This window comes from Neorhizobium sp. DAR64862/K0K3 (assembly GCF_050500185.1).
Taxonomy (GTDB): domain Bacteria; phylum Pseudomonadota; class Alphaproteobacteria; order Rhizobiales; family Rhizobiaceae; genus Neorhizobium; species Neorhizobium soli.
The window spans coordinates 1633327-1744429 of the sequence record NZ_CP191449.1; the positions used below are offsets into that span (position 1 = coordinate 1633327).

Consider the following 111103-nt stretch of genomic DNA (forward strand, 5'->3'; position numbering starts at 1 on the left):
CCGTGAGTTCTTGAAGCAGCCCCAAAACGAAAAAAGCGCAACCGAAGCTGCGCTTTTCTCCCGTCCCCTTGAAACGCACTACAATTATTCAAGGAAAGTGATGGGGTTGACCGGTGTCGCATCCTTGCGCACCTCGAAGTGGACCTGCGGACGCTGAGCGTCGCCGCTCATGCCGGACGCCGCGACAGTCTGGCCGCGGGTGACCTTCTGGCCGCGCGTGACGTTGATGTTGCCGGCGTGGCCGTAAACGGTGACCTTGCCATCGTCATGGCGAACCAGAACGGTGTTTCCGAGCTGCTTCAGGCCGTTGCCGGCATAGATGACGACGCCGTTTTCAGCGGCCTTGATCGGCGTGCCCTCGGGAACCGAGATGTCGATACCGTCATTGCGGCTGCCGTTGACGTTGGCGCCGTAGCCGGCGATGACCGCGCCACTGACTGGCCAGCGATATTTCGAAATGCCGGTCGACTGCGGTGCAGCGGCAGACACATCGGACTTCTTCTCGACGTCCGACAGCGATGCTGTTTCCTGTGGCGCAGGCTTTGCGGGTGCTGCTTCGGCGACAGGCGACGGTGCAGCAGGCTTCGGCTGGGCAGCCGGCTTTTCCGGGATGGATGCGGTTCTGACCGGATCGGTCGCAACCGAGCTACCACCGACCTTCAGGCTCTGGCCGACCCGCACACCGTCCGTCGTCAGACCGTTTGCGGCCTTCAGCTGATCAATCGGTGTGCCGGTTTCGCGAGCGATCTTTGCAAGGCTGTCGCCAGGCTTGACCGTGTAGGTGCCACCGAGAGGCTTGCCGCCCGGAGGTGTGATCTTGCCAAGCTCCGCCATCGCCTTGTCGCGGGTCGGCGTTGGCAGAACGGCAACCTTCTGCTCGGTCTGCTGGGTGGGCGCTGGCGCCTTGTTCTGCAGGTCGATATCGGACGCCGCAGTCTTCGCGGAATTGCGGGACGGGCCGAAAGTCGGGATGACAATCGTCTGGCCCGGCTTCACAGCGCCGCCATTGGCCTTCAGGATTTCCTTTTCAGGAACGCCGTAGCGGGAAGACAGGGTCGATGCGGTCTCGCCTGCCCTGAGCGTTACCCGCGGAGCGTTGACCGAAGACCAGCCGGACATCGGCTTCGTCGAAGCCGTTGTCAGGTTGTCGCCTCGAGCGGTCGACGGTGTGGGAGCCGTCAGAGACTGCGAACCACCGCTACGACCCGGGTATGACTGGGCCATCGATTCCTGGCGAGTGCCCTGACCGCGGTCAGCCGCCATCGGTGCACGGGACGCCATGGGAGCGGACGCCTGAGCAGACGGCATGCCGGGAGCTGCCAACTCGTTGCGCTGGACGGCCATCGGCGCCGAAGCGGCGCGGGCCGGTGATGAATAGCCACCGGACTGGGCCGGATAAGGCTGGTTCATCGCGGTATTTCGCGAACCGTAATCCTGCTGGACCGGTGCCACCGCCTGGCCCGACCGCACATCGTCGCGCGGCATTGGCGCCTGGCCATAGGCCCCGCCGACCGGACGCTGGGGTATTGAAGCCGTTGTCAGCTCATCTTTGGAGAACAGCCCGGAGAAACGGCTCGAATCCGAGCTGCAGCCAGTGGCCGCACTCGCAAGCAAAGCCGCAACTGCGAGCTTAGCTACTGATTTTCCGACTTTTTGTGCACTGTTGACACGCATGGACTCGACCTACACTCACGCAACCATCGTGGGAGTCATTAAAGCGCGTTAGTCTTACTGTGGGGTTAAAGTGTCGGAAGAGATGCAATTTTTTTGATAATTCGCTAACCATGAGTTGGAAGCGCGTGGCAGGAGCGGAACCAATGCCGAACCAGCTTAAAGCGCTGCCGCCATCTGCGGAATGATCGGCAGGAATGGCACGGTGAACAGGTCTTCCCGTTCGAATCGGCTCCCGGTCTTGGTGAGCCTCACCATCATGCAGGTCTCGTCGTCGCCGATCAGCGGCGCAACCATCGAACCGCCATGGGTCAGCTGCTCCGCATAGAATCGCGGCAGAACCGTAAATGCCGTGGTCACGAATATCCGATCGAACGTGCCCTCGCCCGGCATCCCGTTGCTGCCATCCGCCTGTCGTACGATGACGTTGCGCATTCCAAGTGCGTCAACGCGGGCCTGCGCCGCAACGGTGAGCGTCTTATAGCGATCGACGGTCAGCACCCGTTCTGCGATGCGGCCGATCACGGCGGCTGTAAAACCGCTGCCTGTACCGATTTCGAGAACACGATGACCGGGTTTCACCTGCAGAGCGGCCAGAAGGCGAACCGCAAGATCTGCCCCTTCCATAAAGGCACCGCAATCGATCGGGACCGTGCGGCTGGAATAGGCTTCCTGAGAAAGCGTGGGCGGCACGAACTGCGAACGAGGCGTCTGCTCGACGGCAGTCAGAAGGTCGATGTTTGAAATGCCTGCGGACCGGAGCCGCAAGACAAGTGCAGCAAACCCTTCCTTCTCGACCATGCCCGATTTCAAGCTGTCACTCCGCCTGCCACGTTATCTGGGTTCAACCCAGCGCCTTCATCAAGCGATCCTGCACCGAATAGTCGGTCAGGTCCAGTTTCAGCGGTGTTACTGAAATGCGATTGGCCTTGATGGCGTTGATGTCTGTGCCCTCCGCCTGGCGGCCGACACGCGAGGCAAAGTACAGCCAATAGTATGGGAAGCCTCGACCATCCTGGCGTTCGTCGATCGCCACGTCGAAATCGGTCTTGCCCTGAGACGTGACTTCCGTCCCCTGGACATCGTCAGGCGCGCAGGCCGGGAAATTGACGTTGAGAAACGTGCCGGCCGGAAGGTCCGTATCCAGCAATTTGCGGATCAGGCCCGGGCCATGCGATTCGGCCGTATCCCAAGGCAGGACGCGGCCGTTCTCCTTGCGGTAGGCCTGGCTGAGCGCGATCGACCGGACGCCTTGCAGAGTGCCCTCGATGGCGCCTGCGACCGTGCCAGAATAGGTCACGTCGTCGGCAAGGTTGGCACCGACGTTGACACCCGACAGAACGAGATCCGGCTTGCCCCCCATGACGTGGCGCATCGCCATGATGACGCAGTCCGTCGGCGTGCCGCGCACGGCATAGTGCCGGTCGCTGATCTCGCGCAGGCGCAGCGGCTCCGACAGGGTCAGGGAATGCGCATAACCGCTCTGGTCGGTTTCTGGCGCAACAATCCAGACGTCATCGGAAAGCTGGCGGGCAATCCGTTCGAGAACCGCCAGGCCTTCCGCGTGGATACCGTCGTCGTTGGTGAGCAGGATGCGCATTCAGGGCTGCCTTATGCTTTTTCTATTTTGGTCAGGCCGCCCATATAGGGCAGAAGCGCGTCCGGGATCGTAACGGAGCCGTCTTCATTGAGATAATTTTCGAGGACTGCGATCAGGCAGCGGCCGACGGCAGTGCCCGAGCCGTTCAGCGTGTGAACAAATTTCAAAGCCTTGTCGTCCTTGCCGCGATAGCGCGCGTTCATCCGGCGGCCCTGGAAATCGCCACAGACCGAGCAGGACGAGATTTCGCGGAACGCATCCTGTCCCGGCAACCAGACTTCGATGTCATAGGTCTTGCGGGCGCTGAAGCCCATGTCGCCGGTGCAGAGCGTCATCGTCCGAAAATGCAGGCCGAGACGCTTGAGGACGTTTTCGGCGCATTCGGTCATCCGCTCGTGCTCAGCGATCGATGATTCCTGATCCGTGATCGAGACGAGTTCGCATTTCCAGAACTGGTGCTGGCGCAACATGCCGCGCGTATCGCGACCCGCAGAACCGGCTTCCGAACGGAAGGACGGGGTAAGCGCCGTAAAGCGCAGCGGCAGCTTTTCGGCGTCCAGAACCTCGCCCGACACGAGGTTGGTCAGCGTCACCTCAGCCGTCGGGATGAGGTAGCGGCCATCCGTCGTCTTGAAGAGATCTTCCTCGAACTTCGGCAACTGGCCTGTGCCGTACATTGCCTCGGACTTTACCATCAGCGGCGACGACACTTCCGTGTACCCGTGCTCGCTGGTGTGCATGTCGATCATGAACTGACCGATTGCCCGCTCAAGACGGGCAAGCGGTCCGGTCAGCACCGTAAAGCGCGAGCCCGAGAGTTTTGCGGCTCGCTCGAAATCCATATAGCCGAGCGCTTCGCCGATCTCGAAATGCTCCTTGGCGGGATGATTCCAGCCGGGCTTCGTTCCGATCGTGCGCGTGACGACGTTCCCTGATTCGTCCGAGCCGACGGGGACATCGTCGAGAGGAATGTTTGGAAGGCGCGACAGCGCGTCATCGAGCGCTGCGACAGCTGCCCGTTCTTCCTGCTCGGCGGCCGGCATCGTGTCCTTGATGGTGGCGACTTCCGCCTTCAGCTTCTCGGCGAGTTCGGTATTCTTCTGCGCCATCGCATTGCCGATCTCCTTGGAGGCGGCGTTACGGCGCGACTGCATATCCTGAAGCGTCTGGATGACGCTGCGGCGGGTATCGTCCATCGCAAGCAGGGAGGCAGCCATCGGCTCGGCGCCGCGCTTGTTCAGCGCTGCGTCGAAAGCTTCCGGATTATCGCGGATCCACTTGATATCGAGCATGATTCTTGGCCTTCAAAGCATGAGGCCGCTGCGATATCGATCGAGAGAAAAACCTCAGGCCTTCTCCGTCTCTGCGACGTCAGACGAGGCCTCATCACTCGAAGCGTCCTCATCGCGTCTGCGCTCGACGAGTCGCGCGGCGTAGATGGAAATCTCGTAGAGAAGGATGGTCGGTATAGCAAGACCGATCTGGGACATCGGATCCGGCGGCGTCAGGACGGCGGCAACGACGAAGGCGATGACGATCGCGAACTTGCGCTTCTCGCGCAGCCACTTGCTGGACAGGATGCCCACGCGAGCAAGCAGCGTCGTGACCACGGGAAGCTGGAAAACCAGTCCAAAGGACAGAACCAGCGTCATGATGAGGCTGAGATATTCCGAAACACGCGGAAGAAGCGAGATCCCCACTTCACCCTCGGTCGGCGCCTGCTGCATGGCCAGGAAGAACCACATCACCATCGGCGTGAAGAAGAAGTAGACCAGTGCGCCTCCAAGCAGGAACAGCACAGGCGAGGCAATCAGGAACGGCAGGAAGGCTGCCCGCTCGTTCTTGTAGAGCCCGGGAGCCACGAACTTGTAGATCTGCGAGGCAATCACCGGAAAGGCAATGACCAGCGCGCCAAACATCGCAACCTTCACCTGGGTGAAGAAGAATTCCTGCGGCGCGGTGTAGATCAGTTCGGATTTCGCGATATCGAGCTTTGCCCAGATGACCGCCCATTTGTAGGGAATGACGAGAAGGTTGAAGAGCTGCTTTGCGAAGAAGAAGCACACGACGAAGGCGAGGAAGAAAGCGCCGATCGACCAGATGAGCCTTGTCCGCAACTCCATCAGATGCTCGATAAGCGGCTGCGGCTTATCTTCGTAATCACCGCTCATCAGGCATCGTCCTTCGGGGTATCGACAGGCTTCTTCGGGGTACGCTTGCGGGCGGCTGCAAGCTTGACGGCCGTCTCAGTCGTTTCAGGTGCGGACACCGGGACCTTGGCCACGCGAACACGTTTCGGCTGTTCGGCAGACGTCGCCACTGGGGCAGGCTTCTCCGCCCTCGTGGATCTGCGTGTCGTTGCAGGCTTATCCACAGCTGCCGGCTCACCCGTGGCCGCCAACTTCGGTGCGCGAGGCTTTCTAACGCGACCGGGTTCGGCAGGCGTTGTCGCCTCCGCTGGTGCCGGCGTCACAGCAGAGGACGTCGGCGCAGCAACAGGAGATGCCGTGACGGGCGTAACCGGAACAGCCGCAACAACAGGCGCCGTATCGGCGACCGGAGCACCTTCGACAGCATGCTGCGCTTCGACATCCGTGCTCACCGGCGTCGGCGTCGACGGCATATGCGTCGCCTTTTGCAGATCGTTTCGGATGTCCTGCCCCATCTGGCGAAGCGGATTTATCGCGTCGCGCAGGCTGTTGGCGGGATTGAGGCTCTTGGCGTCCGAAATCGTCTTCCGGACGTCATCCATGTCTGCCTCGCGAAGCGCCTCGTCGAACTGCGTCCGAAAGTCACCCGCCATCTTGCGCAGGTTTGATGTCATCTTCCCGAAAGCGCGCAGCATGGGCGGCAAGTCCTTGGGACCTACGACCACGATAAGCACAATGGCAATGACAAGTAGCTCGGTCCAACCGATATCCAACATTCAGCGAGGCTCCTGAAACCCTCCCGACCAATTAAGACCGAGTGGTTTCCTTGATCTCGTCGGGCTTGTGATCGACCGTCCTGCCGCCGTTCACAGTATCGGTAGGCTTTGCCTCAGGGGCATCCTCGTCCGCCATGCCTTTTTTGAAGCTCTTGATGCCTTTGGCAAAGTCGCCCATCAGCTCAGGAATCTTGCCGCGTCCGAACAGGACAAGCACGATGACTAGAACGATCAGCCAGTGCCACACACTAAAAGAACCCATAGTCTAACTCCATTGGAACGTGACCCCGATGTAAGCTTTTTAAGTTTGTTTTTCAAACACCAAATACGTTGCACGAAAAGCTATGAACGGATGACTTTCGCGATCTAGCGACGCTGCTGTCGGCAACGGACGATCACGCACGGTCCATATTCGGGAACACGGGAATAATAAGGGGAAAGCTGGCTGAAAGCCCTGCTAGCCATCACTGTCGCCGGTTGGCGGCAGCAAGCCAAGCTCCTCTAGGTCAAGCTGGGTGATGGGGTCTTCCTCGTCCGAAAGCTCGTCCTCACCGCCCGGAACCGGCACCGAAAAGCCGGATGGAATGCGACCGGATAGAAGTCCCGCGCCCTTCAATTCTTCGAGACCAGGAAGATCGCGTAGCTCTTCCAACCCGAAATGATCGAGAAAATCTCCTGTCGTTCCGAGTGTCACCGGTCTGCCCGGCGACCGACGCCGACCGCGGAAACGAACCCAGCCGGCTTCCATCAGTACGTCAAGCGTACCTCTTGAGGTCTGGACGCCGCGAATATCCTCGATCTCGGCGCGGGTCACAGGCTGGTGGTAGGCGATGATGGCAAGCACTTCGAGGGCGGCCCTCGACAGCTTCTTCACGTCGCTGTCGTCTTTGCGAATGACGAAGGAAAGGTCTGCTGCCGTGCGGAAAGCCCAGCGATCGGCCACCTTGACCAGGTTCACTCCGCGTGAGGCATAGATGCCCGCCAGTCTCTGCATCACGGCCTGGATATCTTCTCCCCGTGGAAGACGCTCAGCCAGAAACGCTTCAGAGACAGGCTCGGCCGATGCAAACACGAGGGCTTCGGCGATCCGCTCGATCTCCTCCGACGAGTAGGGCACCGGCACAATAGTATCCACTGCCGCGTCGTCGTCCATCGCGTCCTCGATCTGGCTCATTCGGCTGTCCCTGCCTTTAGAGGCAACGTCTCGGCCTTCGGCCGCCCGGGTCCCTTTCTGAGATAGATTGTCTGGAAAGCGCCATCCTGGCGGATCTCGAGCTGTCCTTCGCGCACCAGTTCCAACGAGGCGGCAAAGGCGCTGGCAGTCGCAGTGACGCGATCCTGCGGCGGCAGATACGGCAGAAGGTACTGCTGCAGGGCCGTCCAATCGCCGATCTCGCCCAGCATGCGGTTGAGAAGGTCCCTCGCCTCAACCAGCGACCAGACCTTGCGGCGTTCGATCGTGACATGGGTGATGGCGTTGCGCTGCCGGAGATTGGCGTAGGCCGACAACAGGTCGTAGAGCGATGCGTCATAGGCCGACGGCCTGTGCTGCGGGATATGCTCCGGTGCCCCACGTGCAAAAATATCGCGACCGAGTCGGTTACGGTTGACGAGCTGAGCTGCTGCATCGCGGATTGCTTCCAGCCGTTTCAACCGGAAGGCCAGAGTTGCCGCCAGTTCCTCGCCGGTCGGGCCGTCGTCGATCTTGATCTGCTTGGGGATCAGCAACCGCGACTTGAGATAGGCGAGCCAAGCTGCCATCACGAGATAGTCGGCTGCCAGTTCGATCCGAACGCGCCGCGCGCTGTCGACGAATGTGAGATACTGCTCGGCGAGTGCCAGGACAGAGATCCGCGACAGATCCACTTTCTGGCTGCGCGCAAGATGCAGCAGAAGATCGAGCGGTCCCTCGAAGCCCGCGACGTCGATCACCAGGGAAGGATCATCGATCGCCCGCTCGGTCACGTCCTGCCACATCTTGTCCATCGGAATGGCATTTTCAGCTTTTGTCATCGCCATTCCGATCCGTCTTCACTGTCGGCGGTCAGGCGACCCCAATCAGTCCGTGGAATTCGTCGCGAAGCGTGTCTTCCTGTGCATCGTCAGCAACCGGGAAACCCTGCTCCACCGCTTTGGCACGTCGAAGCGCCTCGCCGCCAAGCGGGATCGCCTCGTTCACAACCGCCTTCATTTCGTCCATCAGGCCGTTGCAATGCAAGACGATATCACAACCGCCCCCAACGATTCTCGCCGCGCGCTCGCCGATCGTGCCCTTTAGGGCGTTCATCGAGCTGTCGTCGGACATCAGCAGGCCATCGAAGCCGATATGACCGCGAATGACATCCTCGATGACTTTCCGAGAAATCGTCGCCGGCTCTTCCGTGTCGATCGCGGTGAAGACGATATGCGCGCTCATCGCCATCAACTCGTTCTTGAGCGCCACGAAGGGCAGGAAGTCATGCGCTTCGAGTTCCGCCCGCGATGCCGATACGACCGGCAGTTCATGATGCGAATCGGCCAAGCCGCGGCCGTGGCCCGGGATGTGCTTCATCACAGGAAGCATGCCGCCAGCCTTGAGGCCATCGGCCGCAGCCTGCCCCATCTCGGACACCGTCTTCGGATCGAAGCCATAGGCCCGGTCGCCGATGACGTTGCTGGCGCCTTCCACCGGTACGTCCAGGACCGGCAGGCAGTCGACGTTGATGCCGAGCTTCATGAGATCGAAGGCGTGCAGCCGCGACATCAGCCATGCGGCGCGCAAGCCCATTTCACGGTCATTCTTGTAGAGAGCCCCCAAGGCGGCGGCTGACGGATAACGCTCGATCATCGGCGGACGGATACGCTGAACACGGCCACCCTCCTGGTCGATCAGGACAGGCGCATCCGGGCGGCCGACGGTGTCGCGCATGGCTGCAACCAGATCAGTGATCTGGGCCGGCTCGACACAGTTGCGGGCAAAGAGAATGAAACCCCAGGGACGCTCATCCCGGTAGAGCAGGATTTCGTCCTGGGTAAGCTGCGGGCCGCTGGAGCCCAGGATCATCGCTTTCGATTCGGTCATGTTCGATCCTAGAAAACTGGGAGCAGAATAGAAAACGGGGCGCTGTGCGCCCCGTTCGATGGTTTCTCGTCAAAGATCTCAGCGAGCGACGAGGCAGGTGCCGCCGACACCGCGATACTTTTCGCAGAGTGCTACGGCTTCCGTCTTGCTGCCGGCCGGGATCCGAACGCGATAGAAGGTACCCTTGCCGGCGATTTCAGCAGCCTTGATATCGACCCCACGCCCGCCGATCACGTTGCCGAACTTCGACGACAGGTTCTGGTAAGACCTCTGAGCGTCAGCCTGGGACGGCAGCGATGCGATCTGAATGACGTAGCCGCCCTCGCCGACCGACGCGACCTGTGCATTGGCAGCGGCAGGAGTTGCCGAAACCGGCTGAACCTGTGCTGCGGGAGCGCGAACGTTGCCCTGATCGCTGACGGATGCGACGACATTGACCGGCTGCTGCGAAGGACGAACCTTCGGGACCGGCGCCTTCGCGACAGCAGCAGGTGCCGAAGTGTCCAGTGGCGCCATAGTGGCTGCCGTCATCGGCGCAGACGCCGGGATGATTTCGGCAACCGTGCTTGCAGCAGGTGCAGATGCGGCGATCGCAGCGGCCGGAGTGACTGGCTGGGCCAGTTCCGGAGACTTCACCGAAGCCGCCGGCATCTTGCCTGTATGCGCCGCAGCGAGCGCCGGAGCCGGCACTTCCTGTTCTACGAGCTTCCCATCCGGACGCACGATCATCGTCTTTACCCGACGCGGCGTAACGGTGAGAGGATCCTGTCCGCCCGTCGAAGCAACCTGCTGGCCCTGATCGGGTAGCAGACGTGCATCCTGGGTCTCGCCGGTATCGGTCGGATCGATATCGTTTTCGCCTTCGAGCGGAAGGCTTTCCGGCATCAGAGTCTTTTGAACGACATCGACCGGCTGCTCTTCGCTGGAGATCAGCGCTTCCTGCTTCGGCGTTTCGGATGCAGCGCCGGCAACGCGGTCGTAAACAGCCTTGTCCTGATTCGGAACGGTCTTGCCACCCGGATTTTCCGGGACAACCTTTACCGGATCGGTATCGGCTGCGATGACGACCGGCTCGCCGCCCATCATCCGCGAAGGTCCGCTACCCAGCATCGTGTAGGCACCTGCGCCAGCAACGACCAGGACGCCCACAACGGCGATGGGAAGAAGCCACGTCCGGGACGCCGACCGGGGCGAACGCTGGTCGAGGTCGTTTTCGTATCCGTTGAGATCGCTGTCATGGTCGTTGGCCGGAAGCGGCGCGACAAGGCTGCGACGGAAGTCTTCTTCCAGGGCCCGCTCGAAATCGTCGAGGTCGGGGTAAGCGCTGCCCGATGTCTGCCGAGGCTGCTCTGGGAAATTGCCGGCAGCGACGGAAGCCGGGGCAGCCGCCTCCTGATGCCGCGGTGCCGGAGCAGTCTGCGACGTCGGGTTTACCAAGAGCGCCGCGAGTTCTGCATCGATATCGATATCGTACTCGGACGCGTAGGCAGGCTCTTCTTCCGGCTGCTCGACCGGCAGGTCCGGCACGTTGAGATCGGCGATCGCCTCGACATGCTCTTCCGATTCGGAAATCATCGCCGCATCGAACGGCATTTCCGCTTCGACGACGGCGACTTCTTCTTCCGGCTCAGGCGCTGCTGCAACGATGGGTGCTGCTGCAGCCGCGGGCGTCGAGACGGCGGCAGGGATTGCCGCGGCAGGTGCCACCGGCTGAACGGAGTTTTCCGCCACCACGATGTCGGCTAGATCGAGTTCGAGATCGTCAAGCGCCAGTTCAAAGTCTTCGTCGGCGAAAGGATCGAAGTCATCTGCCAGGTCGGCGACGGGTGCCGCCTGCTGAACAGTCGGCGTTGGAACCGGCGTCGGGATCACGGGCGCCGCCACAGCGGCAACGATCGGAGCGACGGCGATTGGCTGCGGCTTGGAGACCGGAGCCTGCGGCAGTTCGAGTTTCGGCTCGGCGCGAACAGTCGCAGGCGCTTCCTGGCTGACCGGGAAACGGGCAACGTCATAAACCAGCTCGTCAAGCGGCGAAAATTTCTGCGCCTCCAAAGTGGGCTGAACGACCTCTTTCACAGCGACCGGTTCAGCAGCGCGAGGCTGTTCAACCGGGGACGCAACGGCCTTGGGCTGGACAACCGGCGGCTTTTCGACGGGGCGTTCCAGCGGCGTGACACCGGCATTCAGACCGAAATTCGCAAGCGGCATGCGGAAGCCCGGCGTGTAACCGGTGCTCTTGCGGGGTTCAGCCCGAACAGGCTCCGGCGCCGAAACCATGGAAGCTGCGACGACTGGCTCGGCTGCAACGGCGAACGAGCTCTCCAGCTCAGCGGCCAGATCGAAAGCGTCAACCGACGGTTCCTGCCTGGACTGAGTCGCAGGCTGATAGTCATCGGCGCCCTCTACCTCCGCACGCAGTGTCGGAAGGCCATGGAAATTTGACGGGTCGAAATTCGGCTCGGCCGGTGCACGGTGAGCATCGACGGCAGGGGAAACACCTTCCGCCTCTGCAGGTGCCGCACCGAACGGATCGACGGAAAATTCCGGAGCATCGAAAGGGTTGAGATCTTCCTGCTTCTGCGACACCACGGACTGGACCGGCTGTTCGAAAACCGGCTCGCGTTCGATGGGAGGCTCATAGGCAATAGAAGGCGCAGCCTGATAGCCGTGATCGACCGGCAAAGGCGCCTCCACGCGGGAAGGCTTGGCGTCGAGCGGGATATCGTTGACCGGATCGATCCGCGGAGTATCGTATTGCTCGAATTCCCGCAGCAACTCGTCTTCGAGATTGAAGGCCGGCTCGCGGCGGGCAGATGCCGCCATTGGCGCAGAACCCACGGAAGGGGCAGCCGGATTCGCGACTGTCCGTTCCTCGTAGCCTACGATGCGAGCGAGCTCTGCCAGAGGATCGCCGTCAGCAAAAAATTCCGGGGCGTCATTCCGGCTACGCGCTAGGTTGTTGTCCGCCATTCGCTCGTCCACTCACCACCATTACAACTCATCTGCCAGTGCAATGTGGGGAAATGAGGGCGTTTTTACCGCATTTCCTCAGGTGCCGCTGTACCTGTGATTGCAAGTCCCGACTTCAGGACACAGGCGACTGCGTGCACCAGTCCAAGCCTGGCAATGCTCAATTGTCGGTTTTTATCGTTAACAAACCGTAATTCCGGTTGGTCCTTGCCCTTATTCCAGTGAGCATGGAAGAAACTGGCCAGATCATAGAGGTAAAATGCGAGCCTGTGCGGCTCCTGGGCCAGAGCTGCAGCTTCGACGATTCGCGGATATTCCGCAAGCTTCGCGACCAGCTGAAGCTCGCTCTTGTCGGTGATTTCGCCAATGTTTTCAGCGAAATCCAGCGTCTCGGTATCCAGACCCGGAAACGCCTCCCTTGCCTGGCGGAAGATCGACATGCAGCGGGCGTGGGCATACTGGACATAAAAGACAGGGTTGTCTTTCGACTGCTCGGTCACCTTGGCAAAATCGAAATCGAGCGGCTCCGAGCTCTTCCGGTAGAGCATCATGAAGCGAACTGAGTCGCGACCGACCTCGTCCACGACGTCACGCAGCGTCACGAAGTCGCCGGAGCGCTTCGACATCTTGACCGGCTCGCCGTTGCGGTAAAGCTTGACGAGCTGGCAGAGAAGAACAGTGAGCTTTGCCTTGCCTTCGGAGACGGCGCGCGCCACGGCCTCGAGCCGCTTGACGTAGCCACCGTGGTCGGCACCGAGCACGTAGATCATCTCGTCGTAGCCGCGGTCGAACTTGTCCTTGAAATAGGCAACGTCGGCGGCGAAATAGGTGTAGCTGCCGTCCGACTTGATCAGCGGACGATCGATATCGTCGCCGACTTCGGTCGAGCGGAACAGCGTCTGGTCGCGGTCTTCCCAGTCTTCGGGAAGCTGACCCTTCGGCGGCGGCAGCTTGCCCTTGTAGACATGGCCCTTGAACGTCAGATCGTTGATCGCCGCACGGATGCGCTGCGCGCCGTCCGCATGCAGCGTGCGCTCGGAATAGAACACGTCGTGATGCACGTTGAGGGCTTCGAGATCTTCGCGGATCATGGCCATCATCGCGTCGATGGCCTTCTCCTTGACGATCGGCATCCACTCGTCTTCGGGCATGGCATGCAGCCGGGGACCGTATTCAGCGGCCAGAGCCTGCCCGACCGGGACGAGGTAGTCGCCCGGATAGAGGCCAGCCGGAATCTCGCCGACTGCTTCGCCCAACGCCTCGCGGTACCGGATGAAGACCGAGCGGGCCAAAACGTCGATCTGGCTGCCAGCGTCGTTGATGTAGTATTCCTTGGTGACGTCATAGCCGGCAAAGGCCATCATATTGGCGAGCGCATCGCCCACGACAGCGCCGCGGCAATGACCGACATGCATCGGCCCCGTCGGATTGGCCGAGACATACTCGACGTTTGCCTTGCGACCGGCACCTACATCCGAGCGGCCGTAGTCCGTCCCTTGCGCAATCATCTTGGCGAGCATCTGCTGCCAGTATCCGGTGGAAAGCCTGATATTGATGAAGCCGGGACCGGCAACGGAGACTTCCGAAATATCCGCGTCGCCACGCAACGCTTCGGCGATGATCTCGGCGAGCGCGCGCGGGTTGGTGCCGAGAGGCTTGGCAAGCACCATCGCTGCATTGGTCGCGACGTCGCCATGGCTCTGATCGCGCGGAGGCTCGACCGTGAGGCGTCCGAAATCAACCGCACTTCGATTTTCTCGAATGATTTCGAGAGTTTCTAGCGCGTTCTTAATTCTATTGTCGAATTCGGCAAAAAGATTCATATGTCTACATCCGCTCAAAGTGTTTTTGGGCGGGCCCCTCGAAGCCATTGGTGTCGGGCAGGCCCTAGCGCAAATCAGGAGTCTGGTCAAACAACTCGGCATGGACGCGGGTTGCGTAGGTGTCGGTCATACCGGCAAGATAATCTGCAACGTGGCGCGCGCGGGCCGCCTCCGGGACGCCGTTCATCTGCTTGACCCAGTAGTGGCCTTTCATCAGCGCCGGGTCGTCCATGTAGCGATGGAACAGGTCGACGACGATCTGCGAGGCGCCGGCCCGGATGCGCATGATTTCGGGGTGACGGTAGATCCGGGAGAACAGCACTCGTTTGATCTGCTTGTCGGTCTGCGCCATCTCGTCGGAGAAGGTCGAGATCACCCTTCCCGCCATGCGCACATCTTGTGCGCTCTCGGGTGCAAGCTCTCTAAGGTTCTTCTGGGAGACCGCGATAACGTCCTCGACCATGTGGGTGATCTGGCGGCGCGTCACTTCGTAGGCAAAGCGGGTCGGGTCCAGATTGGGGTATTTCGTCCTCACTTCCTGCATCAGTCCGGCGAGGAACGGCACCTCCTCCAGCATATCGAAAGTGAGCAGGCCAGAGCGAAGCCCGTCGTCGATATCGTGGGTGTTGTAGGCAATGTCGTCGGAAATCGCCGCGACCTGCGCCTCCAGGCTGGCATAGCTCGAAAGCTCGAGATCGTGCAGGAGGCAGTAGTCGCGGATCGGCTGCGGCAAAGGACCGTGGGAACCCTCGCTGCCGTCGGCCATCATCAAAGGGCCATTGTGCTTGACGAGACCCTCAAGCGTTTCCCATGTCAGGTTGAGACCGTCGAACTCCGCGTATCGCCGCTCAAGCTTGGTGACGATACGCAGCGACTGGGCATTGTGGTCGAACCCGCCATATGGCTTCATCAGCTCATCGAGCGCATCCTCACCTGTATGTCCGAAGGGGGTGTGGCCAAAATCGTGAACGAGCGCGACGCCTTCTGCCAGATCTTCATCCAGCTTCAGGGCACGGGCCAGCGCGCGGGCCACCTGCGCCACTTCGATCGTATGGGTCAGCCGCGTTCGGTAATGGTCGCCGTCAGGACTGATGAACACCTGCGTTTTGTGCTTGAGCCTGCGAAACGCCGTCGTATGGACGATACGGTCACGATCGCGCTGAAACTCCGAGCGCGTCAGGCTGCTCGCTTCGGGAAACAGGCGGCCCCGCGAGGCCCAGGGATTGGATGCATATAACGCACGCTCGCCCCCACCGAAACCAAGTACCCCCGTATCGATCGCCATAACCGTCCTTAATGCCTCAAGCGTGCCTGCGTGTTGTCGTGTATGGGTACGCCCCATTGACGCGCCGTTCAGGTCTTCATACCTATAGTGTTGCCGTGTGCAACGGCAGTGACATCCATCTTCGAGTTATCAGGGTGCCTTTACCCAAGACTCACCGGGCCTTTACCCCGGCAGGAGACCATTGAAATGACGATGAACGTAACTCTCTCCGATGCTGCAGCCAAGCGGATCGCCCAAATCGTTGCGGCAGAATCCGAAAAGCAGTCTCTGCGTGTTTCTGTTGAAGGCGGCGGCTGCTCCGGTTTCTCCTACAAGTTCGACCTCGCGGGCGCGCCGGAAGCAGATGACGTGGTGATCGCCAACGGCGATGCCAAGGTGCTGATCGACAGCCTGTCCATCGTCTACATGGAAGGTTCAGAGATCGACTTTGTCGATAATCTGCTTGGCCAGTCATTCCAGATCAAGAATCCGAACGCGGTCGCAAGCTGCGGCTGCGGTACCAGCTTCTCCATCTAAGATCTTCCGGTCGTCCTGATCAGATTGCCACTCGACCCTTCCCATCAGCTTGTCTTTCGCTAAAAGGATAGGCTGAAGACGGAAGGACGATTGCAATGAAGATTGCCACCTGGAACATCAACGGCATCAAGGCGCGGATTGATAATCTGCGTCAGTGGCTTGCCGACTCGTCGCCTGACATCGCCTGCCTCCAGGAGATCAAATCCGTCGACGAAGGCTTTCCGCGGCTCGAGATCGAATCGCTTGGCTATCATGTCGAGACACACGGCCAGAAGGGCTTCAACGGGGTGGCGATCCTGTCGAAGATAAAACCCGACGAAGTGATGCGCGGTCTACCCGGTGCCGTCGGTCCCGACGGACAAATTGACGAGCAATCGCGCTACATCGAATGCGTCTTTTCCGTTCAGGGCGGCGTGATCCGCGTTGCGTCGATCTACCTGCCCAACGGCAACCCGTCCGATGACCCGGTCAAGTACCCGTACAAGCTTGCCTGGATGGAACGGCTGCGGCTGCATGCCCAGCAATGCTTGGCACTCGAGGAGCCGCTGATACTTGCCGGCGACTACAACGTCATTCCCGAGCCGCACGATTGTTTCGATCCGGCCGCATGGGCGAAAGATGCGCTCTTCCTGCCGAAAACGAGGGCGGCATTCCGTGCGCTCGAAAATCTTGGCCTGACGGACGCCGTTCGCGCAACCACGGATGCCGCCAAGCTCTATACGTTCTGGGATTATCAGGCGGGCGCCTGGCAGAAGAACAACGGCATCCGCATCGATCATCTGATGCTGTCGCCGGAAGCTGCCGACCGGTTGAAGGCGACTGTCATCGAGAAGCATGTGCGCGGATGGGAAAAACCGTCCGACCATGTCCCGGTCGCCGGGATTTTTGATTTCGCGCCGGTCTGAGCGGTTTTTGTCCCTGATCGCCCGGATCTAACAGGAAGCAGCGGACGCCGCCTCCTCAGTCCATACCCTTGGCAAACTCATGCGAAAGCGCGATCGCACCGCGACGGTCTTCCTCGCTTGCCATAGAAAAAGCCTGCTCCTGCAAGGGCTCCATCCAGATACAGTCCTTCGTGCTGCACTTGTCGAGTGCAGCCGTCAGGAAGGCGAGACCGCGGACCGTCTGTCCCTCGTCGAACAGGATGTTGCCGAAAACGGCCATGGCGCCCGGATGGCCGCTCTTGCGGGCTTGGTTCAGCCACTTCTTCGCCTGCTGAAGGTTTGGCGATCCGCCCTCGCCTGCAAGAATCATCTTGGCAAGCTGGAACTGCGCCTCCGCGACACCGAAGGTCGAAGCGACCTGAAAATAGATCTGCCGCGCCTGGGCAAGATCGGGCTTCACCGGTGTATCGGGGATGCCGCGGCGATAGTAGGTCGCAAGCGACAGAAGCGCGTTGACAAAAAAACCGGTATCTTCCGAGCCGGGTTCGACGCCCTGCGTGGCGATCTCGTTATAGATCTTGAACGCCTCGAGATCGTTCTTCGTGACGCCATCGCCGAAGGCGTACATGTTCGCCAATGCCCAGCGGGAACCGGTATGTCCCTTCTCGGCGGCATAGCGATACGCTTCGACCGCGTCTTCCTTCTGGCCGTTCTTGTAGGCCTTGAAGCCGAACTTGAAGAGGTCGAAGGGACCCGATTCCTTGGTCACGCCGGATTGGATGTCGAACGCAGCTGCCGAGCCCACCACAGCCGAGGTGAGCGACACGCCAAGAAGCAATACTTTCATGGACACAATGCCAAACTTCGACATGTTTCAGTTTCTTCCCATACACCCGGAAGTCATAGAGCTTGCCATCTCCGACCGATTACACGGCCTGATCAGCCAACCGGCGATCAGCGAGACGCCAGCTATCGCTGCCGTTCTAGAATGGAAACTGTACGTCCCGTTTTCGGCAAGAGTAGGACCTGCCGGCAAAACGCGCCGAAGTTGTGCGCGGCGATCCGATCCGCCTGCGACAACGCGGCCAAAGCCCCGTATTCTATTGAAAAACCCGCCCATGGTACTCCAATTCACACGCGCCGCCCCCGCGGTCCGTGTCCGTTATTCCTTTACCGCTGCTCCCTGTTTGTGGCGGGAAATGGACAAAATCTCCGTTGTTCGCCGACCCGCTCATCGTGGCACAAGACTGTTGCCAAATCGTCACAAATTCGGAGGGGTCGGCGAAAACGCGCCACAAACGAAAAAGCCCGGCTCGAACCGGGCTTTTGCTAATTAGTAACTGTTTTCAGAACTTTACCTTCAACGACGTAGAAAGTGCTGCAACCAGGTCGCTATCGTATTCGTAGCTCGCTTCGTCGCCGACGGGGATGCCGTCAATGGACGATGCGCTGGACTCGCCACCCGTCAGGATGCCGAGCACGCCGCCAAGGCGAATCTCGACGTGCTGGGTCGGGGCATAGGAAACGCCGGCGCTGAATAGCCAGGTATCTGTCTGCGTTCCGAATTCCTGCGATGTGCCGCGATCCCAGGTGAGGCTCAGGGCCCCACTCCACTGTTCGTTGAACTTGTGGCCGATGCCGCCGGTGATCGTCCAGCCGTCGCGATAGCCGAGATCGAGCGATGTGATCTCAACACCGTTGTTGTAGAAGGGAATGCGCTGCAACTGGCTCCAGTCGGTCCACTTGACCGAACCGAAAGCAAGCCAGTCCGGTGCGATACCCGACTGAAGCTTCAGCTCGAGAGCATCCGGCATAGCCGTCGAGCCCTCAACCGGCACGACGGTACCGGCGTAGACGCTGCCGACCGGGACCTGCGTCAGATCGACAGTACCGGTGACCTCGTCGAGCTTCACCTGGCTATAATACATCAGGCTCGCGCGGAATGCGTATTCCGGGATTTCGTAGGCCGCACCGGCGCGCCAGCCCCAACCGTCGCCTTCCAGGTCCAGACGACCAACACCGCTGAACGCGAAGCCAAGCGCTTCAGGGGCGATCAACAGCCGTTCCTTGAAGCCATCCATGCGCAGATAGTTCGCGCCGCCGATCAGGCGAAGCTGGCCAGGGCCGGCATCGAAGCGGTAGGAACAGGTGGCTGCGTAGTTGTCGCTGTCGACCTTCGTCTCGATGTTGTCGTTGGCACCCGCCCAGTTGGCGCCGGGATTGGTATGCGCACCATAGGGCTGAGAATAGTCGAACATGCAGTCGACGGAATCGCCGATACCCGCCTTGATGCCGATCCGCGGCGACCAGTAGCTCTCGCTGTCGTCAGCAGTGCTCGAATAGGAATAGCCGGGTGTCGTGCTGAGGTTGCCGTCCGGTCCGGTGATGGTGTCTTGCGCGTTCTTCAGCTTCCGCTGCGGCATGACGTAGGTTGCCGTCGCTTCGGCGGCATAGGGCGACCTGTCAAACAGAAGGTCGATATTGTATCCCCCACGTTCCAGTCCGCCCGCTAACGCTGGCGAATAAACGCTCCATCCAGCCATCAGAACAAAGGCGCCCTTGGCGATGTAATTGCTTTGCATCTCGTCTCCCACTCCCAGGCAAGTCATTGAGACAATTCTAAATACTCTGCCCAAAATAACAACTTTCGGCTGTCCCCGATCTTGCGCTGCAAAACGGTCGCTAATTTACGTAAGCGGAGGAACAATCGCCACCGAATCGGTGGTTGGGAACAAAATTACCTAATCTGGGGCCGTACCGTAGCTGGAATTAGAACACCATCCCGCATGGGCGCGGCGATGTGACAATGCGGCAACATTGCGGCTTTCTCCCGTTGTGCATGTGCACGCAAACGGAACTTCTGGATCGAAGCGCAGCAAAAAGCCGCGGTCACAGGACCGCGGCTTTCAGAGATTCGTTCGTTGGCGCCGGCCTAGAGCACGGCGGAGACCTTGGTCATCAGCCGGCTTCGATGACCCGCTGCAGAGCGATCTTGAGGCTTTCGAGCTGAACTTCCAGTTCGGCATGGCGCTCCCGGTCAGCCGCAACCACGTCCGGATCGGCATTGGCAATGAACTTCTCGTTGGAGAGCTTCTTGCCGAGACGGTCCTTTTCCTGCTCGTTCTTGACGATCGCCTTCTCGATTCGGGCCTTCTCCGTGCCGAGATCGATCAGGTTGCCGAGCGGCAGGCAGGCCGTCGCCTCGCCGACGATGATCTGTGCCGCACCCTTCGGGGCGACGTCAGCTGTCGAGATGCTCTCGACACGCGCGAGCCGGCAGATTGCCGCCTCGTGACGCGCGAGCCGCGACGAGGTGACCGCATTGGCACCAACCATGATGAGCGGTGCTGTCGCCGATGGCGGGACGTTCATTTCGGACCGTGCAGAGCGGAGACCGGATACCAGATCGACAAGCCAGTTGATCTCGTCGGCAGCGTCAGCGTCCGCAAAACCGGAGACCGGCCACTCGCCATGGGCGAGCAATCCGTCACGGGCTGCCGTGTGAGCCCAGAGCTCCTCGGTCATGAACGGCATGAACGGGTGGAGAAGCGCGTAGCTCTGCTCCAGGACATAGGCCATGCAGGCCTGCGCCTCGGCCTTGGCGGCTTCATCCTCGCCCATGAAGATCGGCTTCAACAGCTCGACATACCAATCGCAAACCTGGTTCCAGACGAAGCGGTAGAGCGAAGCGGCAGCCTCGTTGAAGCGCTGCGTCTCGATCGCGGTGGTAACGTCAGAAACGGTCTTCGACAGTTCCGTGAGGATCCAGCGATTGACGGTCAGCTTCGCATTCTCAGGATCAAAGCCCGCATCACGCTTGACGCCGTTCATCTCCCCGAAGCGCGTTGCGTTCCAGACCTTCGTGCCGAAGTTGCGGTAGCCGGCGATACGGGCCGGATCGAGTTTCACATCGCGACCCTGTGCCGCCATGATGGCCAGCGTGAACCGCAGCGCATCGGCGCCGTATTCGTCGATCAGGTCGAGCGGATCGATGACGTTGCCCTTCGACTTCGACATCTTCTGGCCGTTCTTGTCGCGAACCAGCGCATGAACGTAGATCGTGTGGAACGGCTCGACAGGCTCGCCTTCCGCATCCTTCATGAAATGCATGCCCATCATCATCATCCGGGCAACCCAGAAGAAGATGATGTCGAAGCCGGTGACGAGAACGCTGGTCGGGTAATAGCGCTCCAGTTCCGGCGTCTTGTCCGGCCAGCCCAGCGTCGAGAAGGGCCAGAGTGCCGACGAGAACCAGGTGTCGAGCACGTCCTCGTCGCGGATCAGGATCTCGCCAGGCTTGAAGTTCTCGAGCTTCTCCTGAACCCAGGCCTTCCATGGGCCTTCGTGTGCCAGATAATGCTGGATGGCCGCGTCGAGTGCTTCTTCCTCGGACTTTTCGACGAAGCACTGACCATCAGGACCGTACCAGGCCGGAATCTGATGTCCCCACCAGAGCTGGCGCGAAATGCACCAGGGCTCGATATTTTCCATCCAGTCGAAATAGGTCTTTTCCCAGTTCTTCGGGACGAAGTTGGTGCGGCCTTCGCGAACCGAAGCAATCGCCGGTTCTGCCAGCGTCTTGGCGTCGGCGAACCACTGATCCGTCAGCATCGGCTCGATGACGACGCCGGAGCGGTCGCCGAACGGCTGCATGATCTTCTTTGCCTCGACATACGGAATGTCGTTGCCCTCGCTGTCCTTGACGGTAACGGCAAGGCCTTCGGCATTGATCGTCTCGATGATCTTCTTGCGGGCGACCATGCGGTCGAGGCCGCGATACTCTTCCGGAACCAGATTGATCTCGTCGATATCGGCTTCGCCCGGCAGTTCGCCGGACTTGGCTATCTCCAGCGCCTTGGCCGCATAGACAGAATAAGCGTCGCCATCGTCGCGCATCGAGGCGGTGGTATCCATCAGGCGATAGAGCGGGATCTTGTTGCGCTTGGCGACCTGGTAGTCGTTGAAGTCATGCGCGCCGGTGATCTTGACCGCGCCCGAGCCGAAATCCGGTTCCGGATATTCGTCAGCGATGATCGGGATCAGGCGGCGATGCTCCTTCGGGCCGACAGGGATTTCGCACAGCTTGCCGATGATCGGCGCATAGCGCTCGTCCGACGGATGGACGGCAACCGCACCATCACCCAGCATGGTTTCGGGACGCGTCGTGGCGATCGAGATATAATTGCGCTCTTCGGAAAGCACGATATTCCCGTCCGCATCCTTCTCGACATAGGTATAGGTCTCGCCGCCGGCCAGCGGGTATTTGAAGTGCCACATGTGGCCTTCGACTTCCCTGGACTCGACTTCAAGATCGGAGATCGCCGTTTCGAACTTCGGATCCCAGTTGACCAGCCGCTTGCCGCGGTAGATCAGGCCTTCCTTATAGAGCGTGACGAAGACTTCGAGAACGGCCTTGGACAGACCCTCGTCCATGGTGAAGCGTTCGCGCGACCAGTCGCAGGATGCGCCGAGGCGCTTCAACTGGTTGAAGATCAGGCCGCCCGACTCTTCCTTCCATTCCCAGACGCGCTCGACAAAGGCCTCGCGGCCCATCTCGCGACGGCCGGGAAGCTTTCGCTCGGCCAGCTGGCGCTCGACGACCATCTGCGTGGCAATGCCCGCATGGTCCATGCCCGGCTGCCACAGCACGTCCTTGCCGCGCATGCGCTCGAAGCGGACCATGATATCCTGCAGCGTGTTGTTGAGCGCGTGCCCCATGTGCAGCGACCCGGTCACATTCGGCGGCGGGATGACGATGGTGAAGCTTTCCGCACCAGCCTTTGCGTTGGCACCGGCACGGAAGGCGTCCGCATCGTCCCAGGCTTTGGCGATCTTCGGTTCGACGGCGGCGGAATCGTAGGTCTTTTCGAGCATTTCCTGACCCGTTTTTCTTTTGAATGAGATGGTGCGGTGTTAAAGACGTGGAGGCCGTGAAGTCAATAAAAAAGCCGCCCCGTGTGGAGCGGCCCTTGATGACAGGCATTGGAGGCGATTTAGCGACGCGGGCCGCGGGCAACGCGCTCGATTTCCTCGCGCACGAGACGCTCCACCAGTGTCGGCAGGTTGTCGTCCAGCCATTCCTGCAGCATCGGACGCAGCATTTCCTGCGCCATATCCTCGACAGAGCGACGCTCGAGACCATCGAAGACGGCTGCAAGTTCGTTGAACGATTTTGTCACCTGCGCGCCCGCTTCGACCGAAAGGAGCGTTGCAGCGGCCTCCTCTATCATCGCAGGAAGATTTTCCTGTTGAGCCGGTTGCGCCTTCGGTGCCGGCTGTTCGACCGGCTCGGACATCTCCGGCTGCTGCGCGACTGCCGGTTGCGGCTTCAGCGCTGGAATGGGCGATGGTCCTGCAGGCTCGACGTCTTTCGCCATAGGGGTCTCGATCGGCTTGGATACCATTGCCGCAGGCCTTGTTTCGAGAGGGGCGATGGTGTCACGCAGCGCGACGTCGGCAAAGGCCGAGATTGCAGCGGATGCCTTCTCGGCTGCGGGCATCGACAGGCGCGGCGCCGGTGCCGGGCGGCTCATCGCATTTTCCTGCTGGCGGGCCGAAGCGGCGCGGACGCGGGCCGCAACGTCGGCAAGCGAGAGCGAGCGCTCACCCGATGATGAAATCTCAGGGTCGACTGTCGATGCGGAAACAGGCTTGGGTGCGTCGTTTGCGGATGCGGGGGCGTAGGGTTCCGACTGGAACGGCATCGGGGCCGGTGAATGGGCACGAAGAGGAAGGCCCGGGTCGTTTGCAGCGATGCCAGCGGCAAGATCGGACGCAAAGTCCGTATCGTCGATATCGTCGATCAGATCGTCATCCGCATAGGGCGAACGCGATGCCTGATCTGGTGAACCCTCGCCGACCGGCTCGTTGCTTTCGATGATCCGGCGGATCGAAGCCAGGATCTCTTCCATTGACGGTTCACGCGCTACACTTGGCTGAGCCATTTTCATCCCCGTTCTCGCCGACTGGGTGCCAGGTCGGCAGACGACCTCTTTTCAAAGGTCTGATTCGTTTTCACTTTACGAACCTCGTCTCGCGATACAACGACGGGCGCATCAACGACTCTAGCGATACACAGATTTGTTGCCGACGTGAATCCCCGCTGCAGATTTGTATCGCGCTAGAAAAACAAAAAGGAGGCCAAGGCCCCCTTCCTAAACTTCGCAAATCGTCAGCAAGCCGATTTTAGAATACGAAATCCTTCGCTCGGCGAAATCCCGGCAACGGTTTGATCGACGCGTTGAAGTGAGCGCTTTTTGACAGTGCACCCTGCTCTTTGACGAAGAGCGTCGCCTGCGCGGCATTTCCGTATCCGAGAACAGCGACCAGACGCCCGCCATCCTTCAGCTGCGCACTGAGTTCAACCGGCACGTCTTCGATCGAGCCGGCAATGAAGATGACATCGTAAGGGCCCTGGTTCGCAACGCCTTTTTCCATGTCGCCCGTGACGACAGTCACGTTGTGGGCGCCCGCCAGGTTGGCGATTGCCTGCTCGGCGAGCGCTTCATCGGATTCGATCGACACGACCGATTTAGCAAGAAGCGACAGAAGCGCAGAAATGTATCCGCTGCCTGTGCCGACCTCGAGCACCGTATCCGACTTGGTGATCGCAGCCAGCTGTAAAAGCTTGGCCAGAGGCGAGGCTTCCATCAGGAAGCGACCGGGACAGATTTCAACATCGTTGTCGATATAGGCCAGTGACTTCGACTTGGCCGGAACAAAGTTTTCGCGCTGTACCGTGAGAAACGCCTGAAGCACGGAATGTGCCGTCACGTCTGTCGTGCGGATCTGGTTCTCGACCATCTTCACACGGGCTGCTTCGAAATCAATCATGTCACCTGCCTCACAGCGCCGGCGTACCGGCCAATCCTTCAGCCGTGTTACTTGCCTCTCGCTGCGCTTTCAAGATAGCGCGCGCATCGATTGGAAAAAACACGGTGATGCAGGCGCTCGTGCAACTCTTGCTTAGTGCAGGATAAGGGTCGGAAGCTCTCGCTTCTTGGCGAGGACGACATCGTGTCCGTAGGATTTGCGCAGGCTGTGGCTGCGATCGAATGCCAACTGCTCGGCAGCACTCAGATGAAAGGCTCCATCTGCAAACGTGCCAGTCGCATCATCTTCGGTGACGGGTCTGTAGAGTGCGGTGATCAATCGGTTCAGCATTTTTCACTCCCTGGGCTTCGCTCACTAAAGTCGGAAGAGCTCGGTTCCGTTCCCCTGACCGCGAGGAATATTCGTGAAATATTTACCATAGGATCAACACAGCCAGATGACGCGAACACGCTGCATACAGCCTCCCCGCAAAGGTATCTTCCGAGGACGCCGCGTTTTGCGGGCGCCCTTAGTCACTGGTACAGACAGGCGCCGCTGACGAAGTGGATAAAAACGTCGAGGATTGAACAGAAGGGTATTGCACCTATCGGAGATTCGTTCTAATTCGGCGCCACCACTCGCTTTTTTAGCACCGGATGGCCTCGTGGCGGAGTGGTGACGCAGAGGACTGCAAATCCTCGTACCCCGGTTCAATTCCGGGCGAGGCCTCCATCCCTTTCTCGATATATCGCAATGGGTTAGCATCGGCGTCAGCCGATCGACACGATCTGTCCGATCGCAACCGGTCGCGCACATTCCTCGATGTTATTTAGGTATTGCGACTGGTGCACGAGAACGCCAGCGGATCTTCTTTCACGCCCGCCAGCCTTCCGCCGATTCGCGACTGAAGCTGTCGCCTGCCCGGATCAGCCCACCGGCCGCACCAGTTCTTCGACCAAGCCACGATACGCCTCTGCGGCCAGTTCCAACTCCGCGATGAGGGTCTCGTTCGATGTCGTCTGCGTCCTGAACCCGCTCGTGGTTAGCCACTCGATGTCCGCACGAAGGATTTGGATAGTGTCTTTATAGCGTTGGACGCGATTTTCCGGCTGCATGTTCGGCTCCTGTGAACCGGAACAACTACCGCGCTTTGCGTTCGAGGCAATAAGCGGGATGCCAGAGACCGGACGTTTATCGGCACCGGTCGCTGGTTTGTGTCAAGAATTCAAGGATTGGGCGCGAAGCGTGATGATGTCAGAGAGCAGACGCCGCGGCCGGCTTGCGTCCCCTGGCTGCCGCGGAAAGATCGATCGAGCTTATGGTCGCCACCAGGAACATGACCGGAATGCCGAATTCCAGCACTTCTTCGACGATACCCAACAGAAGATTGGTGTGATCGCTGACAATGACGCCAAAAGGCGCAAGCTTGCGATCCAGCCCATCGATCGACTTGGACACAATGGCAAGACCGATCGCCGCGATGATGTTCCAAGCCCAGGACGCGCGATACCTGACGCCGGAGAGAAGCTCAGGGCCGTTGCGAACGATCAGCCGGAACGCGACGGTTGCCACGAACAGGATCACCAGAACGCCAAAGACGCGCTCGACAGGTTGCGCCATGTTCGTCAGGTAGAGGTTGCTCTTGAGCATGCCGACACTGGTCAACCGCTTGTCGAGGTCGAGTTCTCGCCCCATCATCAACAGCATGATGGCCGCAACCTGCCAGTCCCGCCGCCATATGTCGCCGGTGCGCGTCCACAGCCACACCATTGCGGTATAGGCGTAAAGAAGGGCCGTCGAAATCTCGAGCGCGCCGGTTTCCTTCGTCAGTGCTGTCGTAAAACCGTTACTCGCAAGGTCTATAGCGAACAGAACGGCAGCCCCGACCAATGCCAGTGTCAAAAGATACCAAGGACGGGAAGTAACAGCGTAGGCGTGGTGTGGGAGCATTTCGATTCTCAAAATTCATGTCGACGAGTGTTGATTGAGGGCGTGGACCGCTTAGCGGACCGCTGACCGGTGCCGTGCGCGCCGATTCTGGATGAAAACGGTCTACTACTGGAGAAGCCGGTAGTCCATGTTTTTGACGGCGGCCAGATTCTGCTCGGCCCCTGTTTCCAAGGAAACCGGCAAACCCGAAAAACTGTCGAGCAGTCCTTCACGCCGTTGATTTATTGCTTCTATTAGCAAATTTCCTTTACATTTCTGCAGGCGCGTCTATTTCCGGCCCCTCACGGAATGATCGCAGCGAGGCCGATTTGAAGGATGATCCCGCCACACAACTCGCAGATATTGCGCGGCAACTCGCACTGCTTGCGGAGGCAGCCAAGGCATTGTCGCAGACGCCGCTGGTGGAACTGTCCGGTCAACTTCTGCCGGCCGGCCGCGACAAGCCGGACGAGCCCAAAACCCCTCTCCCAAACAGCATCAATTAGACTTGAACGGCTCGTATCGGACAAGCTTGCCGTGATCACATGGTCGCGCAGCGGTATGGGGTCTGCGCGGGTGCCGAGAGAGCCCCGCCCATAGCATCGACACGATGCCGCAACATTTCACGATCGGGTCGTAACCAGATATTAACGTTCCTCCATAGGGCTGCGTTAAACTATTTGTCCTAGAAATAGGCAGACGGCGATGTTGCCGCCATACCCTTGTCAGAGGATCGCCATGACGGCGATGGTTCGATATGAAGCTCTCATCTTCCGACGCCGTCATGGCGTTCACGACTATTATATCCCTCGTCAGCATCATTTATGTGGGGCATCTTTTCGTTGCCCTGTTTTGACGGTCTCACCGAGACACGCTGACTGACGGCCTCTCCTCGTCCCCCACAAGCCGCACGCTCGCCCTGATCAACATTCTCGCTCACGGATCAAAATCGTGTTAGAGTGTCTGAAGTCAGGTGTGGGAGACATCTGGCGGCTTGGGTAACGGGAAGAGGAGACCGTTATGCAGTATCTCGATTTTGTAGCCGCGTTGAATCCATTCGTTTTGTGCACTCTTGCTGTCGTGGTGGCCTGCGGCCTCTACGACCGCTGGGCGCAACCGAAATAGTGGATTGCATGCGCAGCCGGGAAATCGCGACGCGTTGCTCGTGTCAATAACCGGTACATCTGGAGGCGGCTTGATGGTCGACTGACGCGCCGCGCGTCGCGCGAGTTCGTTTTGTTGCCTTTCAGTTGCTTGTTTCTGCTGTTATTCAGACTGCATTTCTTATGATAGAGGTGCAGCTTTGCAGGATAACGCGGAATTCGAAGATACATCGGCAGGTCTCAGCGAAACGCTGAGGAAATTGATCGGTCGGATTGACGGCGGCACCGTGACGCTGCGTCAGTTGATGGATGGAGTCGGTGAACAGGGTCTTCTGCTGATCTGCGCGGTCACGTCCCTCCCCTTTCTGCTGCCCGTTTCGATCCCAGGTGTTAGCACCGTGTTCGGCGCGGCCATCATAATGATCAGCATTGCTGTGGTGCTGAACCGGATGCCTTGGCTTCCTCGTGCGATTCTCGATCGGGAACTCGACAGCGCAAAGCTGGTGCCGACCCTTGAGAAAGGCGTGAAAATCGTCTCCAGGCTCGACAAATATCTGAAGCACCGCATGGCCGGCATCACGACCGGGCCCATTGCCAACAGGGTCAATGGCCTCGCAATCACGTTCGCCGGTGTGCTGCTGATGTTTCCGCTCGGCCTCATCCCCCTGTCCAACACGCTGCCCGGCATTGCTATTCTGCTTCTGTCGACAGGCATGGTTCAGCGGGATGGTCTCGTCGTTCTCGGCGGTTATTTCTTCAACCTTGCAACGATCGTCTATTTCGGGGCGCTTGCTTATGGCGCGTTCGCCGCCGGCCAGGGCCTGGCGTCACTCGCCGGATAAGACCCATCCCGGGAGAAGCTCTCGCACCAGGCAACAGCTTCTCCCGGTCTGGTTGACGTCATGTCATTTCCGAAGCGAAGCTGCTTGTTTCTCGCGGCGCCTGCGACCCCACCAGACTTCCAGGCGACGACGACGACGTCTGACGAAAGCGAGATCCTGCGACAGGATCAAGATACCCAGCGGCACCATCCAGAAGCCCAGAATCGGCAGGAAGCCCAGAATGCCGCCGACGATAAGAACGGTTCCGATGCAGAGCCGCGCCACGCGCGAGCGCGGCATCGGAATGGACCGTCCTGCGATGAAGAGACGACCCTGCCCCGGATCCATTCCAAACCGCCTGCCTTGAGGTTTTTCCACCACGTATACGGCTCCAACTAAACGCTTTTTTGTAGGGGCGAGATGGGGATGCATGGGGATAAAACAAGCCGGACCTAATTTTTTTGAAAAAACCGCTTGGCAAATGCGTGAAGCATTTGTATTACCCCGCTCACACCGCAAGCGCGGTTGTTCCCTGGTAGCTCAGCGGTAGAGCATTCGACTGTTAATCGACAGGTCGCCGGTTCGAATCCGGCCCGGGGAGCCAAATTCTGCGATAAGCGCCTGTTTTTGTTGATCCGTATCCGAAGACAGGCGCTTCTCCACTTCCCCTATTTTGACAAAGCGAAAAAGCAACTTGATATGGCGATTGGTTTCGCGTTCGGGGATGTGTAACGCTGTTGCGTGCAGTTCCACTGCCAAAGAAGAAAGCCGGTCGCGTCCGCTAAGTCGCAACGTGAGTTCTGTGTTTGCTCCCCGCGCTCATCTCAAAGTCGTCTTCACTTCTGATCCGAGGGTGCAGGCGTACCGGGAAGCGCGTTTTCGCGGGATGGGGCAGCCGGCGTATCGTAATGCGTGCCCTGCGGATCGGGCGGCACACTGTTGGCGGTCGGAGCCTGCGTGACGCCGATGCTAACCGCGACGCCGACGGCGATCGCAACGGCCAAGCCGGCCAACGGAATCAGAGAGCGATGTCGGCTCTCCTTGTAGGAACCGTACGCAAGTGCGAGCCCAAGCATTGCTGCTCCGCCTGCGACGACGATAAACCACATGTAATTAGCCATTATTTTTCCTCCTGAAACCAGAACATGCGTATCTGGCCGAAGTTCCGCGTCCAGCGGAGACGCCTGAACCGGCGCGACTGTTGCCGGCAGATGCCGCCGGACGTCGCGAGTGACGACAGTTGGTCTCGTGCCTTGAAGTGAGCAGAGACTGGCTGATTCGATCGCGTACGTTGGGGCGGTGTCAAGACGACCCGTCCCCGGACACAGTGCCCGGCGATGCCGGCCCCAAATGCCCCCAACACACAACCGAACCCGGAAAATCCGCTTGTCCTAATGGAACATTGCGCTAGGCTGGAGGTAGAGGACAGTTGACTTAGGGAGGAGACAACTATGCCGCAGCCGAACTGGCAAATACCGGTCAAAGTCGCGTTTGGGAATCTTGGGACCGAGGTAATCAATGGGCCATCCGAGGCCCTCATCCTGCTACTGGACCACTGGCCGGATCTTCGGGGTCCTCACTTCGTGCGGGCGCGCAGTGCCTGCCGGGCTGCCCTCGAAGGCCGTCGTTCGCCGGAGGACGCACGACAGTTTTTCGAGCAGGCCGTTAGCGAAGCGCAAATGCACGTAAACTGATTGGTCCGACTGCTGCGTTTTCAGTTCTGGCCGATTGACGAATGGTTGACCGCGAACCAACCATTCGATGACAGTGTTCGGCTTTAAAGTCCGATCATATCGCCCATGAGCTGGATCGGCGATCCGCTGAGAGCGATCGGTGCAAACAGGACGGAAAAGCAGACGCACGGCCCCGAATCACCAACGATCGGCCGGTGATCGAGCGTCTCGTCAGCGACCGATATGTCGCCCTGCGTGAAGTTTCCGCGGTGATCGTGGAATTCGCCTTCGATCACCAGCGTGAGTTCAAGACCGTTGTGGCCATGGTTCGGAAGTGCCCTCCCAGGGCGGGCCCAGAGGAGACTTGCTTCCACGTCGGGCGACCGCTCGATAATATGCTCGCGCAGTCCCGGCAGCTTGCGCCGCCACGGAATAGAAGTCAGGTCTTTCCCCGTATAATCCCGCAACAGGGCCGGCAACTGGGAACCTTGCTCCGGTGGCAACACGCTCCATGTCGGTGGGTCCGATCTGACAATATCGCTGATGGCCCTGTCTCGAAATTCACGGGACAACGTCTCATCGCAGGTCATGTCTTCCAACCCATCGCCGGCCAGTCGCTGAAGGGCATCGACAAGCTGGGCATTGGGTTTCTGCATCTGCAGATGGGAACCTAACAAGACGTGGGCTGCCTTTGGCAGAGAGCCGGCTACGTATTGCGAGATCAGAAAATCGACTCTCTCAATATTCAGATGCATAAACTAAGCCGCAATCGTTGGCGTGAACGAAATTCAGTTCTCAAAATCAATGCCATCAGGTCGAATCGTCTGAAACCAAAACCGAGCGCTCCACTCTGCGTAGTGCAGGGCGAAGGATGTATTATACAGTTGCATCCGAGCCATGTCGATAAACCTGCCGGTATTGTCCGGTAGATGACAGTCCTCGGTATGCGGGGGCGATCCCATCGCGCGCGATGCGCGGAAAGGATTTTCTTGGCGCGGATGCCTTGCCCGCCGAATGCAGCCTGATTACATGATCCTTGAAAAAGAAGGCATTTCCCATGGCAATACAATCTTCTGTTCTCGACCTCATCGGCAATACGCCGCTCATCAGGCTGGCGGCTGCATCCGATGCAACCGGATGCGAAATCCTCGGCAAGGCCGAATTTCTCAATCCCGGTCAGTCGGTCAAGGATCGCGCGGCGCTCTATATCATTAGAGATGCCGAGAAGAAGGGGCTTCTGAAGCCGGGCGGAGTGATCGTCGAAGGGACTGCCGGCAATACCGGTATCGGTCTGACCCTGGTCGCAAAGGCATTGGGGTATCGAACCGTCATCGTCATTCCAGAGACCCAGAGCCAGGAGAAGAAGGACGCGCTGAGACTGATGGGCGCCGAGCTCGTGGAAGTACCAGCCGTTCCCTACAAGAACCCGAACAACTATGTGAAGGTTTCCGGTCGCCTTGCCGAGCAGCTTGCCAAGACGGAGCCTGCGGGCGCGATCTGGGCAAACCAGTTCGACAATGTTGCCAACCGGCAGGCCCATATCGAGATGACTGGCCCGGAGATCTTCGAACAGACGGGCGGCAAGGTGGACGGCTTCGTGTGCGCAGTCGGCTCCGGCGGTACGCTGGTCGGTACAGCCATGGCGTTGCGGGCGCTTAAGCCCGGCGTCAAGATCGGCATCGCGGATCCGGAAGGCGCGGCACTCTACGAATTCTATGCGCACGGCGAGATGAAATCCGAGGGAAGTTCGATCACCGAGGGCATCGGTCAGGGACGTATCACCGCCAATCTCGAAGGGTTTGCGCCTGACTTTTCCTATCGCATCTCGGACGCTGAAGCGCTGCCGATCGTGTTCGATCTGATCGAGAACGAGGGGCTTTGCCTTGGCGGCTCTTCCGGCATCAACATCGCTGGCGCGATGCGCCTCGCGAAGGATCTCGGTCCCGGCCATACGATCGTGACGATCCTTTGCGACTACGGCAACCGCTATCAGTCCAAACTTTTCAACCCGGATTTTCTGCAGTCCAAGGGCCTGCCGGTTCCGGGCTGGCTCACGAAGAAGACCAAGATCGATATTCCGTTCGAAACCGTCTGAAACCGACCGCAGAGAACAGAACCGATGGCAACCGAACTCCTCTATCGCGACGACTTCTATCTCTCGACACTGGAGGCGGTTGTTACCGCGATCCATGAGGATGGCGGCATCGAATTCGACCGCACCTGCTTCTATGCGACATCTGGGGGGCAACCTGGTGATACCGGCAGTCTGGAACGCGCCGACGGAACCAGTATCAAGCTTGGTCAGACACGGCACGGCGAGACGAAGGACATCGTCGTCCACGTTCCGCTGGAAGGCGAACCGCGGCCGACGGTCGGCGAAACTGTTGTCATGCATGTCGACTGGGACAGACGGCACAAGCTGATGCGGATGCATACGGCCTGCCACCTGCTGTCGGTCGTCTGCTCCTACCCGATCACCGGTGCCGCAGTTGGCGAAGACGAATCGCGTGTCGATTTCGACATGACGGCCGTGATCGACAAGGACGAGGTGACCGCCGGCTTGATGGATCTCGTCACGCAGAACCATCCGGTCTACCTGCAATGGATCACCGACGCGGAACTGGCGGCCAACCCTGGCATCGTCAAATCGAAGAACGTCCGGCCGCCGGTCGGGCTCGGACGCGTCAGCCTTGTCTGCATCGGCGAGGATTCGAGCGTTGACAGCCAGCCGTGCGGCGGCACACATGTTGCAAACACCGGGGAAGTGGGCGCTATCCACATTTCCAAAATCGAGAAGAAGGGCAAGGAAAACCGTCGCTTCCGGATCCGGTTCGGCGATATCGCCACGGATGCCTGAAGACACTCGTTTGTCCGGACCGGTTTCTCACCGAATACCGCGTTTTATCAAGGTAGGAGTTTTGACATGAGCGACACCAGCCGTTTCGTCGTTTCGTCCGGGTGGCTCGAAAACGAGCTCGGAAGCCCGGATTTGAGGATCGTCGACGCCTCCTTCTACCTGCCTGCCCACAACCGCGATGCAGATGCCGAATATGCGGCAGGGCATATTCCCGGTGCCGTGCGTTTCGATCACGACAAAGTCGCGGATCATTCCACCGGTCTCCCGCATATGGTGCCCTCGCCCGATGTGTTTGCCGATGCTGTCGGCAAGCTCGGCATCAGCGAGAATGACCGCATCGTCATCTATGACGGTCCGGGCATCTTTTCTTCGCCGCGTGGCTGGTGGCTGTTCCGCATCATGGGTGCGAAACAGGTGTTTATCCTGGACGGTGGCCTCGATGGCTGGAAGGCGGAAGGGCGCGCGCTCGAAACCGAGATCCCCTCGCCGGTTGCGTCCATTTTCGATGCGGAGCTTCGCCTCGACAAGGTCATCGACTACCATCAGATGATGTCGATCGTCAGCGATCGTACAAGCCAGATTGCGGATGCACGGCCGGCCGGACGCTTTACCGGCACAGAGCCGGAACCCCGCGCTGGCATGCGCTCCGGTCATATGCCGGGTGCCGTCAACGCTCCCTCCAGCAGCTTTTCGACAAACGGCAAGCTGAAGACGATACCCGAACTGCGCCAGGCTATCGAAGCCGCGGGAATCGATTTGGGGCGCCCGGTCGTGACGAGCTGCGGTTCGGGCATTACCGCTGCGATCATCACGCTTGCGCTGGAATCGCTCGGGCATGAGGACAACGCGCTTTATGACGGGTCTTGGACGGAATGGGGCGGACGCTCGGACACGCCGATCGAGACAGGACCGGCTAAGCCTACCCCTGCAATCTCGTCGCAGGCGTAACGATGGCGAAAAAGCCCGTACCGCTGAAGGCGCGCGTCACCGTTCTGGAAATGACGGCCGCGCCCAAGACAAGCATGCCGATTCCGGCCAACATTCAAACCGCCATCATACGCACCACCGAAGTGCCGTTGCATTTCTACCGGTACCTATACCGGCAAGTCGGCAAGCGCTGGCACTGGTACGATAGGTTGCGGCTGTCCGACGCCGAGCTTGCGGCCGCGATCCACAACCCGCGCTGTTCGATCACGATCCTTCTGGTCGACGGATCGCCGGCCGGCTTCTACGAGCTGAACTCTGCTGACGACAACGTCGTAGAGCTGTCCTATTTCGGCCTGTTCGAACGGGCCCTCGGGCTCGGCATCGGCAAGTGGTTCCTGACGCAAGCTCTTTATTCTGCGTGGCAGAACAACCCGGAGAAGGTCACCGTCACCACCAATTCGCTCGACCATCCCCGAGCGCTGCAGCTCTACCAGATGATGGGTTTTTCGCCTGTCTCGACATACGAGGCCGAGATCGTGCCGATGACCAGCGCGGAACTGGTAAAGGTGCTGGACAGCTAGCTCGCGCAAGGATCGGGTGGCGCTTCAAAGCCCGACGGGTCATCTCCTATATATAGAAAAGGAGACGACCATGCCAATCTTCAACGCGATCCCGGGTGACCACGCAGAGCATCTATGGAACGGAGGCAGCGATTCCTACGGACACCAGCCGGAGACCATGATCTCGGATGGTCCCGGATATCCCTGCCGCCATTGCCTCAGGAATATCGACGCGGGCGAAAGCCTGTTCGTTCTTGCCTATCGACCGTTTCCGACAACGCAGCCCTATGCCGAAACCGGTCCCATCTTCCTGCATAAGACGCCCTGCCCACGGTTTATCGCGGAAGAGGTTCTACCGCCAATTCTGGTTAGTCCCGATTACATCGTCCGGGGTTATGCAGAAGATAACAGGATCGTCTATGGCACGGGTGCGGTGACCCCGACGTCCGAAATCATGCGGCGCGCCGAAGACCTGCTTCAACGCGCCGATATCGCCTATGTCCACGTTCGCTCGGCCCGCAACAACTGTTTCCAGTGCCGGATTGACGCGGCTTAGCAGGAGCCCCTTATGCCTGCGGGTCTCCGCCGTCCCGCTCCAGCTTTTCGGCAAGATCGAGGAGCTGCCGCACGAGATCGCCCGCAGCCTTGTCGTTTTGTTCGATCCTGCGAGCCGACACTTCTCTCAGGTTGAGAAGCGCCGCTTCCACACTGCGCGGCAGAGCCGGGCCGCGGTCATGATGTGGCCCCCTGTCGTGATCGCGGTGGTGTTCGTGCCGTTCCTGCTTCTGCTTGATCTTTTCAGCCAGCTCGGACAAGCGCTCGAGGATGGTCGTTGCGAAACTGCGGTTCTCATCGAGATGCGCACGGCCCTCGTCAGTGATGGTGTAACGCTTCTTGTTGCCATCCGCTTCAGCCGTCACGTAGCCGGCTTCCTCAAGATAGGTCAGCGTCGGATAGATGACGCCGGGGCTGGGTGCGTAAAAACCATACGTCATATCTTCGATATGTTTTATGATCTCGTAGCCGTGGCGGGCTTCTTTCTCGATCAAGGCCAGGACGACCAGTCTGAGATCGCCCTGCATCAGAAAGCGACCGATACGTCCCTCGCCATCGTCGCCGAAGCCACGACCACCGCCCGGCCCGCCTTTTCCGCCAAAACCCCTACCCGCAAAGCCTTTGCTGAACGGACCGCCCCGCATGGTAAATAGTCCCTCGAAGCCCGAGCGATCGGCGTTGCAGCTTCTGTGGGTTTCAAATCGTTGAAACATCTTACTCTCCTCTAGAGTATCTTTCGATATATCTAAAGCTAGCACATTTCCTCAACGCTGCAAGCTGCCAGATATATCTAAGTCATATCCGTTTGATTTTTTTGGCGGATTTTTTTCGAGCTATCTGCGGCGCGCGGTGCGGCCGATCCGGATTGACCGTCGCGTCATTACCCGGCAGTCACCGAACTTTCGCCGACCGTCATTTTAGGGATGCGTCCGTGGGCGATTGTGCCTAAGCTCGCCTCCATCAGTGATCCGGAGGGAGATATTAGATGTCGCTTTTCACCAAAGACCTTTTCGAAAATCATGCGGTCTCGCGCCGATCCCTTCTCGGTGGCATTGCGGCCACATCGGCGCTGGTCATGCTCCACCCGTTTGCGGCACGCGCGGCCGCCAACCAGGCGCATCTGCGGCTGATGGAGACGACAGACATCCACGTGCATGTCTTCCCTTATGATTATTATGCCGACAAGCCGAACGACACACTTGGACTGGCCCGTACCGCCTCGATCATCGATTTGATTCGAGCCGAAGCCGGAAATTCGATGCTGATCGACAACGGCGACTTCCTGCAGGGCAATCCGCTCGGGGACTACATCGCCTATGAGCGTGGCATGAAGGAGGGCGACAAGCATCCCGTGATCACTGCGATGAACGTGCTGGGATATGACGTCGGCACGCTTGGAAACCACGAATTCAACTACGGCCTCGATTTCCTGTTCAAGGTTCTTGCAGGATCCGGCTTTCCGCATGTCTGCGCCAACCTGACCAAGGGCCAGCTTGCCTCCAACGCCAAAGACGACGATCTCTTCTTCAAACCCTACGTGATCATCGAAAAGCAGATCCGCGACGGTTCCGGCCAGTCGACCCCGATCAAGGTCGGCTTCATCGGCTTCGTGCCGCCACAGATCATGACCTGGGATAGCAAGAATCTTGAGGGCAAGGCGCAGACGCGCGATATCGTCGATGCTGCCAAGGCCTGGGTGCCCGTCATGAAGGAGGAAGGCGCCGACATCGTCATCGCCCTCTCCCATTCCGGCATCGATGGTTCCGGCCAGAGCGATCGGATGGAAAACGCGTCTCTTTATCTCGCAGGGATCGAGGGTATCGATGCGATCTTCACCGGCCACCAGCATCTGGTCTTCCCCGGCCCGAGGGATTTCGAGGGCATTGCCGGCGCCGATGCCAAGAAAGGCACGCTGATGGGCAAGCCCGCCGTCATGGCCGGGTTCTGGGGCTCCCATATGGGTCTGATCGACCTGTTGATCGAAAAGGATGGCAGCGGCTGGAAGATCGTCGATTCCACCTCGGAAGTCAGACCGATCTATCACCGCGACGAAAATCGCAAGGTCGTTGCCGACGTCAAGGACAAGCCTGAGGTCACCGCGGCCATCAAGCCGGAACACGAGGCGACGCTTGCCTATATCCGCCGTCCGGTCGGCAAGACATCCGCGCCGCTCTATTCCTACTTCGCGCTGGTCGCTGACGATCCGTCGGTGCAGATCGTCTCAAATGCGCAGACCTGGTACATCAAGGACATGCTGAAGGAGGGCGAGTACAAGGACCTCCCGGTGCTGTCCGCCGCTGCTCCCTTCAAGGCCGGCGGTCGCGGCGGTGCGGATTACTTCACCGACGTCCCGACCGGCGACATCGCCATCAAGAATGTCGCGGATCTCTATCTCTATCCCAACACGGTTCAGGCCGTGCTGATATCGGGCGCGCAGGTCAAAAACTGGCTGGAAATGTCGGCTGGCATGTTCAACCAGGTCAAGCCGGGATCAAAGGATGTTCCGCTGCTCAACGCCGGTTTCCCGTCCTACAATTTCGACGTGATCGATGGCGTGACCTACCAGATCGACCTGTCCCAGCCGTCGCGCTTCGACAAGGACGGAAAGGTACTGGACGAGAATGCTCACCGTGTCGTCGACCTGAAGTTTGACGGCAAGCCGATCGATCCGGCGCAGAAGTTTGTCGTCGTCACCAATAACTACCGTGCCGGCGGTGGGGGCAAGTTTCCGGAGATCGCCAGCGACAAGGTCATTTTCGTCGCACCCGACACCAACCGCGACGTCGTTGTTCGCTACATCATCGATCAAGGGACGATCAATCCTTCGGCCGACGACAACTGGTCGTTCAAGGCGCAGCCCGGATCCACGGCCCTGTTCGAGACCGGACCCAAGGCGCGCCAGTTTGCCGGCAGCCTGAAGGGGACGAAGATCGAGGATGCCGGCGACGGCGAGAACGGTTTCGCGAAGTTCAGACTGGTTCTCTGAGGCGCCCCATCCAGTCGTCCGGCCGAGGACGCGTGTTATTCGGCAGCCTGCCAATACGTCCTTTCCGGCTCCTGCTTCAGGAGTTCGGGAAGGTCATCATGGTTAGGACATGAGGACAGCTTGGCTGCAAACGATTCGATCAACCACTGTCCCGCGGGTCCGGGCGGATTGGATGCTTTTCGCAAAGCGTAGATCGGATATTGCCCCTGCTCGTAAGCGTCGATATCCAACGCGACCAGATCGCCGTTGCGGATGTCATCGAGCACCAGGGACGCTGGAAGCCCACCCCAACCAAGCCCACCCTTGATCAGCTGATACTTGGTGGCGATGTCACTGATGCGCCAGATCTTGTAGGACAGGACGTTGAAGTTACGCCCTGCGGTAAGGCCTGACGCGTCGGTCACGACCAGTTGCGTCTCGTCGCGCACATCGGCAAGGGTGAGTGTGCGGTTGAGCTTCACCAGTGGATGGTCCGGCGCTGCGACCGGCAAGAGGTAGGAATGACCGATCCTTTCGGCAATCAGCAAATCGTCCTGCTTAAGGAGAGCGCCACCGATGCCGATGCCGGCCCGTCCACTGATGACCTGGCCCATCACCATGCCGAGTTCCCCGACGCTGAGGTTGAGGGCGACACTTGGAAATTTCTCTCGGAATTCGCGTAGCTGGCTTACCACCGCGTCGGCCGGCACCATCACGCTGACGGCCAGCGTGATCTCGGCTTCCAATCCCTGAGTGATGCTCTTTGCCCGAGACCGCATGATCTGCAGGTCGGCAACGATCCGCCGCGCATCCATCAGCATCGCCCGCCCGGCCTCGGTCAGTTTTGGCTGACGCGCCCCGGCCCGGTCGAACAACTGAATCTCGAGCTGCGTCTCGAGGTTGGCAATCGTGTAGCTGACAACCGACTGAGCCCGGTTCAGCAGGCGTGAGGCGGCCGAAAAACTGCCGCTTTCGGCAACTGCGATAAAGACCTGCAGCTGATCGAGGGTGGGATTCGCGTCCATGTGACCTATCCAGATTTTAGATGGAAAGCTTCGACATTATCTCCATTCCATCGATTGCGGTCTACTCCTATTTGTCTTCCCAGACAGGCGACCTCCAGTCTCCCACCGTCGAGAAATTCATAGGAAACAAAGCAATGCCATCCATCCTTCTCGTGACATCCAGCCCTCGCGGCACCGAATCGCTGTCGACAAAGATTGCGACGGAATTTGTCGACAAGCTGAAGGTCCAGCATCCGGGCGCGACCGTTGTGACCCGTGATTTAGGTCAGAACCCGATCGCCCATCTCGACACCGTGACCACATCTGCGATCCGCAAGCCCGCAGATGCTCGCAATTCCGAGGAAGCGGCAGCAGCGAAACTGTCCGACGAACTCGTCGCCGAGTTGCTCGCCGCCGATACGGTCGTGCTTGCCACGGGCCTGATCAATTTCAATATCTATTCGACGCTGAAAAGCTGGATCGACAACGTTGCCCGCGCCGGCATGACGTTCCGCTACACAGCCGAAGGTCCGCAGGGACTTGCGACCGGCAAGAAGGTCTATGTCGTTCTGTCGGCCGCCGGCATCTATTCGGAAGGCCCGGCCATGGCGATGAACCACGCCGTTCCTTACCTCAAGACGGTTCTTGGCTTCATGGGCATGACGGATGTCGAAGTGATCTACATTGAAGGTACCGCATTCGGTCCGGAAGCGTATGAGAAGGCGATTGCCGCTGCACAGGATCGCACGCAGCAGCTTGCACTGGCCGCCTGATCCTAGACGTCCACACCAGTCGGTGAGACGAGACGCCCCTGACGGCCGTGGACATTGTCCCGGCCGTCTTTCTTTGCGTGATAGAGGCGTTGGTCCGCAACGCCGAACAGCGTGGCGAATGTGTCGCCATCGTCAGACGTGGTCGCCACTCCGATCGATACGGTTATGCACTTGCCGTCCGGCCTGATGACAGACGCGCAGATATCCTGGCGAAGCCGTTCGGAGAGCGCCAAGGCTCCTTCGTGGTTCGTGTTCGGCAGGATCAGCACAAACTCCTCGCCGCCGAACCGCGAGAGATGATCGCGCGGCCGCGTTCGGGCCTTGAGCTGCGCTGCCACGTCCTTGAGCACCTCGTCCCCCTTCATGTGACCGAAGAGATCGTTCACGTCCTTGAACCGGTCTGCGTCGATGATCACGAGACTGAGCTGCTGCCGCATGTCGATACTTTGCTTGATCATCGCCGGCGCATCGGCTTCCAGCCGGTTGCGATCGAAAACGCCGGTCAACCGATCGACGCCGCTTGTGGCAAGCAGCGCCTGATACCGCTCGCGAAACGTCAGATCGTGAAAAATGTCGGCAATTTCGCGCCGCGACAAGGCAAGCCTCGGGATCTGTTCGACCTTGAGATAGGCGAGCAGCAGCACGGAATAGATGATCACCGCGAGCATTTTGGCGTACCAACCGCCGAACAGGACCGAAAGCGGCGCGTCGAACAGCAATCGCAGTCCGGAATAGAAGGCAAGCTGGTCAAAGCTTAGAACGATCGCACCGCTGACGGCAAAGCGCAGGATGATATGGCGCCTGAAGATCCGGCCGAAACGCTCATAGAGAAGAATGATGGCGATGGCGTCGATATAGAGCAGCGCCGTGCCCCATACCATGAGTGAGCCCATCTCGTTGAGAAAGACCATGTCGGCAGGCCGTCCCGCAGGAAGGGTGACGACCGGATGCGCCTGCAGGATCTGCGCGATGAGAACCGTCAGGAGATTGCCGAGAAACAGTCCGTAGATGGGCTGGCGCACCGTCGAGGCATCCTCTTTCAAGTACAAGAGGAGGATCATCATCAGCTTGCCCGCAAAGAAGACGGACGATCCGGGCGATACCAGCCCGAACGGCAGCTCGACATAGAAGACCGCCGCGAGGTAGGTCTCCATGAAGTGCATCACACCGAGCGCAGCCAAGAACACGCCAAGGCCAAGCTGGCGCCTGAAATGCAGGAAGGCGGCCATGATCGTGAAATAGACGATCGCTTCTGCAACGAACAGAAAGAGGTTCAAAACCTGCATCATCACGCCTTTTAAGCCTGGCGGACCTCGCGTTCACATCCCAAAGCCATGACTTTGTTAGATAATCGCAACACCAGTTATGCCGGTAAATTGCTGCGGCGCAATAGAGGATCTCGCGGGACCCACGAACAATCAGGCAGAGCGCGAAACGGCGCCATCCGAGAACAGCGAGGCGCCGTTCTGATCGATGATCTGCTGTGCCTTGCGAACGGCATATTCGGATGCGTCCTCCGCGGAGGTGAACATGTCTGCCCGCACGAAAGTGCGGACGAGTGTTTCGCCAGCGACATCTTTTTCGATGCGACCGGCAAGCCGGAACTGGCTGCCTTCCTTGATCGGTGCAGGATAGATGCGGCATTCGCCATGCATCTGCGGCTCGGCTTCCCGTGCGGGCGCGGTTTCGGATTTCGGGCCGGAAAACATCGAAAGAAGAGAGGAAAGAAACGAAGCCATGGATGAGTGCTACCCTTTGCTCGGCACCGGCGGAATCCGAAGACCATTCCGGTGCGATTTCGACAAAATCAGATGATCAGGTTGGCAAGGATTTCGTTTTCGGTGATGTCCTCGTAACCAAGCCCCGCCGCCTCGAAGCGCTCGTGCAGACCGGCAAAGTTTCCGGACTCGGTTGTTTCAATGCCGATGAGGATCGAGCCAAAGTTGCGGGCCGACTTCTTCAGGTATTCGAAACGCGCGATATCGTCTTCCGGACCGAGAAGATTGAGAAAGTCTCGCAGGGCGCCCGGACGCTGCGGAAGGCGCAGGATGAAGTATTTCTTCAACCCCGCATAACGCATCGCCCGTTCCTTGACGTCCGGAAGGCGTTCGAAATCGAAGTTGCCGCCGGAAACGATGCAGACTACCCGCTTTCCGGCCAGCCTCTCGCGGCCGAGCATCTCGAGCGCGGTGATCGACAGAGCACCGGCAGGCTCCAGCACAAAGCCTTCAAGGTTGAGCATCTCCGTGAGCGTCACGCAGATCGCGTTTTCGGGAACGAGCAGAACCTGATCGGGAGAAAATCCCTTCAGCATCTCGAAATTCAGTTCGCCGATCCGCGCAACCGCAGCGCCATCCACGAAGTTGTCGACCTTCGGAAGTGTGACGAGCGACCCGGTCTGGAGGCTGGTCTTCAGGCTTGGAGCACCAGTCGGCTCGGTGAAAATAAAGTTTTCCTTCGCCACCACGTCGGAAAGATATCCGCTCAGTCCTGACGCAAGTCCACCACCGCCGACCGGCATGATGACGAGATCAGGCGTTGCGCCTTCCGGCAGTTGCTCGAGGATTTCGGCAGCGACTGTCGCCTGCCCCTCGATGATATGAGCCGCATCGAACGGTGGCACCATCATGCCACCAGTCTCCTCCACATGGGCGCGGGCCGCGGCATAGCACTGGTCAAAGATGTCGCCGACGAGCTTGATGGTGATGTACTGGCCGCCGAAGATCCGCGTCTTGTCGATCTTCTGCTGCGGCGTCGTTACCGGCATGAAGACGACGCCCGGCACTTCGAAATGCCGGCACACGAAGGCAAAGCCCTGAGCGTGATTGCCTGCCGATGCACAGACGAAGGTGCGATCCTTTGCCCCGTCGGCGATCGCCTTGCGAAGAAAGTTGAAGGCGCCGCGGATTTTGTAGGAGCGGACCGGAGACAGGTCCTCGCGCTTCAGCCAGATCTCTGCGCCGTATTTACGGCTCAGATGTTCGTTGAGCTGAAGCGGCGTCTCCGGAAAGATCGTCCGCATTGCGGCTTTTGCTTCGTCGACACCGAGCTTCGTCACGCTAAACATCCCAATTCTTCACGATTTCACCCGCTATGCCACACGTGCCGTAACAAGACCAAGGCCGTTTTGCAGACTTTCCGTTCTGTGCGCGTTTTTGGGAACAAAAACATCGATGCCCCAGAATCTTCGGGTAATGGCGACGCGCTCTGCGCGGCACTATTGATGCAGGAGTTTGCCGATGAACCGGGTCGCTTCCGGCAGACCCGAGCGCCAATAGGTCCAGTCGTGGCCACCTTCACGCGCCATGAAACGGTGCGGCACGCCGAGCTTCTGCAGCTTGACCGTCAGTTCCGCATTGCCCACGAAGAAGCTGTCGGACGATCCGCAATCGATGAACAGTTCCGTTTTGCGGATTGCGTCTGGAGGCGTCTTGTCGACGAGATCGAGAACGCTGTTGGCGTAGTAAGGCTGGTTCAGCCGATCCGTGCCACTCAACCCCTCACCCCAAGCCTTGCCGTACCGACGGTCATAGCCTGCCTGATCCATCGCTACAATCTGCTGATCGGTTCTGAACGCAGCACTCAGCGCTGCAGCACCGGCAAACAGATCCGGATACTTCAGCGCGTAGGCCATGGCTGCATAACCACCCATGGAAAGGCCCAGAATGCCGCGCGACTTCTTGCCTGCGATCACCGGGAACGAGCCCTCAACGTGCGGAATGAATTCCTTCACGAACATATCCTGCCACAGATATTTTCCGTCGGCATCGTTCATATAATAGGTGTTGAACTTGTTCTCCTCGTCCCGCCGACCCTCAGGCGTCACGGCAATGAAGGGCGGTACTTCGCCGCTTTCGATCAGTTTGTCGAAGATCAGGTTGGCGTTCCCATACCGGTACCAGTCCTGATTCTTTCCATCGCCACCACCGTGCATCAGATAGATGACCGGGTATCGCCGTTCGTCGGATCCGTAGCCTGGAGGAAGATAGAGCGTAAACTCGACATTCTTGCCAAGGATCCGGCTCGCCATCACCTGGCCTTCCTTTACGACGCCAGCCGCGAATGCATTCGCGCTGACGAATAGACCGGCCACAACGATCAAAATTGCCCTGAGCATACGTTTTTCTCCTACCGCTCCTGATGGAAGTAGAGGGCAAGGAGATCAATTCAATTTGGAAAGGTTAAGAATGATGGTGCGGACGACGGGGGTCGAACCCGTAAGACCTGAGGTCGGCAGATTTTAAGTCTGCTGCGTCTACCAATTTCGCCACGTCCGCCTGGTTTCCTGTTTCGTGAAGTTCGCCTTCGACGTCAAGGACGGAAATTGCAGGCGGCAGCAGGTGCGCAACAAAAAAGCGCGGAGCCGAGGCCCCGCGCTTTTCACTTGAAGTGGGCAGATCAGGCGCTGAGCTTGGCTGCAGTCTTTGCAACATGGGCGCCCTGGAAGCGTGCGCCTTCGAGTTCAATCTCGGAAGGCTGGCGCGAGCCGTCGCCGTTGGTGATGGTCGTGGCGCCGTAAGGGGAGCCACCCATGACTTCTTCCGTGCCCATCTGGCCCTGGAAGGAGTAAGGCAGACCAACCACGGCCATGCCCTGGTGAAGGAAGGTCGGGATGAAGCCGAGAATCGTCGATTCCTGGCCGCCATGCTGGGTGGCCGACGAGGTGAACACGGAGCCGACCTTGCCGATCAGCTTGCCGGCGAACCACAGGCCACCGGTCTGATCCCAGAAATTGCGCATCTGCGAGGCAACCGAACCGTAGCGGGTCCCGGCACCGACGATGATCGCATCGTATTCAGCGAGCTCGTCCGGTGTGGCGATCGGAGCCTTCTGATCAAGCTTGAAGTGCGATGCCTTGGCTACCTCTTCAGGAACCAGTTCCGGAACGCGCTTGACGGTCACTTCGGCACCGGCCGAGCGAGCGCCTTCGGCGACAGCATACGCCATCGTCTCGATATGGCCGTACGAGGAATAGTAGAGAACCAGTACTTTTGTCATTGTTTTCAATTCCTTTGCAGGTGCTGGAATGATGATCGCAAGGCGGCAACGGACCACGTCACGATCATGGCAAGCAGGACGCTTTCCGATAACAGGCCTTGAGGCTTAGCTAGCGCAGTGTCACAGCACCGGCCAGAGGGCGATCTCTGCACGGACTGTCCACAATTGCTGAACGCGATCGAATGTTTGTCGTTTCATTCGCACGTCAGTTTTTGGATTGAACGATTGCAATCGTTTCCCGGCGCGCGCTAACGTTCCCGTGCAATGAGAAAGCGAGCGCCTCCATGTCCGATACCATGTCATCCTCACCTACCCTCGTCAGCGCGGCGATGCTCGCCATCGGCGACGAGCTTCTTTCCGGCCGGACCAAGGACAAGAATATCGGCCACCTCGCCGACCTGCTGACGCTTTCAGGCATCGACCTGAAGGAAGTGCGCATCGTTGCCGACGAAGAAGACGCGATCGTTGAGGCTCTGAACGCTTTGCGTGCCCGCTACGATTACGTCTTCACATCCGGCGGCATCGGCCCGACCCATGACGACATCACAGCGGATGCAGTCTCAAAAGCATTCGAAGTGCCCTGCATTCACGACCCGGAAGCGATGCGGTTGCTCGCCGAGATGTACAAGCGCCGCGAAATGGAATTCACCGAGGCCCGCCAACGCATGGCGCGGATGCCGCAGGGTGCCACGCATATTGCCAATCCGGTTTCGACGGCACCCGGCTTCGTCATCGGCAATGTCCACGTGATGGCCGGTGTACCGCAAGTGTTCCAGGCGATGATGGACAATGTTCTGCCGACGCTCAAATCGGGCTCGAAAGTGCTGTCGCGGGCAATTGCCTGCCCTTATGGCGAGGGCGATATCGGGACCCCGCTTGCGGCTGTGCAGAAGGCGCATCCGGAGACCAGCATCGGCTCTTATCCAAAATATGACGGCAAGCGCTTTTCAACCGAGCTGGTGGTCCGCGCTCGCGATCCGCAGGTTCTGGACGCGGCCGCGCAGGCTGTCGCGGACATGATTGCCGATATCGACGGCACCCGGATTGCCGACAACCCGACGGCGGACGCCTGAGAGAGACCTGCGCGAGCTGGCCTTCCCCAAGTCGATCGACCAAGCCCGATCTGGGCATCACGTAACAATTAGAGACCGGCTTTCGGCTCCCCGGCGCCGGTCAACAAGGGAGATGACGCCATGGCTTACAAAACCATTCTTGCTGTCCTCGACATTCCGCAGAACGCCCGGCAAATGGCGGATTTTGGCGCGGCCCTGGCTGAAACGTTCTCCGCCCACCTGATTGGCGTGCATGCCGAGACGCTTGCCGCCGTGCCGTTGATCGCGCCAATGGAGATCCCCGATCCCGCAGCGGTCCAGGTCCTGCAGGAGGTTGCCCAGAAGGAAACGGCCATGGTCGCCGACATCTTCAACACGGTGTCCACGCGTGAGGGACTGTCGCGCGAATGGCGCAGTTTCGTCTCCTCTGCCGGATATGGCGCGAGTTCGGTGATGGAGACTGCCCGGACCGCGGACCTCATCATTGCAAGCCAGAGCGACCCTTCGCATTCGGATCACCGGGCCGATCTCGAAACCTTCCTGTTCGAGAGCGGTCGCCCGATGTTGCTCGTTCCCCACCGGATGACCGCCTTCAAGCCGATCGAGCGTGTTCTGATCGGTTGGAACGGCTCCAAGGAAGCGGCCCGCGCGACCTTCGACGCCCTGCCCTTCCTCAAGACCGCCACAAGTGTGGAAGTGCTCGTCGTCGACCCGCCGGAGCGCGGCGACCAGACGGCCGAGTTTGCGGGAACCGAGATTGCCACAAGTCTTGCGCGACATGGCGTCAACGTCACTGTCACCACGCGGATCGGTAGCCGCGAGACGCCAGCCAAAGCCATCGAAAACCGGCTTTTGGACAACAGTATCGATCTGCTGGTCATGGGTGGCTACGGCCATTCCCGCTGGTGGGAAATGCTGTTCGGAGGGACGACACGCAGCGTTCTGGATTCAATGACCGCGCTGACGCTTCTGTCGCGATGAAGGGTCGGGCGGAAGTCGTCCTACCCACCTTGCCAGAAACATCCGTTTCCCGCTATTAGCGAGAGCCAAAGCAGATCTAAGCCAAGGCTCTCCAATGTCTCTTCCCGAAAAAGCTTTCCCCGTCTCCTGGGACCAGTTCCACCGTGATGCGCGCGCGCTGGCGTGGCGTCTCGCCGGTTTGGGTCAGGATTTCAGAGCCATCGTCTGCATCACGCGCGGCGGCCTTGTGCCGGCGGCGATTATTTCGCGCGAGCTGAACATCCGTCTGATCGAGACCGTCTGCATCGCGTCCTACCACGACTACGTCAACCAGGGTGAGATGAACCTTCTGAAAGGGATTTCGCCCGAGCTCTGCGAAGACGGTGGGCTTGGCATACTCGTGATCGACGACCTGACTGACACCGGCAAGACAGCCTCCGAGGTGCGTGCCATGCTGCCAAAGGCGCATTTTGGCTGCGTCTATGCAAAGCCGTCAGGCGTGCCGATGATCGATACGTTCGTGACCGAGGTCAGCCAGGATACGTGGATCTATTTCCCCTGGGATATGGGCTTCACCTACCAGGAGCCGATCGCCAAGGGCCACAAGGGCTGAATTGCCATACGACGTCCAGACCGGCCCACCCGTGCCGGTCTGTCTTCGCGCAACCGGTTTTAGACGATCAGGAAATCCTGATAGCTCAGCGCCAGGCTCTTATCGAGATGGGCGATCATGATCGAGCCGCCGGACTTGCTGCCGTTGGCATCGTAGAACAGATTTCCGGTATCGGTTTCGTAGACCAGAAAATCGTTGCTGTCCTTGGCCGCCGGCGACGTGCTTTTCAGGAAATTGCCGCTGGAAATCGCTCCGTTCTTGGTGAAGGCGGTGAAGATCGCGTTCTCCAGATGGATCAGATCGTCCACGACCGAGAAGTCGGTGATCGTATCGACATTCGTTGAGCTGTTCAGCGCCGAACTGAAGACGAACGTGTCCTTGCCGCTGCCACCGGTCAGGGTATCGTTTCCGGTACCACCGATCAGCTTGTCGTTGCCGCCGTTGCCGATCAGCTTGTCTTGTCCAGCCCGACCTTCGAGGATGTTGGCGACCGCGTTGCCGACGATGACGTCCACGCCCTTGCCGCCGATCGCGTTCTCGATCACCGTGCCCCGCGACAGCGAGAGATTGCTGATCCCGCCCGAGACGCTCGAGAATTCCTCGGCATTTAGGTCGATCCGCTGGTTTCCCGACGCCCAGCTGAAATTCAGCGTATCGCTGCCGCCGGTATCGACCAGGTTCATCGCGACATCCTTGCCGAGGAAGTCGGACTTGAGGTCGTAGGTCGTGTTGCCCGGACTGATCGTCGTGGTCCCGTAGAGGTTGCGGATGGCAAGGACGTCCACCATCATCGGCGTGATGGAGGTGGTGCCGGAGCCACCGGCCCAGACACTGACCTGATCGTCGAAATAGGACATCACCGTCAGTTGTGAGGAATCGTTTTCGAACCGGTTGTCTATGCCCCAGGTGGCGTTGCCGTCATAGTTGCCCGCATGGCCGAGCCCCAGCGCATGACCGATCTCGTGCACATAGGTGGACATCGTGTAGCTGTCTGCGCCCGCGCCGTAGTCGGTGATCCAGCTTGCCGCCACATTGACGAAAGACGCCGTGGTGAAACCGCCGATGATCGACGTCGATCCGCCGTAAGCGCCGCCCTCCTTGTCGTCGAAGGAGATCTGTGCCGAACCGGTCACGAACTTGAACTTGATGCCGAAGGCTTCCGTCCAGGCAGTGAGAGCCCACTTGGCCAGCTGCTGGCCCTGGGCGGTCAGCGCACCGATGTTGACGGTCAATGTGCCGCCGGCCGCGATATTGAACTTGAAGGGCGTGCCGCCGTCGCTGGTCCAGAAATCCGTGGTCAACTGCTTGGCGATCGTATCGTAGCTTGCGAATTTCGGAGCGGTAACAACCGTCGTCTTCAGCGCATAGTCGCCTGACCATTCGTCGTCGTGACTGCCGACGCGGATATAGTAGGTGCCACTCTTTTCGGCAAAGACGCTGAGCGTCGACTTCTCGAAGTCCGTGTCGAGACTGTTCTCGTCGATATCAATCGCGATGCCGTCCGCGTCCATGACCTGGAGACCGGCCCAGCCGACCGTCCCCGACATGTCGAACTGATAGGCTTTGCCTGCCGTGAGCGAGACCTTGATCCAATCGGCATCTCCGGTCGCCAGCGCGCCGGTGAACGTGTCGCCGGCAGCGATCTTGTAGGCCGTGGAACGGCTAGCCGCTGCGTCAGTATCTTCCGTGTAAGTCGCCATTCAACTCTCCCCCGGCCTTCCTGTGGCCATTCAAAATCCTGATGCCTCGACAAGCTGCCGGGCAAATGCCTTCAGAATATCGCCATTCAAAGCCGCGTCCGAGACGACAGTCGTCACGACCGGTCCGGAACGCCAGCCAGCAGCTCCGTCTGCCTTCCAGCGCAATCTCGCAGACACGCTGTTTGTGCGAGCGCGCGTTACCTCGAAGACGAACTGTCCATAACCAGGTCCTCGACCCGTCATCTGCTCGACTGTGGAGCGGACAGCATTACAGGCGGATCTCGAAACTGCAGTATCCATGGTATGCGCAAATTCGCAACGATACGAAGGTCGTTGCGTCGCATCGGCAAACGCGGGGAGCGAGCCGGAGGTACAGATCAGCGCGAGCCCGAGTGTGCGAAAGATTGCCTGACGACTATGCCGCGCAACGACGTCGCCGAACATCACGGGCTCCCTCTTTTGAACTCGCTTTTTGCGAAACCTACTTCCATCCCGGTTAGATATACGAAAACCGTTTACGGTACATTTGCGGAATACGAGGGATGAGAAATCGGAGCGATGGACTTACCCCTGCAAGACGTGCCGTTTGGGAACATTTCCGGCTGTCAACAGAGCGAACCGCATTTTCCCAACCTCGAAAATAATCCGAAATTGTCGCCAGTGTCACACAGATGCTTCAGAGCATAGGCAAAGTCCCTGCTTTACAGGCGTCGCACTGTCGAAGCAGTCCTGATCGCGAACGCCGTCCAATTGCGTGAACTTCGCGCAGTCCGGTACTTGACGTCGTAAATCACTGAGATTCCTCAACGTTTTTTCTTCCCCGTTATCCACAGCCAAACCTACAATATCTTGTGGTTACGAAACCACTAACAACTACGGCTTGACGAATCTCCCCTGGAGGTCGACATTGCCTTCAGGTTGCGGCGGCGACTGGACCGGGAGTAACGAGGCCGGTTCTTTTTCGAGTCAAAATGGGTTTCCTGCAGGTCGTGGCGGTTCTTGAGGATCGCCTGGTGACGGATTTCCATGGCCGCTCGATGGTCTGCTGAAACGGTGCTGGCGCTGGCGGAAAGAAACTGTTAATACTATATTTAGTGTTTGCAGCCACCATCCATCACAAGATACAGACATGCCATCCATGATGTTTCACTGGGTGATAAAATTTTGACCGGCTGCCCATGATGGCGAGCAGCCGGCATGAACACGTGCGCCCCATCGAGTGGCGCCTCACTGACGAGGGATTAGGCAATGCGCATCGAACGTCGTTTCACCAAGCCGGAAACGGGCGCCTACGGAGAGATTGAATTCCGCAAGGCAACCAGCGAGATCCGTAATCCGGATGGCTCGATCGTCTTCCGGCTTGCGGATATCGACGTGCCCACGCAGTTCTCGCAGGTTGCGACGGACGTTCTGGCGCAGAAGTATTTCCGCAAGGCCGGCGTGCCTGCGCGCCTGAAGAAAGTCGAAGAAAACGACGTTCCGTCGTTCCTCTGGCGTTCGGTTGCCGATGAAAAGGCGCTGCGCGATCTTCCCGAAGGCGAGCGCTACGGTTCGGAAATCGATGCGCGCCAGGTGTTTTCGCGTCTTGCCGGTACCTGGACCTACTGGGGCTGGAAGGGCGGCTATTTCACGTCGGAAGACGACGCCTCCGCGTTCATGGACGAGCTTGCCTATATGCTTGCCACCCAGCGCGTTGCGCCGAACAGCCCGCAGTGGTTCAACACCGGCCTGCATTGGGCCTATGGTATCGACGGTCCCGGCCAGGGCCATTTCTATATCGACCCGTTCACCGGCAAGCTGACCAAGTCGAAGTCGTCTTACGAGCATCCGCAGCCTCATGCCTGCTTCATCCAGTCGGTCGGCGATGATCTCGTCAACGAAGGTGGCATCATGGACCTGTGGGTTCGCGAAGCCCGCCTGTTCAAGTACGGCTCCGGCACCGGCTCCAACTTCAGCCATCTGCGCGGCGAAGGCGAAAAGCTTTCGGGCGGCGGTCGCTCCAGCGGCCTGATGAGCTTCCTTAAGATCGGTGACCGTGCAGCCGGCGCCATCAAGTCGGGCGGCACGACGCGCCGCGCAGCGAAGATGGTCGTGGTCGATATCGACCATCCGGATATCGAGGAATACATCAACTGGAAGGTCAAGGAAGAGCAGAAGGTTGCCGCCCTCGTCACCGGTTCCAAAATCGTCAGCCGTCATCTGAAGGCAATCATGAAGGCTTGCGTCAATTGCGAAGCCGATGGCGACGAGTGCTACGACCCGCTGAAGAACCCTGCCCTGAAGCGCGAGATCAAGGCCGCCAAGAAGGACCAGGTTCCGGAAAACTACGTCAAGCGCGTCATCCAGTTCGCCAAGCAGGGCTACAAGGATCTTGAATTCAAGACCTATGACACGGACTGGGATTCGGAAGCCTACCTCACGGTATCCGGCCAGAACTCTAACAACTCTGTCTCGCTAAAGGACGACTTCCTCAAGGCGGTCGAGAATGATGGCGACTGGAACCTGACCGCCCGCAAGGACGGCAAGGTCATGAAGACGCTGAAGGCCAAGGACCTGTGGGAACAGATTTCCTATGCCGCATGGGCGTCTGCCGATCCGGGCATCCACTTCAACACGACGATGAACGACTGGCACACGTCGCCGGCCGGTGGACCGATCCGCGGCTCGAACCCGTGCTCGGAATACATGTTCCTCGACGACACGGCCTGCAACCTTGCCTCGCTGAACCTTCTGCAGTTCAAGAACCCGGCGACGAAGAACATCAACATTGCCGATTACGAGCATTCGGTCCGCCTGTGGACCGTCGTTCTCGAAGTCTCGGTCATGATGGCGCAGTTCCCGTCCAAGGAAATTGCCGAACTCTCCTACCAGTACCGCACGCTCGGCCTCGGCTATGCCAACATTGGTGGCTTCCTGATGTCGTCGGGCATTCCGTATGACTCGAAGGAAGGCCGCGCCATTGCCGGCTCGCTGACCGCGATCATGACCGGCGTTGCCTATGCGACGTCTGCCGAGATGGCCGGCGAACTCGGACCGTTCGCGAATTTCGCACCGAACCGCGAAAGCATGCTGCGGGTCATCCGCAACCACCGCCGCGCGGCTTACGGCGAAACCTCCGGCTACGAGCAGCTGTCGGTCGATCCGGTTGCGCTGATCCACTCGGAAAACCCGGACCAGGATCTCGTCATCCATGCAAAGGCTGCCTGGGACAAGGCGCTGCAGCTGGGTGAAAAGCACGGCTACCGCAACGCCCAGACAACAGTGATTGCGCCGACAGGCACAATCGGTCTCGTCATGGATTGCGACACGACCGGTATCGAGCCCGACTTTGCGCTGGTCAAGTTCAAGAAGCTCGCCGGCGGCGGCTACTTCAAGATCATCAACGGTGCGGTTCCGGAAGCGCTTCGCAGCCTCGGCTATACCGAAAGCCAGCTTGCCGAGATCGAGGCCTATGCGGTCGGTCACGGCAACATCAACCAGGCTCCCGGCGTCAACCCCGGTTCGCTGAAGGCAAAGGGCTTCTCTGACGAGAAGATCGCTGCCATCAACGGCGCAACCAAGGCTGCCTTCGACATCAAGTTCGTGTTCAACCAGTGGACGCTCGGCACCGACTTCCTCAAGGAGACCCTCAAGGTTTCCGACGAGCAGCTCGCCGACATGAGCTTCAACCTGCTCGAGCATATCGGTTTCTCGAAGAAGGACATTGAAGCTGCCAACATCCACGTCTGCGGTGCGATGACGCTGGAAGGCGCACCGTTCCTTAAGGACGAGCATCTGCCGGTGTTCGATTGCGCCAACCCGTGCGGCAAGATCGGCAAGCGCTACCTGTCGGTTGAAAGCCACATCCGCATGATGGCGGCGGCCCAGCCGTTCATCTCCGGCGCGATCTCCAAGACGATCAACATGCCGAACGAGGCGACCGTCGAAGATTGCGGCGCAGCTTACATGCTGTCCTGGAAGCTGGCTCTGAAGGCCAACGCCCTCTACCGCGATGGTTCGAAGCTGTCGCAGCCGCTCAACGCCTCGCTGATCGACGAAGACGATGCAGAGGACGCGATTGAGGAGCTGATCGCAGCGCCGAGTGCCGCACAGGCCGTGACGATCACCGAAAAGATCGTCGAGCGGATTGTCGAACGCGTCACCCGCGAACGGGAAAAGCTGCCGAACCGCCGCCAGGGTTACACCCAGAAGGCCAATGTCGGCGGACACAAGGTGTATCTGCGCACCGGAGAATTCGGTGACGGCCGCATCGGCGAAATCTTCATCGACATGCACAAGGAAGGCGCCGCCTTCCGTGCGATGATGAACAACTTTGCCATCGCCATCTCGCTCGGTCTCCAGTACGGCGTGCCGCTTGAAGAATATGTGGAGGCCTTCACCTTCACCAAGTTCGAGCCGGCCGGCATCGTAACGGGCAATGACGCGATCAAGAACGCCACGTCGATCCTCGACTACGTGTTCCGCGAACTGGCCGTGTCCTATCTCGGCCGCCACGATCTGGCGCATGTGGATACGTCGGACTTCTCGCAGACCGCACTCGGCAAGGGCATCGAGGAAGGCAAGACCAACCTTCTCTCCACCGGCTGGACGCGCGGCTACAAGCCGACACTCGTCTCGGGTGGTTCCGACCGGTTGGCCGGCAACGAGCCGAAGGGTTCGGCAGGGGGCTCCGCGGCAAAGGCCTCGGTCGGCAGCGGCGGCGGCAACGTCACCTCGTTTGCCGGCTCGGCTGCCCGCAAGCTCGAAACCACGCTTGCGATCTCCACATCGGAAGTCGTGTCCTTCAAGCGCGACTACGAAGAGCGGCCTCGCGAAGTGGCAGATGACATCGCCGACGAGCAGCTTGCCGATGAAGGCCAGCAGGTCGCAACCGCCCTCTTCTCCGACAAGGCTGAGGCAGACGCTGCCGCTGCCAAGGCGGAAGCCAAGAAGAAGGAAGCCGATCGCCGCATGAAGTCGATCATGCAGGGCTACACCGGCAACATGTGCACCGAGTGCCAGAACTTCACCATGGTCCGCAACGGAACATGCGAAAAGTGCGACACCTGCGGCGCAACGAGCGGCTGCAGCTGATTTGAGACGGGATTGGTGAGCGGCTAGCCCTCAACTGAGCCAAATTAGTCTAACCTGATCCCCGCACTGATGATGTTCAGTGCGGGGATTTTTCTTGCGGCCTTTTCCTCAAACACTGAATAAACTCTGTTCGTAGCTGTTCCCTCGAAACAGTCTTTCCCGTGTATGCCAAAAGCGAGGAACCGAGCTTAGAGCGCTGGCGACCCACGGCCAGCAACGGCATGACCTGCAATCCGGTTTGACGCTCGCGTGGCCCACCCCACTTCACAAAGCCGTGTCACCGCACTTCGCCTTGCGGGCATCAACCTCCCGTTAGCTTTTCGTTGACCATAATGGTCCCGTATTCGCCGGGCTGCGGTTTTCGCATCCCGCTGTCACAGTTTGCGTAAAGCGGGTTTGTCGTGTCCCAGTCTCTGTCGATTAAGTCTGTACCCGGTGCTGCACGCGCACTTGTGAACCTCGCCTCGCAAGCGGCCGGCAAGGCTGCACGGTCTGCGGGCGCAGCCGGGCTTGCGGTGGCGGCTTTGTTGGGATCGGCGTCGTTTGCCTTTGCCGAGGATCGGTCTCTCAAGCTCTATTTTACCCATACGGGCGAAAAGGCGACGATTACCTACAAGCGGGACGGCAGGCTGGATCAGAAGGGTCTTGCCCAGATGAACCGGTTCCTTCGCGACTGGCGCCGCAACGAGACGGCGCGAATGGATCCGAACCTGCTCGATCTCGTCTGGGAGATCTACGAGCGTTCCGGCACCAACAATTACATCCACGTCGTTTCGGCTTATCGTTCGCCTGCCACCAACAACATGCTGCGCGGTCGCTCACGCTCCACCGGGGTTGCGCGCAAGAGCCAGCATATGCTTGGCAAGGCGATCGATCTCTACATTCCCGGCGTCAAGCTTTCGACGCTGCGGGCCATCGCTGTTCAGATACAGGGCGGCGGCGTCGGTTATTACCCGACATCCGGCTCGCCCTTCCTCCATGTGGATGTCGGCAATGTCCGAGCCTGGCCACGTCTGTCGCGGCAGGAGCTGGCGCGTATCTTCCCGAACGGCAGAACCATCCATGTTCCCGCCGACGGAAGACCGCTCCAGGGCTATAGCGTCGCGATGGCCGATCTCAAACGCCGTGGCAGCGGCAAGTCGATCGCTATTGCGCGTGCGACCATAGATATCGAGGCCGACGATGATGCAGGTGCCGGAAAACGGGTCGGCAGCGGCCTGATCACCGCGATGCTGCCAACACCACGCAGCCGCGCGCTTGCAGCACTCGACGAGCAGACGACGCCACGACCATCGGCGCGTGCGACGGTTGCCGTGGCGCCGGTACCCGCCTTTGCCGATCTGGCATCTCTCGCAATCCCGGCCCCGGGCCTGCGTCCGGCGGCTGAAACCGCGTCATCGGCTCCTGCCGCCGTCATCGAAACCGCCTCGCTTGGTCCGGCACCGACGGCCGCATCGGCGTCCGCGCTCGGAAACAGCATGCCGATGCTGCCTCGCCCTGCACCGGGCTTCGTACCCGCCCTCGCCCTTGCTGCGCCGGCGAAAGGACTTCCAGAACCAAGACACTCGCTGGCATCGCTGCCGATCACCGGGCCGCAGATCGATCCGGAAGACGAGTTTGATGGCGAAGACGTTTTGATCTCCTGGGCGATCTCGCCCCCCGGCGCATCGACCGGAATGACCGCGCCGCTCGTCGTCGGCCGCACGCTGACGGATCTGACTGCAAAACCCAGCAACGCAGAGCCTCTGCCGCTCGGTATTGCCGAAGAGTTCGATCACAGCCGGTTCTGGTCGGACGGCTGATCGGCCACCGGTTCAGACCCATCGTTTTCATACCGATCATGAAGAGGGCCCGCGATTGCGGGCCTTTTGAGTTTATGGGATGAGCGATGGGGCAGAAGTTGTGGCTCGCAGCGTTTCCCGACGGACATCGATAGGCAAACCGTTGAGGCGGCTCAGCCCAAGTCCCCAACGAAAAAAGGCCCGCGTGAGCGAGCCTTTTCCGTTCCGGGTGTGACCGGATTAATCAGAACCTGTAGTTCACGCCAGCGGTAACCGAGTGGTCATGAACGTCCTTACGGGTTTCGACGCCCTGGTAGGAGCTCTTGACGTTGTCGGTCATGACATAGTTGTACTCGACGCGGGCCGAGATGTTGCCGGTCAGCTTCTGCTCGATGCCGGCACCCAGCAGGAGGCCAGGCTTCCAGCCGTCCGGGCCGGTAACATTGTCGCCATCGCGATACTTCGTCATGGCAAGACCGGTCGTGCCGTAAAGCAGCGTCTGGTCGAGCGGAACACCAGCCTTGACCTTTGCGGCCATGCGATGACGCTCGGACAGCTTGCCGCCGCGGGCCTTCACGTCGGCATCGCCGAGATAGGAGTAATCGAGTTCGCCACCAACGATAGCGCCGCCCAGGTCGTGGTTGTAGCCGCCGTGAACGCCGAGGTTGAGGCCCTTGCCGCTGGCAAACGGGTTGATCCTCGGCGACGTTACACCGCCGTGTCCACCGACATAAGCACCTGACCAACCGGCCGGTTCGCTCGCAGGTTCGCTGTAGGCGGGCGCCTCATAGGCGCTGGTGAGATCCGCAGCCATAACGGGGCTGGCGGCAAAGGCGGCGACGAGCGCCAGGGCAAGTGTCTTCTGGGTCATTGCGTTTACTCCATACAAAGCCTGCAAGTGGCGGATGCGCAGGCGATACAACCGGCTGAAAGCCGCGGGACGATCCAGGCAACCCAGCCCAGATAGCGAGGACAATCCCGCACCGTATTGCGATTTATTTTCACGAATTCATAAACGCATCGTTAACTGCGACCGTTCGCAACGACCTTTGTGCGATATCTTCAGATCACGATATCGGGATGCCAGAAAGCCCGCAAAATCGACGTTTTTTTGGGAACCTTTTCGGGGGTCGTTAAATTGGATAGATTCGACCATCACAGAGGAGAACCGCACATGCTGACGAATACCGCACGGCAGTCCGTCCCGTCGCCGGAGGAGAATGTCCTGACCGTCCAGGAAGCGCTCGAGCCGCTGTTTCTTGCGCTCGAGGAAGAGGCGGAAGTAAGGATGATTGCAGCGGCCCTGAAGGCCGGCTGGACCGCGGAAGAGGCTGTCACAGCAATCGACGAACTGCGAATGAACGAACTGCTGCCGAACAACCCCTCGCACTAGGACAGGCCGAAATTATCGGTCGCCTCGCTTCTACCGCTCCCCTACACTGCTTCCGACTTACGTCGGAATGCAGCGAGGACAGATGACGTTCAGAAGAATTTGCGTCTATGGCGCGGGCGCGCTCGGAAGTGCATTTGCCGCAAAGATTGCGGCTGGATCAGGAGCCGACACGGAGCTGTCGGTTGTGGCGCGAGGCGCACAGCTTAAGGCAATCCGAGAGAACGGGTTAAACGTCGTTTATGAAGACATAGGCATCGATCCGGTCCGCGTACGGGTTGCCGCGACGGATGATCCATTCAGTCTGCCTCCACAGGATCTTATCATTACCGGTTTGAAGGGCCATCAGCTCGCAGCCGCAACAGATGGTCTGGCAGCACTGATTGGCGAAGGCACGCGCGTCGTGATGATCCTGAACGGAATTCCCTGGTGGTATTTCCATGGGGACATGGAAAGCGGCTTTGGAGGCCGGCAGATCCCCGAGCTCGACGCAGACAGTTGCATCTGGAACGCCATTGGTCCGGAACGCGTGATCGGTTGCGTCGCGTATCAGGGTGCGGAAATCATCGAGCCCGGCAAGACCCGCCTGAACGGCAAAGGGCATTTCTTTCTCGGCGAACCCAGCGGCGAGATGTCCGACGACCTGTCGGCGATCGTGGACCTCTTCCAGCGCTGCGATCTCGATGCCAAGGCAACGCCGCGGATCAGAGACGAGATCTGGGCGAAGCTTCGTGGCAACGCCGCCTTCAATCCCATCAGCGCACTCACCCGCGCCTTGATGATCGACATGATGTCAAACCCGGATATCGCCGAAATCGTTCGGAAAATCATCAACGAGGTTCAGGCCGTCGGCACCGCCTTTGGTGCGAGGTTCACCCAGACGGCCGATGAAATGTTTGCGAGAGCGCAAGGTTTCGGGCCAGTAAAAACCTCGATGCTTCAGGATCTACTTGCGGGCAAGGCGCTGGAGATCGTGCCGTTGACGGGCATGGTCGTGTCGCTCGGAAAACTGGCCGGCGTGCCAACGCCTGTGTGCGAAACCATCTTTGCGCTGACCGCTCAACTGGACCGCCAGCACCTCACAAACTGAATCAAATCGCTCTCGACCTGAGTCCGGAAATCGCTTCAAGTCTCTGTAGAGAAAGCTTTTTACGAAACCAGAAAAAGAAAAGTCCCGCTGCGGGGAGCAGCGGGACCAGGTAGATTGGAGGTCAAATAATTTGTCGTTTTTGGGCGACGCGGGGGGAAACATCGCCTTGCTTTATCTGTCTTGCCAGCGGGCTGGTGGCTCAGCGCGTCGGCATCATGCTTAAATAACACCCAGGAACGCAGTAGGTTCCATAGATCTTTAACCGGGTGTCTGTAGGATTGTTGTACCCATATACTGGCATGAATGAGGCAAGCATGGCAGGTCCGAATTTTCGCTACACGCATTATGATCTCAAACCGCAGCGCGCCGGCACGATCATTGAAGTCACGCTCAATGGGGTGAACAACGTCCGCCTGATGACTGCTGCGAACTACCAGCGGTTTACGGAACAACTCGATTTCAAGTTCGTCGGCGGCGTTGCGAAGAAATCGCCGCTGCGGATCGCCGTTCCGGAAAACGGCCACTGGCATCTGGTGGTGGATATGGAAGGGCATCACGCTCTGGCCGAGTCTTCGGTGAGGCTCGTCGCGGCACCGGGTCAGGCGCAGAAACCAGGCATCGCCAGGGCTTCCTGAGGCTTAGCTGCCGCCGCGCTCCTTGCGCAGCTTCGACCACCAGTCGAGACGCTTTCTGATGTCACGCTCGAAGCCACGCTCCGGGGGATCGTAATAGGTCTGGCGGCCCATTTTTTCCGGGAAGTAGTTCTGGCCTGAAAATGCGTCGGGCTCGTCGTGATCGTAGCGATACCCGTCATTATAGCCCTCTGCCTTCATCAGCTTGGTCGGGGCATTGAGGATATGCTTGGGTGGCAGAAGCGAGCCGTTTTCCTTGGCAGCCCGGGTGGCCGCCTTGAAGGCCATGTAGACCGCATTCGATTTCGGGGCTGTCGCCAGATAGACGCAGGCCTGGGCGAGCGCCAGCTCCCCTTCAGGCGAGCCTAGATAGTCGTAGGCATCCTTGGCGGCATTGCACACGACAAGCGCCTGCGGGTCGGCAAGGCCGATATCCTCCACGGCCATCCGGACCAGACGTCGGCCGAGATAGAGCGGGTCCTCGCCGGCATCGAACATCCTCGCGAGGTAATAAAGTGCGGCATCGGGATCCGAGCCCCGCACCGACTTGTGGAGCGCGGAGATGAGATTGTAGTGGCCGTCCTGTGCCTTGTCGTAGACAGGGGCGCGGCGCTGGACGATCTCGGTGAGACCGACGGTGTCGAACACCTCACCCGTCCTTGCCGCACGCCAGATTTCCTCGGCGAGCGTCAGAACCGCACGGCCGTCTCCGTCCGCCATCCGGATCAGGCTTGCACGCGCGCCGTCGTCGAGCGGCAGCGGCTTTGCCTCCACCTGTTCTGCGCGTTCCAAGAGTTCGCTGAGACTGTCCTCGTCGTGACTGCGGAAAGTCAGAACCCGGGCACGCGACAAGAGAGCGGCGTTGAGTTCGAAACTGGGGTTCTCGGTGGTCGCACCGACGAGGATCACTGTACCGTCTTCCATGACGGGCAGGAAACTGTCCTGCTGGGCGCGGTTGAAGCGATGGATCTCATCGACGAAGAGAAGCGTCTGGCGGCCCTGCATGCGTCTCAGCCGGGCCGATTCGAACACCTTCTTCAGATCCGCGACGCCGGAAAAGATCGCCGAAATCTGCTCAAAAGCGAGACCCGCCTCACCCGACAGCAGCCGGGCGACTGTTGTCTTTCCTGTGCCGGGAGGGCCCCAGAAGATCATCGATCCGAGCGAGCCGGAATTGATCATGCGACGAAGCACGCCATCGTCACCCGTCAGATGAGCCTGACCTGTCACCTCCGAAAGCGTCTTCGGCCGCAACCGGTCGGCAAGCGGCCGCCGGCTGGCGACTTCTTCTGGGACTTTCGGTGCAAACAGGTCGTCGCTCATCAGCCCTTACCATTCATCGGAAGAACTGCCGGATACGCTGGCCCTTGCGTTCGATCTCGACCCGCCAGAACCCCGGATCGGTGCGGAGCATCTTTTCCATGACAGTCGTCGAAGCGACCGCCTCGCCGTTCAGCGAGACGACGATGTCCTGTGGCTGGAAGCCAAGACGACCGGCAGGCGAGCCGCGCGAGACGTCGGTGACGACGACGCCGCTCTTGTCTGTGGGCATGCGCAGTTCCGTGGCGAGTTTCGGTGACAGGTTGGCAATCCGAAGACCGGCGAAGGGATTGCGGCCTTCCAGCACCCGCTCGTCGCGCGGCGTGCTTTCCGGCGCGGAATTGAGTGCTAGCTGAAGGTCGCGCATGCCGTCGGGCGTCTGGACGCTCAATTTCGCTCCCTTGCCGAGGCCTGCCGTCGTCAGTCGGTAGCCGAGCGCATCGGGATGTTCGACTGGAATGCCGTTGACAGCCGTCACGACCTCGCCGGGCTTCAATCCTGCCTTGTCGGCCGGACCGCCTTCGACGACACGCGACACCAGAGCGCCGCGGGCGGCCTTCAAGCCAAGCGCTTCGGCGACGTCAGAGGTCACGGCATCGAAGGTCGCGCCGACATAGGGGCGGTCGAAGACCGACTTGCCTTCGGAGGCAGCCGCCAGGAAGACCTTCACCAGATTTGCCGGAATGGCAAAGCCGATACCGTTCGATCCGCCGCCGCGCGAGAAGATCGCGGTGTTGATGCCGATCAGTTCGCCATTCATGTTCATCAGCGCGCCGCCGGAGTTACCGGGGTTGATCGACGCGTCGGTCTGGATGAAGAAGCCGAAATCACCCGACGAGACCTGGTTGCGGGCAAGCGCCGAAACGATGCCGCTGGTGACTGTCTGGCCGACACCAAACGGATTGCCGATCGCGAGCACCAGATCACCGACCTCTGTGCGGTCCGAATCGGCCAGCGGCAGGACCGGGAAATTTTCCTTTGCCTTAATCCGCAACACGGCCAGATCGACGCTCTCGTCCTTCAGGACGAGTTCGCAGGGAAACTCCCGGCCGTCCGCCAAGGCGATCTTGATATCATCAGCGCCTTCGATGACGTGATTGTTGGTAACGACAAGACCGTCGCCGGAGAGAATGACACCGGAACCGAGCGAAGACTGCTTTTCCGAACGGTTCGGCATGCGCTGGCCGAAGAACTGCTCGAAGAAGGGGTCGCCGGAAAACAGGTTCGGGCGCTGAACGACGCGCTCGGCATAGACGTTGACGACGGCACCGGAGGTTTGCTTGACCAGCGGCGAGAACGAAAGCTGCATTTCCTGCCGGCTTTGCGGCACCGTCTTCTGGTCCTGCGCATAGGCGCCAGCGGGGGCCAATGCCGCGAGCAGGACGACGCTGAGCGAGAGCTTCCTGAGATGCCGTTCGAACGGTCGCTTGAGCGTGCTGGACATGTGATTCCTCTTACCAATTGCTGGATGACGTTGTAGCGCCGCAAGCGGCAAAAGAAAGGTGCCCGGAACCCGATGACGCGTCCTTGCGACCGCGTATATGGGTATCCGGCACAGGCAGGGAAAGACGGTACCCGACAACGCCCGCGGGCGGGTGTTGCTGCTTCCAGCTGATCCGCAAAAAGCATCGGCTTTTCAGCACGATCCTAGCCTCTATCATCCTTGCTATCTCGCGCATGTGCATCATGTTTGTCCTTGGGAGTTTACGATGCCGTTTGGGATCGGCTCCAGAGACTGCACACAGGAGCGTTCCAGCATGAAAACCATATTCGCGGCCACCGGCGTGGCTGCACTTGTCCTGAGCGCCGGCCTTTCCCTTGCGCCTCACCCGGCGGCGGCGGCGAGCTTCGATTGCGAGAAGACCGATCTGGTGGCCGACGAGAAGGTGATCTGCGACACGCGCACGCTGAATGATGCCGATGTGAAGATGGTCACCACATTCGACATCCTGACCAGCCTGCTCGCTATGGGCAATCGCGACCAGCTGCGCCAGGAACAAAGCGACTGGTTGAAGAAGCGTCGGGCTTGCGAGGCAGACGTCCAATGCCTGACGACGGCCTATGCCGAGCGGATGAAGCAGTTGCAGGAAGCGTTTAGCGGACTGAGCAAAGAGCCGCTTTAGTCCTTAAGCGACGTTCACTGGAAACGATCAAAGACAAAGGCCTCGGTGTTGTGCACCGAGGCCTTTGTCTTTGAGATCTCTGTCTGCGGGGTTGGTTCGACCAGAGACTTACTCAGGCAGAATCCGGACCGCGCCCTTGTCCGCACTCGACGCAAATGCCGCATAGGCCTTGAGAGCCGTCGTGACGTTGCGCTTGCGGGGTGCTGACGGCTTCCAGCCGAGTGCGTCCTGCTCGTGGCGACGCGCCGAGAGTTCAGCGTCCGACACCGCCAGATGGATTGTCCGGTTCGGAATATCGATCTCGATCATATCGCCCTGGCGGACAAGTCCGATCGCGCCACCCTGGGCTGCTTCCGGGGAAGCGTGACCGATGGAAAGGCCGGATGTACCGCCGGAGAAGCGACCGTCGGTGATCAGCGCGCAGGCCTTGCCGAGGCCCTTCGACTTCAGATAGCTGGTCGGATAGAGCATTTCCTGCATGCCCGGTCCGCCCTTTGGACCTTCGTAGCGGATAACAACGACATCGCCGGCCTTGACCTCGTTGCTGAGGATCGCCTTGACGGACGCATCCTGGCTTTCGAAGACGACAGCGGGACCGCTGAACTTGAGGATCGACTCATCGACGCCCGCGGTCTTCACGATGCAGCCGTCGGCCGCGATGTTCCCGTAGAGAACGGCCAGGCCGCCATCCTTGGAGAAGGGATTTTCAACCGAGCGAATGATGCCCGTGTCGCTATCCGTATCGAGCTCGTCCCAACGCGAAGACTGGCTGAAGGCAACCTGAGTGGGAACGCCTCCGGGTGCTGCCTTGAAGAAATCGCGGACGCTCTCGGAATTGGTGCGAGTGATGTCCCAGCGGTCGATCGCATCGCCGAGCGTTGCTTCGTGAACCGTGTAGCAGTCCCGGTTGATCAGACCGCCGCGTTCGAGTTCGCCCAGGATACGCATGATGCCGCCGGCGCGGTGAACGTCTTCCATGTGGACGTCGCTCTTGGCCGGCGCGACCTTGGACAGGCACGGCACCTTGCGCGACAGCTTGTCGATATCCTCCATGCCGAAATCGACCCCGCCCTCATAGGCAGCCGCCAGGATGTGGAGAACCGTATTGGTCGAGCCGCCCATCGCGATATCGAGCGACATGGCGTTTTCGAACGCCTGCTTGGTGGCGATATTGCGCGGCAGGACCCGTTCGTCATCCTGCTCGTAGTAGCGGCGGGCGATATCGACGATCAGGTGACCGGCTTCGACGAACAGGCGACGGCGGTCCGAATGGGTGGCAAGCGTCGAGCCATTACCGGGCAGCGACAGGCCAAGCGCCTCGGTCAGGCAATTCATCGAGTTTGCGGTGAACATGCCGGAGCACGAGCCGCAGGTCGGACAGGCGGCCTTTTCGATGGCGGTGACGTCTTCGTCCGACATCTTGTCGTCAGCGGCGGCAACCATGGCATCGACGAGGTCGAGCGCAACGGTCTTGCCGTGCAGGACGACCTTGCCGGCCTCCATCGGGCCACCGGAGACGAAGACGGCCGGAATGTTCAGGCGCATCGCGGCATTCAGCATGCCGGGCGTGATCTTGTCGCAGTTGGAGATGCAGACCATGGCGTCGGCACAGTGGGCGTTGACCATGTACTCGACCGAATCGGCGATGATCTCGCGCGATGGCAGCGAGTACAGCATGCCGTCGTGGCCCATGGCGATGCCGTCATCGACGGCGATCGTGTTGAACTCCTTGGCGACGCCGCCGGCGGCTTCGATTTCGCGGGCAACCAGCTGGCCGAGATCCTTGAGGTGGACATGGCCCGGCACGAACTGCGTGAAGGAATTGACCACCGCGATGATCGGCTTGCCGAAATCACCGTCCTTCATGCCGGTGGCGCGCCAAAGGCCGCGCGCGCCAGCCATGTTGCGGCCGTGGGTCGTGGTTCTTGAACGATAGACTGGCATGATGTTTCCTCGATCGCGTTCAGCCATTGCTATTTACCGCGTCGGATCACGCGGCGCAAAGGACCTTGTTTTCTCCGTCCTACTGCAGGCTAAAGCCAGTGTCACTACCAATGGGGCGAAAAACAGTACGGTACGGTACGGTTCTCACCAGCGCACTAGAAATCGGCCCGGCGATGTAGGCGCGGTCGGAGTTTCATAGCGGTTCTGCTCCGGCGCGGCGCTTGGGGAGCGAGGCAACGTCACCGTCCCTCACCCTCTCCTCGTGTCCGCTATCGCTTCGCGCGGAGCTCGTCCGCCGTCACACCGAAATGGTCGAGAACGATGTTGAGGTTGCGGCGGTGCGACTTGAAGAAGACGTCGAACAGATCACCGGCCAGCGGCACGCTGCCGACGACAGAATCGACCGCAAGGTTGCCGATCATCTTTGCAAGCTTGTCGTTCGGCACACCCATGCGGCGGGCCTCGTTGACGATATAGAGGCCAATCAATGCGCCCCCGGCATCGCCCACGAGCGGAACAAGGCCCATGATGGAATCGGCACCAAACCGAAACCGGGTGCCGGGAATACCGATCGCCGTATCCATCATACGGGCGACGCCGTGGATACGCCGCAAACGCCGCAGTCGATCGATCCGGCCCGCATCGGTTTCCGTGAAGCGTTCGCTGGCAGCATCCCAGGTTTTCGTCGCCATACTCACTATCCTTGATTAATGTCAAAGCTGAAATGAGCATGCGATTTCCCGGTTCAAGGCTTAGCGTATGTTTCAACGCTAATTCTTTCACGCAAACGTGGTTTAATGCCTTTCCTTCGGCTCTGTGAAACCAAACCTGTCGGCGGTACGTATAAGCACAGGATAGGCTTTTGCCTGAAGGAGATCCGCAATGCCCGCATTTCGCCCACCCCACATTTCGCCGACTGAGATCACGCCGCGCGACATCTATCTGTCGCGTCGAAATTTCGTGGGCACCGTCGCCGCGGGCGCCGGCCTTTCTGTCCTTGGAGGTACGGGCGCACTCGCTGCAGCCCTCAGTGCAGCGCCCGGCCCCTACAAGCTGGACGAAAAGCTGACGCCCAAAGAGGCGGTGACCACGTACAACAATTTCTACGAATTCGGGGTCGGCAAGGAAGATCCCTCGCAGAATTCCGGCGCGTTCAAGCCGACACCTTGGACCGTCAAGGTCGAGGGCATGGTGGGCAAGCCGAAGGAATTCGGTCTCGACGAGATCCTCAAGATGAAGCTCGAGGAGCGGACATACCGCATGCGCTGTGTCGAGGGATGGTCGATGGTGATCCCGTGGATCGGCTTCCCCCTGGCGGCGATCCTCGACCAGGTCGAGCCGCTTGGCAGCGCGAAATACGTGGCGTTCGAGACGGTCGTGCGTCCCGAGGAAATGCCCGGCCAAGGCGGTCTCTTCCAGGCTCTACCCTGGCCTTATGTCGAAGGCCTGCGCCTTGACGAAGCGCGCCATCCGCTGACCATTCTCGCTGTCGGTCTCTACGGCGAAACGCTGCCCAACCAGAACGGTGCGCCGATCCGGCTCGTGGTGCCGTGGAAGTATGGGTTCAAGGGGATCAAGTCGATCGTCAAGATCAAGCTGGTCGAAGAGCAGCCACAGACCACCTGGAAGAATTCGAACGCCCGGGAATACGGTTTCTATTCCAACGTCAATCCGGCCGTCGACCATCCGCGCTGGAGTCAGGCGACCGAACAGCGGATCGGCGAAGGCGGCTTCTTCGGAACCAAGCGCGTCGATACCCTGCCCTTCAACGGCTATGCGAACGAAGTGGCGAGCCTCTATACCGGCATGGACCTGAAAGCGAACTACTGACCATGCTCTCGATCCCAGCCCTGCCCCGCCGATACCATGCCGCCAGCATCTGGGCACTTTACGTCGTGGGGCTTTGTCCCGCGGCGTGGTACTTCTATCAGGCCGCGACGGGCGGGCTGGGTTTCAATCCGGTCAAGACGTTCGAGCACCTGATCGGCATCTGGGCGTTGCGTTTCATCATCCTGACGCTCGCCGTCACGCCCCTTCGCGATATTCTCGGGATCAACTGGATCCGCTATCGCCGTGCGCTAGGGCTGCTCGCCTTCTATTACGTCGTGTTCCATTTCAGCGTCTATCTTCTGCTCGATCTGCAGCTGAACTTCGGCGCTGTTGGCAGCGATATCGTGCGGCGCCCCTATATCACAATCGGCTTTGCCTGCCTGCTGCTGCTGATCCCGCTTGCGGTGACATCCAACAACTGGTCGATCCGCAAGCTCGGACAGACCTGGGTGAAAATGCACAAGCTGATCTATCTCGTGGCACTGGGCGGCGCGCTCCACTATGTGCTCGCGGTGAAGTCGGTGACGCTCGTTCCGTTTATCCATATCGCAGCGATCGGGCTGCTGCTCGCCTACCGGCCGCTGAGGAAGCCGTTCCTCAACTGGAAGCGCGGCAAGACCCGTCCGGCACGTCCCGCCACCACGACATAGTGGGCGGCGTCAACGTATGGCAGGTATCGCGCAGGCCTCACCGCCGCCGAATAGTCGTGACCGGGTGAGGAAGCGCTTTTCACGCCCATTGTCGAGCGAGAACATGCCGCCCCTACCGGGCACGACATCGATAATCAGCTGTGTGTGCTTCCAGGCCTCGAACTGGCTCCCGCTGATATAGACCGGCACGCCGCCGATTTCGCCCAGCTTCACGTCGTGGTCGGCAAGCATGAAATCGCCCTTCGGATAGCACATGGGTGACGACCCGTCGCAGCAGCCGCCTGATTGGTGGAACAGGATGTCCGGGTGGTCCGCCTGGATCTCGGCAATGAAGTTCAGCGCGGAATCCGTGGCCGTGACGCGCGGTTCGCCGTTGATTGTCGCATCCATCATGTCATTCCTGTTCGCATCGAGACATTGAAAAGGCTCCCGACCCTGCAGCCGGGAGCCCATGCTTGGGTTGAGATCGATCAGAAGAACCCGAGCTTCTTCGGGCTGTAGCTCACCAGCATGTTCTTGGTCTGCTGGTAGTGGTCGAGCATCATCTTGTGATTTTCGCGACCAATCCCGGACTGCTTGTACCCGCCGAATGCCGCATGCGCGGGATAGGCGTGATAGCAATTGGTCCACACGCGGCCGGCCTGGATCTCCCGGCCGAAGCGGTAGGCGCGGTTGCCGTCGCGCGTCCACACGCCGGCGCCGAGCCCGTACAGCGTATCGTTGGCGATCTCCAGCGCCTGCTTTTCGTCCTTGAAGGTCGTTACCGACACCACCGGTCCGAAGATCTCCTCCTGGAAGATCCGCATCTTGTTGTGGCCCTTGAAGATCGTCGGCTTGATGTAGTAGCCGTTCGCCAATTCCCCGCCGAGATCGTTCTTGACGCCGCCAGTCAGCACTTCCGCGCCTTCCTGCTTGCCGATGTCGAGATAGGACAGGATCTTTTCCATCTGCTCCGAGGATGCCTGCGCGCCAATCATGGTCGAGCTATCGAGCGGGTTGCCCTGCGTGATGGCTTCGACGCGTTTGACCGCCCGCTCCATGAAACGATCGTATACCGATTCCTGGATCAGTGCGCGGCTGGGGCATGTGCAGACTTCGCCCTGGTTCAGCGCGAACATCGCAAAGCCTTCCAGCGCCTTGTCGAGGAAATCGTCGTCTTCATTCATCACATCGGCGAAGAAGATGTTCGGCGACTTGCCGCCAAGTTCGAGCGTGACAGGGATAAGGTTTTGGCTGGCATATTGCATGATCAGCCGGCCTGTCGTGGTCTCTCCTGTAAAGGCGATCTTGGCAATCCGGTTGCTGGTCGCAAGAGGTTTTCCGGCTTCGAGGCCGAAACCATTGACGATATTCAGCACGCCGGGTGGCAGGAGGTCACCGACGAGTTCCGCCCAGACCAGAAGCGAGGCCGGCGTCTGCTCGGCCGGCTTGATGACAACGCAGTTGCCGGCGGCAAGCGCCGGTGCAAGCTTCCAGGCGGCCATCAGAATCGGGAAATTCCACGGAATGATCTGGCCGACGACGCCAAGCGGTTCGTGGAAGTGATAGGCGACCGTATCGTGGTCGATTTCACTGATCGAACCTTCCTGGGCACGGATGCAGGATGCGAAATAGCGGAAGTGATCGATGGCGAGCGGGATGTCGGCTGCCATTGTCTCACGGATCGGCTTGCCGTTGTCCCAAGTTTCGGCCTGCGCCAGAACTTCCAGCTTGTCTTCCATCCGCTGGGCGATCTTCATCAGGATGTTCGAGCGGTCAGCCGGCGCCATGCGGCCCCATTTTTCCTTGGCGGCGTGTGCAGCGTCGAGCGCCGCATTGACATCCTTTTCGTCAGACCGCGGGATCTCGCAGATCTTGCCGCCGGTGATCGGCGTGACGTTGTCGAAATACTTGCCGCTGATCGGTTCTTTCCACTCACCGCCGATATAGTTGCCGTATTTCAGCTTGAACGGTGACTCAACGATTTTCTGATGCAGCATGTCATCCTCCCATGATGAACAGGTTCAAAGCGAACCCGATGGAACAGAATCTGCGCTTCTGGCGTGGTGAAAACAGGCCTCACCCGCGATACCGCGATGCACTCTGTCGCAAGTCTGCGACAAAACTCCCCGTCATTGAATGCCAAATCGCTTCATCTTGCGATGCAGGGTGGAACGGCTGACGCCGAGCACCTGGGCTGCCAGCGAAACGTTGCCGTGGACACGAGACAGCGCCCGAAGAAGCGCCGAGCGCTCGGCATCGCCCAGGAGTTCTCGCGCATCCCGGCTCGATTCGTGAAGCAGATCGGAGGCCGGGATCCCTTCCGCAATCCGATCGTCGTCCAGACGCAGCGCCGATCGCGCAGCCCGCGTGGCGCCGATCACAAGGTCGTCGCGATCTACAGCCAGGAGCGCCATTGGAGATCCCGTCTCACTCGGCACCATCACGAAGCGGGCACCTTGAAACGCGTTTCGGAACAGGTTCAGCTCAATGCGGGATGCCGCCTCACGCACCGTCTGCGACAGGATGGCGATCGTGCCTTCGTTTGCGTCACTTCGGCACGTCGAGACATCGAGCGCGCCGGCCAGAACTCCACGGTGATCACGAATGGGCGCAGTTGTGCAGCTCAGATCGATATTGGATGCAAAGAAGTGCTGGTCGCGGATGATCGATATCGGCCGGTCGTCGGCGATTGCGGTGCCGATCCCGTTGGTGCCGATACTCTCCTCGGTCCAGACCGAGCCGGTCCAGAGGCCCAGCGCACGAAAATCCTTGTCGTCGCCCGCTGCGCCGCGACGGTCAAGCGCGATACCTTTGCTGTCGGTCATCAGGATGCAGCAGCCAGCGCGACCGACGACCATGAACAGCCGGTCGAGCTCGTCCCTCGCCTGCCCGATAAGACGCTCCGACTGTTTTCGGGCGACGTCCAGTTCCTGCTCTGTCACCCGCTCCGGCATCCGCCGGTCCTCTGGCGCCAAGTGATGCATGGTCATGCAGCGGCGCCAGGACGCGACTACAGCTGAACTCGCGACAGGGGAATTGGCCGACGCGTAGACTTGGTCGGCATGGGAAACAGGGTCATGCATCGGGCTCCTCCCACCAAATGCGTCACGGCTCGATTGTCGCTAAAAAAACGGGATGTGGCAACAGCGATATAGGGAGCTTCAGTCATTCGGCAGGCCGGTCAGCCTGACATCCCCCGGACTTGACAGTCAAAGCCCCCACAGGCTTCAGTCCGTGCAGCGGAGATGTTTTGATGACACCAGAATCGACTGTGGACGGCAAACGACTATCCCTGCTGGATGTCTATCTTTGCAACCATCGGCCGTTTGGAGAAATCCACGGTATCACGCGTTTCGTCATCGAGTTTCTCTACTTCGGCATCAAAGAAGCGCGGGCCTGCCTGTTCGCCGGACTGTTTTTTGTGTCGATCTTCATCGTTCCGCGAACGGGCGTGTTCGGCATCCCGCGCTACGACGTTCTGCTGATCATCGCGCTCGCCATCCAGTCCCTGATGATCTGGAGCAAGCTGGAAACCTGGGATGAGGCAAAAGCGATCGGACTTTTCCACGTGGTTGGCTTTGCGCTCGAAGTGTTCAAGACCTCCGGCAGCATCCAGTCATGGTCATACCCTGACTTCGCCTATACGAAAGTGCTGGGCGTACCGCTGTTTTCCGGCTTCATGTATGCCGCCGTGGGGAGCTACATCATCCAGGCCTGGCGGCTTTTCGATCTGCGGATCAACCACCATCCCAGCTACTGGATGGCTGGCCTGATCGCGATTGCGATCTACGCGAATTTCTTCACTCACCATTTCATCGGCGACTACCGCTGGTATATCGCCGCCTGTGCGCTCGGCCTTTACGCCCGCACGACCGTCACCTTCCGGCCCTACGATCGAGACAGACGGATGCCGCTTCTGGTCGCCTTCGTGCTGATCGGCTTTTTTATCTGGCTGGCGGAGAACATCTCGACCTTTTTCGGGATCTGGCAATATCCGAACCAGATCGGGGCGTGGTCGGTGGTGCATCTTGGTAAATGGAGTTCGTGGTCCCTGCTGGTGGTGATGACATTCACGATCGTCGCCAATCTCAAGCATATCAAACAGAAGATCTACGTCCCCGTTTGAGGACCCACGCCTCGACAAATGCGGCAGTCCCGATACCGAAAGCGTAAGCTGCGATATTCCACAGGGAAAACACGCGTCCGAGCAACAGTTTGCCGGCCGTCGTCAGTCGAAACGCATCCAACTCGGGCGTGTGATAGAGCCTTGAGAATTCGACGATAAGGGCGATGAGGAATGCCGCAAAGGCGAGCCTGCCGATGTTCACCGATCCGGTCAGCGTGGCCAACGCAAGAAACACCATCGCACCCCAGAGAACTGACCCACCGTATTTCACGACAAAGAAGGAAAGACCGAGATCGTAGCCGAAGCGGCGCAGCAGAAGCCCCGCGGAGATCACAAGCAGCGCGGCGAGGCAGCGTTGAACGCGTATGGATCGTGGTGCAGTCATGCTCGAGCCCGCCCCCTCATTTCCCCAAAGAAAAGGCCGGGCGTTTCCACCCGGCCTTTTCGAAAAGTGCGATCCTTGGATCGAATTATGCGGCTTCGGCAGTTTCTGCTTCAGCAGCAACGCGAGCCTTGTCGGCTGCGCCCTTGGCATCGACGTCGCGCTCGACGAATTCGATCACAGCCATCGGAGCGTTGTCGCCCTGACGATAGCCGGCCTTCATGATGCGCAGGTAGCCGCCGTTGCGGGTTGCGTAACGCGAAGCGATGGCATCGAACAGCTTGCGAACAGCGTCCTGATCCTGGATCTGCGAGATCGCCTGACGACGAGCGTGCAGGTCGCCGCGCTTGCCGAGGGTGACGAGCTTTTCGACGATCGGGCGAATTTCCTTCGCCTTCGGCAGGGTTGTTACGATCTGCTCATGGGTGATGAGCGAAGCCGCCATGTTGGCAAACATGGCTTTGCGGTGGCTTGCGGTGCGGTTGAGCTTACGGCCCGAATTTCCGTGACGCATGGTGTGTCTCCTTCACTTGCAGGCATTCGCCTGCAGTCTGATCCTGTTAGTATTGGTCTTCGTAACGCTTGGCGAGATCTTCGATGTTTTCCGGCGGCCATGCAGGAACTTCCATACCAAGATGGAGGCCCATGGATGCCAGAACTTCCTTGATCTCGTTCAGCGACTTGCGACCGAAATTAGGAGTGCGGAGCATCTCGGCTTCGGTCTTCTGGATGAGGTCGCCGATATAGACGATGTTGTCGTTCTTCAGGCAGTTGGCCGAACGGACGGAAAGTTCCAGTTCGTCGACCTTCTTGAGGAGCGCCGGGTTGAACGCGAGTTCGGTGACGGCTTCCTCTTCTGCTTCCTTCTGCGGCTCGTCGAAGTTGACGAAGACCGACAGCTGGTCCTGAAGGATACGAGCGGCGAAGGCTACGGCGTCTTCACCCGAGACCGAACCATCGGTTTCGATGGTCATGGTCAGCTTGTCATAGTCGAGAACCTGGCCTTCACGGGTGTTTTCCACCTTGTAGGACACTTTCTTGACCGGGGAATACAGGCTGTCGACCGGGATGAGACCGATCGGAGCATCTTCCGCACGGTTACGATCGGCAGGAACGTAGCCTTTGCCGTTGTTGACCGTGAATTCCATACGGATCTCAGCACCCTCGTCGAGCGTGCAGATCACGTGGTCGGGGTTGAGGATCTCGATATCGCCAACCGTCTGAATGTCGCCGGCGGTAACGGAGCCCGGGCCCTGCTTGCGCACGACCATACGCTTGGAATCGTCACCATCCATCTTGATGGCGATTTCCTTGATGTTCAGCACGATGTCCGTCACATCTTCCCGAACGCCGGGGATGGAGGAGAATTCGTGCAGAACGCCGTCGATCTGCACTGCGGTAACAGCAGCACCGCGCAGCGACGACAGAAGTACGCGACGAAGCGCGTTGCCGAGCGTCAGGCCGAAGCCGCGCTCGAGAGGCTCAGCAACAAGCGTTGCCTTTGTACGGCCGGAAGAGGAAAACTCCACCTTGTTCGGCTTAATCAGTTCCTGCCAGTTCTTCTGGATCATGACCTACTACCTTCCGTTCGTTACCACCATCCAATCGTGGTAACCGAGCACGAGGAACACCGGAAATACCCTTCCGGCTATACGGTGAAAGCCGCCTCGACTCTTTCAGGAGACGGAGCGGCTATTACCGGGTTCAGATGAAGATCGCTGCGAAGCGAGCTCCAAAAACGTCCATTAGACGCGGCGCTTCTTGCGCGGGCGGCAACCGTTGTGCGGGATCGGGGTCACGTCGCGGATCGAGGTGATCATGAAGCCGGCAGCCTGCAGAGCGCGCAGAGCCGATTCGCGACCGGAACCCGGACCGCAGACTTCGACTTCGAGCGACTTCATGCCGTGCTCCTGAGCCTTCTTGGCGCAGTCTTCGGCAGCGATCTGAGCTGCGAACGGGGTCGACTTGCGCGAACCCTTAAAGCCCTTGGCACCAGCAGACGACCAGGCAATTGCATTGCCCTGTGCATCGGTGATGGTGATCATCGTGTTGTTGAACGTCGAATTGACGTGGGCAACGCCCGACGTAATATTTTTGCGTTCGCGGCGGCGTACGCGTGTGGCTTCCTTGGCCATGGTATTCCTTTCGTTGATCTCTGCACCGCCGTAATGCCAGCGGCTCCACCTCAGATCGAACAGTCACGAAAAAGCGGACAGGAGCCCTGCCCGCTTTGCGACTATCGATCCAAAATTACTTCTTCTTACCAGCAATCGCCTTTGCCGGACCCTTGCGGGTGCGGGCATTGGTGTGCGTGCGCTGACCGCGGACCGGAAGGCCACGACGGTGACGCAGGCCGCGATAGCAGCCGAGGTCCATGAGGCGCTTGATGTTCATCGCGGTTTCGCGACGAAGATCACCTTCGACGCGATAATCGCGGTCGATGGTTTCGCGGATCTGCAGGACTTCAGAGTCGGTCAGCTGATGGACGCGCTTTTCAGCGGCAAGACCAACCTTCTCCATAATTTCCTGTGCGAATTTCGGGCCGATCCCGTGAATGTAGGTCAGCGCGATGACAACGCGCTTCGCAGTCGGGATGTTGACGCCAGCGATACGTGCCACGTCTATTCTCCTTGCGTTCCGGTTGCCATCCGGCAAGCGGTACTTCTTCCATGAAAGCGACCTTTGGATACGGTCGCCAGTTCAAACTTCATACGAGACAGGCAAAATGATCGCCCCGGATGTCCTTGCGGGAATCCGCGCCGATCGCTGTAAAACTGTCGCGAGTTGGCGCGGTGTGTAGCGGAATCAGTGCTTGAATGCAACTGCTCCACCCCAAGATTCTTTAACCCATCCAAGACAGTCTCAGAGACTGGCGAGGATCTTTTCGATATCGGCCGTGACAGTATCCATCTCGGCCATGCCATTGACAACCTTGAGCTTGCCTTTTGCATAGTAGTAACCAATGAGCGGCGAGGTTTCCTTGTAGTAAACCTCGAGACGCTTGGTCATGGTCTCGGCGTTGTCGTCCGGCCGACGCTTGAAGTGGGTCGAGCCACACTTGTCGCACGTGCCCTCCGACGAAGGCTTCTTATCCGAGTCGTGGTAGACCGTCCCGCACTGGGCGCAGGAATAGCGACCGGAGACGCGACGGACAAGCTCCTTATCGTCGACGCGAAGTTCAATCACCACGGAAAGATCGAGCCCCTTGGCAGACAGCATCGCCTCAGTGGCGTCCGCCTGCACGAGCGTGCGGGGAAAACCGTCAAGGATGAAACCGTTCGCGCAGTCAGGCGCGTCTATGCGCTCGGAGACGATCGCGTTGACGATCTCGTCAGAGACCAGATTGCCCGCATCCATGACTGCCTTGGCGCGCTTGCCGACTTCGGTCTCAGCTGCCACGGCTGCCCGCAGCATATCACCAGTGGAGAGCTGCGGAATGCCATGCTTCTCCACGATCCGCTGGGCTTGGGTCCCCTTGCCCGCGCCCGGCGGTCCTAAAAGAATCAGTCTCATCGTCCCCTCTTTCCACCGCGTAGTTTCGACTTCTTGATCAATCCCTCATACTGCTGCGCGATGAGGTGTCCCTGGATCTGCGCAACCGTATCAAGGGTTACACTGACCACGATCAAAAGCGAAGTACCACCAAGGGCTAACGGAACGCCCGTTCTGGCCACCAGGAATTCGGGAAGAATGCAGACCACGACGAGATAGATAGCGCCGACGACCGTGATTCGGGTCAGGACGTAATCGATATATTCCGCGGTACGCTCACCGGGACGGATGCCGGGAATGAAGCCGCCGTGCTTCTTCAGGTTATCAGCCGTATCCTTCGGGTTGAAGACGATGGCCGTGTAGAAGAAGGCGAAGAACGCGATCAGCATGGCGTAGAACAGCATAAACAGCGGCTGGCCGTGGCCAAGAGCTGCAATGATCCCCGTCGCCCAGTCTGGCAGCTGTGAATTGCCGGCAAAGCCTGCAGCCGTTGCCGGCAGAAGCAGAAGCGAGGATGCAAAGATTGCCGGAATAACGCCGGCTGTATTGAGCTTCAGCGGAAGGTGCGAGGTATCGCCCTGGAACATGCGGTTGCCGACCTGACGCTTCGGATACTGAATCAGAAGCCGGCGCTGGGCGCGTTCAACAAACACGATCAGCGCAATGACGGCGATCGCGACGATGATAACGGTGAGAATCAGAGCCGTCGGCAGAGCGCCGGTACGACCGAGTTCCATTGTGTTGGCGAGCGCGCCAGGAAGGCCTGCGGCAATACCGGCAAAGATGATCAGCGAAATACCGTTGCCGATACCGCGCGAGGTGATCTGCTCACCAAGCCACATCAGGAACATCGTGCCGCCAAGCAGCGTGACGACCGTTGAGAGCGTGAAGAACCAGCCCGGGTTGGACACGATGCCCTGACCGCTCGAAAGGCCGGCAGCGATGCCGTAGGCCTGAAGCGCGCCGAGAATCACGGTGCCGTAGCGAGTGTACTGGTTGATGATTTTGCGACCCGCCTCGCCTTCCTTCTTCAGGTTCTCGAGCGACGGGACGACCGAAGTCATCAGCTGCACGATAATCGAAGCGGAAATGTAAGGCATGATGCCGAGGGCGAAGATCGCCATGCGCTCGACAGCACCGCCGGAGAACATGTTGAAGAGGCCGAGAATGCCACCCGACTGACCGCTAAAGGCCTGCGCATAGGCTTCAGGGTTGAGGCCTGGCAGCGGGATATGCGTGCCCAAGCGATAAACAAGAAGCGCTGCCAGCGTGAACCACAGTCGTTTCTTGAGATCTTCCGCCTTGGCGAAAGTTTTGAAATTCAGATTTGAGGCCAGTTGTTCAGCTGCAGAAGCCATGCAATTCTCCGCCCGACCCATCCCCCGGCGGCATGTGCCTTCCGGAACGCAGTCTTGATTCTGTTTTCAGAAAGCTGGGGGCGCGAGATGCTGTCGCAATCGCCTGCCTCACCCATTTTTCCGTCTGATCCCGGTAGCTGACCGGCCGGACTGCCTTGGGGATCGTGAGGCTCACATATGGACATAAAATCACCCGGTGTGAAGCTCACACCGGGTGATTTTCAAACGATTTATTCAGCGGCTGTTTCAGCAACCACGAGCAGCTTGATCGAGCCGCCCGACTTTTCAATCTTTTCGACGGCAGCCTTGGAGGCACCGGCGACTTCGATCGAAACCTTGGTTGTCAGTTCGCCGCCGGACAGGACGCGAACGCCGTCCTTGAGGCGACGGATGACGCCGGCAGCCTTGAGAGCTGCTGCGTCGACAGTCGCGTTTGCGTCGAGCTTGCCAGCATCAATCGCAGTCTGGATACGGCCGAGCGATACGGTTGCGTATTCAGATGCGAAGATGTTGTTGAAGCCGCGCTTCGGAAGACGACGGTAGATTGGCATCTGACCGCCTTCGAAGCCGTTGATCGAGACGCCTGAACGGGCCTTCTGACCCTTGACGCCGCGTCCACCGGTCTTGCCCTTGCCGGAACCGATACCGCGACCAACGCGGATACGGTCCTTCGAAGAGCCTTCGTTGTCCTTGATCTCATTCAGTTTCATGGTCAATTCCTCCGTCTCACTTCTCTTCGACGACGCGAACGAGATGCTGGACAGCACGGATCATGCCACGAACGGAAGGAGTATCTTCCAGAGTGCTGGTCCGATGCATCTTGTTGAGGCCAAGACCGATCAGCGTTGCGCGCTGTTCGGCCGGGCGGCGGATTGGGCTGCCGATCTGCTGAACGGTAACCGTCTTTGCTTCAGTCTTCTGCGTAGCCTTAGCCATGGTTCAGACTCCTCTTATTCTTCCGACGCATTGCCGGAAGCGGCGCGGCGCGACTGCAGGGTGGCATACTTGAGGCCACGCTGAGCTGCTACGTCCTTCGGATGCACCTGGTGCTTCAGAGCGTCGAACGTTGCGCGAACCATGTTGTATGGGTTCGACGAACCAGTCGACTTCGCAACAACGTCATGGACGCCGAGCGTTTCGAATACAGCGCGCATCGGGCCGCCGGCGATGATACCGGTACCAGCCTTGGCCGAGCGCAGCAGAACCTTGCCGGCGCCGTGACGACCATTGACGTCGTGATGCAGCGTACGGCCGTCACGCAGCGGTACGAAGATCAGATCGCGCTTTGCAGATTCGGTTGCCTTGCGGATGGCTTCCGGCACTTCGCGTGCCTTGCCATGACCGAAGCCAACGCGACCCTTCTGGTCGCCGACGACGACGAGAGCAGCAAAACCGAAACGACGGCCGCCCTTGACGACCTTGGCGACGCGGTTGATCGCGACCAGCTTGTCGACGAATTCGCTATCGCGTTCTTCGCGGTTCTGGCGATCGTTGCCCGAACCTCTTCTTTCCTGTGCCATTGTCCTTTTCCTTTTTCTTTTGCGGGTGGAACGGCAGGTTGAGATTGTCCGGCGTACCGGACGTGATGCGGTAAAACCGCAAATCGCCCGGCCTCCCCTTCTTCAGGCAGACCGGGCGAAATTTCTTAGAAGCTCAGGCCGCCTTCGCGGGCAGCTTCAGCAAGAGCCTTGATGCGGCCGTGGTAGATGAAGGCGCCGCGGTCGAACACGACTTCCGTCACGCCAGCCTTGGCAGCGCGCTCTGCAACCAACTTGCCAACGGCAGCAGCTGCTGCAACGTCCGCACCGGTCTTCAGCGACTTGCGCAGATCGACGTCGAGCGTGGAAGCGGCTGCAAGCGTGCGGCCGGCCACGTCGTCGATGACCTGAACGTAGATGTTTTTCGAGGAGCGGTGAACCGACAGACGCGGACGGCCATTTGCGACCTTCTTGATCTGACGGCGAACACGGCTCGCACGCTTTGTGAGTGCTTCTTTTCTGGTAGCCATGATCCCGCGTCCTTACTTCTTCTTGCCTTCCTTGCGGACGATCCGTTCCTCAGCGTACTTGACGCCTTTGCCCTTGTAGGGCTCTGGACCGCGGTATTCGCGGATTTCCGCTGCTACCTGACCGACCTGCTGTTTATTAATGCCGGAGACGATGATTTCCGTCGGCTTCGGCACGGCAATGGTGATGCCTTCCGGGGTCTGATAGACCACGTCGTGGCTGAAACCGAGAGCCAGCTGCAGGTTCTTGCCCTGCAGCGACGCGCGGTAACCAACGCCGTTGATTTCAAGCTTGCGCTCGAAACCGTCCTTCACACCCTTCAGGATGTTTTCGATCATCGTGCGGGACATGCCCCACTTCGAACGAGCATCCTTGGAATCGTTGACCGGAGTCACCGAAATGGCATTGTCTTTAATTTCAAGCTTGATATCGTCGTTAGCGACGAAGAAAAGCTCGCCCTTCGGGCCCTTGGCAGTGACTTTCTGGCCATCAACCGAGGCCGTGATCCCTGCAGGAACCTGAACGGGCTTTTTACCGATACGAGACATTATTCAATCCTGTCTGTTCGCTAGGGAGATCCTTGCGCAGTCTTAGAAGACCGAGCAAAGAACCTCGCCGCCTACGTTCTGTTCGCGAGCCTGGTGATCGGCCATCACGCCCTTCGGAGTCGAAAGGATGGTGATGCCGAGGCCGTTCGCGACCTGAGGGATGGACTTGACCGATACATAAACTCGGCGGCCCGGCTTGGACACGCGGCCGATCTCACGGATCACCGACGCGCCTTCGTAGTACTTCAGTTCGATTTCGATCTCGGCCTTGCCGTTGCCGAAATCGGTTTCAGTGTAACCGCGGATGTAGCCTTCAGCCTGCAGCACGTCGAGAACGCGAACGCGCAGCCTGGAGGCTGGCGTCGAAACAGTCGACTTGCGGCGGGAAGCGCCGTTGCGGATACGAGTGAGCATATCGCCCAAGGGATCAGTCATGGTCATCTAACGATCTCCTTACCAGCTCGACTTGACGATGCCCGGCACTTTGCCGAGGCTGCCGAGTTCGCGAAGTGCAATACGCGACATCTTAAGCTTGCGATAGAAAGCGCGTGGGCGACCGGTGACTTCGCAACGGTTGCGGATACGCGTCTTCGAGCCATCGCGCGGCAGAGAAGCGAGCTTGATAGTTGCCTTGAACCGCTCTTCGATCGGAAGTTCCTGGTTCATGATGGTCGCCTTCAATACAGCACGCTTGGCTGCATGGTCCGCGACGGTCTTGCGGCGGCGCTTGTTCTTTTCAACTGCGCTGGTTTTCGCCATATCGGAGTTCCTTTTAAACGCTCGTCGTTACGGTTACTGGCGGAACGGGAAGTTGAACTCTTTCAGGAGAGCCCGTGCTTCGTCGTCGTTGGTAGCCGTCGTGCAAACGATGATGTCCATGCCCCACATCTGATCAACCTTGTCGTAGTTGATCTCCGGGAACACAATGTGTTCCTTGATGCCCATGGCGAAGTTGCCACGGCCGTCAAAGGACTTCGGGTTCAGGCCGCGAAAGTCGCGAACGCGCGGAAGCGCGATGTTGACCAGTCGATCCATGAATTCGTACATGCGCGCGCCGCGAAGCGTAACCTTGGCACCGATCGGCATGAATTCGCGAACCTTGAAGCCCGCGATGGAATTCCGTGCCTTTGTGATGACCGGCTTCTGGCCGGCGATCGCTGCGAGGTCGGCTGCTGCAACCGTTGGCTTCTTGCTGTCGGCAGTTGCTTCGCCCACACCCATGTTGATGACGATCTTGTCCAGCTTGGGGATCATCATGTCGTTGGAGTAGGAAAACTGCTCCTTTAGCGCGGCGCGGATGCGGGAAACGTATTCCGCCTTGAGCCGCGGCTCATACTTGGACTCAGCCATCGATCACATCTCCCGTACGCTTGGCGACACGCACCTTCTTACCGTCGACGACCGAGAAACCAACGCGAGTTGGCTTACCGTCTTTCGCGGCAACCGCGATGTTCGACAGATGGATGGACGCTTCCTTGTTGATGATGCCAGCTTCCTGCGTCTGCGACTGACGCTGGTGGCGCTTCACCATGTTGATGCCGCGAACGACCGCACGGTCTTCCTTCGGCATAACCTGGATTACTTCACCGGTGCGGCCCTTGTCCTTGCCGGTCAGTACGACGACGTTGTCGCCCTTCTTGATCTTCTGCATATCTCTCGCTCCTTACAGAACTTCAGGAGCCAGCGAGATGATCTTCATATGGTTCTTAGCGCGAAGTTCGCGCGGAACCGGTCCGAAGATACGGGTGCCGATCGGCTCTTTCTTGTTGTCGATGAGGACCGCTGCGTTGTTGTCGAAGCGGATGACGCTGCCGTCGGCGCGACGGATGTCCTTGGCGGTACGCACAACCACCGCCTTCATCACGTCACCCTTCTTCACGCGGCCGCGCGGAATAGCTTCCTTGATCGAAACGACGATAACGTCGCCGATCGAAGCGTACTTGCGCTTGGAGCCGCCCAGCACCTTGATGCACATGACACGACGTGCGCCGGAATTATCCGCCACGTCGAGGTTTGTTTGCATCTGAATCATGTCAGGTCGCCTTTTTCTAATGACCAACTATCCGCGCGCATGAATACGAACGGAGCTGGCTATGAACACATTTTCAGTATGCGCGGGATCGGTCTTGCCAAGGTGGTTTCCCTAAGTGGGACCTTCCGTGCGCTGAAAGCAAAAGAACGCTCGTTTCCGAGCGTTCTACGCCAGTGGCGTGCTTCTTACAGGATTCTGTGTCCGACGCAAGGGCCTGACGCAAAATCCTGAAGTCTTTAAGCCTGGGCGTTGATAACCGTCCAGGTCTTGTCTTTGGAGATCGGGGCGCATTCCTGAATGGAAACTACGTCACCAACCTTGAACTGGTTGTTTTCGTCATGGGCCTTGTACTTCTTGGACCGGCGAACGGTCTTCTGAAGCAAAGGGTGAGCGAAGCGGCGCTCGACGCGGACAACAACGGTCTTCTCGTTCTTGTCGGAAACGACTACGCCCTGCAGAATGCGTTTCGGCATATTATTCTTCCTTTAGGCCTTGGCTTCTGCCGCCTTCTGGCGGGCAATGGTTTTCACGCGAGCGATATCCTTGCGGACCTCGGTGATGCGCGAGGATTTCTCGAGCTGGCCGGTGGCCTTCTGGAAGCGCAGGTTAAACTGCTCCTTCTTCAGGTCAGCAAGCTTGTCCTTGAGCTGGTCGGCGGTCAGGCCGCGTACGTCTTCGGCTTTCATCGTGCCTTCTCCTTAATCTGCGATGCGCTGTACGAAGCGCGTCGTGACCGAGAGCTTGGCAGACCCGAGGCGAAGTGCCTCGCGCGCGATCTCTTCCGAAACGCCGTCGATCTCGAACATGATACGACCAGGCTTGACCTTGCAAGCCCAGTATTCGACAGAACCCTTACCCTTACCCATGCGCACTTCGGTCGGCTTTGCCGTGACCGGTACGTCTGGGAATACGCGGATCCATACACGACCCGCACGCTTCATGTAACGTGTGATCGCGCGGCGAGCCGCTTCGATCTCACGTGCGTTGACGCGGTTCGGTTCCTGAGCCTTCAGACCGAATTCGCCGAATGCGAGGTCGAAGCCACCCTTGGCAACGCCCTTGATGCGGCCCTTGAACTGCTTGCGGAACTTGGTACGCTTTGGCTGCAACATTTTATTACTTCTCCGAGCTTATCTTTCGCCAGCGCTAATCAAGCGTTTTCACGTTCGCGGCGACGGTCGCCACGATCGCCACGCTCACGGCTTGCCGGACCCTGCGCATCGCCTTCCAGCGCGCGACGTTCCGACGCCATCGGATCGTGCTCAAGGATTTCGCCCTTGAAGATCCAGACCTTGATGCCGCAGATACCGAATGCGGTTTCGGCTTCAGCCGTACCGTAGTCGATGTCGGCGCGCAGTGTGTGCAACGGCACGCGGCCTTCGCGGTACCATTCGGTACGAGCGATTTCCGCGCCACCGAGACGGCCGGCGCAAGTGATCTTGATGCCTTCGGCGCCAAGACGCATGGCGGACTGAACAGCACGCTTCATCGCACGGCGGAAAGCCACGCGGCGTTCGAGCTGCTGGGCGATCGACTGGGCAACGAGCGTTGCGTCGACTTCCGGCTTGCGCACTTCAACGATGTTGAGGTGCGTTTCGGAGTTGGTCATCGTGGAGATCTTCTTGCGAAGCTTCTCGATGTCCGCACCCTTCTTGCCGATGATCAGACCCGGGCGAGCCGAGTGGATCGTGACGCGGCACTTCTTGTGCGGACGCTCGATAACCACCTTGGCGATGCCGGCCTGCTTCAGCTCGGACATCAGGTATGCGCGGATCTTCAGGTCTTCATGAAGCAGCTGGCCGTATTCGGCGTTGTCGGCGAACCAACGGCTGTCCCATGTACGGTTGATGCCGAGGCGAAAACCGATAGGATTGATTTTCTGACCCATTATGCGGCCTCCCCTTTTTCCTCGACTTCGCGAACGACGATCGTCAGATGCGCGAACGGCTTTTCGATCCGCGATGCACGGCCACGGCCGCGAGCGTGGAAACGCTTCATCGTGATCGACTTGCCGACGTAGGCTTCCGCTACGATCAGCGTGTCGACGTCGAGGTCATGGTTGTTTTCGGCGTTGGCGATAGCGGACTCGAGAGTCTTCTTCACCGTGCCTGCGATGCGCTTGCGGGAGAACTCGAGTTCTGCCAGAGCGCGTTCAACCTTCTTGCCGCGGATCATGGCGGCAACCAGGTTTAGCTTCTGCGGGCTGACGCGAAGCGTACGGGCGACTGCCTGTGCTTCGTTGTCCTTCAGCCGGCGTTCGGTCTTTGCCTTCGCCATGATTACTTCCTCTTCGCCTTCTTGTCCGCGCCGTGACCGTAATAGGTCCGGGTGGGAGCGAATTCACCAAACTTGTGTCCGACCATGTCTTCGTTGACGCTGACCGGCACGTGCTTGTTGCCGTTGTAGACGCCGAACGTCAGACCGACAAACTGCGGCAAGATCGTGGACCGACGGGTCCACATCTTGATTACTTCACTGCGTCCGCCTTCGCGCACCTTCTCAGCCTTCTTGAGAAGATAGCCGTCAACAAACGGACCTTTCCAAACTGAACGAGCCATTTAACGACTTCCTCTCTTACTTCTTGACGTGGCGCGAGCGCATGATGAACTTGTCCGTAGACTTGTTCGAACGCGTGCGCTTGCCCTTGGTGGGCTTGCCCCACGGGGACACCGGATGGCGTCCACCAGAGGTACGGCCTTCACCACCGCCGTGCGGGTGGTCGACCGGGTTCATGACAACGCCGCGGTTATGCGGACGCTTGCCACGCCATACGGTACGACCGGCCTTGCCGTCGTTGATGTTGCCGTGATCGGGGTTGGAGACAGCACCGATCGAAGCCAGGCAGGAGCCCGGAACGAGACGCTGTTCACCAGAGTTGAGGCGCAGGATCGCCATGCCGGCATCGCGGCCGACGAGCTGCACATAGGTGCCGGCGGAGCGAGCAATCTGACCGCCCTTGCCTGGCTTCATTTCGACGTTGTGAACGATCGAACCAACCGGGATGAACTGCAGCGGCATCGTGTTGCCGGGCTTCACGTCGACAGCCTTCGAGGAAGCGATGACCTTGTCGCCTGCAGCAAGACGCTGCGGAGCGATGATGTAGGCCTGTTCGCCGTCCGTGTAGGTGACGAGCGCGATGAACGCGGTACGGTTAGGGTCGTATTCCAGACGCTCGACCGTGCCTTCAATGTCGAACTTGCGACGCTTGAAGTCGACCAGGCGATAGGTACGCTTGTGACCACCGCCGATGAAGCGGGCAGTGATACGACCGTTGTTGTTGCGACCACCGCTCTTGGACAGACCTTCAGTCAGCGACTTGAGGGGCTTGCCCTTCCAGAGGCCCGAACGGTCGACGATAACCAGCTGACGCTGGCTCGGGGTCGTCGGATTATAGCTTTTCAGTGCCATTTTTCTTTACCTCAGAGACCGGTGGAGATGTCGATCGTCTGACCTTCGGCCAGGGTTACGACAGCCTTCTTGACGTCCTTCTGCTTGCCGATGAAGCCCTTGAAGCGCTTCACCTTGCCCTTGCGGACCAGCGTATTGACGGCAGTGACCTTCACACCGAAGAGAGCTTCTACGGCAGCCTTGATTTCCGGCTTCGAAGCAGTCTTGGCAACGTTGAAGACGATCTGGTTATACTCGGAAACCAGTGTCGACTTTTCGGTGATCGAAGGAGATACGATCACATCATAGTGGCGAATGTCGGTCACTTGAAACGCTCCTCGAGGGCTTCAACCGCAGCCTTGGAAAGCACGAGCTTACCGCGACGCAGGATGTCGTAAACATTGATGCCCTGGACCGGCAGAACGTCCACATTCGGGATGTTCTGGGCCGCGAGCTTGAAGTTGCTGTCGAGCTCAGCACCGCCGATGAACAGCACGTTGGTGAGGCCGAGCGATGCGAACGTACCGACGAGAGCCTTGGTCTTTGCTTCAGAAGCAACCAGGTTGTCGATGACGATCAGATCTTCAGACTTCAGCTTTGCAGACAGGGCGTGACGCAGAGCAAGAGCGCGAACCTTCTTAGGAAGGTCATGCTCGTGGCTGCGGACGACCGGGCCGTGTGCACGACCACCACCACGGAACTGCGGAGCGCGAGCCGAATGGTGACGAGCGCGGCCCGTACCCTTCTGCTTGAACATCTTCGCACCGGTGCGAGCAATCTCGGAACGGCTCTTGGTCTTGTGCGTGCCCTGCTGCTTCTTAGCGAGCTGGTAACGCACCATGCGTGCGAGGATATCCTCGCGTGGGTCGAGGCCGAAAATCGCGTCCGACAGGGAAACCTGGCCGGCGTCTTTTCCCTCGAGGGTCTTGACGTTGAATTCCATAATAGCTGGCTCCCTTACTTCGCGGCCGACTTGACGGCGTCGCGAACTTCAATCCAGGCGCCCTTGGAGCCGGGAACGGCACCCTTGACGAGGATCAGTCCGCGGTCTTCATCCGTCGAGACGATTTCGAGGTTCTGCGTGGTGATACGCGTCTGGCCCATGTGACCAGCCATGCGCTTGCCCTTCCAGACCTTGCCCGGATCCTGGTTGTTACCAGTCGAACCGTGCGAACGGTGCGACACGGAAACACCGTGGGTCGCCCGCAGACCACCGAAGTTATGGCGCTTCATAGCACCGGCAAAACCCTTACCGATCGAAGTGCCGGTGACATCCACCAGCTGACCAGCAGCAAAATGATCGGCCTTCAGCTCAGTGCCAACGTCGATCAGATTTTCTTCGGAAACGCGAAACTCAACGAGCTTCGACTTCGGCTCGACGTTAGCGATGGCGAAGTTGCCACGCATAGCCTTGGAGGTGTTCTTTACCTTGGCGACGCCAGCACCGAGCTGAACGGCAACATAGCCATTCTTCTCAACAGTGCGCTGTGCGACGACCTGGCAGTTCTCCAGCCGCAAAACGGTAACCGGGATGTGCTCACCAGCGTCGTTATAGACGCGGGTCATTCCCACTTTCTGTGCAATTACACCCGAACGCATCGGTTCAATCCTTCTCACTCAGCTCGAGACATAAGCCTCAGAGCTTGATCTCAACATCGACACCTGCGGCGAGGTCGAGCTTCATCAGCGCGTCCACGGTCTGTGGTGTCGGGTCTACGATATCGAGAAGGCGCTTGTGTGTGCGCATCTCGAACTGCTCGCGGCTTTTCTTGTCGATGTGGGGGGACCGGTTAACCGTAAACTTCTCGATGCGAGTCGGAAGCGGAACGGGGCCCCGGACGCTTGCGCCGGTGCGCTTCGCCGTCGACACGATCTCACGCGTCGAAGCGTCGAGAATGCGGTGATCGAACGCCTTCAGGCGAATGCGGATATTTTGGCCGTTCATTCGACGTTATCCTTGTTTCTTGTTTCCACGTGCCAACGTTACAGCACGAGTTGTTCGTTATCCTAAGGCGGGACCACCAGTGTCAAAGATCGAACGGGTGCGCCAACAGCGGCAGTCCGTTCTCGTCTCCAGGCCGAAGGCCCACCTTAATGTCTTTGGCAATTGCCTGCCCCGATAAAACGAAGCAAGGCGCAAATAGCGCTCGCGCGCCATTTGCTACATTTTCATGTCATAAGCAAGTCAGCAGGGCCAACTTGCTTGAAAAAAGTGAACCGGGCGGGCCCCGAAGAACCCGCCCTGCCCTCTGATTTGTTACTCGATGATCGAGGCAACGATGCCGGCGCCGACGGTACGACCGCCTTCGCGGATCGCGAAGCGCAGCTTTTCTTCCATCGCGATCGGAACGATCAGCTCGACTTCAACGGTGACGTTGTCGCCTGGCATAACCATTTCCGTGCCTTCTGGAAGCGAAACGATACCGGTCACGTCCGTTGTACGGAAGTAGAACTGAGGACGGTAGTTCGTGAAGAACGGCGTATGACGGCCGCCTTCTTCCTTCGTCAGGATGTAGGCTTCTGCCATGAACTTCTTGTGCGGCTTGACCGAACCTGGCTTGCACAGGATCTGGCCACGCTCGACGCCGTCACGCTGTACGCCACGGATCAGAGCGCCGATGTTGTCGCCGGCCTGGCCCTGGTCGAGCAGCTTGCGGAACATTTCAACGCCGGTAACAGTCGTCTTGGTCGTGGCGCGGATGCCGACGATTTCGACTTCTTCACCAACCTTGACGATGCCACGCTCGACGCGACCGGTCACGACCGTACCACGGCCCGAGATCGAGAACACGTCTTCGATCGGCAGCAGGAACGGCTGGTCGATCGGACGCTCAGGCGTCGGGATGTAGGCGTCAACAGCTGCCATCAGTTCGCGAACGGCGTCTTCGCCGATCTTCTTGTTCGAATCTTCAAGAGCGGCCAGAGCCGAACCCTTGACGATCGGAATGTCGTCGCCCGGGAAGTCGTAGGACGACAGAAGTTCGCGGACTTCAAGTTCGACGAGCTCGAGAAGCTCTTCGTCGTCAACCTGGTCAACCTTGTTGAGGAACACGACGATTGCCGGAACGCCAACCTGACGAGCAAGCAGGATGTGCTCGCGGGTCTGTGGCATCGGGCCGTCGGCAGCCGAGCAAACCAGGATCGCGCCGTCCATCTGCGCTGCACCGGTGATCATGTTCTTGACGTAGTCGGCGTGGCCGGGGCAGTCGACGTGTGCGTAGTGGCGGTTTGGCGTCTCGTATTCGACGTGTGCCGTCGAAATGGTGATGCCGCGGGCCTTCTCTTCAGGAGCAGCGTCGATCTGGTCGTAGGCCTTGAATTCGCCGAAGTACTTCGTGATCGCCGCAGTCAGCGACGTCTTGCCGTGGTCGACGTGACCGATCGTGCCAATGTTGACGTGAGGCTTATTGCGCTCAAACTTGCTCTTTGCCATTTCCGGCTCTCCATTTTGCGTGAGCCCTCAAGGGCTCCAATTCTTGTTGTCGCCCCGGCACGAGGCCGAGGCGTATTGTGGATCGGTATTCCGATTACTTCTGACCGGAATACTTCGCCTGGATTTCGGTCGCGACGTTCGACGGAACCGGTGCGTAGTGATCGAAGGTCATCGAATACTGTGCACGGCCCTGCGACATGGAGCGCAGGTTGTCGACGTACTTGAACATGTTCGCGAGTGGCACGTGAGCGTTGATAACGATCGCGATGCCGCGCTGTTCCTGGCCCTGGATCTGGCCACGACGGGAGTTCAAGTCGCCGATAACGTCACCGACGTAATCTTCCGGCGTCACAACTTCGACCTTCATCATCGGTTCGAGAAGCTGTGCGCCAGCCTTCTTTGCCGCTTCACGGAAGCAAGCACGCGATGCGATTTCGAACGCGAGGACCGAGGAGTCGACGTCGTGGAAGGCGCCGTCCATCAGGGTTGCCTTGACGCCGAGCATCGGGAAGCCCGCGAGCGGACCCGAAGACAGAACGCTCTCGATACCCTTCTGAACGCCGGGGATGTATTCCTTCGGAATGGAACCACCAACGATCTTGGATTCGAACTTGAATTCGTCGCCATCTGGGTTCGGTTCGAAGACGATCTTGACGCGCGCGAACTGACCGGTACCACCGGACTGCTTCTTGTGCGTGTAATCTTCTTCGTGCGTGCGTGTGATGGTTTCGCGGTAGGCAACCTGCGGCGCACCGACAGTAGCTTCTACCTTGAATTCACGACGCATGCGGTCGACGAGGATGTCGAGATGCAGTTCGCCCATGCCGGCGATGATCGTCTGGCCGGATTCTTCATCCGTCTTGACGCGGAACGAAGGATCTTCAGCAGCCAGGCGGTTAAGCGCGAGGCCCATCTTTTCCTGGTCGCCCTTGGTCTTCGGCTCGATGGCGATCTGGATGACCGGCTCAGGGAATTCCATACGCTCGAGGATAACCGGGTGCAGCGGATCACACAGGGTGTCGCCGGTCGTGGTTTCCTTGAGACCTGCGAGAGCCACGATGTCGCCTGCAAAGGCTTCTTCGATGTCTTCACGGGAGTTGGAGTGCATCTGCAGCATGCGGCCGACGCGCTCGCGCTTTTCCTTGACCGTGTTCATGACGGCCGTGCCCTTGGTGAGCTTGCCGGAATAGATACGGGCGAAGGTGAGCGAACCAACGAAGGGGTCGTTCATGATCTTGAAGGCCAGCATCGAAAGCGGCTCATCATCCGACGGATGACGGGCGATTTCGGCTTCGGTCTTGACGTCGATACCGTTGATGGACGGGATGTCGAGCGGCGAAGGCAGATATTCGACAACGGCGTCGAGCAAAGGCTGAACGCCCTTGTTCTTGAAGGCCGTGCCGCAGAACATCGGATGGAACTTGACGTCGATGGTACCACGACGAACCAGCGCACGGATCTTGTCATTGTCCGGCATGATGCCGTTCAAGTAGTTTTCCATGGCTTCTTCATCGATATCGACGACCTGTTCGATCATCTTCTCGCGGTATTCGGCAGCCTTTTCCTTCATGTCGTCAGGAATCTCGACGACGTCCCAGGCAGCGCCGAGCGACTCGTCGCGCCAGATCAGGGCATTCATCTCGATCAGATCGATGACGCCCTTGAACTCGGTTTCTGCACCGATCGGGAGCTGCATGACAACAGCGATGGCGCCGAGACGGGTTTTGATCATTTCTACCGAGCGGTAGAAGTCAGCGCCGGTCTTGTCCATCTTGTTGCAGAAGATCATCCGCGGGACATGGTACTTCTCGGCCTGACGCCAGACGGTTTCCGTCTGCGGCTCTACGCCGGCGTTTGCGTCGAGAAGAGCGATCGCACCGTCGAGCACGCGCAGCGAACGTTCGACTTCAATGGTGAAGTCGACGTGGCCGGGAGTGTCGATGATGTTGAAGCGGCGCATCTTGCCGTCACGGCCCTTCCAGAAGGTCGTGGTCGCAGCGGAGGTGATGGTGATCCCACGCTCCTGCTCCTGCTCCATCCAGTCCATGGTGGCGGCACCATCATGAACTTCGCCGATCTTGTGCGACTTGCCCGTGTAGTAAAGAATCCGCTCTGTGGTCGTGGTCTTGCCGGCGTCGATATGCGCCATGATACCAAAGTTGCGGTAGTCTTCGATTTTATATTCGCGAGCCATAGGACTGCCTTTCGAAACTCGATCGGGTGAAGATTACCAACGGTAATGCGAGAATGCGCGGTTTGCGTCCGCCATCTTGTGGGTGTCTTCACGCTTCTTGACGGCGCTGCCACGGTTGTTCGAAGCATCCATGAGTTCGCCCGATAGGCGATCGATCATGGTGGTTTCGTTACGCTTGCGGGCAGCAGCAATCAGCCAGCGGATGGCGAGAGCCTGACGGCGCTCCGGGCGAACGTCGACCGGGACCTGGTAGGTTGCACCACCAACGCGACGCGAACGGACTTCGACGTGCGGAGCGACGTTGTCGAGGGCTGTGTGGAAGATGCCGAGCGGATCGGACTTGGCCTTGCCCTGCACGGAGTCAAACGCACCGTAGACAATGCTTTCGGCGACAGACTTCTTGCCGTGAAGCATGATGGCATTCATGAACTTGGTGACGATCAAATCGCCGAACTTAGGGTCCGGATTGATCTCACGCTTTTCTGCACTATGGCGTCGGGACATATTACTCGTCTCTCAAACGGTTTAGACGCTTTATCACGCGGAGAACCTCGCGCAGCGCCGGAAAATTGGAAATCCGAAGGATTACTTCGGACGCTTCGCACCATACTTCGAACGGCGCTGCTTACGGTTCTTGACGCCCTGGGTATCGAGAACGCCGCGGATGACGTGGTAACGAACGCCTGGCAAGTCCTTTACGCGGCCGCCACGGATCATGACGACAGAGTGTTCCTGCAGGTTGTGACCTTCACCCGGAATGTAGCCGATGACTTCGAAGCCATTGGTGAGGCGAATCTTGGCAACCTTACGCAGAGCCGAGTTCGGCTTCTTCGGGGTCGTCGTATAAACGCGGGTGCAAACGCCGCGCTTCTGCGGGTTTTCCTGCAGAGCAGGAACCTTGTTGCGCTTTACCTGTGCCTGGCGTGGCTTACGGATCAGCTGGTTTACGGTAGGCATATACCCATCCCTTGCAAAATCTTCTTTCAAGCCCCTTTCGGGACCATTCGGATGCCGTTTCCGGCGGCGACACACACATCTCCTCATGCACGAAACGTGGCCCGATCCGTATCCGGATGGACCACATAAGGCAGAGGACGCATTGAAAACGCGTCGTGCGTGCAGCATTCTTGTAGTCAACGTGCGTTTTTTGGAAACCTGTTTGAGGCGAACTCCGGAGAAAGACTCTCCAGACGCACATGTCTCACATGGTGTCCGATGCCGCGGCGTTTACTGACTTAACCCTTCTGCGTCAAGAGCTGGCCCGAAAATAATGGCGGAAAGCCTTGTTTACCGGGGTTTTCGATCGCCTGAAAAGCCGCCCCAAAACATTAAAGTTCGACCCCGGCATTTCCGTTTGGGAATCACTGAATATGGCAATAAAGGAGGTTTTGGAACATTCCTCGCTCTTGCCTCTTGATGACAATGAAGCGTCAGCCCCTTTACCTGGAGATTGCACATGGCAAACCCCGCCGATAACGACAACACGCTCGATGACCCGATGATTTTCATCATTATCGGCAAGGCTTACGAGACCAAGGGCGGCGAAGGCATCGAGATGCATGTCATTCTGCGCGCACCCGACGATGACTCCGCCGTACGCGAGGCGCTGAACGCGCTGACCGAAGAAGGCTTCCTAGAGGCCGACCTCGATCAGATCGGCGTCCTGACCGACGAGCCGCCGGAAGAGCCGCATGCATCCGCCTATCAGGGTGCGCTCGAAGGCGAAGTCGCGATCATCCGCTTCGACTAACCTGTTTCTGAATTTAGATAAAAGAAAACGCCCGGATCGCTCCGGGCGTTTTTTTGTCGTGCGTTCCTGAAAAGAGAGCGCCCGTTTCCGGGCGCCCTACCCTCGCAGCCTTATTCGGCCGGAGTCTTTTCCGGGTTCATGTTCTGCAGCATCGGTGTAGCCGAGCCAGCGCCTGAGCCCTTCTTGCGTTCCTCGAGGATGAGGTCGTCGCGCGAAGTGGCGATGCGGCGGATCTGCGTCATGGTGCCGCCAGTACCAGCCGGGATGAGACGGCCGACGATGACGTTTTCCTTCAGACCCTGCAGCGTATCCGTCTTGCCGGCGATTGCAGCTTCCGTGAGAACCTTTGTGGTTTCCTGGAAGGATGCAGCCGAGATGAAGGACGGCGTCTGCAGCGATGCCTTGGTGATGCCGAGCAGTACCGGGTCGCCGAAGGCAGGCTTCTTGCCTTCCTCGATGAGACGGTCGTTGGCATCGTCAAGCTCGATCCGGTCGACATTGTCACCGACGATATACTGGCTGTCGCCGCTATCGGTGATCTCGACCTTCTGAAGCATCTGACGAACAATCACTTCGATGTGCTTGTCGTTGATGACAACGCCCTGCAGACGGTAGACTTCCTGGATTTCGTTGACCAGGTAGGAAGCAAGTGCTTCCACGCCCTTGATCGCCAGGATGTCGTGCGGCGCAGGATTGCCGTCGAGGATGTAGTCGCCCTTTTCGATGTAGTCGCCTTCCTGAAGGTGGAAGGGCTTGCCCTTCGGGATCAGGTATTCGACTGCTTCGACACCGTCTTCGGCAGGCTCGATCTGGACGCGACGCTTGTTCTTGTAGTCGCGGCCGAGGCGGATCGTACCATCGATCTCAGCGATGATGGCGTGGTCCTTCGGACGACGAGCTTCGAACAGTTCGGCAACGCGTGGCAGACCACCGGTGATGTCCTTGGTCTTGGCGCTTTCCATCGGGATACGCGCCAGAACATCGCCCTGCGATACCTTGCTGCCCGGTTCTACGGACAGGATGGCATCGACGTTGAGGTTGAAGCGGGCGTCACCACCACGCGACAGCTTCATGATCGCACCCGAAGCGTCCTTGATGACGATTGCAGGCTTGAGATCGATACCGCGCGGGGTCGAACGCCAGTCGATAACCTGACGCTTGGTGATACCCGTGGATTCGTCGGTCGATTCCGATACCGAAATCGAGTCGACCATGTCCTCGAAGAACACCGTACCGGCGACTTCCGTCATCATCGGGCGTGTGTAGGGGTCCCACTCTGCAAGACGCTGACCACGACGAACCTTGTCGCCGTCATCGACATGCAGCTTCGAACCGTAGGCGACGCGCTGCGACGAACGCTCGACACCACGCTCGTCGAGAATGGTGACCGACATGTTGCGGCCCATCGCGACGAGAACGTTTTCCGAGTTGCGCAGCATGTTGCGGTTCTTGATCTGGATCGTGCCCTCATAGGACGCTTCCAGGAACGACGAGTCGACCACGTTAGCCGTACCGCCCAAGTGGAAGGTACGCATGGTCAGCTGGGTACCCGGCTCACCGATCGACTGAGCAGCGATAACGCCGACAGCCTCACCCATGTTGACCGGTGTACCGCGCGCAAGATCACGGCCGTAGCAGATCGAGCATACGCCTGTCTGAACTTCGCAGGTCAGTGCAGAGCGGATACGGATCGACTGAATGCCAGCCTTTTCGATCTCGATGACATCGGGCTCGAGGATCATGCGACCAGCATCGACGATGCGCTCACCCGTGACTGGATGATCGATGTCGTCGAGGGCCGTACGACCGAGAACGCGGGTACCGATGGACGCAACAACCTGACCGGCGTCAACGATGGCGGTCATGGTGAGACCGCTCTCGGTGCCGCAATCGACCATGTTGACGATGCAGTCCTGGGCCACGTCGACGAGACGACGGGTCAGGTAACCGGAGTTCGCCGTCTTCAAGGCGGTGTCTGCGAGACCCTTACGGGCACCGTGGGTCGAGTTGAAGTACTCGTTAACGGTCAGTCCTTCTTTGAAGTTCGAGATGATCGGGGTCTCGATGATTTCACCCGACGGCTTCGCCATCAGGCCGCGCATGCCGCCCAGCTGACGCATCTGGTTCGGTGAACCACGGGCGCCGGAGTGGGACATCATGTAGATCGCGTTCATCGGCTTCTGGCGACCGGTCTCTGCGTCGAATTCGACAGCCTTAATGCGGGCCATCATGTCTTCGGCGACCTTCTCGGTGGCCTTACCCCAGGCGTCTACGACCTTGTTGTACTTCTCGCCCTGAGTGATCAGGCCGTCGTTGTACTGCTGTTCGTATTCCTTCACGAGTGCTTCGGTATCACCGACGATTTTCACCTTCGAGTCCGGGATGATCATGTCGTCCTTACCGAACGAAATGCCAGCCTTGCACGCATGGGTGAAGCCGAGCTGCATGATACGGTCGCAGAAAATGACCGTGTCCTTCTGACCGCAGTGGCGGTAGACCGTGTCGATCATCTTGGAGATGTTCTTCTTGGTCATTTCCTGGTTGCAGGTCTCGTACGGCACCTTGAAGTTCTTCGGCAGAAGTTCGCCGATGATCATACGACCAGGTGTCGTTTCATAGATCTTGGAAACCGGCTTGCCGTCCTCGTCGACCGTCTTGAAACGACCGCGAATCTTGGCGTGCAGGGTGACGACCTTGTTTTCCAGAGCATGGTGCAGTTCGCCCATGTCCGAGAAGACCATGCCTTCGCCCGGCTCGTTCTGATTGAGGATCGACAGATAGTACAGGCCGAGAACCATGTCCTGCGAAGGAACGATGATCGGTGCGCCGTTTGCCGGATGCAGAATGTTGTTCGTCGACATCATGAGCACGCGGGCTTCAAGCTGGGCTTCCAGCGAGAGCGGCACGTGAACAGCCATCTGGTCACCGTCGAAGTCGGCGTTGAAGGCCGTGCAGACGAGCGGATGCAGCTGGATAGCCTTTCCTTCAACCAGGATCGGTTCGAAAGCCTGGATGCCCAGACGGTGCAGCGTCGGTGCGCGGTTCAGAAGAACCGGATGCTCGCGGATGACCTCGTCGAGGATATCCCAAACTTCTGGCTTTTCCTTTTCAACCAGCTTCTTCGCCTGCTTGACGGTCGAGGAATAACCCTTGGCGTCGAGACGGGCGTAGATGAACGGCTTGAACAGCTCGAGCGCCATCTTCTTCGGCAGGCCGCACTGGTGCAGCTTCAGTTCCGGACCGGTCACGATGACCGAACGACCGGAATAGTCGACGCGCTTGCCGAGAAGGTTCTGGCGGAAGCGGCCCTGCTTGCCCTTGAGCATGTCGGACAGCGACTTCAGCGGACGCTTGTTGGCACCGGTGATGACGCGGCCACGACGGCCGTTGTCGAACAGCGCGTCGACAGATTCCTGCAGCATGCGCTTTTCGTTGCGGATGATGATGCCGGGAGCGCGCAGTTCGATCAGGCGCTTCAGACGGTTGTTACGGTTGATGACGCGGCGGTACAGATCGTTGAGGTCGGACGTCGCGAAACGGCCGCCGTCAAGCGGAACCAGCGGGCGTAGGTCCGGCGGGATGACCGGAACGACCTTCATGATCATCCATTCCGGGCGGTTGCCGGATTCCATGAAGTTCTCGACGATCTTCAGGCGCTTCATCAGCTTCTTCTGCTTGAGATCCGAAGTGGTCTCAGCAAGGTCCGTGCGAAGGTCACCAGCGATCTTTTCGAGATTCATCGATGCCAGCATCTCGTAGATGGCTTCAGCACCGATCATCGCCGTGAACTGATCTTCACCGAACTCGTCGATGGCGATCATGTATTCCTCTTCCGACAGAAGCTGATTTTCCTTCAGCGACGTCAGGCCAGGCTCGGTGACGATGTAGTTCTCGAAATACAGAACGCGTTCGACATCCTTCAGCGTCATATCGAGCAGGGTCGAGATGCGCGAAGGCAGCGACTTCAGGAACCAGATGTGGGCAACCGGAGCAGCCAGCTCGATATGGCCCATGCGTTCGCGGCGAACGCGCGACAGCGTGACTTCAACGCCGCACTTTTCGCAGATGATGCCCTTGTACTTCATGCGCTTGTACTTGCCGCACAGGCATTCGTAGTCCTTGATAGGTCCGAAAATGCGCGCGCAGAAAAGACCATCGCGTTCAGGCTTGAACGTACGATAGTTGATCGTTTCCGGCTTCTTGATCTCGCCGTAGGACCACGACAGGATCTTTTCCGGGCTCGCAATCGAGATCCGGATCGAATCGAAGTGCTGTGCGGGCACTGTCGGGTTGAAAAGGTTCATGACCTCTTGGTTCATGCCTGTCTCCTTGATGGGGCGTAACGCCCTCAGTCGGGTCGCGGTACCGGCAAATTCCCGGGATGCCGATCCTCGATCCATAAATGACAATAACCGCAGAATGCGGCAAAACTCCCCTCACCCGATGCAAACTCCACCGGTGGAGGGAATGGCGTGCGCGGTTGCCCCCGCACGCCCCTTGTCAAATTTTATTCAGCCGCGTCGGGCAGTGCGTCAGCCGTATCGAGCTTGGAATTTTCCAGTTCGACCGACAGACCCAGCGAGCGCATTTCCTTGACGAGAACGTTGAAGCTCTCCGGAATGCCTGCCTCGAACGTGTCATCGCCTCGGACGATCGCCTCGTAGACCTTGGTACGACCTGCCACGTCGTCCGACTTCACCGTCAGCATTTCCTGCAGGGTGTAGGCGGCGCCGTAAGCTTCCAGAGCCCAGACTTCCATTTCCCCGAAGCGCTGACCACCGAACTGAGCCTTACCACCGAGCGGCTGCTGGGTGACGAGCGAGTACGGACCAATCGAACGCGCGTGGATCTTGTCGTCCACAAGGTGGTTCAGCTTGATCATGTACATGTAGCCAACAGTCACCTGACGGTCGAAGGCTTCACCGGTACGACCGTCGTACAAGGTCGACTGACCGCTTTCGTGCAGACCGGCCTTCTTCAGCATCGAAGCAACGTCCGGTTCATGCGCACCGTCGAAAACCGGCGTTGCGATGGAGACGCCCTTGCGGGACTGTTCGGCAAGTCTGACCAGAGAGTCATCGTCGAAGTCGACGACTTCGTTCTTGGCCTCACTGGCATACACGTCGGTCAGAACTGTCTTCAGCTCGCCGATGTCCATGGTCTTGCGGTATTCGTCGAGGAGCTCGCCGATCTTCTTACCCATGCCGGCGCAAGCCCAGGCAAGGTGGGTTTCGAGGATCTGACCGACGTTCATGCGCGACGGCACGCCCAGCGGGTTCAAGCAGATGTCGACATGGGTTCCGTCTTCGAGGAACGGCATGTCTTCGACAGGCACGATACGCGAAACGACGCCCTTGTTACCGTGACGGCCGGCCATCTTGTCGCCCGGCTGGATCTTGCGCTTCACAGCAACAAAGACCTTGACCATCTTCATGACGCCCGGAGGCATTTCGTCGCCGCGCTGGACCTTTTCGACCTTGTCCATGAAGCGATGCTCGAGCAGCGACTTCGACTCGTCGTACTGACCACGCAGTGCTTCGATCTCGCCCTGGACCTTTTCGTCTTCGACCGCGAACATCCACCACTGGGAGCGGGGATATTCGGAGACGACGGCGTTGGAGAGCTCGACGCCCTTCTTGAAGCCCTTCGGACCGGCGACAGACGCCTGACCACGGAGCATCTCGATCAGACGGCCGTAGACGTTACGGTCGAGGATCGCCTGTTCGTCGTCGCGGTCCTTGGCGAGGCGTTCGATTTCCTCGCGTTCGATCGCCATCGCACGTTCGTCCTTTTCGACGCCGTGACGGTTGAAGACGCGAACTTCGACGACGGTGCCGAACGTGCCCGGAGGCATACGCATGGACGTGTCGCGAACGTCGGAAGCCTTTTCACCGAAGATGGCGCGCAGAAGCTTTTCTTCAGGCGTCATCGGGCTTTCGCCCTTCGGTGTGATCTTGCCGACGAGGATGTCGCCCGGCTGAACTTCGGCGCCGATATAGACGATGCCGGCTTCGTCGAGGTTCTTCAGCGCTTCTTCCGATACGTTCGGAATGTCGCGCGTGATTTCTTCAGGACCAAGCTTCGTGTCACGCGCCATCACTTCGAATTCTTCGATGTGGATGGAGGTGAACACGTCGTCAGACACGATGCGCTCGGACATGAGGATCGAGTCTTCGTAGTTGTAGCCGTTCCAAGGCATGAACGCGACGAGCGCGTTGCGGCCAAGAGCCAGGTCACCGAGGTCGGTCGAAGGACCGTCAGCGATGATGTCGCCCTTGTTCAGAATGTCGCCGACGGCGACCAGCGGACGCTGGTTGACGCAGGTGTTCTGGTTGGAGCGCTGGAACTTCTGCAGGCGGTAGATATCGACGCCGGACTTGCCGGATTCGAGGTCTTCCGTCGCACGGATAACGATACGGGTCGCATCCACCTGGTCCACAACACCGCTACGGCGGGCAGCAATAGCCGCGCCGGAGTCACGCGCAACCACAGGCTCCATGCCGGTGCCGACGAACGGCGCTTCGGCGCGAACCAGCGGAACCGCCTGACGCTGCATGTTGGACCCCATGAGGGCGCGGTTGGCGTCGTCGTTTTCGAGGAACGGGATCAGAGCCGCTGCGACGGAGACGAGCTGCTTTGGCGAAACGTCCATCAGGTTGACGGTGTCGCGCGGTGACAGCATGACTTCGCCGGAATGGCGGCAGACCACGAACTCTTCAACGAAGGTGCCTTCGGAGGTGAGTTCCGAGTTCGCCTGCGCAACGTAGTACTTCGCCTCTTCCATAGCGGAGAGATAGACGACGTCCTTCGTCACCTTGCCGTCGATGATCTTGCGGTACGGGCTTTCGATGAAGCCGTACTTGTTCACACGGGCGAAGGTTGCGAGCGAGTTGATCAGACCGATATTCGGGCCTTCCGGCGTTTCGATCGGGCAGATACGGCCGTAGTGGGTCGGGTGAACGTCGCGGACTTCGAAGCCTGCGCGCTCGCGGGTCAGACCACCCGGGCCAAGTGCCGAAAGACGACGCTTGTGGGTGATTTCCGAAAGCGGGTTCACCTGGTCCATGAACTGCGACAGCTGCGAGGAACCGAAGAATTCGCGAACCGCGGCAGCAGCCGGCTTCGCGTTGATCAGGTCCTGCGGCATCACGGTGTCGATCTCGATCGACGACATGCGTTCCTTGATGGCGCGCTCCATGCGGAGCAGACCCAGACGGTACTGATTTTCCATCAGTTCGCCGACAGAACGAACGCGGCGGTTGCCGAGGTTGTCGATGTCGTCGATTTCGCCCTTGCCGTCACGCAGTTCGACGAGCATGCGGACCACGGCCAGGATATCGTCCTTGCGCAGAACGCGCATCGTGTCTGGAGCGTCGACGTCGAGACGCATGTTCATCTTCACGCGGCCGACGGCGGAGAGATCGTAACGCTCCGAATCGAAGAACAGCGAATTGAACATGGCTTCGGCCGAGTCCATCGTCGGCGGCTCGCCCGGACGCATGACGCGGTAGATGTCGAACAGTGCATCCTGACGATGCTCGTTCTTGTCTGCGGCCAGCGTGTTGCGGATGTAGGCGCCAACATTGATGTGGTCGATGCCGAGAACCGGGATCTCGTCGAAACCGTGGTCGAGGATGACCTTGAGGGTCTTCTCGTCGATTTCGTCGCCGGCTTCGAGATAGATCTCACCCGTCGAGTAGTTGACGATGTCTTCGGCCAGATAGTTGCCGTAGAGGTCGTCATTCGTTGCCTTGATGGCCTTGAGGCCCTTCTCGGTCAGCGAACGAAGCAGACGCGGGGTCAGCTTCTTGCCGGATTCCACAACGACTTCGCCGGTGTCGGCGTCAACCATTTCCGACAGCGCCTTGGCACCCTTGAGGGTCTCGGCGTTGAACGGAATGCGCCAGCCTTCGCCGTCGCGAACATAGTTGGACTTCGTATAGAACGTCGACAGGATTTCTTCGCCGTCCATGCCAAGTGCCATCAGCAGCGACGAGACGGGGATCTTGCGGCGACGGTCGATACGCGCGTAGACGATATCCTTGGCGTCGAATTCGATGTCGAGCCAGGAACCGCGATACGGAATGACGCGAGCAGCGAAAAGCAGCTTGCCGGAAGAGTGGCTCTTGCCCTTGTCGTGGTCGAAGAACACGCCTGGCGAACGGTGCATCTGAGACACGATGACGCGCTCGGTACCGTTCACGATGAACGTGCCGTTGTCGGTCATGAGCGGCATGTCGCCCATGTAGACGGACTGTTCCTTGATGTCCTTGATGGACTTCGCGCCCGTATCCTCGTCGATATCAAACACGATGAGACGCAGCGTCACCTTGAGAGGCGCCGCGTAGGTCAGATCGCGCTGACGGCATTCTTCAACGTCGAATTTAGGCGGTTCGAATTCGTAGGACACGAATTCGAGCATGGAAGCGCCGGAGAAATCGCTGATCGGGAAGACAGACCTGAACACGGAGTTCAAACCTTCGTCCGGACGACCACCCTTCGGCTCTTCAACCATCAGAAACTGATCGTAAGACGCCTTCTGAACCTCGATAAGGTTCGGCATTTCTGTGACTTCGGGGATTTTCCCAAAAAACTTGCGTACGCGCCTGCGACCGTTAAATGAAAGGGTCTGAGCCATCGTCGCTCCTTCAAAATTGCATCCGGGCCTGCAACGGACGGGGTTCGCTGGCCAGTCGATCCCGTCGAACATGGTATTCTCAAACTCGTCCTACTTCCCGAAAGCGAAAGGCCGGATTGCCTTCTCGGTTCGGTTCAGGACCATCCTCTTGAGAACCCATTACCCAGGGGCCGTTTTCACGATCCCTGGGTAATAGTTTCGGAGGAAGAAAGCGGGGGAGACTGATCTCCCCCACCGTATTCCGATATTACTTGACGTCGACCTTGGCGCCTGCGTCTTCAAGCTTCTTCTTGAGGTCTGCAGCTTCAGCCTTGGAAACGGCTTCCTTGACAGCCTTAGGAGCGCCTTCGACGAGGTCCTTAGCTTCCTTCAGGCCGAGACCTGTGATTGCGCGGACTTCCTTGATGACGTTGATCTTGTTAGCGCCGGCTTCAACGAGGATAACGTCGAATTCGGTCTTTTCTTCTTCAACGACAGCAGCAGCACCGCCGCCAGCAGCAGCTGCTGCGACAGGAGCAGCAGCCGAAACGCCCCACTTTTCTTCGAGCATCTTGGAAAGCTCAGCAGCTTCCAGAACGGTCAGGGCGGACAGGTCTTCAACGATCTTTGCGAGATCAGCCATTTTATCAGTTCCTTATCTTCGGTTCGAACTTGGTTTTGAACAGCGAAAAACCGCCTTACGCGGCTTCGTCCTTCTTTGAGTAAGCCGCAAACACGCGAGCAAGCTGAGCTGCTGGTGCGGATACAACCGTTGCAATGCGGGTAGCCGGGGCGTTCAAGAGGCCCAGCAGCTTGCCACGAAGCTCGTCCAGCGAAGGCAGGGTCGCAAGCGACTTGACTGCTTCTGCGTTGAGCGTGGTTGTTCCCATGGCTCCACCGAGGACAACGATCTTGTCGTTGGTCTTGGCGAAATCCACGACGACTTTGGGAGCAGTGATCGGGTCATTGCTGTAGGCAATGAGTGTCTGACCGGTGAAGAGATCGGAGATCCCTTCTGCTTCCGTACCCTGAAGAGCGATCTTGGCCAGGCGGTTCTTCGCGACTTTGACGGTGCCGCCAGCAGCACGCATTTTTGAACGGAAGTCGTTCATCTGCGCAACGGTGACACCAGCATAGTGGGCCACGACAACTGAACCAGAAGCCTTGAAGACTTCATTCAGCTCCGTGACGAATTCGCGTTTTTCCGCTCTTTCCACTGTCTGTCTCCAGTTGATAGGACCGCAATCCTGCAGGCCCTACCGGGTTTGCCTTTGCCTCGAACGATCGTTTGACGGACCGTCCGTGGCGGTTGAGGATCCTGTCCCCCCGCTCTGTCGCCAAGACGGCTTCAGGCTTAAGGCACACAAGGCTCGAACCGAATTGACAACGCCGGAGCGCCGAAAATCTGCGTTCTTACCCGTCTCATGCAGGCCAAGTGATTAAGGGAAAACCACCTGCAATCTCGGACAGGAATTCCGGATTTCTCCGGAAATTCCCGCTCCCCGAAGGGAGAGGGAATTCATGCAGCCAGAGCCCTGGGGCTCCGGCAATTCATTAAGCGGCTGTGACCGACGAAGGCTCGATCTTGACGCCTGGGCCCATCGTCGACGAAATCGCGACGCGCTTCAGGTAGTTGCCCTTGGCGCCAGCCGGCTTTGCCTTGATGACGGCGTCAGCAAAGGCACGGATGTTTTCTTCGAGTGCCTTGGCATCGAAGGAAGCCTTGCCGATGCCGGCGTGAACGATACCGGCCTTCTCGACGCGGAACTCGACAGCGCCGCCCTTGGAAGCCTTGACGGCTCCGGCAACGTCCATGGTCACAGTACCGACCTTCGGGTTCGGCATCATGCCACGCGGGCCGAGAACCTTACCGAGACGACCGACGAGCGGCATCATGTCAGGAGTTGCGATGCAACGATCGAAGTCGATCTTGCCGCCCTGAACGATTTCCAGCAGGTCTTCTGCGCCAACAATGTCTGCACCAGCAGCCTTGGCTTCATCAGCCTTGGCGCCACGTGCGAAAACAGCAACGCGAACGTCACGGCCGGTGCCGTTCGGCAGGTTGACAACGCCGCGGACCATCTGGTCTGCGTGACGCGGGTCAACGCCGAGGTTCATCGAGATTTCGACGGTTTCGTCGAACTTAGCCGTCGCACGTTCCTTGACCATCGAGATGGCTTCGGTGAGAGCGATGAGCGTTGTCGGATCCACGCCTTCGCGGATCTTCTTCATGCGCTTTGCGAGCTTTACCATGTTAAGCCACCACTTCCAGGCCCATGGAGCGGGCAGAGCCCTCAACCATCAGCATTGCGCCTTCGACGTCGGCTGCGTTGAGATCCTTCATCTTACCTTCGGCGATCGCACGGACCTGAGCCTTGGTGATGGTACCGGCCTTGCCACCCTTGCCAGGTGTCTTGGAACCGGAAGTGATCTTCGCTTCCTTCTTCAGCCAATAAGTAACCGGCGGCTGCTTCATCGCGAAGGTGAAGGACTTGTCCTGGTAGTAGGTGATGACGACCGGGATCGGCATACCCTTTTCCATTTCCTGCGTGGCGGCATTGAACGCCTTGCAGAATTCCATGATGTTGATGCCACGCTGACCAAGCGCCGGGCCGATTGGCGGGGACGGGTTAGCCGATCCTGCCTTGACCTGAAGCTTGAGCTGGCCTGCTACTTTCTTAGCCATTTCTCTGCCTTTCGTTATGGACCGATATCTTGGTCCGAAATGCCGGATTGACCGGCGGCTGCGGTTGCGTGGTGCGGCTTATCGAGGTCCGGCTAGACCCCTCACCTTCCACGCGGGTTGCGGCAAACGCCGCACAGGGCCGCCAACTCAATGGCAGCCCATATTCAAAAACAATCAGACCTTCTCGACCTGAGCGTATTCGAGCTCCACCGGAGTGGCGCGGCCAAAGATCGACACTTCGACCTTGAGGCGCGAACGCTCTTCATCGACATCCTGAACAACGCCGTTGAACGACGCGAACGGACCATCGGAAACACGAACCTGTTCACCAACCTCGAACGAGATCGAGGACTTCGGCCGCTCGACACCTTCCTGAACCTGACCGAGGATACGATCGGCTTCGGAGTCAGGGATCGGAACAGGCTTGTTGTCGGAACCAAGGAAGCCGGTAACCTTCGGCGTGTTCTTGATCAGATGGTAGGCTTCGTCCGTCAGGTTCGCACGAACCATGACGTAGCCCGGGAAGAACTTGCGTTCGCTATCGACCTTTCGGCCGCGACGCACTTCCACAACCTTTTCCGTCGGAACGAGGATCTGTTCGAACAAATGCTCAAGCCCCTTCTGGCGAGCCTTGTTCTCGATGTCCTCAGCGACCTTTTTCTCAAAGTTCGAATATGCGTGGACGATGTACCAGCGGGCCGCCATCTTAATACTCCAGGATCAAACGCTGACGTTCAGCACGAAGCCGAGCAACCAGCCAATAAGCTGGTCCGCAGCGAAGAAAAACAGCGCCGCAACCACGACCATGACCAGAACCATGATCGTCGAGATCGTGGTTTCACGGCGGGATGGCCAAGTGATTTTAGACGCTTCGGAACGAACCTGCTTGAAGAACGTTGCCGGATTGGTTTTGGATGCCATCGATTGCCCACGCAATTACGGCACGTAAAGCCGATATCGTTCAGCCCCACGCACCGCGTGTCTGTTGTTCCCTACATAAACACCCATTTCCCGTTAAACAAGAGGAAAAAGGTGCCTACATGAAATTCCCAACTTTGGACAACAACCGCTCAGCGCCTATCAATTACAGTCGCAAGCTATGTGTTGTGCGAAGGCTGGCAGGGGCAGCCGGGCTTGAACCGACGACCTGCGGTTTTGGAGACCGCCGCTCTACCAACTGAGCTATACCCCTTCAAACCGAAGACTGACGGACCATCAAGATCCTCTCCGTCACCGGCTAGGCGCTCCCTTTAAGACGCTGCGCCGGACTTGGCAAGAGTGTTTTTCGAACTTTGCCAGGCTATCTGAATTTGCCGCCGACGTTGTCGCCGAGATCTATTGCCGAGACCGGGGACAAGACTTGATCCGGCTTCCCTAGGAGAAGATCGCGCGTTGAAAGCTCGACGGCGCCCGTCGCCGTCCCGGTCGCCGGCACGCGCCTCTCTGTTGGCAGAGGAAGCCGTTGCCATGCCAGACGCGGCGGTTTTTCGACGAAGGCACCAGGTTCGTTGACGGTGCGGTCGCGGACGCGGGTAATGATCGATTCGATCGCGAGCGCGCGGCCTTCTTCGTGATAGAAATTGCCCTTGATCTGTACCGTGCCGGCCAATGCCTTGATGAATGCGCGCAGCAGGTTCGCGTCAAGCGGCTCGGGGTTAGACCAGAACGAGTCGATCCCGCCCTGATGGGTCAACCCGAGCATGTCGTAAACTGCCGCACCGAGCGCAATCGTCGGAAGACCGGCTCTCAGGCTGTGCATCGCCGTCGTGGAGTTGGCAACGATCGTCCCGTGCGAATGGCGAAGGATCGCTCCGAGATCACCTCTTTCGATAAACACGACCCGGTTCGAGACGCGGTAGCGGGCGGCAATCTTCGACACGATCTTGCGCCAGCCCTCGAGATCGTTGTCGAGCGGATGCTGCTTTACGATCAACCGCGCGCTTTCGGGAGCATGTCTCGAGAACGAGTGGATGACCTGATCGATCATCTGAGAGAGATGCCGATAAGGAGAGTTTGCTCGGATCTGGTAGTCGCTCTGCAATTGCAGCGCCAGGAGGTAATTCTTGCCGGTTTCGCCGTCGAAAAATCCCTCTGGCAGATCGTGGCGCGAACGGAACATGCGCGGCAGCCACGACAGATAGTCGAACAGCGGATCGTAGTACTTGTCCGAGCGGTAGAACGGGAACATCGGGCGGCCGAAATATGCCAGGAGATTATAGATGACCTCGTTTGTCGCCTCCTGTCCGAACGTGTGGCCGTAGCGTGCCTTGAGATCCGGTTCGGGAACCTGCTCGGCAACCTTGCGAATCACGTTCGGATCGTTGGGGAAGTGCGAGAAGCGGCCCATGCCATTGCGTTCGAGCGTGATCCAGTCCGGCCGAAGATAGCCGAACTCGACGGCATGACACTGAATGCCCAACCGACGTGCAACGCGTCCGGCAAAGCGATGGTAGGGCAGCCTGTCGGCATAATAGAGAATGTCGGTGATGCCTTCGCGACGGATGAGTTCAGCCAGATAGCGTGGCCAGGCCCTCAGCGTTCCGCGATAGTTGATCGCTCCGGACTTGCGCCAGTAGGCCTGGTCTCCGAACGAGAAGTTCACACGCTTCGTACCGATCCCCTGCGCTTCGAACGCGTTTGCCAGCTCGCGCCAGAACACGGACGGTGGACCTTGGAGAAACAGGACTTTTGTCATTCGAAGCCAATACCGCTTGATTCGGGATCATGAAATTGAGGGTCGTTTAGCCTGATCGGGGTTCTCCCGACGTAATACACAGCTCCCCGTACGTGAGACGGATGCCAATTCACACAATTACCGTTAAACAGTTCCGGTACTTTCACGAAGGCACCACCGTCGTCAATGGCGCCTTTTACGCACGAAGCATATCCCAAGGTTACGTCGCCATGCATCAACGCCGATTCCTGCTGCTTCAAGGACCCGCCTCGCCGTTTCTCAAGAAGCTCGCGGAAGCCCTTGAAAACAAAGGCGCGCAGGTATCGAAGATCAACCTATCCATAGGTGATGTGGCGTTTTGGTGGCCGCGCAAAAGCGAACTGTTTCGCGAAAAGCCTGAACATTGGGCAGTGTATCTCGATCGCTACATAAGCGATCACAATGTAACCGATATCGTCATGCTTGGTGATGGTCGTGCGCCGCATCACAGCGCGGCTGCCGTTGCGTCAGCCAGAGGCGTTGACGTCCATATTCTCGAACACGGGTATCTGCGGCCCGACTGGCTGACGATAGAGCCGGATGGCATGTCGGCACATTCTCGCTTCCCGCAGGATGCGGAGCGTATCCGCATGATCGCGGAAAGCGCACCGGCCATTGACGGGGTCGGACGCTACCGCTCCAGCTTCTTGACCTACGCGCTCTACGATCTTGTCTATCACGTTCCCAATGTTCTCTTGGGATGGCTCGTTCATCCCCACTACCGGACCCATGGGCCCGTGCATCCGGTTAGGGAATATGCCGGCTGGATCTGGAAGGCGCTGAGGATGAAATCTCGGCGACGGAACGCCGATCTCGCGACCACAGCCGCCCTCACCCCGATTCAGACGGCGGATGGCGTGCGCTTGCCTCGGGTCTTCCTGTTTCCGCTGCAGCTTCCTGGGGATTACCAGATCATCCGTCACGCCCCCGGCGGCGACCTCTTCGCCATCGTCGATTCGGTGATTGCTTCTTTCGCAAAGCACGCAGGCAGTAACGACCGCCTGCTGTTCAAGGTCCATCCGATCGACAATGGACTGTCGCGCTGGCCCGAGCGCATCCGGGCCGCCTCAAACCGCCACGGAATATCGGACCGTGTCTTCTATACGGATGGGGGCGACACCGACGACCTTATCACCCGCGCGGCCGGCGTCGTCACAGTCAACTCGACCGTCGGACTGACCGCGCTATCGATGGCAAAGCCGGTAGTTGCGCTGGGCGCTGCGGTATACGACATCCCCGGGCTGACGTTCCAAGGGCCACTCGCGGAGTTCTGGACGAATCCGGGACGGCCGGACATGGAACTGTTCGACGCCTTCCAGCGGGCGCTTGCCGCGACGACGCAGGTCCGCGGTGGTTTCATCGGGAGAGACGCGATTGAAGCAGGCGCCGAGAATGTTGCAGCACGGCTGATGGAGCCTGCGCCACGCCTGCCGAAGAGCTGGGCCAAGCCAGGCGGCAGCACGCAGTTCCGCTATATGAATGAACTCTTTGGCTGAACGGCGTACGCGCTTCCTGCGGACGTCTCCTGACCGATTTCAACACGCTGTAACGAAAAAGGCCCCGCGGTTTCCCGCGAGGCCTTTTTCAAGTGGTTGATCTATCGATTACTCGATGATCGAGGCAACGATGCCGGCGCCGACAGTACGACCGCCTTCGCGGATCGCGAAGCGCAGCTTTTCTTCCATCGCGATCGGAACGATCAGCTCGACTTCAACGGTGACGTTGTCGCCTGGCATAACCATTTCCGTGCCTTCTGGAAGCGAAACGATACCGGTCACGTCCGTTGTACGGAAGTAGAACTGAGGACGGTAGTTCGTGAAGAACGGCGTATGACGGCCGCCTTCTTCCTTCGTCAGGATGTAGGCTTCTGCCATGAACTTCTTGTGCGGCTTGACCGAACCTGGCTTGCACAGGATCTGGCCACGCTCGACGCCGTCACGCTGTACGCCACGGATCAGAGCGCCGATGTTGTCGCCGGCCTGGCCCTGGTCGAGCAGCTTGCGGAACATTTCAACGCCGGTAACAGTCGTCTTGGTCGTGGCGCGGATGCCGACGATTTCGACTTCTTCACCAACCTTGACGATGCCACGCTCGACGCGACCGGTCACGACCGTACCACGGCCCGAGATCGAGAACACGTCTTCGATCGGCAGCAGGAACGGCTGGTCGATCGGACGCTCAGGCGTCGGGATGTAGGCGTCGACAGCTGCCATCAGTTCGCGAACGGCGTCTTCGCCGATCTTCTTGTTCGAATCTTCGAGAGCGGCCAGAGCCGAACCCTTGACGATCGGAATGTCGTCGCCCGGGAAGTCGTAGGACGACAGAAGTTCGCGGACTTCCAGTTCGACGAGCTCGAGGAGCTCTTCGTCGTCGACCTGGTCAACCTTGTTGAGGAACACGACGATCGCGGGAACGCCAACCTGACGCGCAAGCAGGATGTGCTCGCGGGTCTGTGGCATCGGGCCGTCGGCAGCCGAGCAAACCAGGATCGCGCCGTCCATCTGCGCTGCACCGGTGATCATGTTCTTGACGTAGTCGGCGTGGCCGGGGCAGTCGACGTGTGCGTAGTGGCGGTTTGGCGTCTCGTATTCGACGTGTGCCGTCGAAATGGTGATGCCGCGGGCCTTCTCTTCAGGAGCAGCGTCGATCTGGTCGTAGGCCTTGAATTCGCCGAAGTACTTCGTGATCGCCGCAGTCAGCGACGTCTTGCCGTGGTCGACGTGACCGATCGTGCCAATGTTGACGTGAGGCTTATTGCGCTCAAACTTGCTCTTTGCCATTGAATGCTTCCTGTGAACATAAGAGGTTGACCCGGCGACCGGGTTTGGTGTCGCCGTTTAAGGCTTTCCCAAGGATTGCGCAAGACATAATTACGCCGCCGCCCCGTACAAGGGGCAGGCCGAAAGATGGCGCTCTATCTGCCTGTATTTCAAGGCCTCGGCGTGTCGCCCTCCCCGTCTGCCGGAAGTATGGTCGCCGCAGAGATGGTGATGGCCTGATACGTAATCCTGACGTCCGATCCGGTTTTTGCGCGTGCCGCACGTGATCAACACGAGCACAAATCGACGCGATGTTTGAATGGATCAAACCGGTCGAAAATAGAAATCATTTGTCCGGGATATTGGAGCGGGTAGCGGGAATCGAACCCGCGTATTCAGCTTGGAAGGCTGCTGCTCTACCATTGAGCTATACCCGCGGGGGTGGTCCGATCTCGAAGACGAATGGTGGAGAGAGTTGGATTTGAACCAACGTAGGCGTAGCCAACGGATTTACAGTCCGTCCCCTTTAACCACTCGGGCATCTCTCCATTCGTCTGGATCGTTAGACCAAGTCTGCTGACCGTCAGGCTTGCCGCCCCTCGGTCTGCGCCGCGTATATGACGGCCTCATGTCCGTCTGTCAACACGACCTCTTTGAAAAAAGGAGGAAAAAATTGGATATCGTCATGCCATCCGACGAAGGCTCGAGCGGAGGGCTTTGCCGAAACCGCGCTCCTCGATATAAGGCAGCATGAGCACAAAAGATCCTAAAGACAAAACCGCCCGCGACACCCATTACGCGACGCTTCGCCGGAATGTTCGCGATACCAAGCGCGAACGCGGCGAGATCCCGACGCCGCAGCAGGGCCGCGTCAAATCCAACAAGGGCGCCAAGGATTGGACGCCACCGCAGCTGCAGCCGGAACAGGTGCTGCTCTATGGTCTCCATACGGTTCGGGCTGCGATCCAGAACCCGGAGCGCAAGCTGATCAAGCTTTCGGTGACACAGAACGCCTTTATGCGACTGGAGATCGGCGAATCGAGCGAGCTGTCTTTTCCTGTCGAGTTCGTCTCGCCGCAGGATATCGACAAGGTGCTGGGTCCCGAGGCGATCCACCAGGGCGTGATGCTGGAAACGCGGCCCCTGCCCGTACGCCGGCTTGAAGCCCTTAAAGAGAGCCCGCTTCTCCTGGTACTCGACCAGGTAACGGATCCCCATAACGTCGGTGCCGTCATGCGATCGGCCGTAGCGTTCGGCGCAGGCGCTCTCATCACCACCCAGAGACATAGCCCGACCGAGTCAGGCGTGCTGGCAAAATCCGCGTCCGGTGCACTGGAACTCATTCCCTATATCCAGATCACCAACCTCGCCGACGCGCTGGAATCGATCCACAAGCTTGGCTTCCAGACGATCGGGCTTGATTCGGAAGGTCCTGCCCCGCTGGAAGGCACGTTCTCCGGTGAGCGGATTGCCCTGGTCCTCGGATCCGAGGGCAAGGGCTTGCGCCAGAAGACCCGCGAAACGGTGAATGCGTTGGCCCGGCTCGACATGCCCGGCGAGATCAAGTCGCTCAACGTCTCGAATGCCGCAGCGATTGCGCTTTACGCGACAAGGCAGCATCTCCTGAAGATCTCCTGAAATCACATCAGCGGCCTGACGAAAACCGTCGGGCCGCTGCGCTCCATCCTGGCGCAAGCTTTATATGAGTATTTCCTAATTATCTTAAATGGGAGAGCTTGGATGGATCGCGGGACCTGGAAGCAACCTGTCATCCTGGAAATCTTCGGCCAACCGGGGCCGATCATCGTGCAAGGCACGCTGGATGCCGCTCTTATGCTGCTCAGCGGATGGCCGGCCGCACGCACACAAGCGCATATGGCGGCGGTGATGGCGTGCCGCGATGTGCTGACGGGCCGAAGCGTAGCGGCCCTTGCCCGCGCCGATTTCATTGAGGCTGCACTAGAGGCCGGCTTTCATGTTCAACCGCAAACCTTTCTTGCCGATATCGATGCCGAACCAATCAAAGACGTCCCGGCCTCACTTGCGACCCTGCCGATCTCGCCGGACCGCCTCGCCCCCCTCGCACCGTTCCGGCGTCGCCTCAGTAAGTCGCCCCGCTTACGCGGGCTTACCCTTGCTTATACCGAACCCGATGCTGGCGGATCCGATTCACTCCCGTCATATCACCACCCGGTGATTAGCTGGAGCGAGCCGCATTCCGCGGCATCGGGGGCTGGGCCGGCCAGCCCACTCACACCCTGCATGCGCGAATTATTGGCAGAGCTCTCGCGGACGATCGGCATGATTGCACGGCTCGGCGCCCGACGCGCCGCGGGCGTGCTGCGGCCCCAGCTTCGCCACGGAGCATCGGATCTTCCGGCCGCGGCGGATGCGCACCTTGGCAATTCCTGGGCCGTCGGTCGTCAGCAACCAATGGCATAGGCACGGTGATGTAGAGGCGAGACGAGCTTGCGCTGCTGAAGGCAAGGCAGTAGATCGTCTTCATGATGAGTATGCTTTCCATATTCGAGACGATCGCGCTCGATGCAGGCCGCACGGTTCTTGAGATCCGTGGCCGTGGCGCTCATACCCACTACAAGCCTGACCACTCGCCGGTGACGGAGGCTGACGAAGCCGCGGAAGCGATCATTCTCGAAGCGCTTGCGCAGCATTGGCCGGCGATCCCCGCGGTTGCAGAAGAAGCCGTCGCCGCCGGGCAGATCCCCGATATTTCCGGTGGTCGTTTCTTCCTGATCGACCCGCTTGA

General features: G+C 59.1%; 113 protein-coding genes and 6 tRNA genes (2 of these 119 running past the window's edge). 32 read left to right on the forward strand and 87 right to left on the reverse strand.

All coding sequences use genetic code 11. From position 1 onward, the window contains the following. On the forward strand, positions 1-6 hold the final stretch of the coding sequence (locus ACQY1L_RS07950; protein ID WP_430243698.1) for an ATP-binding protein. Its footprint begins 864 nt before the window's first position; 6 of the gene's 870 nt are visible here — the last part of the coding sequence; its start codon lies beyond the left edge, outside the window; its stop codon occupies positions 4-6. Positions 7-84: 78 nt separating this feature from the next. Here the strand turns inward: ACQY1L_RS07950 and ACQY1L_RS07955 are convergent, their stop codons facing one another. The 13 genes from ACQY1L_RS07955 to ACQY1L_RS08015 form a co-directional block, all read right to left on the reverse strand. Then, complete coding sequence (locus tag ACQY1L_RS07955; protein ID WP_430243699.1) at positions 85-1674, reverse strand: peptidoglycan DD-metalloendopeptidase family protein; 1590 nt, start codon at positions 1672-1674, stop codon at positions 85-87. Positions 1675-1830: 156 nt separating this feature from the next. Continuing rightward, positions 1831-2484, reverse strand: coding sequence for a protein-L-isoaspartate(D-aspartate) O-methyltransferase (locus ACQY1L_RS07960; RefSeq protein WP_062457531.1), 654 nt, complete (start codon positions 2482-2484; stop codon positions 1831-1833). Positions 2485-2515: 31 nt separating this feature from the next. Then, the gene (gene surE, locus ACQY1L_RS07965; protein WP_062457534.1) at positions 2516-3271 is read right to left on the reverse strand and encodes a 5'/3'-nucleotidase SurE; all 756 of its coding nucleotides are present in this window, start codon (positions 3269-3271) and stop codon (positions 2516-2518) included. An 11-nt stretch (positions 3272-3282) separates the two neighbouring features. Continuing rightward, entirely contained in the window at positions 3283-4563 is a 1281-nt protein-coding gene (gene serS / locus ACQY1L_RS07970; RefSeq protein WP_430243702.1) for a serine--tRNA ligase, read from the reverse strand. 54 nt (positions 4564-4617) lie between these two features. Beyond that, positions 4618-5442, reverse strand: coding sequence for a twin-arginine translocase subunit TatC (gene tatC, locus ACQY1L_RS07975; RefSeq protein WP_062457539.1), 825 nt, complete (start codon positions 5440-5442; stop codon positions 4618-4620). Further along, positions 5442-6197, reverse strand: a complete 756-nt coding sequence (gene tatB, locus ACQY1L_RS07980) for a Sec-independent protein translocase protein TatB (protein ID WP_209900690.1) — start codon at positions 6195-6197, stop codon at positions 5442-5444. The genes tatC and tatB overlap by 1 nt, the downstream gene beginning before the upstream one ends. Positions 6198-6228: 31 nt before the next feature. Continuing rightward, positions 6229-6459, reverse strand: coding sequence for a twin-arginine translocase TatA/TatE family subunit (locus ACQY1L_RS07985; RefSeq protein ID WP_062457545.1), 231 nt, complete (start codon positions 6457-6459; stop codon positions 6229-6231). A gap of 195 nt (positions 6460-6654) precedes the next feature. Further along, a complete protein-coding gene (gene scpB / locus ACQY1L_RS07990; protein WP_430243866.1) occupies positions 6655-7350 on the reverse strand; it encodes an SMC-Scp complex subunit ScpB in 696 nt (231 codons plus the stop codon). Between the two features lie 17 nt (positions 7351-7367). After that, entirely contained in the window at positions 7368-8210 is an 843-nt protein-coding gene (locus tag ACQY1L_RS07995; protein ID WP_371816173.1) for a segregation and condensation protein A, read from the reverse strand. 31 nt (positions 8211-8241) lie between these two features. Further along, positions 8242-9258, reverse strand: coding sequence for a beta-N-acetylhexosaminidase (gene nagZ, locus ACQY1L_RS08000; RefSeq protein WP_430243705.1), 1017 nt, complete (start codon positions 9256-9258; stop codon positions 8242-8244). A 78-nt stretch (positions 9259-9336) separates the two neighbouring features. Then, the gene (locus tag ACQY1L_RS08005; protein WP_430243707.1) at positions 9337-12081 is read right to left on the reverse strand and encodes an SPOR domain-containing protein; all 2745 of its coding nucleotides are present in this window, start codon (positions 12079-12081) and stop codon (positions 9337-9339) included. A 212-nt stretch (positions 12082-12293) separates the two neighbouring features. Beyond that, on the reverse strand, positions 12294-14051 hold the full coding sequence (argS, locus tag ACQY1L_RS08010) for an arginine--tRNA ligase (RefSeq protein ID WP_430243709.1): 1758 nt from the start codon (positions 14049-14051) through the stop codon (positions 12294-12296). A gap of 64 nt (positions 14052-14115) precedes the next feature. Beyond that, the gene (locus tag ACQY1L_RS08015) at positions 14116-15336 is read right to left on the reverse strand and encodes a deoxyguanosinetriphosphate triphosphohydrolase (RefSeq protein WP_113110973.1); all 1221 of its coding nucleotides are present in this window, start codon (positions 15334-15336) and stop codon (positions 14116-14118) included. 186 nt (positions 15337-15522) lie between these two features. On the opposite strand from ACQY1L_RS08015, the gene erpA reads away from it, so the two are divergent. Beyond that, positions 15523-15852 carry an iron-sulfur cluster insertion protein ErpA gene (erpA, locus tag ACQY1L_RS08020; protein ID WP_062580337.1) on the forward strand — a complete coding sequence of 110 codons (330 nt, stop codon included), beginning with the start codon at positions 15523-15525 and terminating at the stop codon, positions 15850-15852. A gap of 95 nt (positions 15853-15947) precedes the next feature. After that, entirely contained in the window at positions 15948-16757 is an 810-nt protein-coding gene (gene xth / locus ACQY1L_RS08025) for an exodeoxyribonuclease III (RefSeq protein WP_430243711.1), read from the forward strand. A gap of 55 nt (positions 16758-16812) precedes the next feature. On the opposite strand, the gene exoR is transcribed toward xth, so the two are convergent. The 6 genes from exoR to ACQY1L_RS08055 form a co-directional block, all read right to left on the reverse strand. Next, positions 16813-17607: an exopolysaccharide production regulator ExoR gene (exoR, locus tag ACQY1L_RS08030; RefSeq protein WP_062457569.1), complete on the reverse strand. Its 795-nt coding sequence runs from the start codon at positions 17605-17607 to the stop codon at positions 16813-16815. 475 nt (positions 17608-18082) lie between these two features. Next, positions 18083-19318, reverse strand: coding sequence for an OmpP1/FadL family transporter (locus ACQY1L_RS08035; protein WP_092662102.1), 1236 nt, complete (start codon positions 19316-19318; stop codon positions 18083-18085). Between the two features lie 376 nt (positions 19319-19694). Beyond that, entirely contained in the window at positions 19695-22610 is a 2916-nt protein-coding gene (locus tag ACQY1L_RS08040; protein ID WP_113110975.1) for a valine--tRNA ligase, read from the reverse strand. Between the two features lie 119 nt (positions 22611-22729). After that, positions 22730-23680 (reverse strand): DUF2497 domain-containing protein, encoded by a 951-nt coding sequence (locus tag ACQY1L_RS08045; protein WP_082471943.1) that lies wholly within the window; start codon positions 23678-23680, stop codon positions 22730-22732. A 241-nt stretch (positions 23681-23921) separates the two neighbouring features. Then, positions 23922-24569 carry a protein-L-isoaspartate O-methyltransferase family protein gene (locus ACQY1L_RS08050; protein WP_184655165.1) on the reverse strand — a complete coding sequence of 216 codons (648 nt, stop codon included), beginning with the start codon at positions 24567-24569 and terminating at the stop codon, positions 23922-23924. 132 nt (positions 24570-24701) lie between these two features. Continuing rightward, a complete protein-coding gene (locus ACQY1L_RS08055) occupies positions 24702-24899 on the reverse strand; it encodes a hypothetical protein (RefSeq protein WP_062457584.1) in 198 nt (65 codons plus the stop codon). Positions 24900-25206: 307 nt separating this feature from the next. On the opposite strand from ACQY1L_RS08055, the gene ACQY1L_RS08060 reads away from it, so the two are divergent. Then, positions 25207-25280: transfer RNA gene (locus tag ACQY1L_RS08060), tRNA-Cys, on the forward strand. Between the two features lie 194 nt (positions 25281-25474). Here ACQY1L_RS08060 and ACQY1L_RS08065 read toward each other — a convergent pair. Beyond that, complete coding sequence (locus ACQY1L_RS08065) at positions 25475-25663, reverse strand: hypothetical protein (RefSeq protein ID WP_062580327.1); 189 nt, start codon at positions 25661-25663, stop codon at positions 25475-25477. Between the two features lie 139 nt (positions 25664-25802). Beyond that, positions 25803-26498, reverse strand: a complete 696-nt coding sequence (locus ACQY1L_RS08070; RefSeq protein WP_139283852.1) for a hypothetical protein — start codon at positions 26496-26498, stop codon at positions 25803-25805. 308 nt (positions 26499-26806) lie between these two features. On the opposite strand from ACQY1L_RS08070, the gene ACQY1L_RS08075 reads away from it, so the two are divergent. Together ACQY1L_RS08075 and ACQY1L_RS08080 are read left to right on the forward strand one after the other, a co-directional pair. Continuing rightward, the gene (locus tag ACQY1L_RS08075; RefSeq protein WP_156461831.1) at positions 26807-26983 is read left to right on the forward strand and encodes a hypothetical protein; all 177 of its coding nucleotides are present in this window, start codon (positions 26807-26809) and stop codon (positions 26981-26983) included. A gap of 797 nt (positions 26984-27780) precedes the next feature. Further along, positions 27781-28422, forward strand: coding sequence for an exopolysaccharide biosynthesis protein (locus ACQY1L_RS08080; protein ID WP_062580325.1), 642 nt, complete (start codon positions 27781-27783; stop codon positions 28420-28422). A 63-nt stretch (positions 28423-28485) separates the two neighbouring features. On the opposite strand, the gene ACQY1L_RS08085 is transcribed toward ACQY1L_RS08080, so the two are convergent. Continuing rightward, positions 28486-28749: a PGPGW domain-containing protein gene (locus ACQY1L_RS08085; RefSeq protein WP_062457597.1), complete on the reverse strand. Its 264-nt coding sequence runs from the start codon at positions 28747-28749 to the stop codon at positions 28486-28488. Positions 28750-28930: 181 nt separating this feature from the next. On the opposite strand from ACQY1L_RS08085, the gene ACQY1L_RS08090 reads away from it, so the two are divergent. Continuing rightward, positions 28931-29005: transfer RNA gene (locus ACQY1L_RS08090), tRNA-Asn, on the forward strand. A 232-nt stretch (positions 29006-29237) separates the two neighbouring features. Here ACQY1L_RS08090 and ACQY1L_RS08095 read toward each other — a convergent pair. Further along, complete coding sequence (locus ACQY1L_RS08095; RefSeq protein ID WP_156461830.1) at positions 29238-29522, reverse strand: hypothetical protein; 285 nt, start codon at positions 29520-29522, stop codon at positions 29238-29240. Positions 29523-29852: 330 nt separating this feature from the next. Between ACQY1L_RS08095 and ACQY1L_RS08100 the strand changes: the two genes are divergently transcribed. After that, on the forward strand, positions 29853-30095 hold the full coding sequence (locus ACQY1L_RS08100) for a DUF982 domain-containing protein (protein ID WP_430243717.1): 243 nt from the start codon (positions 29853-29855) through the stop codon (positions 30093-30095). A gap of 83 nt (positions 30096-30178) precedes the next feature. Here ACQY1L_RS08100 and ACQY1L_RS08105 read toward each other — a convergent pair whose 3' ends face one another. After that, a complete protein-coding gene (locus ACQY1L_RS08105; protein WP_430243719.1) occupies positions 30179-30730 on the reverse strand; it encodes a cupin domain-containing protein in 552 nt (183 codons plus the stop codon). Positions 30731-31131: 401 nt separating this feature from the next. Here ACQY1L_RS08105 and ACQY1L_RS08110 point away from each other — a divergent pair, with 401 nt between their 5' ends. The 5 genes from ACQY1L_RS08110 to ACQY1L_RS08130 all read left to right on the forward strand — a co-directional run bounded on the left by ACQY1L_RS08110 (position 31132) and on the right by ACQY1L_RS08130 (position 34974). Continuing rightward, the gene (locus ACQY1L_RS08110; protein ID WP_062580321.1) at positions 31132-32169 is read left to right on the forward strand and encodes a cysteine synthase A; all 1038 of its coding nucleotides are present in this window, start codon (positions 31132-31134) and stop codon (positions 32167-32169) included. A 24-nt stretch (positions 32170-32193) separates the two neighbouring features. Continuing rightward, positions 32194-32931, forward strand: a complete 738-nt coding sequence (locus tag ACQY1L_RS08115; protein WP_430243722.1) for an alanyl-tRNA editing protein — start codon at positions 32194-32196, stop codon at positions 32929-32931. A gap of 66 nt (positions 32932-32997) precedes the next feature. Beyond that, positions 32998-33879: a 3-mercaptopyruvate sulfurtransferase gene (sseA, locus tag ACQY1L_RS08120; RefSeq protein ID WP_430243724.1), complete on the forward strand. Its 882-nt coding sequence runs from the start codon at positions 32998-33000 to the stop codon at positions 33877-33879. Positions 33880-33881: 2 nt separating this feature from the next. Further along, positions 33882-34439 carry a GNAT family N-acetyltransferase gene (locus tag ACQY1L_RS08125; protein ID WP_430243726.1) on the forward strand — a complete coding sequence of 186 codons (558 nt, stop codon included), beginning with the start codon at positions 33882-33884 and terminating at the stop codon, positions 34437-34439. A gap of 70 nt (positions 34440-34509) precedes the next feature. Next, positions 34510-34974: a DUF1203 domain-containing protein gene (locus tag ACQY1L_RS08130; RefSeq protein WP_092662080.1), complete on the forward strand. Its 465-nt coding sequence runs from the start codon at positions 34510-34512 to the stop codon at positions 34972-34974. Positions 34975-34984: 10 nt separating this feature from the next. Here ACQY1L_RS08130 and ACQY1L_RS08135 read toward each other — a convergent pair whose 3' ends face one another. Beyond that, positions 34985-35686 (reverse strand): PadR family transcriptional regulator, encoded by a 702-nt coding sequence (locus tag ACQY1L_RS08135; protein WP_430243728.1) that lies wholly within the window; start codon positions 35684-35686, stop codon positions 34985-34987. Between the two features lie 272 nt (positions 35687-35958). On the opposite strand from ACQY1L_RS08135, the gene ACQY1L_RS08140 reads away from it, so the two are divergent. Next, complete coding sequence (locus ACQY1L_RS08140; protein WP_430243730.1) at positions 35959-37959, forward strand: bifunctional 2',3'-cyclic-nucleotide 2'-phosphodiesterase/3'-nucleotidase; 2001 nt, start codon at positions 35959-35961, stop codon at positions 37957-37959. A gap of 35 nt (positions 37960-37994) precedes the next feature. On the opposite strand, the gene ACQY1L_RS08145 is transcribed toward ACQY1L_RS08140, so the two are convergent. Next, the gene (locus ACQY1L_RS08145) at positions 37995-38963 is read right to left on the reverse strand and encodes a LysR family transcriptional regulator (protein ID WP_430243732.1); all 969 of its coding nucleotides are present in this window, start codon (positions 38961-38963) and stop codon (positions 37995-37997) included. A gap of 134 nt (positions 38964-39097) precedes the next feature. Here ACQY1L_RS08145 and ACQY1L_RS08150 point away from each other — a divergent pair, with 134 nt between their 5' ends. Beyond that, the gene (locus ACQY1L_RS08150) at positions 39098-39715 is read left to right on the forward strand and encodes an FMN-dependent NADH-azoreductase (RefSeq protein ID WP_062458121.1); all 618 of its coding nucleotides are present in this window, start codon (positions 39098-39100) and stop codon (positions 39713-39715) included. A gap of 2 nt (positions 39716-39717) precedes the next feature. On the opposite strand, the gene ACQY1L_RS08155 is transcribed toward ACQY1L_RS08150, so the two are convergent. The 6 genes from ACQY1L_RS08155 to wrbA all read right to left on the reverse strand — a co-directional run bounded on the left by ACQY1L_RS08155 (position 39718) and on the right by wrbA (position 44713). Continuing rightward, positions 39718-41004: a GGDEF domain-containing protein gene (locus ACQY1L_RS08155; protein ID WP_174196768.1), complete on the reverse strand. Its 1287-nt coding sequence runs from the start codon at positions 41002-41004 to the stop codon at positions 39718-39720. 129 nt (positions 41005-41133) lie between these two features. Next, the gene (locus tag ACQY1L_RS08160; protein WP_062580306.1) at positions 41134-41454 is read right to left on the reverse strand and encodes an HlyU family transcriptional regulator; all 321 of its coding nucleotides are present in this window, start codon (positions 41452-41454) and stop codon (positions 41134-41136) included. 68 nt (positions 41455-41522) lie between these two features. Next, a complete protein-coding gene (gene ilvA / locus ACQY1L_RS08165; protein WP_430262006.1) occupies positions 41523-42773 on the reverse strand; it encodes a threonine ammonia-lyase in 1251 nt (416 codons plus the stop codon). Positions 42774-42932: 159 nt separating this feature from the next. Then, complete coding sequence (locus ACQY1L_RS08170; protein WP_062457640.1) at positions 42933-43832, reverse strand: alpha/beta hydrolase; 900 nt, start codon at positions 43830-43832, stop codon at positions 42933-42935. 74 nt (positions 43833-43906) lie between these two features. Next, positions 43907-43992: transfer RNA gene (locus ACQY1L_RS08175), tRNA-Leu, on the reverse strand. Between the two features lie 121 nt (positions 43993-44113). Then, entirely contained in the window at positions 44114-44713 is a 600-nt protein-coding gene (gene wrbA, locus ACQY1L_RS08180) for an NAD(P)H:quinone oxidoreductase type IV (protein WP_062457641.1), read from the reverse strand. A 284-nt stretch (positions 44714-44997) separates the two neighbouring features. Here wrbA and ACQY1L_RS08185 point away from each other — a divergent pair, with 284 nt between their 5' ends. The 3 genes from ACQY1L_RS08185 (at position 44998) to gpt (ending at position 47338) form a co-directional block, all read left to right on the forward strand. Further along, on the forward strand, positions 44998-45786 hold the full coding sequence (locus ACQY1L_RS08185) for a competence/damage-inducible protein A (RefSeq protein WP_430243738.1): 789 nt from the start codon (positions 44998-45000) through the stop codon (positions 45784-45786). Positions 45787-45906: 120 nt separating this feature from the next. Next, the gene (locus tag ACQY1L_RS08190) at positions 45907-46746 is read left to right on the forward strand and encodes a universal stress protein (RefSeq protein WP_062580297.1); all 840 of its coding nucleotides are present in this window, start codon (positions 45907-45909) and stop codon (positions 46744-46746) included. A gap of 94 nt (positions 46747-46840) precedes the next feature. Further along, positions 46841-47338 (forward strand): xanthine phosphoribosyltransferase, encoded by a 498-nt coding sequence (gene gpt / locus ACQY1L_RS08195; protein ID WP_062457651.1) that lies wholly within the window; start codon positions 46841-46843, stop codon positions 47336-47338. A 59-nt stretch (positions 47339-47397) separates the two neighbouring features. On the opposite strand, the gene ACQY1L_RS08200 is transcribed toward gpt, so the two are convergent. After that, positions 47398-49038 (reverse strand): M10 family metallopeptidase C-terminal domain-containing protein, encoded by a 1641-nt coding sequence (locus ACQY1L_RS08200; RefSeq protein WP_430243741.1) that lies wholly within the window; start codon positions 49036-49038, stop codon positions 47398-47400. Between the two features lie 30 nt (positions 49039-49068). Beyond that, positions 49069-49215: a hypothetical protein gene (locus ACQY1L_RS08205; protein ID WP_430243743.1), complete on the reverse strand. Its 147-nt coding sequence runs from the start codon at positions 49213-49215 to the stop codon at positions 49069-49071. A gap of 1071 nt (positions 49216-50286) precedes the next feature. Here ACQY1L_RS08205 and ACQY1L_RS08210 point away from each other — a divergent pair. Together ACQY1L_RS08210 and ACQY1L_RS08215 are read left to right on the forward strand one after the other, a co-directional pair. Further along, positions 50287-54111 (forward strand): vitamin B12-dependent ribonucleotide reductase, encoded by a 3825-nt coding sequence (locus ACQY1L_RS08210; protein ID WP_430243745.1) that lies wholly within the window; start codon positions 50287-50289, stop codon positions 54109-54111. Positions 54112-54512: 401 nt separating this feature from the next. Further along, on the forward strand, positions 54513-55913 hold the full coding sequence (locus tag ACQY1L_RS08215) for a DUF882 domain-containing protein (RefSeq protein ID WP_244474035.1): 1401 nt from the start codon (positions 54513-54515) through the stop codon (positions 55911-55913). A 223-nt stretch (positions 55914-56136) separates the two neighbouring features. Here ACQY1L_RS08215 and ACQY1L_RS08220 read toward each other — a convergent pair whose 3' ends face one another. Then, positions 56137-56763, reverse strand: coding sequence for an outer membrane protein (locus tag ACQY1L_RS08220; RefSeq protein WP_062457663.1), 627 nt, complete (start codon positions 56761-56763; stop codon positions 56137-56139). A 303-nt stretch (positions 56764-57066) separates the two neighbouring features. Here ACQY1L_RS08220 and ACQY1L_RS08225 point away from each other — a divergent pair, with 303 nt between their 5' ends. The 3 genes from ACQY1L_RS08225 to ACQY1L_RS08235 all read left to right on the forward strand — a co-directional run bounded on the left by ACQY1L_RS08225 (position 57067) and on the right by ACQY1L_RS08235 (position 59007). After that, positions 57067-57285 carry a hypothetical protein gene (locus ACQY1L_RS08225; RefSeq protein ID WP_062457666.1) on the forward strand — a complete coding sequence of 73 codons (219 nt, stop codon included), beginning with the start codon at positions 57067-57069 and terminating at the stop codon, positions 57283-57285. A gap of 82 nt (positions 57286-57367) precedes the next feature. Next, positions 57368-58372, forward strand: a complete 1005-nt coding sequence (locus ACQY1L_RS08230; protein WP_430243748.1) for a ketopantoate reductase family protein — start codon at positions 57368-57370, stop codon at positions 58370-58372. A gap of 314 nt (positions 58373-58686) precedes the next feature. Continuing rightward, positions 58687-59007, forward strand: a complete 321-nt coding sequence (locus tag ACQY1L_RS08235; RefSeq protein WP_062457672.1) for a DUF1883 domain-containing protein — start codon at positions 58687-58689, stop codon at positions 59005-59007. Positions 59008-59010: 3 nt separating this feature from the next. Here ACQY1L_RS08235 and ACQY1L_RS08240 read toward each other — a convergent pair whose 3' ends face one another. Next, entirely contained in the window at positions 59011-60327 is a 1317-nt protein-coding gene (locus ACQY1L_RS08240; RefSeq protein WP_430262008.1) for a replication-associated recombination protein A, read from the reverse strand. 13 nt (positions 60328-60340) lie between these two features. Continuing rightward, positions 60341-61768, reverse strand: a complete 1428-nt coding sequence (locus ACQY1L_RS08245) for a DegQ family serine endoprotease (protein WP_430243750.1) — start codon at positions 61766-61768, stop codon at positions 60341-60343. A 313-nt stretch (positions 61769-62081) separates the two neighbouring features. Here ACQY1L_RS08245 and ACQY1L_RS08250 point away from each other — a divergent pair, with 313 nt between their 5' ends. Continuing rightward, positions 62082-62447: a lysozyme inhibitor LprI family protein gene (locus ACQY1L_RS08250; protein ID WP_062580282.1), complete on the forward strand. Its 366-nt coding sequence runs from the start codon at positions 62082-62084 to the stop codon at positions 62445-62447. A 108-nt stretch (positions 62448-62555) separates the two neighbouring features. Here the strand turns inward: ACQY1L_RS08250 and ilvD are convergent, their stop codons facing one another. Both ilvD and ACQY1L_RS08260 read right to left on the reverse strand, forming a co-directional pair. Further along, positions 62556-64391, reverse strand: a complete 1836-nt coding sequence (gene ilvD, locus ACQY1L_RS08255) for a dihydroxy-acid dehydratase (RefSeq protein WP_209900637.1) — start codon at positions 64389-64391, stop codon at positions 62556-62558. A gap of 269 nt (positions 64392-64660) precedes the next feature. After that, the gene (locus tag ACQY1L_RS08260) at positions 64661-65083 is read right to left on the reverse strand and encodes a DUF4112 domain-containing protein (RefSeq protein ID WP_092662047.1); all 423 of its coding nucleotides are present in this window, start codon (positions 65081-65083) and stop codon (positions 64661-64663) included. A 190-nt stretch (positions 65084-65273) separates the two neighbouring features. On the opposite strand from ACQY1L_RS08260, the gene msrP reads away from it, so the two are divergent. Together msrP and msrQ are read left to right on the forward strand one after the other, a co-directional pair. Next, complete coding sequence (msrP, locus tag ACQY1L_RS08265) at positions 65274-66221, forward strand: protein-methionine-sulfoxide reductase catalytic subunit MsrP (protein WP_430243753.1); 948 nt, start codon at positions 65274-65276, stop codon at positions 66219-66221. Positions 66222-66223: 2 nt separating this feature from the next. Next, complete coding sequence (gene msrQ, locus ACQY1L_RS08270; RefSeq protein ID WP_062457694.1) at positions 66224-66871, forward strand: protein-methionine-sulfoxide reductase heme-binding subunit MsrQ; 648 nt, start codon at positions 66224-66226, stop codon at positions 66869-66871. Between the two features lie 9 nt (positions 66872-66880). On the opposite strand, the gene ACQY1L_RS08275 is transcribed toward msrQ, so the two are convergent. The 3 genes from ACQY1L_RS08275 to ACQY1L_RS08285 form a co-directional block, all read right to left on the reverse strand. Further along, the gene (locus ACQY1L_RS08275) at positions 66881-67261 is read right to left on the reverse strand and encodes a DUF779 domain-containing protein (protein WP_062457697.1); all 381 of its coding nucleotides are present in this window, start codon (positions 67259-67261) and stop codon (positions 66881-66883) included. An 80-nt stretch (positions 67262-67341) separates the two neighbouring features. Then, complete coding sequence (adh, locus tag ACQY1L_RS08280; RefSeq protein WP_062580275.1) at positions 67342-68850, reverse strand: aldehyde dehydrogenase; 1509 nt, start codon at positions 68848-68850, stop codon at positions 67342-67344. A gap of 132 nt (positions 68851-68982) precedes the next feature. Further along, positions 68983-69936 (reverse strand): helix-turn-helix domain-containing protein, encoded by a 954-nt coding sequence (locus tag ACQY1L_RS08285; protein WP_184655184.1) that lies wholly within the window; start codon positions 69934-69936, stop codon positions 68983-68985. Positions 69937-70106: 170 nt separating this feature from the next. Between ACQY1L_RS08285 and ACQY1L_RS08290 the strand changes: the two genes are divergently transcribed. Continuing rightward, positions 70107-70979 carry a DUF817 domain-containing protein gene (locus ACQY1L_RS08290; RefSeq protein ID WP_430243756.1) on the forward strand — a complete coding sequence of 291 codons (873 nt, stop codon included), beginning with the start codon at positions 70107-70109 and terminating at the stop codon, positions 70977-70979. Here the strand turns inward: ACQY1L_RS08290 and ACQY1L_RS08295 are convergent. The 32 genes from ACQY1L_RS08295 to rpsL form a co-directional block, all read right to left on the reverse strand. Beyond that, complete coding sequence (locus ACQY1L_RS08295; RefSeq protein ID WP_184655186.1) at positions 70951-71364, reverse strand: DUF2809 domain-containing protein; 414 nt, start codon at positions 71362-71364, stop codon at positions 70951-70953. The genes ACQY1L_RS08290 and ACQY1L_RS08295 overlap by 29 nt on opposite strands. Positions 71365-71449: 85 nt before the next feature. Then, positions 71450-71875 carry a 50S ribosomal protein L17 gene (gene rplQ, locus ACQY1L_RS08300; RefSeq protein WP_062457711.1) on the reverse strand — a complete coding sequence of 142 codons (426 nt, stop codon included), beginning with the start codon at positions 71873-71875 and terminating at the stop codon, positions 71450-71452. Positions 71876-71921: 46 nt separating this feature from the next. Further along, positions 71922-72932, reverse strand: a complete 1011-nt coding sequence (locus ACQY1L_RS08305; protein ID WP_062457714.1) for a DNA-directed RNA polymerase subunit alpha — start codon at positions 72930-72932, stop codon at positions 71922-71924. Positions 72933-73106: 174 nt separating this feature from the next. Then, complete coding sequence (gene rpsK / locus ACQY1L_RS08310; RefSeq protein ID WP_007766864.1) at positions 73107-73496, reverse strand: 30S ribosomal protein S11; 390 nt, start codon at positions 73494-73496, stop codon at positions 73107-73109. 115 nt (positions 73497-73611) lie between these two features. After that, positions 73612-73980 (reverse strand): 30S ribosomal protein S13, encoded by a 369-nt coding sequence (gene rpsM / locus ACQY1L_RS08315; protein ID WP_062457717.1) that lies wholly within the window; start codon positions 73978-73980, stop codon positions 73612-73614. A 243-nt stretch (positions 73981-74223) separates the two neighbouring features. Next, on the reverse strand, positions 74224-74874 hold the full coding sequence (locus ACQY1L_RS08320) for an adenylate kinase (RefSeq protein ID WP_430243760.1): 651 nt from the start codon (positions 74872-74874) through the stop codon (positions 74224-74226). Further along, the gene (gene secY, locus ACQY1L_RS08325) at positions 74871-76211 is read right to left on the reverse strand and encodes a preprotein translocase subunit SecY (protein WP_062457722.1); all 1341 of its coding nucleotides are present in this window, start codon (positions 76209-76211) and stop codon (positions 74871-74873) included. Before secY ends, ACQY1L_RS08320 begins: the two co-directional genes overlap by 4 nt. A gap of 230 nt (positions 76212-76441) precedes the next feature. After that, complete coding sequence (rplO, locus tag ACQY1L_RS08330) at positions 76442-76921, reverse strand: 50S ribosomal protein L15 (protein WP_062457725.1); 480 nt, start codon at positions 76919-76921, stop codon at positions 76442-76444. A 16-nt stretch (positions 76922-76937) separates the two neighbouring features. Beyond that, positions 76938-77147, reverse strand: coding sequence for a 50S ribosomal protein L30 (gene rpmD, locus ACQY1L_RS08335; RefSeq protein ID WP_062457727.1), 210 nt, complete (start codon positions 77145-77147; stop codon positions 76938-76940). Between the two features lie 14 nt (positions 77148-77161). Continuing rightward, the gene (rpsE, locus tag ACQY1L_RS08340; protein WP_062457730.1) at positions 77162-77731 is read right to left on the reverse strand and encodes a 30S ribosomal protein S5; all 570 of its coding nucleotides are present in this window, start codon (positions 77729-77731) and stop codon (positions 77162-77164) included. 125 nt (positions 77732-77856) lie between these two features. Next, positions 77857-78219, reverse strand: a complete 363-nt coding sequence (gene rplR, locus ACQY1L_RS08345) for a 50S ribosomal protein L18 (protein ID WP_062457734.1) — start codon at positions 78217-78219, stop codon at positions 77857-77859. A gap of 12 nt (positions 78220-78231) precedes the next feature. Continuing rightward, the gene (gene rplF, locus ACQY1L_RS08350) at positions 78232-78765 is read right to left on the reverse strand and encodes a 50S ribosomal protein L6 (protein WP_430243764.1); all 534 of its coding nucleotides are present in this window, start codon (positions 78763-78765) and stop codon (positions 78232-78234) included. 42 nt (positions 78766-78807) lie between these two features. Further along, positions 78808-79206, reverse strand: coding sequence for a 30S ribosomal protein S8 (gene rpsH, locus ACQY1L_RS08355; RefSeq protein WP_062457741.1), 399 nt, complete (start codon positions 79204-79206; stop codon positions 78808-78810). Between the two features lie 12 nt (positions 79207-79218). Further along, positions 79219-79524 carry a 30S ribosomal protein S14 gene (gene rpsN, locus ACQY1L_RS08360; protein ID WP_062457744.1) on the reverse strand — a complete coding sequence of 102 codons (306 nt, stop codon included), beginning with the start codon at positions 79522-79524 and terminating at the stop codon, positions 79219-79221. 33 nt (positions 79525-79557) lie between these two features. Further along, a complete protein-coding gene (gene rplE, locus ACQY1L_RS08365) occupies positions 79558-80115 on the reverse strand; it encodes a 50S ribosomal protein L5 (protein WP_062457747.1) in 558 nt (185 codons plus the stop codon). Beyond that, a complete protein-coding gene (gene rplX / locus ACQY1L_RS08370) occupies positions 80108-80416 on the reverse strand; it encodes a 50S ribosomal protein L24 (RefSeq protein ID WP_062457750.1) in 309 nt (102 codons plus the stop codon). Before rplX ends, rplE begins: the two co-directional genes overlap by 8 nt. Before the next feature lie 12 nt (positions 80417-80428). Next, positions 80429-80797 carry a 50S ribosomal protein L14 gene (gene rplN / locus ACQY1L_RS08375; RefSeq protein ID WP_052638136.1) on the reverse strand — a complete coding sequence of 123 codons (369 nt, stop codon included), beginning with the start codon at positions 80795-80797 and terminating at the stop codon, positions 80429-80431. Between the two features lie 236 nt (positions 80798-81033). After that, on the reverse strand, positions 81034-81270 hold the full coding sequence (gene rpsQ / locus ACQY1L_RS08380) for a 30S ribosomal protein S17 (RefSeq protein ID WP_062457753.1): 237 nt from the start codon (positions 81268-81270) through the stop codon (positions 81034-81036). Positions 81271-81282: 12 nt separating this feature from the next. Beyond that, entirely contained in the window at positions 81283-81483 is a 201-nt protein-coding gene (rpmC, locus tag ACQY1L_RS08385; protein WP_007770142.1) for a 50S ribosomal protein L29, read from the reverse strand. A 12-nt stretch (positions 81484-81495) separates the two neighbouring features. Next, on the reverse strand, positions 81496-81909 hold the full coding sequence (rplP, locus tag ACQY1L_RS08390; protein WP_062457756.1) for a 50S ribosomal protein L16: 414 nt from the start codon (positions 81907-81909) through the stop codon (positions 81496-81498). A gap of 38 nt (positions 81910-81947) precedes the next feature. Next, on the reverse strand, positions 81948-82685 hold the full coding sequence (gene rpsC, locus ACQY1L_RS08395; protein WP_062457759.1) for a 30S ribosomal protein S3: 738 nt from the start codon (positions 82683-82685) through the stop codon (positions 81948-81950). Continuing rightward, on the reverse strand, positions 82685-83074 hold the full coding sequence (gene rplV, locus ACQY1L_RS08400; RefSeq protein ID WP_062457763.1) for a 50S ribosomal protein L22: 390 nt from the start codon (positions 83072-83074) through the stop codon (positions 82685-82687). Before rplV ends, rpsC begins: the two co-directional genes overlap by 1 nt. Positions 83075-83076: 2 nt before the next feature. Then, complete coding sequence (gene rpsS / locus ACQY1L_RS08405) at positions 83077-83355, reverse strand: 30S ribosomal protein S19 (protein WP_062457765.1); 279 nt, start codon at positions 83353-83355, stop codon at positions 83077-83079. Positions 83356-83371: 16 nt separating this feature from the next. Beyond that, the gene (gene rplB / locus ACQY1L_RS08410) at positions 83372-84205 is read right to left on the reverse strand and encodes a 50S ribosomal protein L2 (RefSeq protein WP_062457768.1); all 834 of its coding nucleotides are present in this window, start codon (positions 84203-84205) and stop codon (positions 83372-83374) included. Positions 84206-84216: 11 nt separating this feature from the next. Beyond that, on the reverse strand, positions 84217-84510 hold the full coding sequence (locus ACQY1L_RS08415) for a 50S ribosomal protein L23 (protein ID WP_062457771.1): 294 nt from the start codon (positions 84508-84510) through the stop codon (positions 84217-84219). After that, positions 84507-85127: a 50S ribosomal protein L4 gene (rplD, locus tag ACQY1L_RS08420; protein WP_062457774.1), complete on the reverse strand. Its 621-nt coding sequence runs from the start codon at positions 85125-85127 to the stop codon at positions 84507-84509. Before rplD ends, ACQY1L_RS08415 begins: the two co-directional genes overlap by 4 nt. 14 nt (positions 85128-85141) lie before the next feature. Further along, positions 85142-85783: a 50S ribosomal protein L3 gene (gene rplC / locus ACQY1L_RS08425; RefSeq protein ID WP_430243770.1), complete on the reverse strand. Its 642-nt coding sequence runs from the start codon at positions 85781-85783 to the stop codon at positions 85142-85144. A gap of 37 nt (positions 85784-85820) precedes the next feature. Next, positions 85821-86129 (reverse strand): 30S ribosomal protein S10, encoded by a 309-nt coding sequence (gene rpsJ, locus ACQY1L_RS08430; RefSeq protein WP_003547547.1) that lies wholly within the window; start codon positions 86127-86129, stop codon positions 85821-85823. 312 nt (positions 86130-86441) lie between these two features. Further along, positions 86442-87617: an elongation factor Tu gene (tuf, locus tag ACQY1L_RS08435; protein ID WP_092662037.1), complete on the reverse strand. Its 1176-nt coding sequence runs from the start codon at positions 87615-87617 to the stop codon at positions 86442-86444. Positions 87618-87711: 94 nt separating this feature from the next. Then, on the reverse strand, positions 87712-89811 hold the full coding sequence (gene fusA / locus ACQY1L_RS08440) for an elongation factor G (RefSeq protein ID WP_062453161.1): 2100 nt from the start codon (positions 89809-89811) through the stop codon (positions 87712-87714). A gap of 33 nt (positions 89812-89844) precedes the next feature. Then, complete coding sequence (rpsG, locus tag ACQY1L_RS08445) at positions 89845-90315, reverse strand: 30S ribosomal protein S7 (protein ID WP_062580266.1); 471 nt, start codon at positions 90313-90315, stop codon at positions 89845-89847. 81 nt (positions 90316-90396) lie between these two features. Continuing rightward, the gene (gene rpsL, locus ACQY1L_RS08450) at positions 90397-90768 is read right to left on the reverse strand and encodes a 30S ribosomal protein S12 (protein WP_042618537.1); all 372 of its coding nucleotides are present in this window, start codon (positions 90766-90768) and stop codon (positions 90397-90399) included. A gap of 499 nt (positions 90769-91267) precedes the next feature. On the opposite strand from rpsL, the gene ACQY1L_RS08455 reads away from it, so the two are divergent. Beyond that, entirely contained in the window at positions 91268-91561 is a 294-nt protein-coding gene (locus ACQY1L_RS08455; protein WP_062453163.1) for a hypothetical protein, read from the forward strand. A 110-nt stretch (positions 91562-91671) separates the two neighbouring features. Here the strand turns inward: ACQY1L_RS08455 and rpoC are convergent, their stop codons facing one another. The 10 genes from rpoC to ACQY1L_RS08505 all read right to left on the reverse strand — a co-directional run bounded on the left by rpoC (position 91672) and on the right by ACQY1L_RS08505 (position 105559). Next, the gene (gene rpoC, locus ACQY1L_RS08460; RefSeq protein WP_092665502.1) at positions 91672-95880 is read right to left on the reverse strand and encodes a DNA-directed RNA polymerase subunit beta'; all 4209 of its coding nucleotides are present in this window, start codon (positions 95878-95880) and stop codon (positions 91672-91674) included. A 188-nt stretch (positions 95881-96068) separates the two neighbouring features. Further along, a complete protein-coding gene (gene rpoB, locus ACQY1L_RS08465) occupies positions 96069-100199 on the reverse strand; it encodes a DNA-directed RNA polymerase subunit beta (RefSeq protein ID WP_062454716.1) in 4131 nt (1376 codons plus the stop codon). A gap of 247 nt (positions 100200-100446) precedes the next feature. Continuing rightward, positions 100447-100821 (reverse strand): 50S ribosomal protein L7/L12, encoded by a 375-nt coding sequence (rplL, locus tag ACQY1L_RS08470; protein ID WP_062453165.1) that lies wholly within the window; start codon positions 100819-100821, stop codon positions 100447-100449. Between the two features lie 55 nt (positions 100822-100876). Beyond that, complete coding sequence (rplJ, locus tag ACQY1L_RS08475) at positions 100877-101395, reverse strand: 50S ribosomal protein L10 (protein WP_062453166.1); 519 nt, start codon at positions 101393-101395, stop codon at positions 100877-100879. 337 nt (positions 101396-101732) lie between these two features. Further along, positions 101733-102431 carry a 50S ribosomal protein L1 gene (gene rplA, locus ACQY1L_RS08480; RefSeq protein ID WP_062453167.1) on the reverse strand — a complete coding sequence of 233 codons (699 nt, stop codon included), beginning with the start codon at positions 102429-102431 and terminating at the stop codon, positions 101733-101735. A 1-nt stretch (position 102432) separates the two neighbouring features. After that, positions 102433-102864, reverse strand: a complete 432-nt coding sequence (gene rplK / locus ACQY1L_RS08485) for a 50S ribosomal protein L11 (protein WP_062453168.1) — start codon at positions 102862-102864, stop codon at positions 102433-102435. Between the two features lie 174 nt (positions 102865-103038). Further along, positions 103039-103569 carry a transcription termination/antitermination protein NusG gene (nusG, locus tag ACQY1L_RS08490; RefSeq protein WP_062453169.1) on the reverse strand — a complete coding sequence of 177 codons (531 nt, stop codon included), beginning with the start codon at positions 103567-103569 and terminating at the stop codon, positions 103039-103041. Positions 103570-103584: 15 nt separating this feature from the next. Continuing rightward, positions 103585-103785 carry a preprotein translocase subunit SecE gene (gene secE, locus ACQY1L_RS08495; RefSeq protein WP_062453170.1) on the reverse strand — a complete coding sequence of 67 codons (201 nt, stop codon included), beginning with the start codon at positions 103783-103785 and terminating at the stop codon, positions 103585-103587. A gap of 195 nt (positions 103786-103980) precedes the next feature. Beyond that, positions 103981-104056: transfer RNA gene (locus ACQY1L_RS08500), tRNA-Trp, on the reverse strand. 108 nt (positions 104057-104164) lie between these two features. After that, positions 104165-105559 (reverse strand): capsule biosynthesis protein, encoded by a 1395-nt coding sequence (locus ACQY1L_RS08505; protein WP_430243781.1) that lies wholly within the window; start codon positions 105557-105559, stop codon positions 104165-104167. Between the two features lie 209 nt (positions 105560-105768). Between ACQY1L_RS08505 and ACQY1L_RS08510 the strand changes: the two genes are divergently transcribed. Beyond that, positions 105769-107073 carry a capsule biosynthesis protein gene (locus ACQY1L_RS08510; protein WP_430243783.1) on the forward strand — a complete coding sequence of 435 codons (1305 nt, stop codon included), beginning with the start codon at positions 105769-105771 and terminating at the stop codon, positions 107071-107073. 108 nt (positions 107074-107181) lie between these two features. On the opposite strand, the gene tuf (ACQY1L_RS08515) is transcribed toward ACQY1L_RS08510, so the two are convergent. From tuf (ACQY1L_RS08515) to ACQY1L_RS08525, 3 genes are all read right to left on the reverse strand, one after another. Further along, on the reverse strand, positions 107182-108357 hold the full coding sequence (gene tuf, locus ACQY1L_RS08515) for an elongation factor Tu (protein WP_092662037.1): 1176 nt from the start codon (positions 108355-108357) through the stop codon (positions 107182-107184). 342 nt (positions 108358-108699) lie between these two features. Continuing rightward, a tRNA-Gly gene (locus ACQY1L_RS08520) sits at positions 108700-108773 on the reverse strand. A gap of 26 nt (positions 108774-108799) precedes the next feature. Next, a tRNA-Tyr gene (locus tag ACQY1L_RS08525) sits at positions 108800-108884 on the reverse strand. A gap of 202 nt (positions 108885-109086) precedes the next feature. Between ACQY1L_RS08525 and ACQY1L_RS08530 the strand changes: the two genes are divergently transcribed. From ACQY1L_RS08530 to cysQ, 3 genes are all read left to right on the forward strand, one after another. After that, positions 109087-109974 (forward strand): TrmH family RNA methyltransferase, encoded by an 888-nt coding sequence (locus ACQY1L_RS08530; RefSeq protein WP_092662035.1) that lies wholly within the window; start codon positions 109087-109089, stop codon positions 109972-109974. A gap of 102 nt (positions 109975-110076) precedes the next feature. Further along, positions 110077-110778 (forward strand): DUF982 domain-containing protein, encoded by a 702-nt coding sequence (locus ACQY1L_RS08535; RefSeq protein ID WP_430243786.1) that lies wholly within the window; start codon positions 110077-110079, stop codon positions 110776-110778. A 62-nt stretch (positions 110779-110840) separates the two neighbouring features. After that, positions 110841-111103, forward strand: the beginning of a protein-coding gene (gene cysQ, locus ACQY1L_RS08540) for a 3'(2'),5'-bisphosphate nucleotidase CysQ (RefSeq protein ID WP_430243788.1). 535 nt of this gene lie beyond the right edge of the window; only the first 263 of its 798 coding nucleotides appear in the window; it begins with the start codon at positions 110841-110843; its stop codon lies beyond the right edge, outside the window.

Bases quoted from the DNA above. Each gene is read 5' to 3' on its own strand.
- ACQY1L_RS07955 (WP_430243699.1), bottom strand. From the start codon at position 1,674: ATGCGTGTCAACAGTGCACAAAAAGTCGGAAAATCAGTAGCTAAGCTC.
- surE (WP_062457534.1), bottom strand. From the start codon at position 3,271: ATGCGCATCCTGCTCACCAACGACGACGGTATCCACGCGGAAGGCCTG.
- serS (WP_430243702.1), bottom strand. From the start codon at position 4,563: ATGCTCGATATCAAGTGGATCCGCGATAATCCGGAAGCTTTCGACGCA.
- tatC (WP_062457539.1), bottom strand. From the start codon at position 5,442: ATGAGCGGTGATTACGAAGATAAGCCGCAGCCGCTTATCGAGCATCTG.
- tatB (WP_209900690.1), bottom strand. From the start codon at position 6,197: ATGTTGGATATCGGTTGGACCGAGCTACTTGTCATTGCCATTGTGCTT.
- ACQY1L_RS07985 (WP_062457545.1), bottom strand. From the start codon at position 6,459: ATGGGTTCTTTTAGTGTGTGGCACTGGCTGATCGTTCTAGTCATCGTG.
- scpB (WP_430243866.1), bottom strand. From the start codon at position 7,350: ATGGACGACGACGCGGCAGTGGATACTATTGTGCCGGTGCCCTACTCG.
- ACQY1L_RS07995 (WP_371816173.1), bottom strand. From the start codon at position 8,210: ATGACAAAAGCTGAAAATGCCATTCCGATGGACAAGATGTGGCAGGAC.
- nagZ (WP_430243705.1), bottom strand. From the start codon at position 9,258: ATGACCGAATCGAAAGCGATGATCCTGGGCTCCAGCGGCCCGCAGCTT.
- ACQY1L_RS08005 (WP_430243707.1), bottom strand. From the start codon at position 12,081: ATGGCGGCATCTGCCCGCCGCGAGCCGGCCTTCAATCTCGAAGACGAG.
- argS (WP_430243709.1), bottom strand. From the start codon at position 14,051: ATGAATCTTTTTGCCGAATTCGACAATAGAATTAAGAACGCGCTAGAA.
- ACQY1L_RS08015 (WP_113110973.1), bottom strand. From the start codon at position 15,336: ATGGCGATCGATACGGGGGTACTTGGTTTCGGTGGGGGCGAGCGTGCG.
- erpA (WP_062580337.1), top strand. From the start codon at position 15,523: ATGACGATGAACGTAACTCTCTCCGATGCTGCAGCCAAGCGGATCGCC.
- xth (WP_430243711.1), top strand. From the start codon at position 15,948: ATGAAGATTGCCACCTGGAACATCAACGGCATCAAGGCGCGGATTGAT.
- exoR (WP_062457569.1), bottom strand. From the start codon at position 17,607: ATGTCGAAGTTTGGCATTGTGTCCATGAAAGTATTGCTTCTTGGCGTG.
- ACQY1L_RS08035 (WP_092662102.1), bottom strand. From the start codon at position 19,318: ATGCAAAGCAATTACATCGCCAAGGGCGCCTTTGTTCTGATGGCTGGA.
- ACQY1L_RS08040 (WP_113110975.1), bottom strand. From the start codon at position 22,610: ATGCTCGAAAAGACCTACGATTCCGCCGCCGTCGAACCGAAGATCGCC.
- ACQY1L_RS08045 (WP_082471943.1), bottom strand. From the start codon at position 23,680: ATGGCTCAGCCAAGTGTAGCGCGTGAACCGTCAATGGAAGAGATCCTG.
- ACQY1L_RS08050 (WP_184655165.1), bottom strand. From the start codon at position 24,569: ATGATTGATTTCGAAGCAGCCCGTGTGAAGATGGTCGAGAACCAGATC.
- ACQY1L_RS08055 (WP_062457584.1), bottom strand. From the start codon at position 24,899: ATGCTGAACCGATTGATCACCGCACTCTACAGACCCGTCACCGAAGAT.
- ACQY1L_RS08065 (WP_062580327.1), bottom strand. From the start codon at position 25,663: ATGCAGCCGGAAAATCGCGTCCAACGCTATAAAGACACTATCCAAATC.
- ACQY1L_RS08070 (WP_139283852.1), bottom strand. From the start codon at position 26,498: ATGCTCCCACACCACGCCTACGCTGTTACTTCCCGTCCTTGGTATCTT.
- ACQY1L_RS08085 (WP_062457597.1), bottom strand. From the start codon at position 28,749: ATGGATCCGGGGCAGGGTCGTCTCTTCATCGCAGGACGGTCCATTCCG.
- ACQY1L_RS08095 (WP_156461830.1), bottom strand. From the start codon at position 29,522: ATGGCTAATTACATGTGGTTTATCGTCGTCGCAGGCGGAGCAGCAATG.
- ACQY1L_RS08100 (WP_430243717.1), top strand. From the start codon at position 29,853: ATGCCGCAGCCGAACTGGCAAATACCGGTCAAAGTCGCGTTTGGGAAT.
- ACQY1L_RS08105 (WP_430243719.1), bottom strand. From the start codon at position 30,730: ATGCAGAAACCCAATGCCCAGCTTGTCGATGCCCTTCAGCGACTGGCC.
- ACQY1L_RS08110 (WP_062580321.1), top strand. From the start codon at position 31,132: ATGGCAATACAATCTTCTGTTCTCGACCTCATCGGCAATACGCCGCTC.
- ACQY1L_RS08115 (WP_430243722.1), top strand. From the start codon at position 32,194: ATGGCAACCGAACTCCTCTATCGCGACGACTTCTATCTCTCGACACTG.
- sseA (WP_430243724.1), top strand. From the start codon at position 32,998: ATGAGCGACACCAGCCGTTTCGTCGTTTCGTCCGGGTGGCTCGAAAAC.
- ACQY1L_RS08125 (WP_430243726.1), top strand. From the start codon at position 33,882: ATGGCGAAAAAGCCCGTACCGCTGAAGGCGCGCGTCACCGTTCTGGAA.
- ACQY1L_RS08130 (WP_092662080.1), top strand. From the start codon at position 34,510: ATGCCAATCTTCAACGCGATCCCGGGTGACCACGCAGAGCATCTATGG.
- ACQY1L_RS08135 (WP_430243728.1), bottom strand. From the start codon at position 35,686: ATGTTTCAACGATTTGAAACCCACAGAAGCTGCAACGCCGATCGCTCG.
- ACQY1L_RS08140 (WP_430243730.1), top strand. From the start codon at position 35,959: ATGTCGCTTTTCACCAAAGACCTTTTCGAAAATCATGCGGTCTCGCGC.
- ACQY1L_RS08145 (WP_430243732.1), bottom strand. From the start codon at position 38,963: ATGGACGCGAATCCCACCCTCGATCAGCTGCAGGTCTTTATCGCAGTT.
- ACQY1L_RS08150 (WP_062458121.1), top strand. From the start codon at position 39,098: ATGCCATCCATCCTTCTCGTGACATCCAGCCCTCGCGGCACCGAATCG.
- ACQY1L_RS08155 (WP_174196768.1), bottom strand. From the start codon at position 41,004: ATGATGCAGGTTTTGAACCTCTTTCTGTTCGTTGCAGAAGCGATCGTC.
- ACQY1L_RS08160 (WP_062580306.1), bottom strand. From the start codon at position 41,454: ATGGCTTCGTTTCTTTCCTCTCTTCTTTCGATGTTTTCCGGCCCGAAA.
- ACQY1L_RS08170 (WP_062457640.1), bottom strand. From the start codon at position 43,832: ATGCTCAGGGCAATTTTGATCGTTGTGGCCGGTCTATTCGTCAGCGCG.
- wrbA (WP_062457641.1), bottom strand. From the start codon at position 44,713: ATGACAAAAGTACTGGTTCTCTACTATTCCTCGTACGGCCATATCGAG.
- ACQY1L_RS08185 (WP_430243738.1), top strand. From the start codon at position 44,998: ATGTCCGATACCATGTCATCCTCACCTACCCTCGTCAGCGCGGCGATG.
- ACQY1L_RS08190 (WP_062580297.1), top strand. From the start codon at position 45,907: ATGGCTTACAAAACCATTCTTGCTGTCCTCGACATTCCGCAGAACGCC.
- gpt (WP_062457651.1), top strand. From the start codon at position 46,841: ATGTCTCTTCCCGAAAAAGCTTTCCCCGTCTCCTGGGACCAGTTCCAC.
- ACQY1L_RS08200 (WP_430243741.1), bottom strand. From the start codon at position 49,038: ATGGCGACTTACACGGAAGATACTGACGCAGCGGCTAGCCGTTCCACG.
- ACQY1L_RS08210 (WP_430243745.1), top strand. From the start codon at position 50,287: ATGCGCATCGAACGTCGTTTCACCAAGCCGGAAACGGGCGCCTACGGA.
- ACQY1L_RS08220 (WP_062457663.1), bottom strand. From the start codon at position 56,763: ATGACCCAGAAGACACTTGCCCTGGCGCTCGTCGCCGCCTTTGCCGCC.
- ACQY1L_RS08225 (WP_062457666.1), top strand. From the start codon at position 57,067: ATGCTGACGAATACCGCACGGCAGTCCGTCCCGTCGCCGGAGGAGAAT.
- ACQY1L_RS08230 (WP_430243748.1), top strand. From the start codon at position 57,368: ATGACGTTCAGAAGAATTTGCGTCTATGGCGCGGGCGCGCTCGGAAGT.
- ACQY1L_RS08235 (WP_062457672.1), top strand. From the start codon at position 58,687: ATGGCAGGTCCGAATTTTCGCTACACGCATTATGATCTCAAACCGCAG.
- ACQY1L_RS08240 (WP_430262008.1), bottom strand. From the start codon at position 60,327: ATGAGCGACGACCTGTTTGCACCGAAAGTCCCAGAAGAAGTCGCCAGC.
- ACQY1L_RS08245 (WP_430243750.1), bottom strand. From the start codon at position 61,768: ATGTCCAGCACGCTCAAGCGACCGTTCGAACGGCATCTCAGGAAGCTC.
- ACQY1L_RS08250 (WP_062580282.1), top strand. From the start codon at position 62,082: ATGAAAACCATATTCGCGGCCACCGGCGTGGCTGCACTTGTCCTGAGC.
- ilvD (WP_209900637.1), bottom strand. From the start codon at position 64,391: ATGCCAGTCTATCGTTCAAGAACCACGACCCACGGCCGCAACATGGCT.
- ACQY1L_RS08260 (WP_092662047.1), bottom strand. From the start codon at position 65,083: ATGGCGACGAAAACCTGGGATGCTGCCAGCGAACGCTTCACGGAAACC.
- msrP (WP_430243753.1), top strand. From the start codon at position 65,274: ATGCCCGCATTTCGCCCACCCCACATTTCGCCGACTGAGATCACGCCG.
- msrQ (WP_062457694.1), top strand. From the start codon at position 66,224: ATGCTCTCGATCCCAGCCCTGCCCCGCCGATACCATGCCGCCAGCATC.
- ACQY1L_RS08275 (WP_062457697.1), bottom strand. From the start codon at position 67,261: ATGGATGCGACAATCAACGGCGAACCGCGCGTCACGGCCACGGATTCC.
- adh (WP_062580275.1), bottom strand. From the start codon at position 68,850: ATGCTGCATCAGAAAATCGTTGAGTCACCGTTCAAGCTGAAATACGGC.
- ACQY1L_RS08285 (WP_184655184.1), bottom strand. From the start codon at position 69,936: ATGCATGACCCTGTTTCCCATGCCGACCAAGTCTACGCGTCGGCCAAT.
- ACQY1L_RS08290 (WP_430243756.1), top strand. From the start codon at position 70,107: ATGACACCAGAATCGACTGTGGACGGCAAACGACTATCCCTGCTGGAT.
- ACQY1L_RS08295 (WP_184655186.1), bottom strand. From the start codon at position 71,364: ATGACTGCACCACGATCCATACGCGTTCAACGCTGCCTCGCCGCGCTG.
- rplQ (WP_062457711.1), bottom strand. From the start codon at position 71,875: ATGCGTCACGGAAATTCGGGCCGTAAGCTCAACCGCACCGCAAGCCAC.
- ACQY1L_RS08305 (WP_062457714.1), bottom strand. From the start codon at position 72,932: ATGATCCAGAAGAACTGGCAGGAACTGATTAAGCCGAACAAGGTGGAG.
- rpsK (WP_007766864.1), bottom strand. From the start codon at position 73,496: ATGGCCAAGGAAGCCACACGCGTACGCCGCCGCGAACGCAAAAATATT.
- ACQY1L_RS08320 (WP_430243760.1), bottom strand. From the start codon at position 74,874: ATGAGACTGATTCTTTTAGGACCGCCGGGCGCGGGCAAGGGGACCCAA.
- secY (WP_062457722.1), bottom strand. From the start codon at position 76,211: ATGGCTTCTGCAGCTGAACAACTGGCCTCAAATCTGAATTTCAAAACT.
- rplO (WP_062457725.1), bottom strand. From the start codon at position 76,921: ATGAAACTGAATGAGATCAAGGACAACGAAGGCTCTTCGAAGGACCGT.
- rpmD (WP_062457727.1), bottom strand. From the start codon at position 77,147: ATGGCTAAGGCTACGCAGAAGACTGAAGCAAAGACGGTTACCGTTCAG.
- rpsE (WP_062457730.1), bottom strand. From the start codon at position 77,731: ATGGCACAGGAAAGAAGAGGTTCGGGCAACGATCGCCAGAACCGCGAA.
- rplR (WP_062457734.1), bottom strand. From the start codon at position 78,219: ATGGCTACCAGAAAAGAAGCACTCACAAAGCGTGCGAGCCGTGTTCGC.
- rplF (WP_430243764.1), bottom strand. From the start codon at position 78,765: ATGTCTCGTATCGGTAAAAAGCCCGTTCAGGTTCCTGCAGGGATCACG.
- rpsH (WP_062457741.1), bottom strand. From the start codon at position 79,206: ATGACCATGACTGATCCCTTGGGCGATATGCTCACTCGTATCCGCAAC.
- rpsN (WP_062457744.1), bottom strand. From the start codon at position 79,524: ATGGCGAAAACCAGCGCAGTTGAAAAGAACAAGCGCCGCCGCAAGACC.
- rplE (WP_062457747.1), bottom strand. From the start codon at position 80,115: ATGGCTGAGTCCAAGTATGAGCCGCGGCTCAAGGCGGAATACGTTTCC.
- rplX (WP_062457750.1), bottom strand. From the start codon at position 80,416: ATGCAGAAGATCAAGAAGGGCGACAACGTCGTCGTACTGACCGGCAAG.
- rplN (WP_052638136.1), bottom strand. From the start codon at position 80,797: ATGATTCAGATGCAAACAAACCTCGACGTGGCGGATAATTCCGGCGCA.
- rpsQ (WP_062457753.1), bottom strand. From the start codon at position 81,270: ATGCCGAAACGCATTCTGCAGGGCGTAGTCGTTTCCGACAAGAACGAG.
- rpmC (WP_007770142.1), bottom strand. From the start codon at position 81,483: ATGAAAGCCGAAGACGTACGCGGCCTGACCGCCGACCAGCTCAAGGAC.
- rplP (WP_062457756.1), bottom strand. From the start codon at position 81,909: ATGTTGCAGCCAAAGCGTACCAAGTTCCGCAAGCAGTTCAAGGGCCGC.
- rpsC (WP_062457759.1), bottom strand. From the start codon at position 82,685: ATGGGTCAGAAAATCAATCCTATCGGTTTTCGCCTCGGCATCAACCGT.
- rplV (WP_062457763.1), bottom strand. From the start codon at position 83,074: ATGGCGAAGGCAAAGACCGAACGCCGGCTGAAGGACAACGAAGCACAG.
- rpsS (WP_062457765.1), bottom strand. From the start codon at position 83,355: ATGGCTCGTTCAGTTTGGAAAGGTCCGTTTGTTGACGGCTATCTTCTC.
- rplB (WP_062457768.1), bottom strand. From the start codon at position 84,205: ATGGCACTGAAAAGCTATAATCCGACGACCCCGAGCCAGCGTCAGCTG.
- rplD (WP_062457774.1), bottom strand. From the start codon at position 85,127: ATGGAATTCAACGTCAAGACCCTCGAGGGAAAAGACGCCGGCCAGGTT.
- rplC (WP_430243770.1), bottom strand. From the start codon at position 85,783: ATGCGTTCGGGTGTAATTGCACAGAAAGTGGGAATGACCCGCGTCTAT.
- rpsJ (WP_003547547.1), bottom strand. From the start codon at position 86,129: ATGAACGGCCAAAATATCCGCATTCGCCTGAAGGCGTTCGATCACCGC.
- tuf (WP_092662037.1), bottom strand. From the start codon at position 87,617: ATGGCAAAGAGCAAGTTTGAGCGCAATAAGCCTCACGTCAACATTGGC.
- fusA (WP_062453161.1), bottom strand. From the start codon at position 89,811: ATGGCTCGCGAATATAAAATCGAAGACTACCGCAACTTTGGTATCATG.
- rpsG (WP_062580266.1), bottom strand. From the start codon at position 90,315: ATGTCCCGACGCCATAGTGCAGAAAAGCGTGAGATCAATCCGGACCCT.
- rpsL (WP_042618537.1), bottom strand. From the start codon at position 90,768: ATGCCTACCGTAAACCAGCTGATCCGTAAGCCACGCCAGGCACAGGTA.
- ACQY1L_RS08455 (WP_062453163.1), top strand. From the start codon at position 91,268: ATGGCAAACCCCGCCGATAACGACAACACGCTCGATGACCCGATGATT.
- rpoC (WP_092665502.1), bottom strand. From the start codon at position 95,880: ATGAACCAAGAGGTCATGAACCTTTTCAACCCGACAGTGCCCGCACAG.
- rpoB (WP_062454716.1), bottom strand. From the start codon at position 100,199: ATGGCTCAGACCCTTTCATTTAACGGTCGCAGGCGCGTACGCAAGTTT.
- rplL (WP_062453165.1), bottom strand. From the start codon at position 100,821: ATGGCTGATCTCGCAAAGATCGTTGAAGACCTGTCCGCCCTGACCGTT.
- rplA (WP_062453167.1), bottom strand. From the start codon at position 102,431: ATGGTAAAGCTCGCAAAGCGCATGAAGAAGATCCGCGAAGGCGTGGAT.
- rplK (WP_062453168.1), bottom strand. From the start codon at position 102,864: ATGGCTAAGAAAGTAGCAGGCCAGCTCAAGCTTCAGGTCAAGGCAGGA.
- nusG (WP_062453169.1), bottom strand. From the start codon at position 103,569: ATGGCGGCCCGCTGGTACATCGTCCACGCATATTCGAACTTTGAGAAA.
- secE (WP_062453170.1), bottom strand. From the start codon at position 103,785: ATGGCATCCAAAACCAATCCGGCAACGTTCTTCAAGCAGGTTCGTTCC.
- ACQY1L_RS08505 (WP_430243781.1), bottom strand. From the start codon at position 105,559: ATGACAAAAGTCCTGTTTCTCCAAGGTCCACCGTCCGTGTTCTGGCGC.
- ACQY1L_RS08510 (WP_430243783.1), top strand. From the start codon at position 105,769: ATGCATCAACGCCGATTCCTGCTGCTTCAAGGACCCGCCTCGCCGTTT.
- tuf (WP_092662037.1), bottom strand. From the start codon at position 108,357: ATGGCAAAGAGCAAGTTTGAGCGCAATAAGCCTCACGTCAACATTGGC.
- ACQY1L_RS08530 (WP_092662035.1), top strand. From the start codon at position 109,087: ATGAGCACAAAAGATCCTAAAGACAAAACCGCCCGCGACACCCATTAC.
- ACQY1L_RS08535 (WP_430243786.1), top strand. From the start codon at position 110,077: ATGGATCGCGGGACCTGGAAGCAACCTGTCATCCTGGAAATCTTCGGC.